The sequence below is a fragment of the Paenibacillus sp. FSL H7-0940 genome (assembly GCF_037979415.1).
Taxonomy (GTDB): domain Bacteria; phylum Bacillota; class Bacilli; order Paenibacillales; family Paenibacillaceae; genus Paenibacillus; species Paenibacillus amylolyticus.
In genome coordinates this window covers 6,977,960-7,093,302 of record NZ_CP150280.1, presented here as the reverse complement: position 1 = coordinate 7,093,302, position 115,343 = coordinate 6,977,960, and the positions used below count along the sequence as shown (strand labels likewise).

98 protein-coding genes (2 of these 98 running past the window's edge) are annotated in these 115,343 nt (G+C 48.3%); 17 read left to right on the top strand and 81 right to left on the bottom strand.

Annotated elements, in window-relative coordinates; all coding sequences use genetic code 11:
* Window positions 1-257: the beginning of an ABC transporter permease subunit gene (locus tag MHB71_RS31190; protein ID WP_017692528.1), read on the bottom strand. The gene continues 460 nt to the left of window position 1, outside the view; only the first 257 of its 717 coding nucleotides appear in the window; the start codon lies at window positions 255-257; the stop codon falls past the left edge of the window.
* Window positions 254-1,387: an ATP-binding cassette domain-containing protein gene (locus MHB71_RS31185; RefSeq protein ID WP_340028461.1), complete on the bottom strand. Its 1,134-nt coding sequence runs from the start codon at window positions 1,385-1,387 to the stop codon at window positions 254-256. The genes MHB71_RS31190 and MHB71_RS31185 overlap by 4 nt, the downstream gene beginning before the upstream one ends.
* 473 nt (window positions 1,388-1,860) lie before the next feature.
* Here MHB71_RS31185 and MHB71_RS31180 point away from each other — a divergent pair, with 473 nt between their 5' ends.
* Window positions 1,861-2,934, top strand: coding sequence for a glycosyltransferase family 4 protein (locus MHB71_RS31180; RefSeq protein WP_235193923.1), 1,074 nt, complete (start codon window positions 1,861-1,863; stop codon window positions 2,932-2,934).
* A gap of 65 nt (window positions 2,935-2,999) precedes the next feature.
* Here the strand turns inward: MHB71_RS31180 and MHB71_RS31175 are convergent, their stop codons facing one another.
* The gene (locus MHB71_RS31175; protein ID WP_340028460.1) at window positions 3,000-4,529 is read right to left on the bottom strand and encodes a DHA2 family efflux MFS transporter permease subunit; all 1,530 of its coding nucleotides are present in this window, start codon (window positions 4,527-4,529) and stop codon (window positions 3,000-3,002) included.
* Between the two features lie 219 nt (window positions 4,530-4,748).
* A complete protein-coding gene (locus MHB71_RS31170; RefSeq protein ID WP_340028459.1) occupies window positions 4,749-5,108 on the bottom strand; it encodes a hypothetical protein in 360 nt (119 codons plus the stop codon).
* A 186-nt stretch (window positions 5,109-5,294) separates the two neighbouring features.
* Here MHB71_RS31170 and MHB71_RS31165 point away from each other — a divergent pair, with 186 nt between their 5' ends.
* Window positions 5,295-6,533: a glycosyltransferase family 4 protein gene (locus MHB71_RS31165; RefSeq protein WP_340028458.1), complete on the top strand. Its 1,239-nt coding sequence runs from the start codon at window positions 5,295-5,297 to the stop codon at window positions 6,531-6,533.
* Window positions 6,530-6,700, top strand: a complete 171-nt coding sequence (locus MHB71_RS31160) for a hypothetical protein (protein ID WP_164783209.1) — start codon at window positions 6,530-6,532, stop codon at window positions 6,698-6,700. The genes MHB71_RS31165 and MHB71_RS31160 overlap by 4 nt, the downstream gene beginning before the upstream one ends.
* Before the next feature lie 144 nt (window positions 6,701-6,844).
* Here the strand turns inward: MHB71_RS31160 and MHB71_RS31155 are convergent, their stop codons facing one another.
* The 21 genes from MHB71_RS31155 to modA all read right to left on the bottom strand — a co-directional run bounded on the left by MHB71_RS31155 (window position 6,845) and on the right by modA (window position 24,353).
* Window positions 6,845-7,375 (bottom strand): GNAT family protein, encoded by a 531-nt coding sequence (locus MHB71_RS31155; protein ID WP_340028457.1) that lies wholly within the window; start codon window positions 7,373-7,375, stop codon window positions 6,845-6,847.
* Window positions 7,376-7,624: 249 nt separating this feature from the next.
* Window positions 7,625-8,341 carry a glycosyltransferase gene (locus MHB71_RS31150; RefSeq protein WP_340028456.1) on the bottom strand — a complete coding sequence of 239 codons (717 nt, stop codon included), beginning with the start codon at window positions 8,339-8,341 and terminating at the stop codon, window positions 7,625-7,627.
* A gap of 96 nt (window positions 8,342-8,437) precedes the next feature.
* Window positions 8,438-9,154, bottom strand: coding sequence for a glycosyltransferase (locus MHB71_RS31145; RefSeq protein ID WP_074096304.1), 717 nt, complete (start codon window positions 9,152-9,154; stop codon window positions 8,438-8,440).
* A complete protein-coding gene (locus MHB71_RS31140) occupies window positions 9,151-10,092 on the bottom strand; it encodes an NAD-dependent epimerase/dehydratase family protein (protein ID WP_340028455.1) in 942 nt (313 codons plus the stop codon). Before MHB71_RS31140 ends, MHB71_RS31145 begins: the two co-directional genes overlap by 4 nt.
* Window positions 10,074-10,901 carry an SDR family oxidoreductase gene (locus tag MHB71_RS31135; RefSeq protein ID WP_036605842.1) on the bottom strand — a complete coding sequence of 276 codons (828 nt, stop codon included), beginning with the start codon at window positions 10,899-10,901 and terminating at the stop codon, window positions 10,074-10,076. The genes MHB71_RS31140 and MHB71_RS31135 overlap by 19 nt, the downstream gene beginning before the upstream one ends.
* On the bottom strand, window positions 10,898-11,884 hold the full coding sequence (locus MHB71_RS31130; RefSeq protein ID WP_017692517.1) for a polysaccharide biosynthesis protein: 987 nt from the start codon (window positions 11,882-11,884) through the stop codon (window positions 10,898-10,900). Before MHB71_RS31130 ends, MHB71_RS31135 begins: the two co-directional genes overlap by 4 nt.
* The gene (gene wecB, locus MHB71_RS31125; RefSeq protein ID WP_076329077.1) at window positions 11,877-12,968 is read right to left on the bottom strand and encodes a UDP-N-acetylglucosamine 2-epimerase (non-hydrolyzing); all 1,092 of its coding nucleotides are present in this window, start codon (window positions 12,966-12,968) and stop codon (window positions 11,877-11,879) included. Before wecB ends, MHB71_RS31130 begins: the two co-directional genes overlap by 8 nt.
* 14 nt (window positions 12,969-12,982) lie before the next feature.
* Window positions 12,983-14,608 carry a glycosyltransferase family 4 protein gene (locus MHB71_RS31120; protein ID WP_340028454.1) on the bottom strand — a complete coding sequence of 542 codons (1,626 nt, stop codon included), beginning with the start codon at window positions 14,606-14,608 and terminating at the stop codon, window positions 12,983-12,985.
* 66 nt (window positions 14,609-14,674) lie between these two features.
* Window positions 14,675-15,814, bottom strand: a complete 1,140-nt coding sequence (locus MHB71_RS31115; RefSeq protein WP_340028453.1) for a glycosyltransferase — start codon at window positions 15,812-15,814, stop codon at window positions 14,675-14,677.
* A gap of 60 nt (window positions 15,815-15,874) precedes the next feature.
* A complete protein-coding gene (locus MHB71_RS31110; RefSeq protein WP_340028452.1) occupies window positions 15,875-16,969 on the bottom strand; it encodes a glycosyltransferase in 1,095 nt (364 codons plus the stop codon).
* Between the two features lie 442 nt (window positions 16,970-17,411).
* Window positions 17,412-17,753 (bottom strand): hypothetical protein, encoded by a 342-nt coding sequence (locus MHB71_RS31105; RefSeq protein ID WP_340028451.1) that lies wholly within the window; start codon window positions 17,751-17,753, stop codon window positions 17,412-17,414.
* 1 nt (window position 17,754) lies between these two features.
* Window positions 17,755-18,054 carry a hypothetical protein gene (locus MHB71_RS31100; RefSeq protein ID WP_017692511.1) on the bottom strand — a complete coding sequence of 100 codons (300 nt, stop codon included), beginning with the start codon at window positions 18,052-18,054 and terminating at the stop codon, window positions 17,755-17,757.
* On the bottom strand, window positions 18,051-18,392 hold the full coding sequence (locus MHB71_RS31095) for a hypothetical protein (RefSeq protein WP_017692510.1): 342 nt from the start codon (window positions 18,390-18,392) through the stop codon (window positions 18,051-18,053). The genes MHB71_RS31100 and MHB71_RS31095 overlap by 4 nt, the downstream gene beginning before the upstream one ends.
* A 23-nt stretch (window positions 18,393-18,415) precedes the next feature.
* On the bottom strand, window positions 18,416-18,703 hold the full coding sequence (locus MHB71_RS31090; RefSeq protein ID WP_017692509.1) for a hypothetical protein: 288 nt from the start codon (window positions 18,701-18,703) through the stop codon (window positions 18,416-18,418).
* A gap of 121 nt (window positions 18,704-18,824) precedes the next feature.
* Window positions 18,825-19,577, bottom strand: coding sequence for an amino acid ABC transporter ATP-binding protein (locus MHB71_RS31085; RefSeq protein ID WP_017692508.1), 753 nt, complete (start codon window positions 19,575-19,577; stop codon window positions 18,825-18,827).
* A complete protein-coding gene (locus tag MHB71_RS31080; RefSeq protein ID WP_076253281.1) occupies window positions 19,574-20,284 on the bottom strand; it encodes an amino acid ABC transporter permease in 711 nt (236 codons plus the stop codon). The genes MHB71_RS31085 and MHB71_RS31080 overlap by 4 nt, the downstream gene beginning before the upstream one ends.
* A gap of 4 nt (window positions 20,285-20,288) precedes the next feature.
* A complete protein-coding gene (locus tag MHB71_RS31075) occupies window positions 20,289-21,032 on the bottom strand; it encodes an amino acid ABC transporter permease (RefSeq protein WP_076253280.1) in 744 nt (247 codons plus the stop codon).
* Window positions 21,033-21,055: 23 nt separating this feature from the next.
* The gene (locus MHB71_RS31070; RefSeq protein WP_083677492.1) at window positions 21,056-21,895 is read right to left on the bottom strand and encodes a transporter substrate-binding domain-containing protein; all 840 of its coding nucleotides are present in this window, start codon (window positions 21,893-21,895) and stop codon (window positions 21,056-21,058) included.
* A 297-nt stretch (window positions 21,896-22,192) separates the two neighbouring features.
* Complete coding sequence (locus tag MHB71_RS31065; RefSeq protein ID WP_017692504.1) at window positions 22,193-22,525, bottom strand: hypothetical protein; 333 nt, start codon at window positions 22,523-22,525, stop codon at window positions 22,193-22,195.
* Window positions 22,526-22,797: 272 nt separating this feature from the next.
* Window positions 22,798-23,484, bottom strand: coding sequence for a molybdate ABC transporter permease subunit (modB, locus tag MHB71_RS31060; RefSeq protein WP_083669918.1), 687 nt, complete (start codon window positions 23,482-23,484; stop codon window positions 22,798-22,800).
* The gene (gene modA / locus MHB71_RS31055) at window positions 23,481-24,353 is read right to left on the bottom strand and encodes a molybdate ABC transporter substrate-binding protein (protein ID WP_340028450.1); all 873 of its coding nucleotides are present in this window, start codon (window positions 24,351-24,353) and stop codon (window positions 23,481-23,483) included. The genes modB and modA overlap by 4 nt, the downstream gene beginning before the upstream one ends.
* 237 nt (window positions 24,354-24,590) lie before the next feature.
* Between modA and MHB71_RS31050 the strand changes: the two genes are divergently transcribed.
* Window positions 24,591-25,634, top strand: coding sequence for a helix-turn-helix transcriptional regulator (locus MHB71_RS31050; protein ID WP_340028449.1), 1,044 nt, complete (start codon window positions 24,591-24,593; stop codon window positions 25,632-25,634).
* Window positions 25,635-25,792: 158 nt separating this feature from the next.
* On the opposite strand, the gene MHB71_RS31045 is transcribed toward MHB71_RS31050, so the two are convergent.
* Window positions 25,793-27,865, bottom strand: a complete 2,073-nt coding sequence (locus MHB71_RS31045) for a beta-galactosidase (RefSeq protein WP_340028448.1) — start codon at window positions 27,863-27,865, stop codon at window positions 25,793-25,795.
* A gap of 181 nt (window positions 27,866-28,046) precedes the next feature.
* On the opposite strand from MHB71_RS31045, the gene MHB71_RS31040 reads away from it, so the two are divergent.
* Window positions 28,047-28,898: an AraC family transcriptional regulator gene (locus MHB71_RS31040; protein ID WP_340028447.1), complete on the top strand. Its 852-nt coding sequence runs from the start codon at window positions 28,047-28,049 to the stop codon at window positions 28,896-28,898.
* Between the two features lie 111 nt (window positions 28,899-29,009).
* Here MHB71_RS31040 and MHB71_RS31035 read toward each other — a convergent pair whose 3' ends face one another.
* The 29 genes from MHB71_RS31035 to MHB71_RS30895 form a co-directional block, all read right to left on the bottom strand.
* Complete coding sequence (locus tag MHB71_RS31035; RefSeq protein WP_340028446.1) at window positions 29,010-29,345, bottom strand: DUF3024 domain-containing protein; 336 nt, start codon at window positions 29,343-29,345, stop codon at window positions 29,010-29,012.
* A gap of 116 nt (window positions 29,346-29,461) precedes the next feature.
* Window positions 29,462-29,731: a 30S ribosomal protein S14 gene (rpsN, locus tag MHB71_RS31030; RefSeq protein WP_036605831.1), complete on the bottom strand. Its 270-nt coding sequence runs from the start codon at window positions 29,729-29,731 to the stop codon at window positions 29,462-29,464.
* 52 nt (window positions 29,732-29,783) lie between these two features.
* Window positions 29,784-30,980: a GTP-binding protein gene (locus tag MHB71_RS31025; RefSeq protein ID WP_340028445.1), complete on the bottom strand. Its 1,197-nt coding sequence runs from the start codon at window positions 30,978-30,980 to the stop codon at window positions 29,784-29,786.
* Window positions 30,981-31,474: 494 nt separating this feature from the next.
* The gene (locus MHB71_RS31020) at window positions 31,475-32,707 is read right to left on the bottom strand and encodes an MFS transporter (protein ID WP_340028444.1); all 1,233 of its coding nucleotides are present in this window, start codon (window positions 32,705-32,707) and stop codon (window positions 31,475-31,477) included.
* 29 nt (window positions 32,708-32,736) lie between these two features.
* On the bottom strand, window positions 32,737-33,930 hold the full coding sequence (locus MHB71_RS31015; protein ID WP_340028443.1) for an MFS transporter: 1,194 nt from the start codon (window positions 33,928-33,930) through the stop codon (window positions 32,737-32,739).
* 14 nt (window positions 33,931-33,944) lie between these two features.
* On the bottom strand, window positions 33,945-34,697 hold the full coding sequence (locus MHB71_RS31010) for an ABC transporter ATP-binding protein (RefSeq protein ID WP_340028442.1): 753 nt from the start codon (window positions 34,695-34,697) through the stop codon (window positions 33,945-33,947).
* Window positions 34,698-35,507 (bottom strand): ABC transporter ATP-binding protein, encoded by an 810-nt coding sequence (locus MHB71_RS31005; RefSeq protein ID WP_340028441.1) that lies wholly within the window; start codon window positions 35,505-35,507, stop codon window positions 34,698-34,700. It lies immediately after the preceding gene.
* On the bottom strand, window positions 35,488-36,384 hold the full coding sequence (gene opp1C, locus MHB71_RS31000) for a nickel/cobalt ABC transporter permease (RefSeq protein ID WP_340028440.1): 897 nt from the start codon (window positions 36,382-36,384) through the stop codon (window positions 35,488-35,490). The genes MHB71_RS31005 and opp1C overlap by 20 nt, the downstream gene beginning before the upstream one ends.
* Window positions 36,384-37,316: a nickel/cobalt ABC transporter permease gene (gene opp1B, locus MHB71_RS30995; protein WP_340028439.1), complete on the bottom strand. Its 933-nt coding sequence runs from the start codon at window positions 37,314-37,316 to the stop codon at window positions 36,384-36,386. Before opp1B ends, opp1C begins: the two co-directional genes overlap by 1 nt.
* A 229-nt stretch (window positions 37,317-37,545) precedes the next feature.
* Complete coding sequence (gene nikA, locus MHB71_RS30990; protein WP_340028438.1) at window positions 37,546-39,183, bottom strand: nickel ABC transporter substrate-binding protein; 1,638 nt, start codon at window positions 39,181-39,183, stop codon at window positions 37,546-37,548.
* Between the two features lie 217 nt (window positions 39,184-39,400).
* On the bottom strand, window positions 39,401-40,702 hold the full coding sequence (locus MHB71_RS30985) for an opine metallophore biosynthesis dehydrogenase (protein ID WP_340028437.1): 1,302 nt from the start codon (window positions 40,700-40,702) through the stop codon (window positions 39,401-39,403).
* 66 nt (window positions 40,703-40,768) lie between these two features.
* Window positions 40,769-41,563 (bottom strand): SAM-dependent methyltransferase, encoded by a 795-nt coding sequence (locus MHB71_RS30980; RefSeq protein ID WP_340028436.1) that lies wholly within the window; start codon window positions 41,561-41,563, stop codon window positions 40,769-40,771.
* A 43-nt stretch (window positions 41,564-41,606) separates the two neighbouring features.
* Window positions 41,607-42,467, bottom strand: coding sequence for a diaminopimelate epimerase (locus MHB71_RS30975; RefSeq protein ID WP_340028435.1), 861 nt, complete (start codon window positions 42,465-42,467; stop codon window positions 41,607-41,609).
* 332 nt (window positions 42,468-42,799) lie between these two features.
* Window positions 42,800-44,026, bottom strand: coding sequence for an amidohydrolase (locus tag MHB71_RS30970; RefSeq protein WP_340028434.1), 1,227 nt, complete (start codon window positions 44,024-44,026; stop codon window positions 42,800-42,802).
* A 50-nt stretch (window positions 44,027-44,076) separates the two neighbouring features.
* A complete protein-coding gene (locus MHB71_RS30965) occupies window positions 44,077-45,138 on the bottom strand; it encodes an LLM class flavin-dependent oxidoreductase (protein ID WP_340028433.1) in 1,062 nt (353 codons plus the stop codon).
* Between the two features lie 54 nt (window positions 45,139-45,192).
* A complete protein-coding gene (locus MHB71_RS30960) occupies window positions 45,193-46,065 on the bottom strand; it encodes a LysR family transcriptional regulator (protein WP_076253264.1) in 873 nt (290 codons plus the stop codon).
* A gap of 69 nt (window positions 46,066-46,134) precedes the next feature.
* Window positions 46,135-46,683: an NADPH-dependent FMN reductase gene (ssuE, locus tag MHB71_RS30955; protein WP_340028432.1), complete on the bottom strand. Its 549-nt coding sequence runs from the start codon at window positions 46,681-46,683 to the stop codon at window positions 46,135-46,137.
* 123 nt (window positions 46,684-46,806) lie between these two features.
* On the bottom strand, window positions 46,807-47,724 hold the full coding sequence (locus tag MHB71_RS30950) for an ABC transporter permease (protein WP_340028431.1): 918 nt from the start codon (window positions 47,722-47,724) through the stop codon (window positions 46,807-46,809).
* Window positions 47,725-47,784: 60 nt separating this feature from the next.
* A complete protein-coding gene (locus MHB71_RS30945) occupies window positions 47,785-48,717 on the bottom strand; it encodes an ABC transporter permease (RefSeq protein WP_036605816.1) in 933 nt (310 codons plus the stop codon).
* 137 nt (window positions 48,718-48,854) lie between these two features.
* Entirely contained in the window at window positions 48,855-50,498 is a 1,644-nt protein-coding gene (locus MHB71_RS30940; RefSeq protein ID WP_340028430.1) for an ABC transporter substrate-binding protein, read from the bottom strand.
* Between the two features lie 130 nt (window positions 50,499-50,628).
* Window positions 50,629-51,972, bottom strand: coding sequence for an LLM class flavin-dependent oxidoreductase (locus tag MHB71_RS30935; protein ID WP_340028429.1), 1,344 nt, complete (start codon window positions 51,970-51,972; stop codon window positions 50,629-50,631).
* A 323-nt stretch (window positions 51,973-52,295) separates the two neighbouring features.
* Window positions 52,296-52,574 (bottom strand): glutaredoxin family protein, encoded by a 279-nt coding sequence (locus MHB71_RS30930; RefSeq protein WP_340028428.1) that lies wholly within the window; start codon window positions 52,572-52,574, stop codon window positions 52,296-52,298.
* Window positions 52,575-52,791: 217 nt separating this feature from the next.
* The gene (locus MHB71_RS30925) at window positions 52,792-53,745 is read right to left on the bottom strand and encodes an aminoglycoside phosphotransferase family protein (protein WP_340028427.1); all 954 of its coding nucleotides are present in this window, start codon (window positions 53,743-53,745) and stop codon (window positions 52,792-52,794) included.
* A 346-nt stretch (window positions 53,746-54,091) separates the two neighbouring features.
* On the bottom strand, window positions 54,092-55,819 hold the full coding sequence (locus MHB71_RS30920) for a glycosyltransferase family 2 protein (protein ID WP_340028426.1): 1,728 nt from the start codon (window positions 55,817-55,819) through the stop codon (window positions 54,092-54,094).
* A gap of 65 nt (window positions 55,820-55,884) precedes the next feature.
* Window positions 55,885-56,532: a GT-D fold domain-containing glycosyltransferase gene (locus tag MHB71_RS30915; RefSeq protein WP_255319776.1), complete on the bottom strand. Its 648-nt coding sequence runs from the start codon at window positions 56,530-56,532 to the stop codon at window positions 55,885-55,887.
* An 899-nt stretch (window positions 56,533-57,431) separates the two neighbouring features.
* Window positions 57,432-58,163: a sugar phosphate nucleotidyltransferase gene (locus MHB71_RS30910; RefSeq protein ID WP_076329021.1), complete on the bottom strand. Its 732-nt coding sequence runs from the start codon at window positions 58,161-58,163 to the stop codon at window positions 57,432-57,434.
* Entirely contained in the window at window positions 58,160-58,933 is a 774-nt protein-coding gene (locus MHB71_RS30905; RefSeq protein ID WP_047841258.1) for a glycosyltransferase family 2 protein, read from the bottom strand. Before MHB71_RS30905 ends, MHB71_RS30910 begins: the two co-directional genes overlap by 4 nt.
* Complete coding sequence (locus tag MHB71_RS30900; protein WP_340028425.1) at window positions 58,933-60,045, bottom strand: glycosyltransferase family A protein; 1,113 nt, start codon at window positions 60,043-60,045, stop codon at window positions 58,933-58,935. The genes MHB71_RS30905 and MHB71_RS30900 overlap by 1 nt, the downstream gene beginning before the upstream one ends.
* 41 nt (window positions 60,046-60,086) lie before the next feature.
* The gene (locus MHB71_RS30895; RefSeq protein ID WP_282322280.1) at window positions 60,087-61,052 is read right to left on the bottom strand and encodes a glycosyltransferase; all 966 of its coding nucleotides are present in this window, start codon (window positions 61,050-61,052) and stop codon (window positions 60,087-60,089) included.
* Window positions 61,053-61,449: 397 nt separating this feature from the next.
* Between MHB71_RS30895 and MHB71_RS30890 the strand changes: the two genes are divergently transcribed.
* The gene (locus MHB71_RS30890; RefSeq protein ID WP_127547053.1) at window positions 61,450-61,767 is read left to right on the top strand and encodes a hypothetical protein; all 318 of its coding nucleotides are present in this window, start codon (window positions 61,450-61,452) and stop codon (window positions 61,765-61,767) included.
* 44 nt (window positions 61,768-61,811) lie between these two features.
* The gene (locus MHB71_RS30885) at window positions 61,812-63,377 is read left to right on the top strand and encodes a M4 family metallopeptidase (RefSeq protein WP_340028424.1); all 1,566 of its coding nucleotides are present in this window, start codon (window positions 61,812-61,814) and stop codon (window positions 63,375-63,377) included.
* Between the two features lie 173 nt (window positions 63,378-63,550).
* Here MHB71_RS30885 and MHB71_RS30880 read toward each other — a convergent pair whose 3' ends face one another.
* The gene (locus MHB71_RS30880) at window positions 63,551-68,764 is read right to left on the bottom strand and encodes a WIAG-tail domain (RefSeq protein ID WP_340028423.1); all 5,214 of its coding nucleotides are present in this window, start codon (window positions 68,762-68,764) and stop codon (window positions 63,551-63,553) included.
* A gap of 515 nt (window positions 68,765-69,279) precedes the next feature.
* Between MHB71_RS30880 and MHB71_RS30875 the strand changes: the two genes are divergently transcribed.
* Window positions 69,280-70,410, top strand: a complete 1,131-nt coding sequence (locus MHB71_RS30875) for a YheC/YheD family protein (RefSeq protein WP_340028422.1) — start codon at window positions 69,280-69,282, stop codon at window positions 70,408-70,410.
* A gap of 85 nt (window positions 70,411-70,495) precedes the next feature.
* Window positions 70,496-71,287: an archaetidylserine decarboxylase gene (gene asd, locus MHB71_RS30870; protein ID WP_036605808.1), complete on the top strand. Its 792-nt coding sequence runs from the start codon at window positions 70,496-70,498 to the stop codon at window positions 71,285-71,287.
* A 347-nt stretch (window positions 71,288-71,634) separates the two neighbouring features.
* Here asd and MHB71_RS30865 read toward each other — a convergent pair whose 3' ends face one another.
* Together MHB71_RS30865 and MHB71_RS30860 are read right to left on the bottom strand one after the other, a co-directional pair.
* Window positions 71,635-72,420: an AraC family transcriptional regulator gene (locus MHB71_RS30865; protein ID WP_036605807.1), complete on the bottom strand. Its 786-nt coding sequence runs from the start codon at window positions 72,418-72,420 to the stop codon at window positions 71,635-71,637.
* 178 nt (window positions 72,421-72,598) lie between these two features.
* A complete protein-coding gene (locus tag MHB71_RS30860) occupies window positions 72,599-74,056 on the bottom strand; it encodes a PLP-dependent aminotransferase family protein (protein ID WP_340030253.1) in 1,458 nt (485 codons plus the stop codon).
* 155 nt (window positions 74,057-74,211) lie between these two features.
* On the opposite strand from MHB71_RS30860, the gene MHB71_RS30855 reads away from it, so the two are divergent.
* The 3 genes from MHB71_RS30855 to MHB71_RS30845 all read left to right on the top strand — a co-directional run bounded on the left by MHB71_RS30855 (window position 74,212) and on the right by MHB71_RS30845 (window position 76,652).
* The gene (locus MHB71_RS30855) at window positions 74,212-74,829 is read left to right on the top strand and encodes a pyridoxamine 5'-phosphate oxidase family protein (RefSeq protein ID WP_340028421.1); all 618 of its coding nucleotides are present in this window, start codon (window positions 74,212-74,214) and stop codon (window positions 74,827-74,829) included.
* A 178-nt stretch (window positions 74,830-75,007) separates the two neighbouring features.
* Entirely contained in the window at window positions 75,008-76,306 is a 1,299-nt protein-coding gene (locus MHB71_RS30850; RefSeq protein ID WP_091020859.1) for an aminotransferase class I/II-fold pyridoxal phosphate-dependent enzyme, read from the top strand.
* Window positions 76,307-76,523: 217 nt separating this feature from the next.
* Window positions 76,524-76,652: a hypothetical protein gene (locus MHB71_RS30845; protein WP_017692471.1), complete on the top strand. Its 129-nt coding sequence runs from the start codon at window positions 76,524-76,526 to the stop codon at window positions 76,650-76,652.
* Window positions 76,653-76,820: 168 nt separating this feature from the next.
* Here the strand turns inward: MHB71_RS30845 and MHB71_RS30840 are convergent, their stop codons facing one another.
* The 5 genes from MHB71_RS30840 to MHB71_RS30820 form a co-directional block, all read right to left on the bottom strand.
* On the bottom strand, window positions 76,821-78,038 hold the full coding sequence (locus MHB71_RS30840) for an ABC transporter permease (RefSeq protein ID WP_340028420.1): 1,218 nt from the start codon (window positions 78,036-78,038) through the stop codon (window positions 76,821-76,823).
* A 2-nt stretch (window positions 78,039-78,040) separates the two neighbouring features.
* Window positions 78,041-78,793, bottom strand: coding sequence for an ABC transporter ATP-binding protein (locus MHB71_RS30835; protein ID WP_036605802.1), 753 nt, complete (start codon window positions 78,791-78,793; stop codon window positions 78,041-78,043).
* Between the two features lie 27 nt (window positions 78,794-78,820).
* On the bottom strand, window positions 78,821-80,194 hold the full coding sequence (locus tag MHB71_RS30830) for a DEAD/DEAH box helicase (RefSeq protein WP_340028419.1): 1,374 nt from the start codon (window positions 80,192-80,194) through the stop codon (window positions 78,821-78,823).
* A 210-nt stretch (window positions 80,195-80,404) separates the two neighbouring features.
* A complete protein-coding gene (locus tag MHB71_RS30825) occupies window positions 80,405-81,178 on the bottom strand; it encodes an SDR family oxidoreductase (protein WP_047841269.1) in 774 nt (257 codons plus the stop codon).
* Window positions 81,179-81,234: 56 nt separating this feature from the next.
* Window positions 81,235-81,693, bottom strand: a complete 459-nt coding sequence (locus tag MHB71_RS30820; RefSeq protein WP_036605799.1) for a chemotaxis protein CheX — start codon at window positions 81,691-81,693, stop codon at window positions 81,235-81,237.
* A gap of 457 nt (window positions 81,694-82,150) precedes the next feature.
* On the opposite strand from MHB71_RS30820, the gene MHB71_RS30815 reads away from it, so the two are divergent.
* Together MHB71_RS30815 and MHB71_RS30810 are read left to right on the top strand one after the other, a co-directional pair.
* Window positions 82,151-83,053 (top strand): LysR family transcriptional regulator, encoded by a 903-nt coding sequence (locus MHB71_RS30815; RefSeq protein WP_036605798.1) that lies wholly within the window; start codon window positions 82,151-82,153, stop codon window positions 83,051-83,053.
* Window positions 83,054-83,083: 30 nt separating this feature from the next.
* Window positions 83,084-83,893 carry a histidinol-phosphatase gene (locus MHB71_RS30810; RefSeq protein WP_340028418.1) on the top strand — a complete coding sequence of 270 codons (810 nt, stop codon included), beginning with the start codon at window positions 83,084-83,086 and terminating at the stop codon, window positions 83,891-83,893.
* 472 nt (window positions 83,894-84,365) lie between these two features.
* Here the strand turns inward: MHB71_RS30810 and MHB71_RS30805 are convergent, their stop codons facing one another.
* The 6 genes from MHB71_RS30805 to MHB71_RS30780 form a co-directional block, all read right to left on the bottom strand.
* Window positions 84,366-84,998: a GNAT family N-acetyltransferase gene (locus MHB71_RS30805; protein ID WP_053061418.1), complete on the bottom strand. Its 633-nt coding sequence runs from the start codon at window positions 84,996-84,998 to the stop codon at window positions 84,366-84,368.
* Window positions 84,999-85,166: 168 nt separating this feature from the next.
* Complete coding sequence (locus MHB71_RS30800) at window positions 85,167-85,898, bottom strand: metallophosphoesterase family protein (RefSeq protein ID WP_340028417.1); 732 nt, start codon at window positions 85,896-85,898, stop codon at window positions 85,167-85,169.
* Window positions 85,899-85,955: 57 nt separating this feature from the next.
* Entirely contained in the window at window positions 85,956-86,930 is a 975-nt protein-coding gene (locus MHB71_RS30795; RefSeq protein ID WP_047841272.1) for a metallophosphoesterase, read from the bottom strand.
* Window positions 86,931-87,105: 175 nt separating this feature from the next.
* Entirely contained in the window at window positions 87,106-87,870 is a 765-nt protein-coding gene (sdhB, locus tag MHB71_RS30790) for a succinate dehydrogenase iron-sulfur subunit (protein ID WP_036605794.1), read from the bottom strand.
* Between the two features lie 664 nt (window positions 87,871-88,534).
* Window positions 88,535-90,277 (bottom strand): succinate dehydrogenase flavoprotein subunit, encoded by a 1,743-nt coding sequence (sdhA, locus tag MHB71_RS30785; RefSeq protein ID WP_036673387.1) that lies wholly within the window; start codon window positions 90,275-90,277, stop codon window positions 88,535-88,537.
* A 43-nt stretch (window positions 90,278-90,320) separates the two neighbouring features.
* Complete coding sequence (locus MHB71_RS30780) at window positions 90,321-90,989, bottom strand: succinate dehydrogenase cytochrome b558 subunit (protein WP_036605792.1); 669 nt, start codon at window positions 90,987-90,989, stop codon at window positions 90,321-90,323.
* A 295-nt stretch (window positions 90,990-91,284) separates the two neighbouring features.
* On the opposite strand from MHB71_RS30780, the gene MHB71_RS30775 reads away from it, so the two are divergent.
* Window positions 91,285-92,214: a LysR family transcriptional regulator gene (locus MHB71_RS30775; protein ID WP_036673385.1), complete on the top strand. Its 930-nt coding sequence runs from the start codon at window positions 91,285-91,287 to the stop codon at window positions 92,212-92,214.
* A 54-nt stretch (window positions 92,215-92,268) separates the two neighbouring features.
* On the opposite strand, the gene MHB71_RS30770 is transcribed toward MHB71_RS30775, so the two are convergent.
* The gene (locus tag MHB71_RS30770) at window positions 92,269-92,940 is read right to left on the bottom strand and encodes a TrkA family potassium uptake protein (RefSeq protein WP_017692455.1); all 672 of its coding nucleotides are present in this window, start codon (window positions 92,938-92,940) and stop codon (window positions 92,269-92,271) included.
* Window positions 92,941-92,994: 54 nt separating this feature from the next.
* The gene (locus MHB71_RS30765; RefSeq protein ID WP_143781474.1) at window positions 92,995-94,335 is read right to left on the bottom strand and encodes a TrkH family potassium uptake protein; all 1,341 of its coding nucleotides are present in this window, start codon (window positions 94,333-94,335) and stop codon (window positions 92,995-92,997) included.
* A 500-nt stretch (window positions 94,336-94,835) separates the two neighbouring features.
* On the opposite strand from MHB71_RS30765, the gene MHB71_RS30760 reads away from it, so the two are divergent.
* Window positions 94,836-96,533, top strand: a complete 1,698-nt coding sequence (locus MHB71_RS30760; protein WP_340028416.1) for a type II CAAX endopeptidase family protein — start codon at window positions 94,836-94,838, stop codon at window positions 96,531-96,533.
* On the opposite strand, the gene uvrC is transcribed toward MHB71_RS30760, so the two are convergent.
* Both uvrC and trxA read right to left on the bottom strand, forming a co-directional pair.
* Window positions 96,502-98,589: an excinuclease ABC subunit UvrC gene (uvrC, locus tag MHB71_RS30755; RefSeq protein ID WP_340028415.1), complete on the bottom strand. Its 2,088-nt coding sequence runs from the start codon at window positions 98,587-98,589 to the stop codon at window positions 96,502-96,504. The two genes, MHB71_RS30760 and uvrC, sit on opposite strands and share 32 nt — an antisense overlap.
* Window positions 98,590-98,893: 304 nt before the next feature.
* Entirely contained in the window at window positions 98,894-99,211 is a 318-nt protein-coding gene (gene trxA, locus MHB71_RS30750; protein ID WP_036605788.1) for a thioredoxin, read from the bottom strand.
* 262 nt (window positions 99,212-99,473) lie between these two features.
* Here trxA and MHB71_RS30745 point away from each other — a divergent pair, with 262 nt between their 5' ends.
* A complete protein-coding gene (locus MHB71_RS30745) occupies window positions 99,474-99,629 on the top strand; it encodes a hypothetical protein (RefSeq protein ID WP_017692450.1) in 156 nt (51 codons plus the stop codon).
* A gap of 180 nt (window positions 99,630-99,809) precedes the next feature.
* Here the strand turns inward: MHB71_RS30745 and dnaI are convergent, their stop codons facing one another.
* From dnaI to MHB71_RS30705, 8 genes are all read right to left on the bottom strand, one after another.
* Entirely contained in the window at window positions 99,810-100,760 is a 951-nt protein-coding gene (gene dnaI / locus MHB71_RS30740) for a primosomal protein DnaI (RefSeq protein ID WP_036605787.1), read from the bottom strand.
* 263 nt (window positions 100,761-101,023) lie between these two features.
* Window positions 101,024-103,819: an alpha-mannosidase gene (locus MHB71_RS30735; protein WP_340028414.1), complete on the bottom strand. Its 2,796-nt coding sequence runs from the start codon at window positions 103,817-103,819 to the stop codon at window positions 101,024-101,026.
* Window positions 103,816-106,995: a beta-galactosidase gene (locus MHB71_RS30730; protein ID WP_340028413.1), complete on the bottom strand. Its 3,180-nt coding sequence runs from the start codon at window positions 106,993-106,995 to the stop codon at window positions 103,816-103,818. The genes MHB71_RS30735 and MHB71_RS30730 overlap by 4 nt, the downstream gene beginning before the upstream one ends.
* Window positions 106,992-108,311: a glycoside hydrolase family 125 protein gene (locus MHB71_RS30725; RefSeq protein ID WP_340028412.1), complete on the bottom strand. Its 1,320-nt coding sequence runs from the start codon at window positions 108,309-108,311 to the stop codon at window positions 106,992-106,994. Before MHB71_RS30725 ends, MHB71_RS30730 begins: the two co-directional genes overlap by 4 nt.
* A 254-nt stretch (window positions 108,312-108,565) precedes the next feature.
* The gene (locus tag MHB71_RS30720; RefSeq protein ID WP_340028411.1) at window positions 108,566-111,790 is read right to left on the bottom strand and encodes an alpha-mannosidase; all 3,225 of its coding nucleotides are present in this window, start codon (window positions 111,788-111,790) and stop codon (window positions 108,566-108,568) included.
* 4 nt (window positions 111,791-111,794) lie between these two features.
* Complete coding sequence (locus MHB71_RS30715) at window positions 111,795-114,149, bottom strand: glycoside hydrolase family 3 N-terminal domain-containing protein (protein ID WP_340030252.1); 2,355 nt, start codon at window positions 114,147-114,149, stop codon at window positions 111,795-111,797.
* A gap of 36 nt (window positions 114,150-114,185) precedes the next feature.
* Window positions 114,186-115,106, bottom strand: a complete 921-nt coding sequence (locus MHB71_RS30710; protein WP_036605781.1) for a carbohydrate ABC transporter permease — start codon at window positions 115,104-115,106, stop codon at window positions 114,186-114,188.
* Window positions 115,107-115,129: 23 nt separating this feature from the next.
* On the bottom strand, window positions 115,130-115,343 hold the end of the coding sequence (locus MHB71_RS30705; protein WP_036605780.1) for an ABC transporter permease subunit. Its footprint extends 716 nt past the window's final position; 214 of the gene's 930 nt are visible here — the last part of the coding sequence; its start codon lies beyond the right edge, outside the window — the gene reads right to left on this strand; its stop codon occupies window positions 115,130-115,132.

Here is a 115,343-nt window from a genome sequence, read left to right as displayed (position 1 = left end):
AGCAACAATTCATCCGTTCCCTGTCTGAATTCCTCTGCAACCAGTCGCATCGTTAACAATGGCACAACAAACAGCAGCATGGACAACGTATCGCCCAACACGAGACGATAATCAACAATACTCGGCTGGTAATATACAAAGCTTGAATAGAACAGCAGACTGGTCATCAGTACATATACGGCAAAAGCAAAATAGGACGTTGGTGACAGAAAATAAGCTTGCAGCTCTTTATTACATACCGCCATCATTCGTCTCATTCGGAGTCCTCCCCTTTGCGAGCTTGGGGCGAAGCATCGGCTGATGTACCAACTGATGTTCCCGATATACTCGACGAGTCGATGTCCGAAGTTACGTCCTGATCCATCTCTGCCCCAACAACCTTATCCACATCTGCCGAATTTGCGTCTGTGTCTGTTGCCTCGGTTGTCGTCAGCTTCAGGAAGATTTGCTCCAGACTCAGGTTCTCCTTCTTCATCTCCAGTATCGGTAATCCTGCACCTGACAAAAGGTAGAACAGCTCCTCCCGGAAATCTTCCGAGCTTTCTCCAGTAAGCAGCATTTTAACCGTATCCGCTGAATCTGAAGTAAGTGAAGTATCTTTGGCGGTATTCACATCCAATGCTTGAATGACTTCACTCCGCACCTTCTCCCATGGTGTCAGCACATTATGTAATTGCTCCGTAGTGGCCTTCACTTCTATCGATACCTTGAACTGATCCCCCATTGCTGATCCGAAATGCTGAGGTGAACCATCCAGCACGAGCTGTCCCTGATTGATGATCAACATTCGATTACAGAGCGTGCTCACTTCAGGCAAAATATGCGTACTGAGTAGCACCGTATGGTTCTCCCCCAGTTCTCGAATCAGATCTCTGATCTCAATAATCTGATTTGGATCAAGGCCCGATGTTGGCTCATCCAGAACCAGCAGATCCGGCTTGTGAATAATGGCTCCTGCTAACCCGAGGCGTTGCTTGTATCCTTTGGATAACCCACGTACCATTTGCCTTTCCCGACCCTGAAGTCCCAGTCTGCTAACCATCTCACTGATCCGCAGCTTAACCTCACGTGCCGGGACATCTCGCAAATTGGCTACGAATTTAAGATAGGACTGCACGGTCATATCCGGATAGAGTGGCGGCGTTTCAGGCAGATACCCAATCTTGGAACGAACACGCTGACCCTGCTCATGCACCGATACCCCATCCACCATAATGGTACCCGCGGTTGGATGCACATAACCCGTAATCATACGCATCGTTGTTGTTTTTCCGGCACCATTGGGTCCCAGAAAGCCAACAATCTCACCACGTTCCATGGTGAAATCCAGTTGATGTACGCCGCGTTGTCCTTCGTAGACTTTGCTGACCTGTTTCACTTCGAGCACATCATTCATCCTTTCCCGTTAAAATACCCGTGCAGCATCGTTCGTTATATAAATTCAACTGAAAATATTTACACTTGCACTCCGATGGCAGAATAACCTTCCGATCACTGTTATCCCCAGATTTTTTTGATTACTTCTCAGAAGGAAAAATCCGGAGATAGCGTATGCTTCCGATGTAGCTTTCTTTTCAGAAAGCTTTTAGGCGAACGCTTCGCTTCTTCAAGTTATTTCTGCCCTCTCCGTTATCGTGTAAATGTTATGTTGAACTTATGTAATAGATGATAGACACGGGAAGTTCCTTGTATATTAAGGGAGCTATCCTAGCCTCAGCTTAATGACACTTAAAAGACAGCTTAAAAATATTTGTCCAAAATGTGAACATTCTGACCAACACCCACACCCTGCGCTTAAAGCTAACGTAACATAGAGTACAGGAGAATGTGCTCCTGACCAAAAGTCAGAGGGTGAATCGTGTGAAAGTATTATTCACGTTTTATGTTCCGAGCGGTGGCGTGGATACGTTAAATCGACTGCGCACCGCTGTTCTGAAACGCCATGGCATTGAAGCGCACCTATTGTATCTCAGTACAGGCTCGGGATTGCAGAACAACAGTGATACACCCATTTTCACCGCGTCCAGTGACGAGGATATCCATCATATCATCCATACTCATCATTATGATGCCATCATTGCCACTTCAGACATCGCTATGCCTGGCCGCTTGAGAGGACTTGGTTATACCGGACGAATTATTTTTGAAGCGCAGGGACTCGGAGCACGCGATCAAGCTCTGGAAACGATACAGATGGGTGTCCCATACCTCCAAGCTCATTGTGATGCTGCCGTTATACCTCCCACAGACCACCTGCTGGATATGTTCATTCATATCTGTCCCTGGCTTCATCGGTTTGTTATTCCCAATATGCTGGATACAGACACCTTCGCACCAATCTTGGTGGATACCCCACCCTATCCGGTGCTGGCTTGGGTAGGACGACTTGAACACAACAAAAACTGGCGTGAATATCTAATCATATCGAGTGAAATCGTCAAAAAAAATCCGGAAGCCAGACTATGGTTATTCCACGATCCAACTTTGGCTAATCCAGAAGATGAAGTCATGTTCCGGCACATGCTGGCAGAATACGGGCTTGAGGATCGGATTGGCATCTTTATCAATGTTCCTCATTCTCAGATGCCTGCATATTATTCCATGATTGCCGCTTCAGGGGGCATCATGTTATCCACTTCCCTGCTTGAAGGATTCGGTTATGCCGTCGCTGAAGCCATCTCTTGTGGCTGCCCGGTGCTCAGCACGGATTCGGATGGTGTGCGTTCATTTATCACACATAATAAGACTGGTAAGTTTTATCCGATTGGAAATGTAGAGGCAGCTGTAGCCGAAGCAAGGGACCTTATGAATAACAAGAAACTGCGTGAGTATATTCGCATTCAGGGCAGACAGCATATGAGCTTGTCTTTTTCACCAGATCGATATGCCATTTCTTTCCGTGAAATGATGACAGCACTACGAATTTTCCATTGAGCATAGCAAAAAAGGCAGTTCAGCAAAATTTCTCTGAACTGCCTTAGTATGGTTTTTATAGAGTCTTAGTGTCCCATCATCATCGCGGGATCAGGCTTGTCGCCATTTTGAAGTTCTTCTTCCGGCATCGGTTTTGGTTTCCGCAGAATCAGACTGAGCAAACATCCGAACAATGCAATACAAGCGGCCAGGAAGAACGTATCATTGAAACCAGTCACCAAACCATGCACGATAGCGGTCGGCTCTGTACTCGTTGTATTGTCTGCGATTCTTGAAGTCAGGAAGCCTGTAAGCCCTGCAACCGCAAAGGACACGACTACTTGCTGTGCAGCAGCCGTGAGCGGTGTAACCCGTCCAACCAACTTGCGCGGTGCAGCATTTAATACATGCGTATTGAGTGGCATCATGGACAAGCCCATACCCAGACCCATCATGACCAGAGCCGTTATAATCAGGCCAAGACCTGTCTCTGCCGTAATGGAGGACAGAATAAACAATGCTCCTGAGATAATACCCAGACCCACAAAGGCCAGAGGTCTAGCACCGATTTTATCAAACAATCGACCACCAAGAGGCATACCCACTCCGGAAGCCAACGCCTGTGGCAGTAGAATCAATCCTGTTTCCAGTGCAGTGTACCCTTTGATCTGTTGCAGATAGAGCGGGATCAGGATCATCGCACCGAACAGCGCCACTTGTGACACCCATGCGAGAATAATTCCCCGTGAGAAATCAGATGATTTGAATACCCGGAGTTCGAGCAATGGATTTTGATGACGAAGCTCCACAATAATGAACAAAATGAGCGCTACACCACCCACAATGACACCCGTCAAAGTTGTTGCAGACGTCCAGCTCGTTCCACCCTCACTCACACCGTAAGCCAGCATCGAGAACGCAATTGGCGCCAGAATCATGCCGAGCAGATCCAGTGCAGGTGTGCGTCCACGATCTGTATCCGGCAAAAACTTGATACATAGAATGAAAGCTGCAATACCAATGGGCAAGTTAATCAGGAAGATCCAGTGCCAGCTCAGTGATTCAATAAACCACCCGGACAACACCGGACCCAATGCGGGGGCAAGCAGCATGGGAATTCCCAGCATCCCCATGATGGAACCTCTTCGCTCAGGCGGAGCCAGACGAAAGACCATCGCCATACCAATAGGAGCAACCATGCCTCCACCAAGGCCTTGAATGATACGGTAAATGATTAATTGCTCAGGTGATTGAGCGATCGAGCATAATACAGAACCCAAGGTAAACATGGCAATCGTGAACAGAAATACTCTTTTGGCACCAAAACGGTCCGTTAACCAGCCTGCCAGTGGAATAACCGCAGACAAAGCCAGGGTATAACCCGTAACCGTCCATTGGATGGTCTTCAGGTCGGTCTCGAAATATTGAACCAGATTCGGAATGGCTACGTTCACCACCGTGCTGTCCAGTATAACCATAATCATACCGACGATAATAGCCAGGAGTGGCAGTATAATGGCTTTAAGCGAAAACTCTGCCGGCTCCTGGGGTACTGCTGTTTGTTCTTTCACGTTCTCCACACTCTTTTCCAGCCAGTAGATCGCAGGCTTATCCATGCGTCTCACTCAGCCTATATTGACGACTAATTTCAAACTATCGTTTTAAATCGTCGTTTTAAACTTTCGTTTAATACTGATCTAATTCTAATGAAAATACCTTTGCTGTCAAGCTATTTTTTCAGACAATTCTACTATGGATGCACCACAAAAAAAATGGAACAGGCACCTTCCCTGCTCCACACGTTGGTTAATCATGATTATGCAATGATGTCCATATCAATCTGCAAGCTTCATCATCTGATATTCTGACAGTATGCCCAATGTCTGACCGTGAATACTTCTGCAATATATTCGAATAACCAGATGCTTCGGTGAAGAACTGTTGCTGATGATCCTCATTTCATAAGGCTCGGATGACACATCCAGATTATGAATGACCTGATTACCGCCCGCTCCCCCCGAATTTGACGTTAGGTGAAAAAGGTGTCGATACAGTTCTCCGTGAATACTGGCTCCACCAACAAATACATCCGTCCCTTCCTCGCCGCCCACATAGGCCAACTCCACATCCATGTACTTGACGGGAACAAATGTCTGTAACAGATTCTCATGAATCTCAAGTAAATATACCGCCACTGTAGATCCCTCCTTCGGAGCACACGAACCTTCCTGTACATAGGATATGCTTCCTCTCGTCCATTGCCATTTGCATTCACCCATTTTCGACCAATTACACGGAAATGCCCGACCTTCCGGTCCTCTTTTTTCATAGAATAAAAGGATAGAAGCTCGGCCGGTGCAGGCCGTGACAAGGAGGTAGCTATGAAAGTTCTGCTCGTTACGTATTGGGAGCTTACACATATGGGAGGCATATGGACATATGTTAAACAACTGGCCGACAGGTTAATCGCACTTGGTGTAGAGGTTGATATCATGGGCACAAATGGTGCCAATAACGAAGTATATGTTCGTAATCTGAACCGAGCTTTCTCCAAGGATAAGGTGTGGCCCATGTTGCAAGCCAAACTCAATCCGACTGATCTGCCACAATTCACTGCCGATCCTCTTCTCGCTTATTATGAACTGAATAGATATGCCTTCGAGATGGCAGCCGCTTATCTGGGGGTGGACCACTATGACGTTATTCATGCGCAAGATCCGGTAGCTGCCGTAGCCATAAAACGCATATTGAACCGCAATATCCCACTGGTTACAAGCTATCATGGCGCTCTTGCACGCGAAGCCTTTTACGATGCTCAAAATTCCAACCCACAGCTTACTCTCCCTTCATATTTGCAATCCAAGCGTGGACGTTATTTTCTCTCATTGGAAGAGCGAAGTGCAGCACAGTCCGAGCTCATTCTCGTGTCAAGCCACTGGATCAAGAGTACGCTTACAGAGCTTGCCGTTCCTGAATCAAAGTTCAGACAGATTCCCTATGCTGTAGATCTCCCAGCCTACCGTGCCTCAGCAGCTGTGAAGTTCCGCCAGCGACCACCTGCGGGCAAGAAAGTCATTGCCTTTACCGGACGACTTGAATACATCAAGGGCGTTCATGTGTTAATCAAGGCCTTAGCCAGTCTGAAAAATAAACGTTCCGATTGGGTCTGCTGGATCGCAGGAGAAGGCAATCTAACCGATGAATTGCGGTCACAGGCCGCGTCAACGGGGATTGGAGCGGATGTTGTGTTCTGGGGCAAGCTGGACAATATTCCTTCCTTCCTGCGCCATGCAGATATCTATGTCCAGCCCAGCCTGCAGGACACCCAGCCGTTCTCCGTTACCGAAGCGCAACTGGCGGGTGTACCTGTTATCGTCAGTGGCACAGCCGGTATGCCTGAGATGGTTGAACCTGGACGTACGGGATGGGTTGTTCCTCCGCAAGATGTCGACTCGCTCCGTGAACTGTTGGACGCACTACTTGAGGACGATGTTACCCGAAGAACAGTGGGTGCGGCGGCGAAAGCCTGGGCTGAACAACACCGTTCACTGGAAGTGATGGGATTTCGTACATTTCAAGTCTACCAAGAAGCCATCTACAGAGGAGGACATACGATATGACGTTACTTGTACCAAGTGATCTATACAACCGCTGGTTTTCGACTCCAGTTTCCACACCTCACATCAACGTGGATTACGCTGTAATGAATGAATTGATGAAAAAGCTGCCTAAAGGATATATATTTCCCGATCCTGCATCCATGGCGATCATGAATTCAAAAGATTGAGTTGTCCAATGATATGCCGTCTTCATATAACATGCCGAAATATCAAACAAGGGGTGTCCCATCTGTCATATGAATGACTGAGGACACCCCTTGCTTGCTTCAAATGTGTTCTAACGGACCGAGAACACGCTATTACAGATCGTTTTAATCTGTCGCCAACTTGGAATACATATTCAGATCACTGAACGTTTCGCCTACCCTCTCGTATGCTCTGAGAGTACCTTCATATGTGAAATTGAGCTTTTGTAATAGCTTGATAGAATTCACATTATCGGGGTCAACCTTTGCTTCCATTCGATTCAGCTTCATAGTCGAGAATGCATGAGCTAATAAAGAAGAGATCGCTTCCGTAGCATATCCTTTCCCCCAGTGTGATCTGGCAATGTCATACCCGATTTCTGCTTTAAGATTGTCAAAATCCAGTGAATTATAACCACATGAACCTATGATTTCGTTGGACTCTTGCACAAGGATAGAGAACCGAATGGCCTTGTTTTCCTGAGCGAGATCATTCAGAAGATTAATCATGGCTATAGCTTGATTTTCATCCGTAAAATGAGTGATATTCATAAATCTAGTTACATCTGGATCAGACCAAATTTTAAACAAGCTGGCCGCATCCAATACGTTCATTTTTCGCAAATATAACCGTTCTGTGTGTAACTCTGTAATCAATACTCTTACCTCCATTAGTTTATTAATAGTTGGGTTTAAGATATTGATATCTGCGCATAGTCCAGTCCCTTCCGTGTATGAATCATTTCATTATACAGAGACTTCAGCAATCGATCACCCTTTGTGTCCACGTATCTGTCCATAAAGCAAAAAAAGAGCTTCCACTTATAACACTTAAAAAGTGCTTCATAAGGGTGCTCTCCTGTCCATTTAATACCTATTTCATTCAGCCATCATTACCAAAACCATCTACTTCCAGTACCCGCCAACCTGAAGCAAGTTAAACAGAATAGGCCGATGTTTCTCTTGAACTTTTTCCATCTCGGCAACCAGTGCCTTGAAGTGACGTTTGGTTCCCATTGACTCATGCAATCGGTAGCATATCAGAGGTTCATTGTAGTAGAACAGCTCATACATTGGAAACAGCCTCATCCACATCTCATAGTCATGGGTGTAGCGAAAATCAGTGTCGAACAGTCCGAACCGCTCAAATGCTTCCATCTCTAACATGACAGTACAGCCGTTGATCGGACAACCTTCCAGCAGTACCTGCAACATCTCCAGACGACTGCCCACTTCCGGATGCACCGTATCCAACCATTCACTCTTCTCATTCACATAATGGTAGGCACCATGGCAGAATGAAGCCTTGACCTCGCGCATAAACGTCAGTTGTTTCTCCACCCGGTCCAGCAGCATCACATCATCTGAGCTGAGCCAGACAAAGTAATCCCCTGTTGCATGTTTGATGCCCTCATTTAATGCTGTCGCGGTTCCACCGTTTTCCTTGCGAATATAGCGGATGGAATCCATGAATGGCTGTAGCCGCTCCACGTGCTCGGTTGACCCATCATCCACCACGATGACCTCGATATGCGGATACGTCTGGTGAATGGCACTGTGAACAGCCTGCTCGATATAAGCACAATTGTAAAAAGGAATGACGATCGATACTTTTGGCTCCATTCGGGCCTTCCCCTCCTCTTACTGTCTTAGGTAAAATGCTGCGCAAAGAGGGCGTTAATCAGCCATCTTTTGGCTTTCTTAACTGCCCTCCCTACGCTACCCGCCAAGCGTCGCTATTCGCTGCAACAGCGGTTCCCGATATCTGGACCATACCATGGATGCCTCTCTGCCGATGACATCCGCATGACGTACCGATCCCATTCCACCATGCCACCGATAGGCAGTAAGCGGTTCATTCAGGTATGGGAACCGATGACCGTTCAGTACAATACGCATCCAGAGATCCAGATCATGGGTGTAGGGAAGAAGTTCATCGAACAGCCCCACTCCGCTAAAGAGATCCTTGCGAATCATGACCGTGCAACCATTCACCGGATTGCCGTTAACAAACCGTCGTAGTAAATCCATATCCGACATCGGTTCAGGCCCACCATGCATTTTGGTAACTGCCGAATGCTCGTTGATATAATGAAAGTTCGTATGGGAGACGAGCACATTCTCACGCTGCATAAACTCCAGCTGATAACGAATTTTATCCGGGTACAGATAATCATCCGAACTGAGCCAGGCTACATAATCACCAGAGGCATGGCGGATGCCATGATTAAGTGCCGAAGCCGTCCCGCCATTGCTTTTGCCAAGCACATTAATATAAGGAAGATAGGGTTGAAGCAACTCTGCATGCCGGGTTGAACCGTCATTCACAACAACGATCTCCACATCGGGATACGTCTGGTTCAGCGCACTCTGAATCGCCTGAGGCACATAAGGGCAGTTATAGAATGGAATGACAATGGATACTCTCGGATTCAACTTGTCGTCCTCCCTTGCTGGACACGAACATCACTCAGGATATCCTGAAGCGATGTGGCAAATGGAATCATCGGCTGCCAGCCAAGCTTGCGCAGCAGTGATAATTCCTCCTGTTTCCCCGAACCATCCGGACCAGAAGATGCCCCATCCCAGCGAACAGGGACTTCCGCTTCTGTCATGGACAACAGCAGATCTGCAATTTCTCCAAGACTGCGCTCAACTCCAGACACCACCGGATATACTGTACCGCTGGACCCGTGTACCAGGAGGGTTGCATACGCTCTGACGGCATCCCGCACATCCAGAAAGTCACGGGTATTATCCCGTCCGGACAGACGGAATGCCTCGGTTTTGCCCGCCTGCTCACAGGCAACAACATGGCGTGCAAGCAGTGAACAGATGCCTGTGGAAGGACCCGCACCAATCAGATTGCCTGGCTCCGCCAGCATGATCTGTTGTCCGAAGAGCGACATCCACGACAAGGACACCATCTCTTCCAGCGCTTTACTGAGGCTGTATGGATGCGGAGGCTGGGGAATCCGGCCAGGTTCCGGCGTATATTTTAACCTTGATCCTACAATAACGGTTCGTGCTGTCGGACAACTGCGAAGCGCATCCAGCAGATACAGCACGGCCATCACATTGGTCTCCAGGACCAGTAGCGGATCAGACCACGAATCAGGCACTGAATTTTTGCCAGCGAGATGCAGCACATAGTCGGGCTGCACCTCGCCGATCAGATGACGTACTTGCTGTTTATCGTTCAGATCACAGACATGGACTTGTGCACCTTTTCCGAATGAATACACATCCGGCCTCCGTACTACCGCTGCAACCACTGCACCCGCTTCCCGAAAATAAGATACGGCATGTCGCCCGGTAAAACCGGAGGCGCCTGTAATCAGCACTTTTTTGCCTCTCAGCTCTGCTCCATCCATAATGCCAACTCCTTCAGCATTGTAGAATAATCCGGCAGGTCTGTCTTCACATCCTCGCGAGTGGACACCAGCGTACGGTCCTGCACTACACTGTCATCACGCACAATCGTCACATCCTGCTTATCCCAGGTCTGCTTGAACAATACAAGCAGGTCATGCTTGCTGACAGGTGCCGGATGAGCTAAGTGGATCAGACCACTAACCGATGAGGCCAGGTAATGGTCTACCCATTTGGCCAGCTCAAGTGTGGTCACACCGTTCCAGAATACGCGGGTATACCCCCCGACTTCACCTGTGCTGGACATAAACCATTGCATCAGACCAATGCCGCCCTGGCGAATCTCGGGTCCAATGATGGACGTACGGATCGTCAGATGACCTTCATCCTGAACTTCGCCAAGTGCTTTGGTGATAGCGTAAGCTGAAGTCCCATCCGTAACATCATCTTCCCGGTATGCTCCCCGTTCCCCGCTGAACACACAGTCCGTGCTGATATGAATCAGGCGTGCACCAATCGTATCTGCAACCCGCCGCAGACGATGTGGCAGGAAACCATTAATATGATATGCAGTAATTTTGTCCTCATCTGCGAAGTTGTTCAACACACCTACAGCATTAATAATCACATCCGGGTGCACAGCTTCTACCAATCGATCAACCATGAAGCTGTCGTTCACATCCAGGAGCAGACCATTGGGGTCTGTTACATCCCGAGATGTGTAGAAGACGCTGTGTACACCTTGACGGCGGAAATAGTCGACCAAAATATGGCCGGCCATTCCGTTTCCACCAAGTATCAGCAGTTTCATGACAAGAATCCTCCGCGTTTCAGAATTTCACGAATCTCCTCTTTGGTCATGAGTTGGTGTTCAGAACTGAAACTGTTAAAGGAGACCGGAGGACAGTTGGTATAATGTTCACGCAGGCCCGGTATGCCCAGGGTAGGAAGAATTACCAGGTACTGCTCATCGTAGACAACGGTGGTCATGCTCTCGAATTCACTCATCAATATTTCATGGATTTTCTCCCCTGGACGAATGCCCCGTTCTACAATGCTCACATTCTCCACACCGGAATCCTCAATCAGTACTTCCGCGAGATCAACGATTTTGCAGGTAGGCATCGTCATGACAAAGATCTCTCCACCGACACTTTCCACCGAAGCTTTGAACAGCAAGGTAATTGCGTCCTTCAGCGTAAGAAAGAATCGAGTCATACTCATATCCGTGATGGAGACCTGCCCTTTCTGGCGGATCTGATTCTTGAACAGATGTACCACACTGCCGTTTGTTCCCAGTACATTCCCACCCCGTACCGTAACAAACTTGGTATCGCTGTGTAACAAGTTTGCATATACAATTAATTTCTCGCCGATCGCTTTTGTCATGCCATAAAAGTTGGACGGATTGGCAGCCTTGTCAGTCGAGATATAGATTACTTTTTCCACCTTGTTCTCAATAGCGGCCTCAATTACGTTCTGTGTACCAATCACGTTGGTTTTGAGTGCTTCGTACGGTTGATCTTCACACACCGGAACATGCTTGAGCGCAGCCAGATGAAATACATAGTCCACATGCTGGCAAGCCGCCGTCAAGGCGTCCTTGTCACGAATATCTCCAATCCGGAAATGAAGACGCGGGTCTTCAAATTCACGACTCATAGCCACTTGGCTAGACTCGTTCCGGGAATATACAATAATTTCTTTGGGCTGCTGGGGCAGTAGTTGAGCCACAAGTTCATAACCCCATGATCCTGTACCGCCAGTCACGAGTATACGCTTATTTTCAAACATGCATTTTCCCTCCAAGCAGAAATTTAACCACTTTACTGGATACATCTGTGGCTTTGTAACCTTGCGGGCAATCCCAGTCGCTAGACATCTTTGTCATGACTTTCACGCAATCAGCGATGCGCGCGGCATCCAGACCGGAGACTACATTGCTGCCGCAATCGACCGTTTCCGGCCGCTCGGTAGTTCGACGCATCGTTACGGTCGGCACGCCCATAATGCAACACTCCTCCTGCACGGTACCGCTATCCGTAAGCGCACAGCGTGCATGACGTTCAAGCATTACAAAGTCGAAGAATCCAAACGGCTCGTGAAACTCCACCAGCGGGTTCATCTCCAGATGCAGATGCTCCGCAATCCGGATCGCTGTACGCGGATGAATACTGCAGATCACACGCAACCCGTGTTCCTCTGCGACCTGGTTCAGCCCTTTCATAATCTCCAGCAAATGAGGGGCATGATCCACATTCTCGGCTCGATGGGCAGTAACCAGGAAGTATTGCCCGGACTTCAGCTTGAGCTTTTTGAGTATTTTGCTGGAACTTACTTGCGCGTCGTAGTGCTGCATTACTTCATAGATGGGATTGCCCGTTAGCACGATACGCCTGCTTGGTACCCCTTCACTGACCAAATGTTTCTTGCTCTGTTCCGTGTAAGGCATATTAACGGTGGAGATGGCATCAATAACCTTACGATTTTTCTCTTCAGGCACATCCAGGTCGAAGCAACGATTGCCTGCTTCCATATGAATAACAGGAACACCCATGCGCTCAGCCAATATTGCACATAATGCGCTATTGGTATCGCCGAGCAGCAGCAATTTATCGGGCTTCTCCTGCAATATCAGATCTTCCATCTGCGTAAACATCGAGGATAGCTGTCGTCCCAGAGTGGCCGCTTCATCCTGAAGAACGTAATCCGGTGCGCGCAGGCCCATTTCCTTGAAAAAGAGACCGCTGAGACTTTCCGTGAAGTTCTGTCCCGTATGCACCAGAATATGTTTGGACGCGTACTGGTCCAGCTTGGAGATGATCAGGCTGAGCCGTATGATCTCAGGTCTCGTACCCAGCACCGTCATGATCTTCATCGTAATCCCTGCCTTCATCTTGTATTGGAACCCTTGCGCCCTGCTCGGCTACGTCCCGCTTTGGCAGATTTGCGTCTGCGACTAGCCGATTTCCCCATATGCGGACGCGGTCCCTTCGTTGTACGGGTTCTCCCCTTACGTCTGCCAGTTCCGGAAGTACGTTTCAGCCCCTCACGGTCTCGGCGAGAATGAGGTGCAAGTGGCTTGCGACGACGTTTCCGCGTTTTGCCCCTCTGTTGAATCGGCTTTGCAGCCGGGACAGTACCTGAGGCAACAGGAGCATCGTGACCCAATGCGATTGGAGGTAATGAGGAATGTGGCAACGCCTGTATGACGGTCAGTGGGAATAATAGTGCCCGAACCGTAGTTGGCTCCAGAACCAGTACAGTGCGTAGTCCTCCCTCCCCATGGGTATACACAGGTCCATTCGGAGGTTGGATATAAGCAAACCATCCGGGAAAACGCAATAACCACTGTGTCACCATCGTATGCAGTTTCGTTCGGTAGGTTTCAACGCCGTAGAGCCTTTCCGCTTCTGTCCGATTACGCCACCCCGTATTCGAGGCCAGCTCTGCATCATTCAGCAAGGTTGTTGCCAAGGTGACAAGCGCTTCGGTATCACCCGGCGGGGCCAGAAATGCATCACTGCCTACGGATTCCATTAATTCCTTCAGTCCACCCTGAGCAAAAGCGATGACCGGTTTGGCAAAATAGAGACCCTCCAGTGCGGTCATGCCAAACCCTTCTTTGACCATGCTTGGGATGACCAGGATATCCATCGCGGTATACGCCAGAGATACGTTCTCTTCAAATGTGGTGAAGGTAAACCGGCGTGAATACCCGGATTTTTTCACCCGTGATACACACTCGTCGTAATACTTTTTATCCGATGCTGCCCCGATGATCCAGAAGCGACAGCGCGAATGTGTTTCACAGATCCTCAAGGCCATATCCACAAAAGGTTTCAACCCTTTGGCATCATATATAAATGAAGAAATATAACCGATACAGGTCTGCGATGATTTGAAACCGAGCTCCTTACGCTTGCGTTCGCGCAGATGAACCCAGCGGTCCGGTGCTGGTAGCGCGGGTTCCCAAGTTGGGGAGATAATGGTCACTTTGTCACCTATGCCGGCTTCGTGGAATGGGGCTACCGCTGTCTCGGATATACCGATAATCCAATCCGCGTAACGCCCAATCATCTGGATTGCCTCGTTTGTATGTTCATTCGTATGAATGATCTCGGTAATCTTCCAGATGACCGGAATCTGAAGGGACTTTGCTGCTATAGCCGGCATCACATTAACGCAGGTGTTCGTTAACACCATATCGGGAGCAGTCTCCCGTATGAGGGAGACTGCTTCCTGATACGCTGGTGTATGACGAAGATGCTCCGCATCATCTGCAATGCCCAGGTAAGGTGTGTACACACCGTGAAGCATCGGCAGAGTGCATATTTTGACCTGAATGCCGAATCTCCGCGCAAGCCCCGCAAGCTTCCCCTCCTGAGGGGCTACGAGCACACATTCAAAGATCGTACCGATCTCTCTCATAAAATGAAGCAGTAGCTTCTCGGCACCTGTAATGCTGCGAGTATTGCACACATGTGAAAATAACATCATCTTTGGTTTCGTTGCCATGGCCGCACGGACCCTGTACACGATTATCCGATACAGGGTACTGTGCACACCTCCTCCCGGCCAGAATTAAGGGAATATGATGGTTAACATTTCATTAATTCTTTTGCCATACGTGTGGTCTTTCAGTGTACGTTCAAGTCCACGAAGTGCAATCTCACGGCGTTCCTTTTCATGAGTAAGATAATATTCCACTTTGTCGAGTAACTCCTGCGGCGAGGAATATGTCTCAATCTCCACACCCGGTTTGTAGAAACGCGCAATGTCATCCCGGGCGTCGGTCAGCTGTAGCGTCGTGGACGCGGCAATTTCAAACGTTCTCGGGTTCGGTGAAGCTGGCGCGATTTTGAGGTGATTATTATTGACGGAATCATCTTCGTGGGATCGATGCAGGTTGATGACAATTTTGGTGCCATTGTACACATCATTGGTCTCCGGCGGACTCATCCAGCGGCCGAGCTCAATCTTCTCGCCATAGGCAGTATAGTCAGGCAGGCGATCCCACCAGATTCCGTTAAATACTGTATTGTGTGACATCAACTGAGGCATGATCGGATTGAAGAAGTATACCCGGTTCCAGTAGGCTGAGCCGATAAAGCTGACATCCCGTTTTAATGGGGAAGGAGTTGTAATCGGAAAGTAATGATTAGTGAATGCAGCAAAAGGGAGGTAGTGAACGGACGCGCAGCCGATTTGTCGATATAGATCGATACAGTTCAGTTCCAACGTGAAGACATGGTCAAAATGTGTCACAATATCCAGCGTCATATCTGTATAGTACGGGTCATCCGTGAGCCAGATCGCCGTCTGAATGCCCGCTTGGCGAATCGCATCGATATGCTCGATGGGGATATCCATTCCATCCAGCACAAGCACAAGATCAGGACGCGTCTGCAGCGCAATTTCAGAAACCGGTTGACGCGGATCAGAGAGGGTTACTTGAGCTACCATACCCTGTAGCGTGGCCATAATGGCCTCATCCAACGGGGAGTAAGGGAAGCCTTTACCCGAGGATACATACAGCACGTGAAGCTGTCGGAAAGGCAACGGTTCCTGTGCACAATTCACAATATAGTTGGCGCGACCGCGCAGATATCCTTCTTCCTTACCTGCGTCATATCCGGCATGTTGCCCATTTTTGCGTGCTTGATCAGCCAGGCTTAGTACGGGTGCATGAATCTTTTTAGTTTTACGGTGTTTGAGAGACATACCGCCACTCCTTTATTTTTTGGGATAGTGTTCATGTTGATGCTGCACTTCAGACGGGGATTACAAATGTTCCAGCAACTGACCGATCCGGCGAGTGAATGTATGCTGGTTCATCGTGGTGAGAAGTCCACGCCACGCCATCGCCTGTCGTTCTTCTTCATGCTTCAGATAATAGTGGATTTTGCGCTGAAGTTCTGCTGCGTTGGTGAACGTCTCGATGTCATATCCCGGCTTATAATAACGGGGTAAATCTGCACGTGCATCCGTAATCTGCATTGTGCCGCAGGCGCTGATCTCATACGTTCGTGGATTAATCGAGTGACCTTTAAGATGATGTGTATTGCGATTGTCTTCCCCATTCTCGCAAGTCCGGTGAATGTTAATGACAATCTTGGCGCCATTGTAATAATCTACTGTCTCTCCAGGAGCAATCCATCCTTCGTGGATGAAACGGCCTAGTACATCATAGCGTGTCAACCGATTCCACTGGCTACCCGCAATGAATACCTTTTTGTCCGCTAGAAAAGGGGCCAGCTCATCAAACAAGGCAATCCGGTTCCAGAATCCGGTACCGATAAAACAAATGTCGTGCTGATGCTGCGGTGCGGCGCGCCGCGGTTGAAACATACCTGGATTCACCGCGAGTGGCATATAGATGACCTGGTTCGCTCCATGTCCCAGATAGAAGGGTACCGCGGCCTCTTCATGCGTGAACACGACATCATAGTGCTGGCAAAGGGACGTTGTATCTTCGGTGAAATACGGATCATCCACAAACCACACGGCAGTTCGGATACCGAGTGCACGTATGCCATTCACCTGCTCCACATGATCTGCGGGAAATACATGCAGACCATTCATGACGAGCACAACATCGGGCCGATGCTGACGGGCTTCCTGCAACATCGCTGCTGGCGATCCAACAACGCATTCACGTACAGATTGCTGCAGAGCCAAGGTGACACCTTCATCGATGGCATCGAATCCTTGCGGGATATATAACACCTTCATGTCCCGCAGGGTCGGTTCAAACATCTGCACCCGCTCCATCATGGCTTGACAGCCGCCAAATCTGCGGCCTTCTGCATATCCGCCGCGGTAAGCCGTTTCCGCTTCGGTCAGCGGACGGTGCCTTCGTTTTGCCACATTATTCACCCTGTCTTCCTTCAGGAGATCTCACTTCCAGACTCTCCCCGAGATTGGTCTTCCCTCTAAAGGATATGCCTCGGGGTCAGATGCATCATGGACGGGTGTCCTGCAAGGCGCAAAATTGGCGCATGCCCTCCACATCCGCCTGTACGGGCATGTCCGCTTTTGCGGCGATGCAAATAACCCGGAGGGATCTGTCCCCCCGGGCTAACATCATTTGTTAGAGGATGTTCAAAAAGTCCGCTTTTGATTACGAAGGATGCCTATAGGCATCACCAGCATCGAATATGAAATTCAGCCGAAATGTCCGTTGCTCACGTAGTCTTCCCTACGCTCCGCTACTCCATTTCTAGCTTCATCCCATCTTCTCGGTACTGAAAACCGGTCTTTTTGAACTGGCATTGTTGGACAGGTATCATTCCATGCAGGAATAATCCGGTCTAATCGGTTACTGTGCTTTGTAAGCCAGCTGATGTCCGTCCTCGAATCCCTTGGCGAAACCCGCGTTGAATCCCTCGTTGTACGCCTCGTTGTATCCCTGGCTGTACGCACCGTCCGGGTTCGGATCGGTAGGGGTAGCCGGGACGACTGGTTGTACGGGCTTTGGACTCCGGTGCCGCCGTACCGTACGTTTCTTTTTTTTGAGCCACGCACTGCGTCCTTTAAGTGGGCGTTTGTGAAGAACACGTTTGGCTCTGAGCGCACGCAGTTTGCGAATTTTGCGCAGACGGGCTCCACGGATTAACAAAGCTCTTTTGGTTCTCAGTCGTATTTTCTTCTTCTTTAACATGTCAACATTCCTCCTGTATGTCCCGAACGATACGAATTGCACACCCGGGGTCTTTGAGCCACGGCAAGCCAGGCTCCCCATGCTGGATTCGGGCCAGCCTGATTCCCGTAACCATACGAGACATTTCTGCCTGATAGCGACTCAGCAAACGAATGTTCTCGGCCAGACTGCGGGCGGATACTTCCGAATGAGCGGTTACACTGGCTACACTGTCCAGAATGCGTGCCAGCGCCTGCTGACTGTGTGCAATGGATTCAATGAGCGCCAGTTTGGCTTCCTGCTCACGCCGCATCAGACTCATTTTCCCATGTCTCCCAGATCCATGCCGCCAAACATGCCACCGTCCATACCGCCGCCATCTTCGCTATCGTTCTGCACCATCACCGCTTTGAGATTGTTGCACAGTCCGGTCTCCATCCGGGTTAATCCTTCCAGCAATTCCACCAGCTGATCATGCATTTTAAGCGGCTCGCCTACCTGATCCCCATGCGTCAGAAAGGTATCCCCATTCAAATGATTCAGCGTCCAGTTCCGTACCTTCTCGGCCTCAATCGCTTTTGCCTCCAGGATCAGGGCAATATTCCACTGCATTTTGGCTGCTGCGTCCAGCATCAGAATGAGGCTCTGTTCTCTACTCATGTTCCTTCACCCGCCTTCCGGGCTTATTCTTCCTCTTGAACCGCGATCTCCCGCATGACTTGGGTCAGCGTTTCGGCTACAGCCTCTTCCAGATCTGCAAGGCCCCCCAAGTAAGAGATAATGCTTTTGTTGATTTGCCCAGAGCTATCCAGCAGACCGTCAACGCCGTCCAACTCCGGTTCGATATCTGGCAAATGATTGATGATTTCAGACATGCGTACAGCGACTTGGCGTTTGGCATCCAGCACACGTGCGATCTGCTGGTGAGAGTGTGCAATATGTGTGATGATTTCATCGATTTTGCTCTGCATGGTCCTCCTCCTTACCGTCACGGCCTGCTTCACCCATAGAAAAACCCGGCCTATCAGCATTTGCCTGTTACAGCATATGCCGGGCCGGGATCGTCAGTTACTACAGCTTGCGCCTATATCGTCAGATGACATAACTCCAGTCGGAAGAATATCGACTGAGGAATTGGCGAGTACGTTCCTGCTTTGGACGTACAAACACCTCTTCCGGGGTTCCTTCCTCCACAACGGAACCTCCATCCATGAAAACAACCCGATTTGCCACCTCACGGGCAAACCCCATTTCATGGGTGACTACAATCATGGTAATCCCCTCTTGAGCAATGGAGCGGATGACAGACAACACTTCACCCACAAGCTCGGGGTCCAGCGCAGAAGTCGGTTCATCAAACAAAATCACTTCGGGATTCAGTGCCAATGCTCTGGCGATGCCCACCCGTTGCTGTTGTCCACCTGACAACATACTTGGATACTCATTGATTTTGGCAGACAGTCCGACTTGTTCAAGCACGCGCAAGGCACGCGTGCGGGCATCGGCTTTGGACATTTTCTGGGCAATAATTAAACCTTCCGTGACGTTATCCAGCACCGTCTTGTGTTTGAACAGATTATAATGCTGGAACACCATCGCCGTTTTTCGTCTCAACTGCACAATGTCATGTTTGCGTGCATGCTTGCAATCGACGGTTAATCCACTGATCTGAACCTCGCCCTCATCGGCACGTTCCAGAAAATTGACGCAGCGCAGCAGCGTTGTTTTGCCTGATCCACTCGGTCCAAGGATCGCTACGACATCGCCCTGTTCCACGGTCAGATCAATTCCCTTCAATACTTCCTGCTTGCCAAAAGTTTTGTGTATGTTGGTTAGTGTAATCATGACACGCCTCCTTTGCTGTACACGGCAACCCGACGCTCAAGCAGAGCAGTGATCCGCTCGGCAATGATGGTCAGCCCCCAATAGATGAACGCTGCGGCGATAAAGGCCTCCAGAAACTTCAGACTGACGGATGCCACCACATCCGCTTTACCGAGGATGTCCATCTGAGACACGGTAAAAGCGAGTGTTGATCCATGCAGGAACCCAACAAACATACTGCACAGGTTAGGCAATACAGCCCCGATCGCTTGAGGGATGATGATACGCCTTAAAGCCTGGAATGTGCTCATGCCTACAGCGTGAGCCGCCTCCATCTGGCCGATATCCACAGCAAGAATGCCTGAACGGATAATCTCGGACATATAGGCGCCCGCAGTGAGGGAGAAAGCAATCAGTACAAATACGAGAATTGGAATCGACGAGGATTGGAAAGCCCAACCGTAACGTTCCGCCAGCCTATCGATAATCATCGGAATACCGTAATAGATGAGGAATAGATGCATCAACATCGGTGTTCCACGCAGGAATGAAACGTAGAAGTCAGCAATGCGGTGAATCCACCGCACGCGATAGATACGGATCAGAGCCGTAGCCAGACCGATTCCGAAGCCTGCAATCAACGGAACAATCGTAATGACGAGTGTCAGTGGCAATGCCTTCAGGATTTGAAAAAAAGATGTATAGATAAACTGGAGATCAATCGACATATGCTCACCCCGCTATTCGTTTCAGGCGTTTGGTTCGAATTGCCGGCTTGTGTACAACTCTCTTGCGTTCATGACGCTGGAGTCTGCGTTCTGCAAAGGCAAATCCTTTTTCAAGCACAATAACAATGACATAATAGACCACAGACAGACTGATATACACTTCAAGTGCGTGCGATGTAGCCGAAATTAACGTCTGCCCTCTGCCCACCATATCCATGACACCAATGGAGAAAGCCAAAGACGTATCCTTTAATGAACCGATTAACGTGTTAGCCATGTTCGGAAAAGCAACAATCAGTGCCTGCGGAACAACAATCCGCCGAAAAGACTGGAATGTGGTCATACCGGCAGCATAGGCTGCTTCCGTCTGACCTTTATCCACACTGCGCACCGCTCCGCGAAAGATCTCGGCAAAGGATGCCGCGTCACTAAGCGCATAGGTCACAATGACAAATAACAACGGGTCGGTTCTCGACAGATCGATGCCAATGGGTTTGAGCAACTCGGGAAGTCCGTAATACACCAGGAACAATTTGATCAGGATCGGTGTGCCCCGCATGAATGAGACGTACAGTGTAGCCAACTGGCTTAGTACCGGAATCCGATACAGCCGGGGAACGGCCAGAAGCACGCCGCCCACCAGTCCGAGCACGATGGAACCACCCAGTACAATCAGTGTTATATGCAAATATCGTAGCAGTTCCGGGATGAAATCCAGAACCAATGACAGATCAAATGATTTTCCCATTACCGCTGCACACCTTTCTCAGACTACTCTTCAACCGTATAGTCAGCTCCAAGCCACTCTGTGCTCAGTTTGCCTAACGTTCCATCTTCTTTGATCGCTTTGAGCGCTTCGTCCACTTTGGTTTTGAGCTCCTGCTCATCTTTGTTCAGAATGAAGTATACTTTGGAGTTGGAGAGGGCATCTCCTACCGTTTTCAGCTGAGCATCAACCGCCTTATTCTGATAATCAATGGCAAACTGCGTGCTGATGGTGGCATCCACCCGGCCTGTTTTGATCTGGGTAATGGTATCCTCACCCGCTCCGGAATAAACGATATCAATCCCGTTGCCGTTCGCTGCATTCCATTTCTCAGCAAGTACAGCCGCATTACTTGTAGCACCAACAATCAGTTTTTTCCCTTTGAGATCCTCAATCGATTTTACTTCCTCATTTTTCTGACTTACGACAATTTTATTTGGAAAAATATTATAGGCTTCATCATTAAACAGGAACTTGGCCTGTCTCTCATCATTCACTTCCATCTGGTGAGCGATCAGGTCAATTTTTTTCGTTTCCAGACTCAGCAGCAGGTTTTTGAAATCCATCGTGCTGAATTCGAATTCATACTCAGGCAAACGTTTGTCGATCTCCCGGATCAGTTCCACATCATAACCTGTTAACTTGCCATTCTCATCAATGAAGCAGACATTTGGGAACTGTGTACCTGTTCCTACAATGATCTTTTTCACTTTGGTGTCGCCTGCTGCCGAAGCAGATTCTGAATCATTACTTGCAGTTCCTGTGCTGCATCCAGCCAGTACCGCCAGCATTGTAATGAACAGCAGTGCTGTCCGGAATTTTTGAATCCCCCGTTTTTTAACCATTCCCAATCTCCTCCACAGGCTGTTATCACAGCAAATATGATGTGTACTCCCATTCCTCTTCCTATTAACAAACCATTCTTACTTGTATAGTCGGAATTAGGTTGAACAAAGAATATCATTACAAGTCATCTTAGGGCAATAACTAAACTAATAGGACATCCTGATATGGTTATAGGATTTCTCTATAGTATAAGAAAAAGCCATCCCCCATATCGATTGGCGGATGGCTTCTTCTTGTATGACTCTCATTGATTATACCATTTTGGCGGTGCATCACTTGGTGTGTACACTACTCATCTATCTGCGACTCGCCCATTTAATTTTACGTGCTACTTCCACTCGCTGTAATTGTAAGAGACCGATCCGTTCCTCGAACTTCTTGCGTTCGTCCATGGAATGAGCGGCATGAATCTGGTGGCACAGACCTGTCAGTTTGCTGTTGATGTAATCAAACCGTGTCCATAGTTCCTCTTCAGGTGTGCGTTGCTGCTCCGTCGCCGTCTGAAATATTTTGAGTTGGCGGATAAGGGATTGTTGCCATTCCTGATCCTGAATTTGGATGGCAAAATGCAAAAGATCCAGATAGTCATCAATTTGCAACGAAACGCCGCAATCAGATTTAGTGTTCATCGTCGTCTCTCCTTATTTCAGTACTTGGCTGGAATCCATTACTTCTATCTTACAGGAACAAGCCCACTGAAAGCGAGTACTGAACGATTAAATTTCGGGAAAATTTTTATTTTTTTATGTTAAAACAGCTTTACATTTCCATTAAGACCAATTTGGCAGGATATTGATATTGGTACATATGAAATTGGTAATAAAAAACCGCGTTAAGGAAAAAATTCTTTCCTCAAAACGGATTTTTCATCATTTTATATATAATATTAACACATATCAAATTAGTCATTTTTTCCATCTCGCTGCTGTCTGGTCATCAGTAACATGAGAAACGAGATGATAATAATGGAAACAGTCCATGCCCAGGCCATGGTCTGATTGCCCGAATCCACAGCGACATAGATTGCCGTGGGTACCGTTTGTGTTTTGCCCGGAATATTGCCTGCAATCATCAGTGTCGCACCGAATTCGCCGAGTGCCCGGGCAAAGCCCAGGATGAAGGCGGTCATCAATGCTCTGCCTGCGAGCGGCAAGGAAATGTAACGAAAGACCTGCCACTCATTCGCCCCAATCGAACGACCCGCATCCTCCAGATCACGATCCACACCACTGAATCCCGATTTCATCGTCTGATACACCAGTGGAAAAGCAACCACCACCGAAGCAATCACCGCAGCCCACCAGGTGAAAATAACCGGTGCGGAGAATATGGCTTCAATCCATTGTCCAAACAGACTTTTACGCCCCAATATGACAAGTAACAGAAATCCAACCACCGTCGGAGGAAGGACTAGCGGCAGCATAAATGCCGTTTCCAGCAGAATCTTTCCCCGAAATGAAGAACGTGACATCTTCCAGGCTATCGCAATTCCGAGCACAGTGGCCACTACGCTGGATAATAACGCTACCTGAAGCGATAGGCGCACCGGTGACCAGAATACGGACCAGTCTATGGCGTTCACATTCATTCCGGAATTGTGAATCCGTATTTCGCGAAGATATCGAGCACTTCAGGGGTTTGTAAATACGCATAAAATTGTTCGGCCTCTGTACGGTGTTTGGTTCCTTCGATAATGCCTACCGGATAATTGGCTGGTGTGTAGCTGTTCTTGTCCACCTCAAACGCAATTTTCACCTGATCCGAAGTAAGAGCATCCGTTTTATATACAAATCCTGCATCTGCATTACCCGTCTCTACATATTGAAGAACCTGTCTAACGTCTTTCCCCTGCACAAGCTTACTTTCCAGTTCATCCCACAGCTTGGCATTGGTCAGAGCTTCCTTGGCATAGGTTCCCGCAGGAACACTTTCCGGAATCCCAATGGCTACCGTCTTGATGGAGTCGCTGGTGAGATCCGTTTCACTGGTTACTGTGTGGGTCCCATCTGCTGGCACTATGGCCACCAGTGAATTCTGTAGCAGATTCTTCTGATCGCCCGATGCAATCAGGTTTTCATCCACTAGCGCATTCATATTTTTTGTTGCCGCCGATACAAAGACATCAGCCGGGGCACCCTGTTCAATCTGCTGTTGCAAGGCACCCGAGGCGCCAAAGTTAAAATTAAGTTCTATATAAGGATTAGCTAACTCATAATTGGTTTCAATCTCTTTCATCGCATCGGTCAGACTTGCTGCCGCAGAGATTGTCAGATCTACCGTTTCCTGCGGATCGTTATTTCCTGCTGATGAACTTTCACCTGATGCCGCTGGCGTTGAGGTTGTTTGTTCTGCACCTGTGGATGTATCCGTAGTGCCCGTGCTTGCGCCGCAACCAGCCAATACAAGAGCCAGTCCCAGTGACATACTTCCCAACACATATCCGATTCTCTTTCTCATTCATTTCTCCCCCAACGTTATCTTTAGATATAACTAGTTATAATTGATTATATCTAATTATACACAAGACAAAAAAAATAGGAAGGTGATTAAGATCACATTTGATTTTTGTTATCTGTCCTATGCGTTTATTGCGTGTTCTCAGGTTTATGGCATCCCTCAATTAATGATATAGTACAAGAAACATTCATAACAAAACCATAATTGCTCTATACCTTTGAAGGAGGATCTTCACTTATGGCGGAGGAGCAATCCTACACAACCGAAGAAATATCCAAGCTGCTCAAAATATCGAAACTGACGGTCTATGACCTGATCAAAAAAGGAGACCTCGTTGCATACCGTGTGGGTAAACAAATGCGAATTGATGCCACCGATCTGGAGGCATATAAACGTCGCTCCAAGCAACTTCAGTCCTCAGGTCAACGTACTCCGACTCCTCATCAGACCTCGGAATCAGTGACTCAGCCAAGTCAGGGTGATTTTCAGGGAACTTCCTTACAATTGACTACACCTGTAGGGTCTGCGCATGCGATTACTCCAGTGAGTTCTGCTCATGCAATGACTGCTGTACCACGGCATCTGGTCATAACAGGACAGGATGTCAGTCTGGATATTCTAATGCGCCATATGGAAAAACAAACTCGGGACATTCGTCCGCTACGTTCGTTCATGGGTAGTCTGGATGGGCTTATCTCGATGTATCGCGGTGAGTCCGATCTGGTCAGCACCCATCTGCTCGACGGAGATACCGGTGAGTATAATCTGCCGTATATTCGCAAAATTCTGACGGGACGATCTTATGTTGTGGTGAACCTGCTGTCACGACCTGCCGGACTGTATGTACAGCGTGGTAATCCGCAGAACTTGCAGAATTGGACCGATCTGAGCAAGTCTGAACTTCGACTCGCTAACCGGGAGATAGGTTCTGGCGCGCGAGTATTGCTGGATGAGCAACTTCGACTGCATGGAATTCCTGCCGCAGGTCTGATCGGATATCAAGTCGAAGAAACCAGTCACATGGGCGTGGCGGCCAAAGTCAGTTCAGGTGAAGCTGATGTCGGAGTTGGCATTGAAAAAGCTGCACGACTTGTGGGTCAGGTTGATTTTGTCCCGCTCATTCAGGAGCGCTATGATCTGGTCATGCTGAGGAAGCAAGGTAATGAAGCCTGGACCGAATTGGTACTGCGAATTCTCCAATCGCCGGAGTTCAGGCAGGAACTGCAATCATTCGAGGGATATGACGTATCCCGGACAGGTGAGATTTTGTACGAAGCATAGGTATACGAAATACAGCCAAAAACACTCATGCTTAATGGATGTTACACATCACATCACATCACATTACATCATGCATATACAAAACGCCTTGCAAGGGCTGCAAGGCGTTTTTGGTGTTTCTTTCTATATATAACGCATGATATCGATGAATGGATTGCTTAATGTGGCAAATCGATCTCAAAAATGAACACACCATACGCGGGCATGTTGATCTCATTCTGAAGTGTTGTACCTGACAGTAACTCTTTTGCTTGCTTCTTAAGCTTAATGGGGACTTGTTGATCCGAGTAGTTGAGTAAAAAGACATAAGCTTTATCCTTACCAGAACGGATACCAAGCTCAACTTCGGACGATACCTCTACCAGGTCACCCACAGGTGAAGATAGCTCTATTTCATCCAGGAGAGCATCTACGACCGGTTCATTGTAAGCCGCTCCATAATACCATACTTGCCCCTGACCTACCGTACGTTTGGTCAATGCAGGACTACCTGCATAATATTCAGATGTATACTCAGCCATGACCTGCACGTCAGCATGCTCTACATAAAGAACTTCGTTAAATCCGGCCGTTGACGTTCCCTCCTGAAGTCGCTCACTCGCCCCATTCCATTGCAGTTTGGCTGCTGGAATGGTTCCTTTGATTAAGGTAAAGTCCTCTACGGTTACACCACACAACTCAGCGACAGCCCCAGGGAACGGTCTCATATAACAATGCCCCCTGAGATCCTTATATCCAGTGCGCGCACCGAAAAACAGAGTGCCTCCTTGACTGACATAGGCTTGCAGAAGTTCTGCTGTCTCGTCTGTCATGATGGCCGGATGAGCATAGATGATCACCTTATAATCGGATAACTCTTCCAGTGTTGTCGTTGGTTGCAGTGTAACCATGTCCGTCGGAATATGACGATACTGGAGCTGTTTATACCAGGAGCGAACACTCTGTTGCTGAAGCGGACCGTGCCATTCGTCCAACTCTCCGTCCCACAGGTTATCGTAATCCTGTAGGATCGCAACATCGGCTTGATATGTAGTGCCCGCAATAACACGCCCGATCTTGGCAAACTCTTCCCCTACTTGTGCAACCTCGCGTACTCTTCTGTTGGGTTGATTATGGTAATCATTGATGCCATGCCAGTACATCTCCGTGCCAAATGTTGCCGTCCGCCAGCGGAAGTAAACGAGTAGATCTGTTCCGTGAAGAACAGATTGATACGACCATAATCGGATCTGTCCCGGTCTTGGCGTACCCATGCCTATACTGTCGACCCAGCCTCCTGGCCCAGACTGTTGTTCCATGACGCAGAAGTTCGGTGACATGTTACGTACGTTCGACAGTTTCATGCTCCAGGCCCGATCTTGTAATGAGTTATCGTCTGTCCCTGGGAAGATCGTGGCAAACTGCGGATACGAATCATAGGAGAAGAAATCCAATAGCTCCTCTGTCATTTCATGATTATCCAAGTGTCCAAACGTACCGTTTGTTGTGATCCAATGTTCCGGGTCCAGTTCCCGAATGATGTCCACCTGAAGCTTGGCAAATGAAATGGTATTTGCTGAGATGAATCTCTTTTCATCTAGTGCCAGGTGAGGATTGGGCGATGAACTGACCATATTTCGGGTAAGGTGAACTTGCTCCCAGTCAGTATAGGTCTGACTCCAGAAAACGGTTCCCCATGCTTGGTTCAGATTCTCTAACGATTCATAACGATCCTTTAACCATTCACGGAAGGCGACATGGTCCGCCTCAGCATAGAAAACATCCATATGACAATTGAATTCATTATCGATCTGCCATCCAATGAGAGCCGGATGATCTTTATAGGCAATCACCATATTGCGCACGATTTTTTCACATTGCTGTCTGAAGATTGGGCTGCTGTAGTTGGTATGACGCCGCATGCCGTGTTGATACAATACCCCGTCCTTATTTGCGTTTAATACTTCAGGATATTTGGATGTTAACCACGCTGGTGGAGTTGCAGTAGGTGTTCCCAAAATAACACTTAAACCATATTGATGCGCCAGATCCAATGCCTTCTGGAAAAAACTAAAATCGAACTGACCTTCTTCCGGTTCAAAGATGGACCATGCAAATTCAGCCATCCGAATAACTGTGATATTCATCTCTTTCATTCTACGGAAATCGTCCTCCCACAACGCTTCCGACCAGTGCTCAGGGTAATAACAGACCCCCATTTTTAATTCATCCATTTGGATTGATTTTGCCACCTTTAATTGCCCCCTTAACCTGCCATATTGCCTCCATTCTATTGGAACCTTCACATATAATAAATGACAAGATTATGCGACTTATAATAAAATATTGTCATTGTCCAAGATTCAAATAACAGTAGGCTGAATCTATTTCAGTTCACTACATAAAAATATTGCGTTTAAATGGAGGATGCACGTGAAAGAACACATCTTTCTCCCCAAGCCGGTTTTCCCCAGACATGTATGCTTTCCCGATTTTATTGGAGGGTACAGTGACTTTCCGAAACATTATGTGAATCGGGAATATCGAACGAAAGATATCAACTTGGATCATTGCTATAATTTGCACCTTGTACTTGAAGGTAAAGGATTCCTGGACACAGGAACCGCTTGTTACGAGTTAACACGAGGACAGGGATTCCTCTACGGTCCCGGTCTCAGACAAACCTACTATTCAGATTTGGATGACCCTTGGAGTATTCGTTGGATTCACTTCTACGGTATTCGTCTCGAAGAGCTGTTAAATGGAAAAGGCGTTGACGAGCCCTGGCTGTTTCAATGTTCCAACTTTCCGGTGGTTACCGCGCTCATGGATCGATTGCTGGAGCTAGGCAGAGGCTATCAGGTGGAGGACGAGCACAGTGTGGCAGCAACATTATATGAGCTTCTGACCCGATTGCAATCCGCAGCGAGTCAAATCAATGTTTCGTTAAATCACACTTCAGAGCGAATTCGAGAAGCAGGGAATTATATTCGCTCTCATAGTAATGAGCACATCACACTTGATCACGCTGCCGGAATTGCCGGATACAGTACAACATACTTTAGCCGCAAGTTCAGTCAGACGTTTGGAATCTCTTTCCCGGAATTCCTCTTGGAATCCAGGTTATTACATGCGAAACAGCTGCTCGCAACAACCAACCTTTCCATTAAACAAATTACGCTGGAAACGGGATTTTCACAGTCAAGCTATTTCATCCGATGTTTCAAAACCCAGGAAAACGTAACGCCTATGCAATTTCGAATGATGCACAATCATTTGTTATAGTCATATGTTCCTTGAACAAGCTGATGCAAAAAAAGACTCTGCATATAATATGCAGAGTCTTCTTCGTTCATTTTTTATATAAGTTCATTTGTATCTTCGTCCTCGTCAACCTCACGTACGCCAGAACAGTCCAGCCTCATCCCGTTCCACCTGTTCAAGCACATTCTCAAAATCGGAACAAGGTGTAATAACATCTACCGGATTCCAGCTGCTCTGTTCATCTCTGGCATACACTTTCCACTGATTTTCTTCCCAGTAAAATCGGGCAATATACATCTTATCCCATTGATACCGTTCCTCGGCGGGTCTTTCTTCGGTCAGGATCAATTCATTGTCATTCATCACATACGTCAACTTCACCATCGAACGCAGTGGAGCAGGTATCTTCTCGTGAATATATCCGTTCATTACAGACTGAATTCTTCGTAACGTAAACAAGTCCAACATGAAGATGCACACCCTTTCAGCAAAAATACCACCCCTGCTCTACGCACCACATGCAGCTCCAAACACATAACAACCTGCCTTCATGTAATGGTGGTCAGCTACATCCCTTGATCATTTTACCAGCTGGATTTTGTTACACCAGGAATCTGTCCTTGATGAGCCAGTTCTCTGAACTTAATCCGAGATACCTTGAACTTGCGTAGATAACCCCGCGGGCGACCTGTCACTTCACAACGATTCTTTAGTCTGGTCGGAGATGCATTACGCGGCAATTTCTGCAATGCCTCGTAATCCCCTTTCTCCTTCAGTTCCCGGCGCAGGTCCGCATATTTTGCCACGATCGCCTGACGTTGCTTCTCACGTACCACTTTTGATTTTTTAGCCATGAATTACAGCTCCTTATTGATTGAATTTATGTTTAGAACATCATCTTCCGAGTTATACCGCTTCCACAGGCCATGGCAGTGGATTGTCGAACTGGCCCCAGTCGCCCAGCATTTCTTCATCACTGAGCAGGCACTGGTCCAGCTCATCTTCAATGCTCGCACGCTCCATTTCGATCCCAATCATGACAAGCTCCGTCTGACGATCTCCCCACTGGGCATCCCATTTCTCCAGAACATCCGGCTCGTTACGCAAAATCTCTTCTTTGTCCGCTTCGGGCAACGCCGCGACCCAAAGTCCCGCAGGACCGAACTGAATGGATGACCCTGCCTGACTGAGGCTTGCCGCAACATCCCCCTCGGCCGCGAGCCATACCAAACCTTTGGCACGTACCACTTCTTCCGGCCAGTAACTCATGAATTCAGCCAGACGGGAAGGATGGAACGGCTTTCTGCGGCGATATACAAAGGAACCAATGCCATATTCCTCAGTCTCTGGGGTATGAGACTCCTTCTCCAATTCCTGAATCCACCCAGCGGACATGCTCACTTTCTCAAAATCAAAGTGGCCTGTATTCAGAATCTCGGACGGGTTCACCTGTCCGTTCTCAGTCCGAATGATCTTGGCGTTAGGCTGCAGCTTCCGGATGATACCTTCGAGCTTGTTCAGCTCGGTGTCATCGATCAGATCACATTTGTTCAGTAGCAGCACATCACAGGTTTCGATCTGATCAATCAACAAGTCTACAACGTCACGGGTGTCCTCATCTCCGGTCGCCTGATTACGATCCAGAAGACTCTGTCCTGATCCAAAATCATGCCAGAATCGATTGGCATCTACTACCGTTACCAAACAATCCAATCGGGCCAGACTAGTCAGGTCAATACCCGACTCTTCATCGGCGTATGTAAAGGTCTGTGCAACTGGAACAGGTTCACTGATGCCGGTGGATTCGATCAAAATATAGTCATACTTGCCTTCGTTCACCAGCTTCTCAATCTCCTGCATTAGATCATCCCGCAAGGTGCAGCAGATACAGCCGTTGGACAGCTCCACCAACTTCTCTTCCGTTCGAGACAAGGTTGCCTCCCCCTTAACAAGCGCAGCATCAATATTAACCTCACTCATGTCGTTAACGATCACCGCAACTTTGAGCCCCTGTCTGTTGTTTAACACATGATTTAAAACCGTCGTTTTCCCTGAACCGAGGTAACCACTTAGTACGGTTACCGGAACTTGCTTTTGTGTCATAGAAATCTACTCCTTATATTTGCAGTCTGTGTAATTTAGACTTTAATAGTAATTATTACGATTAACAACAATGACTATAATCCTGTTGCACGGTCGTTGTCAAACTATTTTTGATTTCAACCTGCAAAAAAAACAAAAAAAGGCTGATGGCCGACCCTTGCACTTTCGCATCCTGAGGATACGTTTTGGCAAGAAGTGAGTCATAAACCTCCTCTGTAAATGTTCGCAATACATGCGGGATAGGCTAGACAGCGGACTATATCAATATACATTAGAATTACGCCTGTACCGCGACATATTCAACAAAACTATATAGATTGAACTGAACATTTACACGAAACGGAGAGGACAGAAAGAACCTGAAGAAGCAGAACGTTCGCCTTTATCCCCGGATTTAACCTTTATAAAAAGGAATCAAAAAAATCTGGGGATAACAGCGATCGGAAGGTTGTTCTGTCATTGGAGTGATCCGTGTAAATGTTCTTTAGTTCAATTTATATAGTCACCCCAGATCTGGCCTTATTGCCCGCTTCCATCCGTTGCCTGAACACCAACACCAGTACCATCGCTGAAACAGAGAGCAACGTGCAGATCATAAACATGGTCGAATACGAACTCACTTGCACAATAAGCCCCATTGCCAGTCCACCCAGAGAGAATCCAAGGTCATACGAGGACATGAAAATCCCCATGAGTACATATCTGGAATCCGCAGGCAGCACAAAGGACAGATATGTGGTTAACGTCGGGTACAACAGTGCCAGGGCAAAACCGCTAAACACCGCGGATAAATACACTAGCGGCCCGATGGTCTCCATTAGACTGAGCAACTGGGTTCCCAGTGCAGAACATAGCATTAACCCTGCCATCAGCCAGGTATTCCAGCTACCATCGGACGGAATTTTTTTGCGCAAAATAAACCTGCACAGGATTACAACCAATCCCTGAATCGTCAGAAATACGCCTGCACTCGCCAGTCCGGTGGATACCATATACAGGGGAAGAAAGGTCGCTGTCGCCCCAAAGACGCAGGACGCAAACAACATCACCACACTGCTAATCAGCAGTGGCGTGCTACGCCATATGCCGCTAAATGAACGAAACATGTCACCCAAGGTGTACGATTTGTTCTGCACGGTACTCCGCGGCAGATCCACATTATATCCAAGCAGAAGTGGCAGCGCCGCCAGTCCGATCATCAGCAGCGTAAACGCCAGATCACTGGCATTTTCCCAGATTTGTATGGCAAGGATCGGAATGACCAGAGAAGGAACCATCGTAAAAAGGGTGTACATGGACAGCCCTTGTGCCCGGTCTTTGTCCTCCAGCTTTTCCACAATACCCGCCTGCATCGTCATGGAGAAAAACGCCGTAGCCACCCCTTGCAGAGCTCGCAACCACAGATACGTCTCCACACCAAAAACAACAAACAGCAACAGCGTACCCGCATGCAAAAGCAATAACCATTGCATCACACGAAGTGGCCCATGCTTACCGAGCAGTTGTGCTGCAAAAGGTCTCAAGAGCATACAGGTGAACATATATGCTCCCATCATCAGACCAATCTCAGCCTGATTTAATCCCGCAGCCTCACTTCTCAGGGGCAGAATAATCGTCAAAGCTGAATTTGCCGCAAAAAATAAAAAGGCCAGCATATAAAACCGGATAAACGAAAAGGATACCGGATTTAATTTCCCATTGGATGTTGCATTCATCGAAGACTTCAAACGTTCGTCACCACTTTCTCTTCTGGCAATCAACTCATAGATGTATCTGTCCCGGGTCTACGCCGTTCATAGGCAAAAACGATCATTACCGCTCCTAGGATAGCACAGAACATGTACATAAATGAATAGGAAGAGAAGTCAGCGACGGGTCCCATAATCACACCACCCAGAGAAATCCCCAGATCCGCCATCGCGATAAATAACCCGATTAGGACGTTTCGATTCAGCTTAGGCAAGACAAAAGATAAATAGGTCGTGAGTGTCGGATACAGGATCGCCTGACCGATTCCCATGAATACAGCGCCCACATAGAAAAAGAGCACCCCGCCTGTCACGGCAAAACTGACACATTGCGCAGCTACGGCGAGCAGACACATGGTGCCCATCATGAAAGGAGAATGCCAACTACCATCGGACGGAATCCTTTTTCGAAGCATAATTCGAGCCAACACCACTGTTCCTGCCTGAAGCATCAGGTACACACCCGCATTTCCATTTGGTACTTGACTCGCATACAGCGGAATAAAGGTGGTAATCGCGCCAAATACAACCGAAGCGGCGAGCATTAACACACTGCAACGAAATAAATGTGGATTCTTCACCAACTGACCAAAGGATTCCCACATACTGACGTTCTGCTCCGAAAGATTCTCAGCAGGTTGCTCCTTGTTTGGTTCCATTTTGGCGGTATATCCGAAGACACCCGTACAGACGGCAATGCCGATCAGAACCACTGTAAAATAATCCATACCACCCGTCTGCCAGATTCCTAACGCGATAACAGGCCCCACGATCCCCGGTATATAACTGAATAGCGAATAATACGAAATTCCCTGTGACCGATCTTTCTCCGGAAGTGCATCAATAATGCCAATCTGCAAGGCCATGGAGAAGAACGCTGTCGATACACCTTGTAAAATACGAGCAACCAAATAACCTCCGAGTCCCGTAAAGGTATATAAAATCAGCGCAAATCCATTGATGATCAGAATCAAACGCAATATTTTGATCGGACCGTGCTTTTGAATAATCCGACCTGCCCATGGTCTGAAAAACATGGTTGTGAACATATAAGCGCCCATGATCAGTCCAATCGTTGTACCGCTCGCGCCCAAAGACGCCCCTTGCAATGGGATGATAACGTTAAGAATGGCATTGGCACTGAAATATAGAAGAACCAATATGTACAAGCGCAGAAAAGGCCAAGACATCGCTCCACTCACAATGGATGCTCCCCCTAAAATGGTATTAAATGCTTCAATAATTTCTTCGCATAGTCTGACTGAACATCCTTTAGCTGCTCAATAGGAACGATCTCTACAACCTGTCCCTCTCTGAAAATGATTACCCTGTCACAGATATAGGCTGCCGCCTGTATATCATGTGTGATAAAGACACAGCTCAGCTTGTAGATTTCCTTAAGCTCTTTCAACAATTGCAACACCTGAATCTGAACAGACACGTCCAGTGAGCTGATCGCTTCATCAAACACAATGCATTTAGGGGCGGTGGAGATGGCCCTGGCAATGCACACTCTCTGAGCCTCCCCGCCGGATAGTTCATGCTGATATTTGGATCTATAGGAAGGGTCCAGTCCAACTTGGTTCAGCAACAGATCCACCTTCTCTGAGTTGCCCTGATCCTTTCGCAGCTTTTGCTGCGCTCGCATCGGTTCCATAATGGCGGCTTCCACGGTAAAAAATGGATTGATGGAGGACGTATAATTTTGAAAAACGGCGCTAATGTTACCCATCCGTACACGACGATCCTGTACGTCTTTACCATCGAGCGAGATCGTTCCACGATCCGGGCGTTCAATGCCCAGAATCAGACGACCCAACGTAGATTTACCACTTCCGCTTTCACCGATGATACCGAGACATTCACTCTGCTGGCATTCAAAGGTAACCTGTTTCAAAACTTGTTGTTTGTGCTTGGAGAACAGTCCGCCTTGGTTATATGATTTTTCGATACCCTCCACCTTTAGCATCTATAAGTCCTCCTGCATCAACGCCTTAAAATGATTGCTCAGCTCCAGTCGGGTAGAGACCAGATACTGCGTATAGGCATGCTTCGGCTCTGTCAAAACAGAATGCATGCTGCCACGCTCTACGATGTTTCCGTCTTTCATGACCATCACGTCATCTGCAATCTTCTGAACAACGCCGAGATCATGGGAGATGAACATCATGGAACAGCCCATGCGTTCGCGTAATTGAATCAATTGCTCCACGACTTCATATTGAGAGATCGTATCCAGTGCCGTTGTCGGCTCATCCGCAATAATCAGATCAGGCTCCAGCACCAATGCCAGTGCAATCATGATTCGTTGCAGCATCCCACCGGACAGCTGATGTGGATATTGATTCAGAATCTCGCGCGGATGTCTGAGCATGACGCTTTCCATGGCATTGATGATTTTCCGTTCAATCTCGCGGGTGTTCCAGCCAAAATGTTGCTGAAGCGTCTCCCGAATATGAACACCAATGACACAGGAAGGATCAAATGCACTCATGCCATTTTGCAAAATCATACATAGATGCTTGCCCCGCTTACGCCGCATCTCCGGTTCCGAAAGCTGGTTCAGGTCTTCGCCCTGGAATAACATCGTGCCCGATTGGCGAATCCATGGCTTGTTCAGTCGCATGATAGCCCTGCACGTGACGGACTTGCCGCTACCGCTTTCCCCTACGATGGCCATACAGCTTCCCTGCTTAACTTCAAATGAACTATCATGAATGATCACTTTACCTGTATTGGTATCCCATACTTTCAAATGTTCAACCTCGACTATATTCATAAGTAGTCTTTCTCACCTCACTTTCGTAAGACTTGTCAGACTTACCTTGAGAGGTCATCAATTTGGGGTCCAGAGCCACTTGAAGGGCATCCGATAGAAAATTAAAAGCAGACACCACCACCACAATGGCCAGGCCCGGTGCCAACATCAATTCAGGTCTGGAGAACATGACTTCCCTCGCCTCATTGAGCATCATGCCCCACTCCGCATGCGGAGCCTGGATTCCAAGCCCCAGAAAGGAAAGGCCGGAGATCTGCAACATCATCGAACACATGGAGCCACTGGCAATGACGGCAATATCGGCAAAGGTAACCGGAACAATATGTTTGGTTATAATTCTCAGATTAGGCGTGCCGGAGGCTTTAGCGAATTTCACATAATCCATATCGGAGAATTGCATCACAGATGTGCGAATAACGCGGGCAAACCAGGCCCATTTCATCCACACAAAGGCAATTAAAATATTCTCCAGTCCTGCACCCAAAATGCCAACCACCGCCAGTGTCATCACGTACCCGGGAAAAGACAGCATAATGTCACAGACTCTCATAATCCATGCATCCACTTTCCCCTTGAAGTAACCCGCAATGAATCCAACAATGGCCCCAATCAGAACAGAAAGGCTCAGCGCAACCAGAACCCATAACACACTTGGACGGATACCATAGATAAGCCGGGATAACACACATCTGCCCAGATGATCATTGCCTAATAGATACTCCCAGGACGAGGAGGCATAACGAAGCTTCATATTCACTTGTCCTGGATCATGCGGCGCAATAAGCGGAGCCAGTACGCCCGCCATAATCGTGACCATAATCACTAGCAAAGAGGTCAACGCAAGCTTGTCTTTGCACAGATTTTTCAATATTCGCATCAGAATTCCTTTCTCAACCGGGGATTCATCGCCGCATTAATGATGTCGGATAACGTGTTAAACAACACAAAGGTGACAGCCAACATCAGAACATACGCCTGAATAATCGGAAAATCCCTGCTTAAAATGGATTTCACGCTGAGTCTCCCTAGCCCCGGCCAGGCAAACACATTTTCGATGACTACCGTACTGCCCAGCACGATCGGGATCGCCATACAAAAGATGGAAACGGCCACCTGTAATGAATTTCTCAGAATATGCAGGGTGACTTTCTTCTCGCTCAGACCACTTGCCCTTGCATATAACACATAGTCCTCATTCATATTGCTCAACATGGAACTTCGAACCGTTCGGAAATAAATGCCTGTATAACTCACCGTGATCACAATCACCGGTAGAATATAGCTTCGATACGAGTCCATGCCACTGGTAGGTAACAGGTCCAGCTTGACGGAATAATACCAGATCATCATGGCTGCAAGCCAGTAGGACGGCATGGCTGTAAGGAAAAATGATACGCCTCTGACCGATCGATCCAGCAACTTGCCTTCTCTCATGGCACAGATCACACCCAGCAGGATGGACAGCGCAATAATGAATACCGATGAGACAAGTGTTAACTTCAATGTGTTCATAAAAGCAGGCCCCATCAATGACCACACCGGTTCACCAGATACATAAGAGTTGCCAAAGTCCAACTGCACAACAGCCATGATCCAGTTCACATACTGGATCATGAACGGCTGATCGAACCCCAATGCCTGGTTGGTCTGGGCAATTAATTCCTCTGTAATCTGCGGAACTTCCTGTGCCTGTAAGACAACAACCGCCGGGTCCAAGGGAGATAGATTAATCAGGACAAACGTTATAAATGAAATGATAATCAGTAAAGGGATGGTTAACAGAATCCTTTTGACGATATAACTTCCCATATCCATCTCCGCTCTATTTAAATTGAACTGAACAATATTTACACTACACTCCGATGACAGAACAACCTTCCGATCGCTGTTATCCCCAGATTTTTTTGATTCCTTTTATATAGGGAAAATCCGGGGATAGCGTATGCTTCCGATGTAGCTTTCTTGCAGAAAGCTTGTAGGCGAACGCTCCGCTTCTTCAGGTTCTTTCTGTCCTCTCCGTTTTGTGTAAATGTTTAGTTCAATTTATATATTTAAAATTCATTTTTTCAAATGGCAGTTCATATTGGGTCTGCTTGAATGAGATTCCATTAAGATTCTCGGGAGCGACTACGGTAAGACGTCCGTTGGTAATCGGGATGAAGACTGCTTCATCATGGACAATCTTCATAATGTCGGCATACAGAGATTGGCGTGAAGCCTCATCCGTGGAGACCATAACCGCATCAATTTTTTTGTACAATTCATCTGCTTGGGCAATTCCGCTTGTTGTATGCTTATATGCCGAATCTGATGTAAATGCAGCAATGGTACTCTGTGGATCATAGGCCAGTCCCCAGGTTTGATTAAAGAGCAGATCATATTCCCCGGTAGCTCTCCGATTCGCAATGGAAGTGGACTCTTCGCCCACAATCTCAAGCTGAACACCCAATTCTTTCATGGAATACTGGATCAATTCGGCCTGTATTTTCTGTGAAGACGAGTTGCTGTCATAGTATAGTTTCATGGCCAAAGGCTGACCGTTCTTCGTTCTCACCACTTTACCATCTGCCAATGTCCAGCCAGCTTGCTCCAGAAGATTTTTAGCCATTTCCGGATCATACTCCCGTTTTTTCAGGTCCACCTTGGCGTAATTGACATTGGCTGAAAATAGCGTGTCCGCTACAGTCTGTGTCCCGTTAAAAATATCTTTACTGATCGTTTCCCGATCAATGCCAACCCATAGCGCTTCCCGCACTGCCGTTTCCTGAACTGGACTATTCTCGCGACTGCTATTGGCTACGATCATATTGGTATTCATTGCATCACTTCGGATCACTTGATAATCACCGGATTCAGCCAATTGGTCCATGGCTTCGACATCGATACTATCTGCTCCCCGGTCATCGGTGAACACAAAGTTGATTTCTCCTTTTTGCAATGCCAGGAATGTTGTTTCTCCAGCCGGAAGAACCTTGGATGTGATTTTCTTGATTGCAGGTGCACCACCCCAATAGTCTGCATTAGCTTCAAACGTGGCATTCTCTTCAACTTTATGAGCTGTAAGCTTGTAAGGTCCTGTACCGTGGAAACCACTCACTCCGTCTTTGGTTCCGCCATCCTTGAAATCCTTGGGTGATATGTAGACGTAAGGTCTTGTCATGGACAATTCCACCAGTGCGGGATAATAGGCTTCCGATAGCGTCAGCTCCACCGTGTGCTCATCGATAACTTTTACACTCGTGATTTTGGTAGAAAGCTTGATCCAGGCATGTTTTTCGGCATTCGCCTGTACTGCATCGATATTTTGTTTAACCGCCTCTGCGTTGAACGGCTCTCCATCATGGAATTTCACATCTTGTCGCAGATGAAAAGTATACGTCTTGCCATCCTCGGAGATATCCCATGATTCAGCCAGCAATGGCTTGATCCCGTCAGGCGTGTTTTCCACCAGAGACTCGTATACCATCCCTTGTGCAGGCATGGAGCCAGTATACAGATGGGGGTTCATATCATTAATATCTTTGGCAGAAGCATAGATAAGTTCTGTTTGTACTTGGCTATTGGCAGGCTCCGTTTGGGCGCTCTCTGTCTCTTTTGTGTTCTGAGCGCATCCGGCGAGCAGCGCAATGGCTGACACCAGCAATAATATAGATGTAAAAGTAAGACCCTTTTTCACAACATTTCCTCCTGATAAGCAAATCAAATTCAAACTTTACACAAGACCACTACGTGGTCAGAACAACCTTCTGATCCCTGTTATCCCCAGATTTTTTTGATTCTCTTTTCTAAAGAGAAAATCCGGGGATAAAGGGGAACGCTTCGCTTCTTCAGGTTCTTTCTGCCCCCTCCGTTACTGTGTAAAACAAAATTTAATTTGCATTATTTAAATGTAACTAGGCCCTACTACTTACAAGTCCAGTGCAGATCATGCGGATATCCTCGTCAAAGGATTGGATCGCAAAGGCTTCGGACAAGCGTTGATTCGGGTGTTCATCAGCCACTTCCTGAAGCTTCGCTTCATATCTGGCGATAAATTGATTAATGGTTGGGCAGCTTACATCCAGATGTCTGGCAATGCCCTGAATAATTTTGATGCGGTAGTAATCTTCCTTGGGCATACGGGGGATGTCCAGTTCCCCTTCTCGGTTCATAAACGTTTTGCGGAATGGGACTGCTGAAAAGTCAAAATATTTCCCTTCCGTATCGGGTTCCGAGAAAGGATCAATCAATAAGGAGGTGTACCGTATGTATAATAAATACTCCTGATGAATGACCTGCAGCTGATTGAAATTCTCGATATCCTGGCGTGATATACTCTCTAATCGGACCGGATAGTTGTCATCCGTCATGAATTGAAGCAGGTTCACTCCCTGAATATCAAGTCGGTCCGTAATATTCTTAATCTCCTGCCACTGTGCCCGCATTTCCCGTATCAAAACTTGTGTAATCGGGCCTTCGGGATACATCTTATATACATATCTCTGAGTATCCAATGCTCCAAAGATGGCTTCTAATGAGAAGTCATTCATGAACAAGGGTGGATGCACGTACAACGAAATATTTCTCGTTTCCGCCTCCAGTGGGGATCGCATCACTTCCAGCGCAATACCCAAACGCTCATACACTTGGCATAGCTTACTGACCTGTTCAGACGGGTAACAAGTGGAACCGATATAGACCTTTTTCTTAACCCCTGTAGTAATCACATGATTCGACGGATGTTCGTGCATCCAACGGGTATCTCCGAGGTAGGTAGAGAAACTGATCACTTCCGGCGCTGCATTCCGCTCTCTCATATAATGGGTCACGAGTCGATTCGACCCAAACGTTGGAGAAATCAATATGATACATTTCAGTTGTTTGATGAATTCATCATTCATTTGTTCCAGTACATCGATATACGCATCGGTGGTAACCGCCAAAATGAGTGTATCCCATTCACCATCAATGGTGTCATATCCCTTGAACACATGATCAACGTAATACTCACCTGCGAGCGATTGATGTTTCTCATTTTGAATGCTGACCTGAATACGTTGATTGCTCTCTTCGAGGGCTGAGAATACGGACGCTGAACGAACCGATTGTCTCCCCGTAATGCCTATACAGCAGTTGAGATGATCTTTGAGTGTTACCGCAAGCTGAATGGATGCAGGTCCGGTTCCGAGTATCAGGATTCGCTGAAGATTGCTCATATAAGCCTCCTTAATTCAATGTTCAATCTGTAATCCATTTGGACGCACTTGGATGCACTTGCATACCTATGCTTTTTGATACAACGCAATATCAAACACATCATCCGGGCGCAGGATCGTATCCACCAGCTTCCATTTGCTGCTGTCCGTCTCTCTCATCGGATAATTGAACAAGGACTTCAACTGATCACCGTATCTCATGGCTACAACCACCTGTGCATTCGTCAGGGCATGCAGTTGATCAAGCAGCTCATATTTAGGGGCCACCGTAGAACTGAAAATGATATGGGTTGCTTCCTTGGTATACTCCAGATTCTCCAGCAATGTTGACTCCAAACGAATCTTCAAACCCGTGCCCAGTGTCTCCACCACTTTTCGCCCGAGTGTAATGGACTCTTCATCAATATCGATCCCGACAACCTGTGCACCTGTTCGCTTGGCGATGAGTAATGGTGTCATGGGGAATGAACCGGAGCCTACCAACAATACGTTGGAATCGGAGGTGACATGGAAGCTGCCGAATTCTTTATCGATACACTCTTCTATGTTTTTGAAATAATCGGCAATCTGCACATCCCCGTTCTCTAACTTTAATGCACGATATTTCTCCATGATCGCCACACACTGGGCGGATTTATTTCTTAACTGCCATACAAGCGAATCCAGTTCTTCCAGCTCCGAATGCTCCAACTGTTCCCAGGCTGCCTTATTGTCCTGATCAGTCACAAAGCGGGAATAGTCATTGATCACAGCCTCCAGCTCTGCACTATGCTGAATCGTATGATCATACTTGCTCGCGAGCTTATCGAATTTCTCAGCAAATTCACTCAAACATGTCTGAAAATGGACCAATGTGATCATTTCTTTTCCCCCTATACGTTGTCTCGATCATGTATCATGTACCTCATGCGTTTACAATGCTCCATTCTGCTGGAGCATCTATGAAGGCTTTGCCCTGAGCCACGATGCCAACAGATCCCTCAATCGTAATACTCCCAAGTTCTGCGCCATTCCACTGGGCTACCACTTTGATCGCGCCACCAGGCTGCTTGATGTACTGCGTAATCTGCCTCTGCTGGCTCCATGCGAGATACGCTCCGACGGAGGCCGTACCCGAACCACACCCTCTCTCCCAGATCAGACTATCCAGCTCCGGAACATAGATGAGTGGGGCCATTTCTTCCGAGTGTGATTGATATAACAAGATACCGATCAGCTTATCTCCCAGGGTTAATCCCAGTAATCTTGCAAGGGTCTGTGCCCTCTTCTTCATCGTATCGTCGAAGTCATCGACTTCAATCACGATATGGATGAACTCAGCGTACCGGATGATCACCATATCGAGTTCGATGCCTTCGTACCGGATTGTTCGCTGCTCAATCTGCTTTGGTATCGGCATGGTTACCTGACAGTCATATTCGTTCTGCTGCTTCTTCACATGGCACATGATCAATTGATCGGTTCCGGAAACCTCCAGCATGATGTCCATAGACTCCTGATGTGCCAGTCCTGCTTCAGATGCGTGGTGTGCTGCAAGTGCCATACAGGCATTGCCACAGAACTCTCCTCCGGCCATTTCCAGACGGGCAGCAGCTTCCGGTCTCCTCGTTGGTTCAATGAATCCCACTTGTTCAGCGTAAACGTTATCATACGACATTAGACGAGTTGCAATATGATTGTATTTCTCGGCTGCATGATCCGTTTTAACCAGAATCGTCATGTTTTGGGTGGGACTGAACTTGATAAAATCGATCTCCTGTTTCATCGCAGCGACTACTCCTGTTCTTCTTTTTTATCTAATAGTAATTATTACGATTAAATGTCGAGAAAAATATAGCACATCTTTTTGGGGAGCGTCAACAAATATTTCCATTTAAAAAAATAAAATTTCATAATACCTTTAGCTGCACCTCCTGTAAGAAAACCCAAACAGAGCTGACGCTTCTGCGCCAACCCTAGCCATAACTACACCATCTGATAAGATTCAACGAATCGTCGTTCCTACCTCGCTCTCACTTAAAAAGGGAATACGAAAAACGGTTGCCGCAGAACGGAACCGTTTCGATCTGGATATGATCCCGTGATTCACTGTACTCATCACTCTTGATGTGCTTGCACATTGTACAGTGCTTTCTCAGCCAGTGCAGCCAGAAGATGTGCTCCCAGCGACAGAGCCCGTTCATCCACATCAAAGCCAGGGTGATGCCACTCATGCGGACCAGAGGTGCCCAGGAAGAGGAACAGGCCGGGAACTTCTTTTTGATAAAAAGAGAAGTCCTCACCTGCCGGAGAAGGCAGCGGTCTGATGCTATTCAGCCCAATCTGACTTGCAACTTGCTCCGCCGCAGATGCCAGAGCTTCATCGTTGACCACGGCAGGTGGTCCCTGAATCCAGCGAACCGTAGCCCGTGTGCCATAGGCTGCCGCCACACCGGCGACTACCTGATTGAAACGCTCGCGAATCCGTGCACGCACTTTCTCATCAAAGGTACGCACTGTGCCATCAAGGATCGCTTCATCCGGAATAACGTTCCAGGCTGTGCCACTGTGGAGCTTGGTGACACTGATTACAGCACTCTCCTGTGCTCCCACATTGCGGCTTACGATGGCCTGTAATGCCGTAACAATATGTGCGGCAACCACGATTGGATCAATGCCGGCTTCAGGCACGGCTGCATGGGTGCCTACACCTTCCACTTTGACAACAAAACCGTCTGCTGCTGCCATCAATGCGCCTTCTCGAATGCCCACCGTACCTACCTGGAGATCAGGCTTGTTATGCAAACCAAATACGGCCCGAACATCGGATAATGCGCCGCTCTGGATCACTTGCCGAGCACCCGTTGCTTTTTCCTCCGATGGCTGGAATATCAACCGTACTTTTCCCGGTAGAATGGACTCGCGCTGTTTCAGTAATCGTGCAGCACCAATCAGAATTGCCGTGTGCGCGTCATGTCCGCAAGCGTGCATCTTTCCATCTACTTGGGAGGCAAATTCCAGCTTTGTCTCTTCCTGAATGGGCAGCGCATCAATGTCCGCTCTTAATGCAACAACAGGACCGTCCCCTTGACCCACTTCAGCGACAAGCCCTGTCCGCAGCGCATATTCGTCTGCAATACGGACACCTTCCTCTTCCAGCCAACTGCGAATGGCAGCTGTCGTCTCCTTTTCCTCGCCGGACAATTCCGGGTTACGATGCAGATGTCGCCGAATGGTGATTAAACGTTCCGCGAATTCTTCCGCCCGTTCACCATGAAGTTTATGCTCGGGGCCCTGTACTTGTTGCTCAGAATGCTGCTTGGGCTGTTCCAGATCACTTTTCATCACATGGCCTCCCATTCGTATATATTCACTGCTATATTAACTGCCTAATTCTATCCGATTGCAGCTTCCTGTTCCTTGGATTCCAGTGCAAATTCACTCAGTCCCTGCTCTGCCAGAATCTCACGCAACAATTCGAATGAACGAATTCGCTTGGTAAAGTCCCGTGTAGCTGTAGTCACAATGAACTCTTCCACAGCAAACTCCTGCTGGAACTTCAGCAGTGCCTGACCTACGCTTTCCTTCGTCCCCCGGGTCACACTTGGCTCCAAAATTTCGATTCGATAGGTTTCGTTTGATTGACGGCCGAATTCTTCCGCCTGTTCCACAGAACCAACCGTCAGCACCTTCCCACTCTCCAGATGAATCTTCACCAGCATATGCTCGCTCGCAAGTCCTTCCGCTTCTTCCTCACTCTCGGCCACAATTAACGATATGGCTAGTGCAGCGTAGGGCTCCCGTCCCTGGGAACGATCAAATTGTTCACGATATACACGGATCGCTTGAAGTGCTACCTCTATATTACTGTTAATGAACAGTGAAAAGACATATGGGAGTCCCAGTTCAGCAGCCATGCCTGCACTATCAACACTGGCTCCGAGCACGTACAGCTCCGCTGGAATGTCGGACAAGGGCGAGGCGCTGAGACCTGCAAGTGGATGTGATGGATCTTCAAGCGGCTCATTGTGGATGTATCGTTTCACTTGAACAATTTTCTCCTTCAGAGATGAGGCTTCCTGAATACCTTCCTGCAACGCCTGTGTCGAACGTGGTAACCCGCCTGGTGCACGACCGATTCCCAGGTCAACTCTTCCTGGTCCGAGCGCGGCGAGGATATTGAAATTCTCGGCGACTTTGTATGGACTATAATGCTGGAGCATTACTCCGCCAGACCCCAGCCGAATCCGCTTTGTATGCGCAAGCAAGTGGGAGATGAGTACTTCCGGGGAGGAACCTGCAACATGCCCTGAATCATGGTGCTCCGACACCCAGAATCGATGGAATCCAAGTTGCTCTGCACGCTGTGCCAGCTCAATCGTATGGCGAAAAGCATCCACCGCCGTTTCCCCTTCATAGATGGGAGTCTGATCCAAAATGCCAACACGAATACTCATATTCTTCTCCTCCTTGATTGTGCTGAACCGCTGTTCTTGAATCTTACAAACAATCTATAACTTCCGCAGCAGTTCCCCGAAGGGCTCTGCCAATGGCGAATATTCTTCCTTTAAAGTAACGACGCTGATCTGCAACGATACACCTGCTACCTCATGTACCTGAATGGGGAACAGCTCCTGATTCTGCACTTCCTTCTTCACCGTAAGTCCCGGGAGAAAGGCAATGCCTGCCCCTTGCATAACCAGTTTCTTCGCCGTCTCCGAATTATCGACATGATATGTAATATTCGGCGGATGTTCCAGCGAGTCGAAAGCCCGGTGAATGCGAAGCCAGTCCAGTGAACCACATTCAAAAAAGACCAGTTGCTCATTCCGGATAGCTTCCATGCTGACATGCCCGCTCTCAATGAATGGATGCCCTTTGTACACATAGAGCTGGATCGGATCTTCATAAAAAGCAACCGTACGGATCGCAGGATGCATGACCTTGCGCACAAAAGCAAGATCGATCTCCTGACCAAGCAGTTTGGCAATCAGCTGATCCGTCGTTGCTGTCGTCAATTTGATATTAATTTCGGGGTAAGCTTCCTTGATCTTGGGTAAAAAATCGGGAATGACATAGTTGGATACCGATACTGTACTACCAAGTCGAAGAGCATCCGGTGTTGATCGCCGTTGCTGAATCTTCTGCTTGCCCTTCTGAATCACTTGCAGCACTTGCTGCGCATATGGCAGGAATTTACGGCCTTCCTCTGTCAGCACAATTTGTTTGCCAAGCCGATCAAACAACTTGCAGCCCAGCTCCCTTTCCAGTGACTGAATGCGAGCTGTGACCGAAGGTTGGGACAAGAAGAGTACTTCGGCAGCCTTATTGAAGCTTCCATAATGATTGATATATACAAATGCTTCAATATTCTCGATATTCATGAGCGCCTCCGTATCCACGTCCGCAGACGTTTGATCTTATATTGATTTATCCAATATACTTACTTGGTTTTATGATATCGTAATCCCATTCTTTTCCAGTGTCAATATCAATTCATCCAGTGAGCGATCCAGACGTGTAGTAATATCCGCCGAGAGCACAAATTTCCCATCATCCAGTCGTTCGATTCCCTGATCCACAGCATACACGCCACCCAAGATATGTCTTCCACCAAGGGCTGCCAGAATAGGTTTCAATGCATAATCAATGGCGAGCAGATGAGCTATAGAGCCACCGATAACGAGCGGAAGTGTCAACTTGCCCCGCAACCCTTCTTGCGGAATCAGATCCAGGAACAGCTTGAGCACTCCCGAGTACGATGCCTTGTATACCGGTGTAGCCACAATAACTGCATCCGCCGCTTCCACGACAGCGAGTGCATCACGAATGAATGAGCTGTCAAACCGGGCTTGCACCAGATCCTCAGCGGGCAGGTCCACAACATGAATGACTTCAACAGTGATGCCTGCCTCCGTTAATTTTTGGTTGCTGTAATCCGTCAGACCTGTCAAACGCGAACGTTTGGAAGGTGATCCTGCAATAATGACAACATTTGACATGAATATCTCCTCCTCAAGCGTAAACGGCTGTCGCCGTCCTCTGGTGGCACAGCTACCGTTTCGCAGTGAAATATAAAAATGGATAGGGTGAAACTTATAAATTCTTATATTTTGGAATAGCGGTCAAGCCGCTCCTTTTACTTTGGGGTCCAGCCGATCGCGAATATCGTCTCCAATCAGATTAACCGCCAGTACAAACAACGTGATCGCCAGACCCGGGAACGTACAGATCCACCAGGCAACCGTCAGATAACCTCTACCTTGTGAGAGCAATGCGCCCCAATCCGGTATTTCCTTCAACACCCCAAGTCCCAGAAAACTGAGTCCGGAGCCCGTCAGGATTGATGTCCCTACGCCCAGCGTAGCCATGACCAGCAAGGGTGACAACGAATGTGGCAGTACATGTTTCCAAAAAATACGGGTATTGGAACCGCCCAGTGAACGTGTCGCTGTAATGAAAGGGAGACCTTTGACTGATATGACCTGCCCACGCATCACCCGTGCGTAGCCCGGAATGGAGGAAACCGCAACAGCCAGTGCAATGTTCATCAGTCCTGGCCCAAGAGCAGCTGCAACAGACAATGCTAGGAGCACGCCGGGTACAGCCATCAGAATATCGACAGCCCGCATCGTGACAGTATCAACAATTCCTCCGGCATAACCGGAGATAATACCAAGCGCACTACCGACAATACCGCCCACTAGAACGGAAGCAAATCCAATGAACAGCGAATCCCTGCTTCCATGCACAACCACACTGAAGATATCCCTGCCAAAATAGTCCGTCCCGAACAGATGCGTAGCAGAAGGAGCCTGCAGTATGGCATCCGTCATCATCTGAGTTGGATCATAGGGCGCAATCCAGCCCGGTACAATCGCACATGCCACGGTAAACACCACCACCAGCAATGCTGCATAAAAGAATAATCGGGATACCGCGAATGAGACGCGATAACGCCAAGGGCGGCGATTCCACAGATGGATACGTCCTACACTGCCGGCCCATGCTTTTTTGTCACCAGCCAAAGGTTTCATGCTCATGAGCAACAACTCCTCCTTTCATACTCCGTGTCAGGACACTTCTGACTGTTCTATCCGATATCATGTTCGGACTGCACGCCGAACCCGGGGATCAATGTACGAATACGAGATATCCACCAGCAAATTCAAGACCACATAGATAATTGATGTAAAGAAAACAACGCCTTGCACCACGGGCAGATCCTTAGCCATTAGCGCATCCGCAATAATTCGGCCGATCCCCTGTCTAGAAAAGACGGTCTCCACCACAACGGTTCCCGCGAGCAGATCACCAATCAGCATGCCGATTACCGTTACAGCAGGAATAAGGGCATTACGCAGTGCATGACCATACATGATGGCACGTTCCGAAAGCCCTTTGGCCCGTAACGCCACGATAAACGGTTCATTGATCACTTCCAGCATGCTGTTCCGCACCATCCGTACAATAAATCCTGCACCCACGAGACCCAGCGTAGCTGCGGGAAGAACCAGTGAACTGAATCCGTCGGACCCCATCGCCGGGAACCAGCCAAGCTGTACTGAAAATAACAGGATGAGCAGTATCCCCGTCCAGAAGGTTGGCATAGAAATGCCGAACAGTCCAACCAGCCGAGCAACGAAATCAATCACGCCATTGCGATGAATTGCAGACAATACACCAAGTGTAATTCCAATCGTGATGGCAATGATTGAGCTGAGTGCGGTCAAAGCCAGCGTAGCCGGAAAATGTTCCAGTATTTTCGGCAAAACCGGATCCGAATTGATCATTGATTTACCGAAATCTCCACGCAGCATATCACCGAAATAGTTCGCAAACTGGATGTAAAACGGCTGATCCAGTCCAAGCTGAACCCGCAGATTCTCGATCATCTCCGGGGTAGCCGAGGACGGGTCCAGCATGAGCAGAACCGGATCACCCGGCAGAAGATACATGATGCAGTACACCAGCACCGAAGCTCCGAAAATAACCAGAAGCGATGTTGCGAGTCGTGACAGTATCGTTTGAACCATACCGGGATATCTCCTTCCTGAATCTGGATTGGTCGTTCCTATAGTGCGTGTTCAAAATGACCAGTTTTCATATTCGATGCTGATCATGCCATTAGGCATGACTCGTAATCAAAAGTGGACTTTTTGAACAACCTCTGTTAGGGCTGAATGCGGACGTCGTTAAAGAGTGGATACCCCAGTGAATCAAACTTGATGCCTTCGACCTTTTTGGATGCAGCGACGGTATACGGGAATACATAGATCGGCAGAATTACCGCTTGCTCAATCAGGTATTGCTGGATTTGATTGTAGATCTGAACACGTTTATCAGGATCCGTCTCGACCGCTCCCTGCTCCAGCAATTCATCGATCTTTGGATCAGACAAACCGGACAATGTCGGGCGCTCGCCCTCTGCACTCGTATGATAGAAAGCGTACAAGGCATTAGGATCAGAATTGACCTGACTGTTGCCATAGAGATCATAATCCCAGTTCTGATAGATGACCGTTGCTACGTCTTTTGTAATCTCGACTTCAACAGCAATGCCAACCTGTTTCAACTGTTGCTGGATAATGGCGGCAATGTCATTGCGTTTCTCCCGATTGGGCGAACCATCGACATAACGCAGGATCAGTTTCTGGCCGTCTTTGGCACGAATACCGTCAGCGCCTTTCACCCAGCCTTGTTCATCGAGCAGCTGATTGGCTTTGTTGATGTCCGGGTTAATGCTACCTTCCAGCGATGCATCATAACCCAGGATTCCAGGAGACAGTGCGGACCATGCACGTTCGTAGTTGCCCAGATACAATGTTTTGACAATCGATTCCACATCTACAGCGGATTGTACCGCCTGCCTTACTTTCACATCATCCCAAGGCGCTTTGCGCAGATTGAAAAAGAGTGTGTATGGCAACCCAACCGTATTGGCCTGCAACAATTGCTGGTTCGGATCGTTTTTCAAAGCAGCAATATTTTGCGGGGGAACCGTCTCGGCAGCGAGTACCTGACTACTCTGAACACTTCCGATACGCGTCGCTTCTTCCGGTACAATCTTGAATGTGATCGTATCCACATGGGGCGCGGCTTTATTTTCAACCGTCTCAGGTCCCCAGTTGTAATCCTTGTTTTTGGCAACGACGATATCCGCATTTTCATCCCATTTTACAAAGGTATACGGACCTGTTCCCACCGGATTTTTACCCAGCTGGTCACCATATTTTTGAGCAGCTGTTGGGGATACGATCCCCAGAAGCGCCTGGCTTAAGTTGCCGAGAAAGGCTTGCGATGGTGATTCCAGATTTACCTTGATGGTATATTCATCAATGACTTCGGAGGAGCTATACGGTCTAATCAGGGCCAGAGAATTGGCAGCTTTGGTGGCCGGATCAATCACCCGGTCCAGATTGTATTTCACGGCTTCCGCATTAAAAGGTGTACCATCATGGAACTTCACGCCTTCACGCAGCTTGAACGTATAACTCTTGCCGTCCTCGGATACGCTCCATTCCGTGGCGAGCCAAGGTTTGATGGAACCATCAGGCAGCTGCACGACCAGATTGTCGTAGATCGTTCGGATGGCACGTACTGTTACGGCAAGCCCACTGCGATGAGGGTCAAGCGTATCCGGTGAAGTCGCGAGTGCAAAAGTCAGGTTGCCTCCTTCAGCTTGCCCGGCCTGATCCCCGCCCGAAGCCTGTGCTGCACCGTTCGTGCTGCCTCCCGCCGCTCCACAACCGGATAATACCATCACCAATACTGCTGCCAATGCCATATATTTCATCCATGAGATAGACCTGTTCATATCGCTTCCCCCTCTGTGTATACAGGTGTCATTAAATTGATGTTTATACCAATACTCTATATATCCCATGAGTTAAGTTGGTTTTAAAGCAGTACGAAACGTAGTGTAAAGTGAATAGCGTTCATCTCAGTTATGCCAAATCAGATACAACTTGCTTCTTCGCAGCCGTATAACGGTTAACCGGAATCTGTACCCCAAGATTCCCCCGCAATGTATTGTGTTCATAGTCCGTACGATACAGACCGCGTTCTTGCAGAATTGGAACAACCAGTTCCACAAAATCAGACAATCCACTTGGCAGCTCAGAAGCAATAATGAAACCATCTGCTGCTTCCGTCTCAAACCATTCCTGAATCTTGTCAGCGACCTGCTCTGGTGTGCCCAGGAATTTGCTGCGTGGTGTTGCTGCCCGCAGAGCCACTTCACGCAAGGTCAATCCTTGCTCTTTGGCATCCTTCTTGATCTTGTCAGTTCCACTGCGGAAGCTGTTGCTTCCAATGCCATTCAGCTCCGGGAACGGTTCATCCAGCGGATATTGGGAAAAATCATGGTGTTCGAAGAAACGTCCCAGATAATCCAGCGCTTTATCAATGGTAACCAGACTTGCGATCTCCTGATATTTCTGTTCAGCTTCCTCTTCCGTCCGTCCAACAATAGGATTGATGCCTGGCAGAATAACAATATCCTGTGCAGAACGTCCATAGGAAGCCGCTCGTGTTTTCACATCCTTATAAAATGCCTGTGCATCTTCAATCGTATCGTGTCCGGTAAAGACAGCATCCGCTTCTTGCGCCGCCAGCGTTTTGCCATCTTCCGATGAACCTGCCTGGAAAATCACCGGCTGTCCTTGCCGTGAACGGGCAATATTGAGCGGACCTTGTACGGAGAAAAACTCTCCTTCATGATTAAGCGTGTGCAGCTTGGATGGATCGAAGAATACACCGCTCTCTTTGTCTCTCACAAAGGCATCATCTTCCCAAGAGTCCCACAACCCTTTGGTTACCTGTAAATATTCCGCGGCAATGCGATAACGTTCCGGATGCGAAGGGTGACTGCTCTTGCTATAGTTCTTCGCTGTACCTTCCAGCGGAGAAGTCACGACGTTCCAGCCTGCACGGCCATCACTGATCTGATCGAGGGAACCGAACTGTCTGGCTACGGTGAACGGATCACTATAGGATGTCGAGAGGGTGCCTACCAGTCCAATATGTGAAGTAACGGCAGCCAAAGCGGAGAGGATACTGATTGGTTCGAAGCGATTGAGGAAATGCGGAATGGATTTCTCGGTAATATACAGACCGTCTGCGATAAAGACCAGATCGAACTTGCCTTCCTCCGCTTTCAGTGCCTGACGTTTGTAGAATCCAAAGTTAACGCTGGCATCCGACAGAACCTCCGGGTGTCTCCATGTGGTGTTGCTTCCTCCAACCCCATGAATAATGGCTCCAAATTTCAAACTGCGTTTCGCTGTCATATGCACTCCGCCTTCCTTGGATTAGAATCTTCAAAAGAATGATCAAGGGCCAACTGAACTGATTACGTATGCGAAATAACTTAAAAGTTAACTATTCCTATGAGTTTGGTTTGTTTTAATTCCACAAATCTTATCACTGCACCGTAAAAGGGTCAACAGCGTGACTAATAGATTTTTTCTATATGAACATTGAAGATGTAAATAAGACCATTTACATCCCAAGAGAGCTATAACTTATTGAACGTTCCGGCTGCTGTACAAATGCGATCTTGCATCATGCAGCAGCCGGAACGGCTTGCTCCAAAGGTATATATCAACTCCCGTTAGACTGTTGCCGCTTCGTCCGCTCGTGCCAGAAGTTCAGCCAGCTTCTCCAGATCAGGTTCCAGCAAAGCTTCAAACTTGCCGTCCCCTCCCACTTCAATAACGGGTACATGCCGAATGCCATATTTTGCTTCAAGCACATCACGCAGCACGTCATTGCCCTGCACTTCAATGTTCTCAAAAGGCTGGTTTCGCTCTGTCAGAAATGCTTTCACTTCCCCGCAGAAATGACAGCCTGTTTTGCTCCACAGCACGACTTTTTTGGTTGATGATGACATCGACATACCTCCTGATTAGTTTTAAGATCAAGATCTGGGCGATTGAATATGAACGCCCTAGACCTTCAATTCCTATCTGTTAAATAAGAATTATGGCTCTAAATGTACTCCTGTGCCCTTCCTGCGTCAATGGATCTGCTAATAGAATAAACCTATAACCAAATAGAAAGATTAAATTATAAATTTGGAAGATGGCTAATTTTACAGGAATGAATCACTATTGGCCCCTCCTAACCTGGTTAAAAGCTTGTTTTGCTAAATCAGTGTAGAACTCGATCTGATCCGGACTTCGATCTATAGCCCACCTCAGGGTATCAAAAGCTTTCAATAACAACATATGGCTCGCTTGATTCAGTTCGCGCTCTTGCTCTTGTGTACTTGTCCCATATCCTTCTAAAAACGCTTTCAATCCTTCCTTATCAGGGCCCTCACCCCGTAGCTGGCATTGCATGAGTTGAATGATATCGCCATACGGTACGACGGTGACCTCCGCATTCCCCCAATCCAGAAGGGTAATCTCACCCGTTGAACTTACGATTGTATTCTTCAAGGAGAGATCACCATGGCATAAACCAAAGCGGAACTTTTGCAATTTCAATTGTTCGAACCATTGCCTTACGAGCTGTGATTCCTTCATCGTAATGACACCAAGCTCAATCAATGAATCTTGCTCCGTGAGACTATTGATATTGTATTGCACATATCCTTGCCAACTGCCATCTGATCCTGCATGAGGGGGAGAGTAAAATTCGTTTTGTACGTGATCGTGCATTTCCCTTCCAAAACCATTCACCGGGATGGATTGAAACTGTTTTGTGTACTCTCCAAGTTTCCTCCAGATCACGGACGTGGGCACTGTTGTGTCCAACCCGTTGTCCCCTTCCACATACTTTTGAATCATATAGGCATGTTCAGCGTTGACCCCAACGGACAATGTCTCTGGCCCAGGAATACTGGCACTCGCCGCTTGTTCGATGCACCATTTTTCTTTCACAAAGGTAGAATATGTATCTGGATCGTTCATACGTACAACCACTTTATGACTTGCCGTCTCCACCAAGCAGACCTGATTAACAAAACCTTTACCGATGATATGATGTGAGCATTTTAATGGTTCCAGCAGAAACTCACTGGCAATCTGTTCGGCTTGTCTGACTACAGAATTCTTCATCCCTTATCCTCCCTCAATCTCTATACTTTAAGTGATCTATATAAGTTGAACTAATCATTTATACGATAACGGAGAGGACAGAAAAAACCTGAAAAAGCGAAGCGTTCGCCTTTATCCCCGGATTTTCCCTTGAGAAAGGGGAATCGAAAAAATCTGGGGATAACAGCGATTGGAAGGTTATTCTGTCATCGTAGTGTCAGTATAAATAATCTTTAGTTCAACTTATATAGCTACCAACTCATATGTAATATTCGGATGCGGAATGAATCAGAGCGATTACACAGGGTACCGCTACATTTTCCATTCCGCATCATGCTGCTGATTCGCATAAACAGATCGCCTGACATTACAGATCGGGGTTCAAGAGCTGAGGTGGGGCGATAATGGGCCAGCCTTCTTCCATCGCATTCAGTTGGTCCGCAGACACGCTGATAATATGCCCAGAATGTACACCCCAACGTTCTGCCGCATAGACAGAAACAAATCGTCTCCGCTTGTCTCCGCTGATCTGATATCGAATCTCGGGTGCATCCACTGCGGCAACAATACTTCCTTCTGCCCATCCATGGTGAGAACCATGAACCGCTGTCGTATGCACCTGTTGTGATTCCCTCGGCCATCCTTGCACGTCCCCCGCTGATATCAGTGCTTCTCCGGCAGGAATGGCGAGCAGATCCGGCTTGGCAACCTGAACAGGAGATATTCCACGCGGTACAGGGATGTTCAGCTTCCGCCGCCGACCGCCGGTTAAAGTATAGACATCTCCTTTGGCATCGGACAGAAACGAACCTTCCGGGTAGAAGTCATAACTGTGTCTGAACTGTAATGCTGGATCTTGGCTGCCCTGCGTTGAGATTCGCTGACGCGGATCCATTGGGTTTGTATCACCCTCCTCTTGTTGACCGGATGGGGTACCAGAGGTTTGTTGTCTAGCCAAGCGGGAGGTTTCGGCAACCAGCGCATGGGGATCTCCCCACTTTTGGCTATAAAACTGCTCGTTATCCTTATTCACTACAGCAAAGTCTTGCTCACCCAAGGCTTTCATACTGACACTTCCGAAGTGGTGGATAAAAGTATCCCCGGCTACCGCAAGCTGGTATCCTGCCAGCTTCACCCGGATGATCCAGTCATCATCTTCGAAATTGCCCACCGCGTACCCTTCGTCCAGATAACCTACCCGTTCCAGCAGCTCCCGTGAGAACAGCCAGCAGAATCCGACCAGGCGATTGGTTATTCGATGTTTGTCTGCATCCGGACGATTATGTGTGGCGGCAAAAGGCCACATCTCTTCTACCTCACGGTACGGAACCTGAATCTGCTGATCCCCGCCAATATAGTTGGTCACCGGACCCACCACACCAATCTTCGGATCACTGGCAAGACAAGTCATCATGTTATCCAGCCAGCCTGGAGTAACGAGCGTATCGTTGTTCAACACGATGATATGTCGTCCTCTCGCCATCATCAGCCCATGATTGACACCTCCGGCAAACCCCCGGTTCTTATCCAGGGCAGCCACCCTCACCATGCCGCCTTTGCGGAGCATCGCCTCGGCAGTTCCATCCTTTGAGGCATTATCCACGACAATGATTTCGTAGGGAGCAGGGGTATGCTTCTCGATACTGGACACACATTTCAGCACATACTCCCGCTGATTGTACGTGGGGATAATGATGCTAACTCCTTCAAAAACAAGACCAAACGAGTTCTGTCCCTGGCGGACACCTTCGTTGTATCCTCTGGTATACCCCTGTTTGTAGAGCCTGGCGCCTTTGGGTGTGCGCCTGCTTTTGCCTTTACGTCTGGATTTCCGTATTGAGCGACGACCTGCTGCATGCAGGACTGCCATGTCAGATCGCGAGACATCGTGTTGTGTGGCACGGCGGGCCGCTTTTTTTTCGTTGCTTATGCTGCCATTCCTGTTGTTTTCACTGCGGCTGTTGTCACTGCGAGTGCTGATATTTGGAATGATGTTCAGATGACTGTGACCCTTTCGACGGACTACGTTTCGAGCCTTAACCTTGTTGCTACGGCTATGACGTTCTTCCCCGCGCTGTTGATCGGGTGTGCTCATGTTGCTCCCTCCATTTCCACTTGTCCGTGAGGCTAACACGCACATAACCAGCCCCCGGACGTCCACTAGAGTTGAAGCTCTCCTGTTACCAGTTTGTCAGCCAAATGTCCAAAGTCCAGAGCAACCTTGCCGAGTTCACCTGCAATTCGCCGACACAGAATGACCGCCGGAATTCCCGCCGCCACCAACGCGATATCAAAAGCATGTTCTGAGGTTTGCTGCATCACCCTCGGAATATCCATAACTCCCGCCACAGAACCAATGATGCCTGTGACATGAATCCCCCGGTTATGCAGCAGTGCCGCAAGCTCTGGTGCCTGGCTGCCTATGAGCAGAACCCGCCGTCCTTGCAACAAGGGCAACACCAGGCCAGACTGATGCAGACTGTAATTGATCGTGGAACTGGTCAATTTCAGCCGAGACCAGTCAATCCCGAAGTGGCGCAACACCGGGAATAACAGCCCCTGGAATGTCGGTGCCCGCGAGATCGGCACGCCAACCCAGTCGGCGGCCTGTATGGCTTCCGCAAGCATCGCGCGGATGTCGGGGGTTGAGCATGGCACCCCTGCATAGGGCAGAAACGGTGCCAGCTCCTGCACTTCGTGGCCTGGCAGCACCGTATCGGCTGCCAGCGTGAGCAGTTCGCCATCTCCGAGGCGAACGACAGACAAAGGGCGCTGCGCATCCAGCGCCGCCGTGATGTGTCCAGCCATCTCATGCGGGCTGGACAGCCGGGCCAGGCTGGGCGCGTATTGGCGGAATCCCGCCGCGATCAGATCTGCCGCCGCCACGGCAGGCAGAATGTGATCCGGCGGGATGTGCTGCGCCACCAGCGCCTCCCCGCCGGCGAATACGCCGTCGCGGTAGCCCTCGGCGTAGCCGCCGGGCACGGCCTCCGCCTGCACTGCGTGCTCCGCGGGCGGAGGCGGCAAGCCCTTCGCGCTGCCCGCATGCGCGCCGGCAGCGCCTCCCCGCCCTGCGGGGGCGACACCCTTCGGGTGTGTCGCCTGGCGCGGGGCGGGGCCAGCACCGCTGGCAGGCATCGCCTGTGGCGTGCTGGCTTGCGGTGCTGGCATGGGCGCACGGCGCATCGCCGTGCGCTGCTTGGCGCGGGAAGCGGCACGCCGGCCCCGCGCGGATGCTGGCCTGCGCCCAGCAGTGACCTGGCGCAGACCGGCTTTGCCTTTGCCGGTGCGGCTGGCTTTTGCCGCTTTTCTCGCACTCGCAGAGCCAGCTTTGCCTGCTCTGCCAATAATACTGCCTGCGCTGCTCGCTTTCCTTGCAGCAGCCTTATGCGCTGCGCCTGCAGATGTACCCGCTTTGGTCGGGGTACTCCGTTTCCCTGACTTCACACCTCTGACTCCAGCAGACCCTGTACCTGCTGCTGCCGGAGTGCCACTGCCCATAAATACGGCCGGGTGGATGCCCCGGGGCTTACCCGACACGGAGGCCCTAGCGGCCCCGGTGCGTGTCACTACTCTCACGCCATTCCCTCCTTTGGCATGCACGAGGATTGTCGCTGCGCAAAGCGCCGGAGCATCCTTCCAGCTCCGGCGCAGAGTGTTCTGCTCCCATGGGGCACCGCACAGCGGCAGCATCAGTCCCATATATTTTAGGGCAATTGTCCTTTCATACGGACAGCTGCTTCCTGGAGCGATTCAAATGTACCTGCATCACTCCAGTATTTCTGCAAAATGTCGTATTCCAGTCCGCCAGCAGACGCGTAGTGATTATTCACATCCGTAATTTCAAGTTCTCCACGCGCAGACGGCGCAATGTTGCGAATCAGGTTAAATACATGATCGTCATACATGTATATGCCCGTCACACAATAAGAGGTTTTCGGGTGACTTGGCTTCTCCTCAATGTACGAGATTCGCTCTGGATGCTTTGAATCAAAAACAGGCACCCCGTAACGTCGTGCATCATCCACCTCTTTGAGCAGAACTCGTGCTGTACCAGCAGGTTGCTGCATGTAACGATCCACATAAGGCTTCAGATCATCGCTGAAGAGATTATCACCGAGAAGCACAACGAATTTTTCGCCAGGAAGGATAAATGTGGTCGCCAGATCCAACGCTTCCGCAATCCCGCCTGCCTTTTCCTGAATGCGATAAGTCAACTTGACCCCATGATCCGCTCCCCCACCAAGATACTCTGTATATAACCCGGCGGAATGTTTGTTGATCACAATCAATAGTTCATCAATGCCTGCCTGACGGAGCCTGTCGATGCCATACATAATCATCGGATGTTTACCGACTGGAAGCAGATGTTTGTTAATGAGCCGGGTCAGCGGATACAGTCTAGTTCCTGTTCCGCCGGCAAGAATTACACCTTTCATTCCACGTTCCCTCCTTCATCGGATATGTCCATATATTCAAGCGGATCGACATGCCATTTGTTCATAAAAATCGAACGATTACGCTCAAGCAGCTGTTTCCACGCTACCGGATCTGTCTTCTGGAAGCTGGCACTTCCCTGATGATGCACGAGAACATCTCCACATACCAGCAGGCGATATCCCTGCAATCTTGCTCTATAACAATAATCGTCATCCTCATAGTGTCCCGGAGAATATGCCTCGTCAAGCAGCCCAACTGATTCCACGACATCTCGTTTCATCAGCATGCACAGACCGACGATCCGGCGTACTTCCCTCCACCTTGAAGAATCCGCAACATTATTGGAATTGGCCAACTCCTGAAAATGTTCCATGTCCCGAAACTGCAGTTTAATCTGCTGGATGCCGCTTGCATAATTCGTAACAGGACCCGTGATCCCAATACTTGCGTCACTGTACAGAGCCGTTCGCAGGTTCTCCAGCCAACGGGGCGTGACCGTAACATCATTGTTCAACAGCAACAACTCATCCCCGCAAGCTGCACGAAGTCCAGCGTTACACGCTGCCGGAAACCCCCGATTGTCCGGGAACCTTACAAATCGAATTCGCTCCAGCGCACAATATTCAGCCGTTCCATCCGTCGAACCGTTATCTACCACGATAATTTCATATGACGCAGGATCGCCCGAGTATTGACGTATGGCATCGATGCAGGGCCTGATCAGATCCAGCCCATTGTAAGTTGGGATAATCATACTCGTCAGTGTCATTAGGCGTTCCTCCTGTAAGCGACTTCTACACGGGAGAGTGTATGTGCCTGGGTTGGATTCCAACCTGTACCCAGCAATGTAGCCAGTGCCTCCAGATGATCTCCGATGATCAATTTGGCGACATCATTCCCACTTCCCGTGTTACCAGGACGCAACCGATTGGAACGAATAACATCCACCTGACTTGGTGCCGAGACGTTCATTCCATGCTGAATAGCTAGACTTTGTGCCTTAGGTGGAACGGCCAGTGATGCTGGCTTCACGGTCTGAATCATACGACGAGACAATGCATGAGGCACGGCTGTCATGGAATTGGAACCAAGATCTGCCCTGCCTAATGTCCGGTTCAGATATGCTTTGATCCGGCTTACCTCATCCTGCCCTGCAAACGCAGGCAGCAAAGACGTCAGATTATTCAACGCCACATCCTGTCCCCGATCAACCGCGAACAGAAAGGGTGCAAGCTGTTCAGCCGATACGACCATATCTCCATCCACAAAAAGTACCGTCTCCGCATCCGTCATCTTGGCTCCAAGTGCCCGGCCCACATCATGTCCTGCCCGATCCGGTTCATAGATTACTGTAAGTCCCGGCTGCCTTAGCACCTGCTTCAAACTGTCATCTGTCGTTCCATTCAGTACCACAATAATATCCGTCAGAGGCAGCCGCTTTAGTTGCAATAACACCTGCCCCAGTGTGTGTTCCTCATTACAGGCACAGACAACGGCAACAGCCGAATGACGAAGAGGTAGCGGCACGATCTGGAATGAATGTCCCGAGGCCTGAGCATAACCCTGCATAAATGCCTTACCTGCCTTCAGAGCTAGCTCGAAGTTGCTTAGCTCCGCAACGTTTGCCGCGTGTGCATTCCATACGAGACATGCATGTTCTTCTGATACTGTGTTGTTCGCCTTTGCCTCGCTTCCTGCAACTTGCCCCGCTTTCCACATCAAGTGCAGATTTACTGGGCCAGACTTTGCTCGGCTTCTTCTTTTTTTTTGAATATCTACATGTTTCTTGTTCCTATGACGCTTGTTCATTACTGTTCTTCCTGCTGTCGTTTGTCTACTTGTTGTCCGCCTGCGGCGGACAACCCCTGAACGTCCCTTCATTTCCTCACCTCCAGCATGCTGCATCATACGATGCGACATGCTTACCTCGCCAGGTTGCGAACACGTTTCAGATCGGTATAACCTCCGCGGGGACCGAGCGTATCCGTAATCCACTTAATCGCTGCCATATGATCATTCAGTACCACTTGACTGAGCGGATCAGGTCCGCTTCGCTTTTTGATTCGTACTGCATTCATTCTACCCACAGGTACGTGATGAACAGCGCGTACCCGAAGTCCGCCGATCACTGCCTTGGCTTGTGCAAGTGGTGGAACTTCCAGTGAGGATATCCCCATGACCTCAAGCCCTTTTCGGCTTATTGCATGTGGAATAGCTGTCATGGATGCCCCCCGGAGATCGGATCTTGCGAGTATGCTGTTCAACATGTGTTTGGCCTCCACTACCGGATGAACAGGATGATGAGTGACCGGCCCATGGTAGTCGTTAAGCGCCACATCCGTTCCATTCAGCACAGCCTTCACGTAAGGGGCAAGGTGCTCTGCGGGAATTGCGATATCTGCATCAGTAAATAACAATACCTGACCGCGCGCCTCCGCTGCGCCTACTTTTCGTCCTCCATCATGCCCCAGTGCTTCGGCATACGTGAGCACGCGTGCTCCAGCCCGTTTGGCTGCGTTTGCCGTACCGTCTGTTGAACCATTCACAACGACAAGTACTTCAGCATCACGGCATATCCGCAGCGCTTCACGGACAACTGCACCAATCCTTTTCTCCTCATTCATAGCAGGGATAATGACCGAGAGCATCGGTCGCTGAGAACCCCCCCTGTGTGAAGGAGCATCACTCATGCCATTTTCCGCTCCATTCTCTACTCCATCCTTAGCCTGTGACATCAGCTGTTTGGATGGAATAACGAACGTATAGGCCTTTGTACCCTTTTTGTGTCCAGACTTCCATCTTCGTTTCTTCAGCACTGTTTTTCTTCGTGTCACATTGGTTCGGGTTGCATAACGTGCTGTGGTACGGGTTTTGCGCAACAGTTTCACCTCCCGCATTCGATCATCGGCATGCCAAGGGAGTACACGTTATTCTATGTATTCGTGGAGCAGTGGAAACGGCGTTTGTCCTTGCACTAAGCAGGTTCTCCCTGTGAACACGAGGGTACAGGCCTTGCTTTTAGACAAAATACGTCAAAATATGTGAAAAACGCTACCTCTCCCCTACTTCAGACACAAATTTAACAAAAATCTAAAATTGTATCTTTTCCAAAGTTTTACATTGTGATAATATACGTTCCAAGCAGTTTTATTTACAAAAATAACCTTGTGGTGAACATAAGTTCCCTTATATTTTTTAAATCAATTTATTGACCTTAGGTTGATTAGATTATGACCTCATTCACAGATCTTGTTAAGCAGATACATTCTACTCTTGAGAGGAGTGATGCCGTTCAGAACACACTGCCTTTGTCATTTACGTAAACCCGGATTGAACACCCCAGTTTTCCGTGAACGTATCTTCTACCTGCGCAATTGGACAACCCCCGGCTTTCTGAAAGAGGAACACAATAGACGATTCAACCTTCGGGTTGAACTGAATAAACGGTTATCCTTTTTGTTTGGTGTCGTGCTTAACACTTCCCGAGCTAAGGCCAAGCCGATTTTGTTCCAATCGTTTCTTGTCTCATTCCACGCTTCAGGTCTAGCCCCACGCTCCGCGCTGCCCAAGTTGCAGACGGAATTCCAACCGAGACTGGCATGAACATTTTCCAACCAAAAATAAGTTTAAGAATGGGAGAGTTTACTATGAAATTTGCCAAAGTTATGCCAACAATTCTTGGAGGAGCTCTTTTGCTCGCTTCCGTATCCTCTGCTACTGCAGCTCCATTGTCTGATCAATCCATTCCATTTCAGGCCCCTTATGCCTCTGAGGAGGGTATTCCATTGAACAGTGGAACAGATGACACTATCTTTAATTATCTTGGACAGCAGGAACAATTCCTGAATACCGATGTGAAATCCCAGCTCAAAATTGTTAAAAGAAACACAGATACATCTGGCGTAAGACACTTCCGCCTGAAACAATATATTAAAGGTATCCCGGTTTATGGTGCAGAACAGACGGTGCACCTGGACAAAACCGGAGCCGTGAGCTCCGCACTTGGCGATCTTCCACCGATTGAAGAGCAGGCCATTCCGAATGATGGTGTAGCCGAGATCAGCGGAGAAGACGCGATCCAGATTGCAACCGAAGAAGCAACCTCCCGAATTGGAGAGCTTGGCGCCGCGGAAATCACACCTCAAGCTGAATTGAACATCTATCATCATGAAGAAGATGGTCAGACGTATCTGGTTTACATTACGGAAGTAAACGTACTGGAACCTGCCCCTCTACGGACCAAATATTTCATTAACGCAGTGGATGGCAGTATCGTATCCCAGTTTGACCTCATTAACTTTGCCACCGGAACAGGTACAGGCGTGCTTGGAGATACCAAAACCCTGACAACCACCCAATCCGGCAGCACCTTCCAACTGAAAGACACCACTCGCGGCAATGGCATCCAAACGTACACGGCGAACAATGGCTCCTCATTGCCTGGTAGCTTGCTCACAGATTCGGATAATGTATGGACCGATCGTGCAGGTGTAGATGCCCACGCCCATGCAGCTGCTACGTATGATTTCTACAAAAACAAATTCAATCGTAACGGTATTAATGGTAGCGGATTGTTGATCAGATCAACCGTGCACTACGGCTCCAATTACAATAACGCCTTCTGGAACGGGACACAGATTGTCTTTGGTGACGGAGATGGAACGACGTTCCGATCCCTGTCTGGTGATCTGGATGTTGTGGGTCATGAATTGACGCATGGTGTTATTGAATATACAGCCAATCTGGAATATCGCAATGAACCAGGTGCACTCAACGAAGCTTTCGCCGATATTTTCGGTAATACGATCCAAAGCAAAAACTGGCTGCTCGGTGATGATATCTACACACCTAACATTCTAGGAGATGCGCTACGCTCCCTCTCCAATCCTACGTTGTATGGTCAACCTGACAAATACAGCGATCGCTACACAGGCACACAGGACAACGGCGGTGTGCATACCAACAGTGGTATCATCAACAAAGCTTACTACCTTGCTGCTCAAGGCGGAACACATAATGGTGTGACTGTTACCGGAATCGGCCGGGATAAAGCGATCCAGATTTTCTACAGCACACTGGTGAATTACCTGACACCAACGTCCAAATTTGCCGCTGCCAAAACAGCTACCATTCAAGCTGCCAAAGATCTGTACGGAGCAACTTCGGCTGAAGCTACTGCTATTACCAAAGCGTATCAAGCTGTAGGCCTGTAAAATCTTATTTTAATTAATGTCGTTGAACTTATAATGTACTCATCCTAATGATAAGGAAACGTTCAGACACCCCTCACCGTCCGAACGGATTAAGCTTAGATCAACCAAAAGCGGTGTCCCGGACAACTCTGGACACCGCTTTTGTCATTTATATATTACGGATACTACCTGCACTATCCTTGCGAAGGTCCCGCAGCAATCCATGACAACAACCCGTACGTATGCTTGCAATCTGCCGTACGCGACACTTCAAGTACAGCTTCGTCCTCACTCTGCGAGAGCAGGGAAATCTGGAATCCCCGATCATTGCTCATACCCACAATCACATAATGTTCTGAAGCAAATGATTCTTCAAAAACAACGGTTACCTCTGTGCATACTTCACTCTCTGGCAGTACAAAAGCTTCCATCCCGAATTGTTGTACAACCGGTTGTTTGCTTACGCTGCGAACGGGCTGGAATGCCAGATGTTTGGCCTGAACTGCCCCCGATTGCAACTGGCTGCTGCCCACGGCATCATCACACAGATGCTCCTGTGTAATCGATTGTTCACTTAACATAAACTCCGTAGTTCCAACGATCTCCTGTGACCGTTCAAGCTGTGGTTGCTGAGCCTGATCTCCCTGATCTTCCTGATCTGCCTGCTCAGTTGTGAACAAAGCTGCCGGTAGTTCGCCAAGCTGATCTGTTTGGGATACCAGCTCTTGTTGTTGCTCCAGACCAGCACTCGGTAATTCCTCAACGATTACCTGCTGTGATTGCTGTACAACCTCATTTTCTGGTTGAAGCAATCCCTCTTGTCTTTTGATAGCTGCCAGCTGCTCCAGCGTTTCTCCACTGAACTGACGAATCGCATTCCATATCTCTTCGCTCAGATGCGCTGGACCTACAATCCCCGCATTCAAATGATTAGAGGTAATACTCTGCTCACTCAGTTTGCTGCCGTTCACGCTGCCATCGGCCAATTTGGCACTGGTGACAGACCCATTTTGCAGATGAATCCCGCTTACTGCTTCCTCTTCCAGATGAGTTGTGCGAATACTGCGTTCCTGAATATGATCAGCAAGAATGGTTCCATCCTGGATATGACGAGTTTGCACACTTTTGTCGGCTATGTGGATAGCCGATACCGCACCTTCAAGCAATTTATTACCGTTTACACTGCCGTCAGCCATTTTGGCACTTGTTATGGAACCATTGTGCAGATGAATCGAACTTACCGATTCGGCTTTGAGGTGGGAGATTCCAATGCTTCGCTCTTGAATATGGTCAGCATGTATGGCTTTCTCTTGGATATGACGCGATTGCACACTTCCATTGGCAATATGGACATCCGACACCGCATCTTCAAGCAGTTTGTTGCTGCTCACACTGCCATCCGCCAGTTTGGCACTCGTTACAGATTCATTTTGCAGATGAACCGCACTTATTGCTTCCTCCTCCAGATGGGACGTACCAATGCTATGCTCCTGAATATGATCAGCAAGGATCGCTCCTGCCTGGATATGGCGAGTTTGCACACTTTCCGACGCGATATGGCTCCCCAATACAGTATCTTCGAGCAATTTGCTGCCGCTAATGCTACTGTCAGCCAATTTGGCACTTGTTACGGACCCATTTTGCAGATGAACCGCACTTACTGCTTCCTCCTCCAGATGGGCTGTGCCTATGCTTCGCTCCTGAATATGAACAGCATGAATAGCTCCTGCCTGAATATGCCCGGATTGCACACTTTCTGATGCGATATGAATCCCGGATACCGTACCTTCGAGTAACTTGCTGCCAGTTATACTACCATCCGCCAGTTTGGCACTCGTTACAGCTCCATTTTGCAAATGAATGGCACTTACAGACTCCTCTTCCAAATGTGCTGTGCCGATGCTCCGCTCTTGAATATGATCAGCATGGATGGCTCCTGCCTGAATCTTACTGGATTGCACACTATCGTCTGCAATGTGGATATCTGATACTGCTCCTTCAAGCAACTTGCTGCCGGTTACACTGCCGTCGGCCAACTTGGTACTTGTTACAGATCCATTTTGCAGATGAATGGCACTTACTGCTTCCTGTTCCAAGTGAAGCATGCCAATGCTGTGCTCCTGAATATGGTCAGAAAGGATTACTCCTGCCTGGATATGGCGGGATTGCACACTTTCAGAAGCGATATGGATTCCCGACACCGCATCTTCGATCAACTTGCTGCCGGTTACACTGCCGTCGGCCAGTTTGGCACTGATGACAGACCCATTTTGCAGGTGAATCGCACTTACTGCTTCCTCCTCCAGATGGATTGTGCCGATGCTCCGCTCCTGAATATGGTCAGCATGAATGGCCCCTGCCTGAATATGCCCGGTTTGCACACTTTCGGACGCAATATGAATCCCCGATACGGTTCCTTCAAGCAATTTGCTGCCGTTTATACTGCCATCCGCCAGTTTGGCACTTGTTACAGATCCATTTTGCAAATGAACCGCACTTACAGACTGCTCATCCAGATGAACTGAGCCAATACTGCACTCTTGAATATGATCAGCAAGGATTGCGCCTTCTTGGATATGACGGGTTTGCACACTTTCATTGGCAATGTGAGTAGCCGATACGCTTTCTGCGGCTAATTTGCTGCCATCCACACTACCCGTTGCTAGTTTGGAGCGTGTTACAGATTCATCCTGCAAAATAATCGTACTTACCGCTTCTTCTTCCAGATGAGATGTTCCGATGCTGCGTTCATGGATATGATGAGGAAGAATTTCACCATCTTGAATATGACGGGAATGCACAGCTCCTTGCTGTAGGTGAACAGCACTTGTCGACTCTGCCTGAAGATGCAAACCACTGATCAAACCTGGCTGAAGGTGAGCCGCTGTAATGGATAAAGGTGCCAGATGGTCTGTTTCGACAGATCCAGGTGCCAAGTGATGCGATGTGACCACCTGTTCAGCAATATGCTCCTCATGAATGATGTCTGGCTTCAGATGCTGTGAGCTCACTACTTGAGTCCCCAAATGGTCAGATTTCACGCTGCCTTCAGCCAGATGGACGGATTGTACAACGGATGGCTGCAAGTGCTCGCTACCTACAGCAGCCTGTTGCAGTTCTGTCCCGGATACCGAGTCTGCTGTCAAATGGTCCGCACTTATGGAGCCATGTTGAAGTTTGTTGCCGGTAATACTGCCATCAGCAAATAATTCCGGCGAGCGTATTTCTTCCGACAAATGTTCCAGTGAAACGGCATGCTGCTTCAGGTGATATCCGCGGATGGTTCCTGCTGGAATATGTTTGGCGTTAATGCTCTCTGCCATAATTTTGGAAGAAGTCACGCTGCCGTCTGCCAGTTTAGCTGACGTGACAGCAAAATCCGCCAGTTTATCTGTGGCAACACTTTCTGGTGAGAGCTTGGGGGAGGTAACCGCATGATCTGTTAGATGAGGCGGAAAAATGGACCCGCCAGCCAGCTGGGCTGAAGTTACACTATCAATAGCCAATTTGTCTGTTGTGACCGCGGCCCGTGCAATCGCATCCGTTTCAACACTGCCCGGCTGAAGATGAGGTACACCTACGGCATGTTCTGTCAAGTGTTCCGATTTCACTGCATAAGGTCTCAGGGCCTCGGAACCCACGCTGCCTGGAGCCAGATGTGTCCCTGTGACTCCACCACTCGCAAGATGCGAGGATATAACACTTCCCGGGGCAAGCGCTCTGCTACTCACCGATGCCGTTCCAAGCTTTTCTGTTGTCACACTTCCATCCGCAAGTTTAACGTCTGTAACGGCAGCATCCTGCAATTCATACGTACCCACGGCCGACTCTGCAAGATGCCGCTCACACACCACGTCGTCTGCAAGAGCGTCTCCGGACACACTTCCGGCAGATAGATGAGCTGCCTCGATGCTTCCACTTGCAATGTGAATAGAGTGAATTGCGGAATTGTCCACATGTACCGGCGTAATTCCCCGATTTGCAATGTGTTCCGCACGAATGGACCCTTTGGCAAGATGTTTACCCTGTACGGCTTCATCCGCAATTTTGGAAGAAATGACGCTCTGATCAGAGATCTTGGATGCCGTAATGGACTGTTCCAGCAATTTTGCTGTTCCAACAGACTGGTCTGCCAGTTTGCTACTGGTTACTGCACCTTCTGTCAAATGCTCACTGCCCACTTCTCCATTGCCAATCTGCTCCTTGCCAACGGAATGAGCTCGAATCTGGCTTGAACCGATTGAACCGTCCAGTAGATGTCTTCCACTTAATGAACCCTCAGCTAAATGTCTTGTTTGTATGGATCCATCCTCTATCTGGTCACTTCCAATACTGCCATTTAATAATTGTGAACGACCGACAGACCCTTCTGCCAGATGTGTCTGTTTAACAGCCCCTGCCTGAATATGGTGAGACTCGATGGAGTGTTCTTCGATTTTGCTGCCTGTGACAGCAGCTTCCCGAATTTTGGTTGTAGTCACTGCATCGTCAGCCAGTTTGGAGGTATTCACAGCTCCTCCCGTGAGATGCCTTGTATCCACCCCGCTAATCGCGATCTTGTCTCCAGTTACGGCATGATTCTTGATTAATTCTTCCGTTACCAGCATGCGGCTGAGATGTCTTGTGCTGATGGAGCCGTCGGCAATTTTGGCCGAATCGATGGCCTGGTTGCCAAGCTTCTGAGAAGTAATACTGCCATCTCTGATTTTCTCGCCTGCAATAGAAGCATTTCGTATTTTGTGACCAGACACAGAACCGTCAATCAGGTGCTCCTCAGATACAGACGCTTCCGCAAGTTTTGCTGAAACAATGGCCCCGTCTGCAATGTGAATGCTGGTCACCGCATAATCCTGCAATGCTTCACTGCCGACCGCATCCGGTTTCAGCTTGGAGGCATCTACAGAGAAAGGAGCCAACTTGCTCTCCGTAACAGCAAATTCACTCAAGTCGTCCGTGTAGATGTAATGTCCGGTATGACCCGGCATCTGGTTCTGGTTCAGGATCTGCAGCCGGTCCTTGTTTGTTGTTTCTTGTTTGATGATACCCACCTCTTCTTCCAGAACAAGCGGAGCCACACTGCTAACCTGAATCTGCTTATCCGAGCTGTCTTCTGTCTCGATTTCCTTGCTATCAGACTCTACGGGTTCCGGCTTGATTTCGGCTTCGATCTCCAACTCTTCCAGCTCATTTGTTGAAGAAGGTAGCTCCATTGAGTCGAATAGGAATTCTTCCGACTCCTGAACAGCTCTCGAATCCCTTTTATTCGTATTCAAGCGTTCTTCCCTATTCACAGTGAAACCTGAGTTCATCTTGTCTGCCCGGCGATCAGTCAGTTCCAATTCCTTGTATTTCGGGCTCACATGCCGCAGTTTCGGCGTCGGAACCTTCTTTTTGCCATTTTTACTCATGCAGCTTGCTCCTTCCTCTAACGTTCGTCTCCGGCATCATATGCTTCCATATGGGCATCTGCCACTTCATTTATGACTTTTGAGGATTCCAGAGCACGAATGTACAGGCGTCAAGACAGGAAGGTTCGATGATCTTCGTGGAAATAGGCGTGTCAGGGCTGCAGAGGAAAGGCGGCTGTCCACGCCCCCGTTCCAGTCATGTCATAGGATATTATATCTAGGTCGTGTCTGAAAACTCGCTGAAGTGCATCTTTCACCGTCTTTTCGCCCCCTGCTGTGTCACTTTCCCTAGCCGTGCCCCGGCACGCCTGCGGAAAACTTCCTTGCTTGGAACGAAGATTCGGCAAAACCTGCTTCCTTCAGAGTTTTAGACACGCCCTGAGCAAGCACTAGTGCTTGGCGATGCATCTTACACACCGGTCTGCGTTATCGCGATGTCTGAGCCATGCGGTGACAGGCCGGCATTCCATGAATGGACGATCCATGGTCGCGATAACATCGAAGGAGGAACGGTCATGCTCCAAGAAACGATCGGCATTATGTTCGATTCACGCATGTACCGGGGGATACCGGCCGGAAGGACCGGTCAGGAATCACTCGCGAATTATGAACAGGCAGCGGCCAGTTATGGATTAACTCCCTGCTTTTTGAGGCTGGAAGATATCGATTCGGATCAAAAAACATGTCTTGCCTATGTTAAAAAAGAAGGCAGATATGTTCGCGAGCGCATGCCACTGCCCTCCGTCATTCATAACCGCTCACTCCAGCTTCGCCGGACGGAACAGCATCAGATTACCAAGCTGATGTTGCAGGGTATCCAGGTATTCAACGTTCGCAACCGGTACCGTAAAGATCACATTCATGACATGCTTCAGCAGGACCTCGCCTTGCGAGAACACTTGCCCCATGCAGTTAAAGCTACGCCAGAGTCTCTGGCCTATATGATGGAACAACATGATGACCTCGTCATCAAACCATGTAGCGGTAGCATCGGTCATGGTATTATGCGAGTCTTTGAGCGAGATGGACAGTGGAAACTAACCTGTGAGACGAAGGCTGCACGCAAAGGGTGGGCTACCTTCCGATTGAGCAAAGGACAGCTCCCTTCCGCCACCCTAAGGCGGATCTTTCGCCATGCTTACCTCATTGAAGAGCGTATCCCACTGGTACGTTATGAGGGCAGGCCGGTAGATTTGCGGGTATCTGTACAACGTGGCGGCGATGGTCTTTGGGGAATAACAGGCATGTTTGCCAAAGCGGCTCCTGCCCATACGTTTGTCAGCAATATCGCCCAGGGCGGTAAAGTCATGAAGCTTGCAGAGGCCCTTGGATTAGGGGAATCTGGCTTCGACCTAGCTCGACTGGAATACAGAATCGGACTCGTTGCACTTCGAATTGCCCAGAACCTGGCGGCCAGTCTGCCACATCTGGCTGATCTGGGTCTTGATCTCGGGATAACGCGTAGCGGCCAGATCTATTTTATTGAATGCAATGGACGGGATCAGCGTTACGGTTTTCGCAAGGCGGGAATGTCGGAACACTGGAAGGCAACGTACAGCAAACCGATGGCTTATGGGCGTCTGCTGCTGGAACAGAATTCGAGAATTCCGAGACAACCGCAGACATACGATAGGAGACTATATTGATTTCGTGTGCATTCTGTGTCAATATTATGCAGAACGGCCGGTCTTGCCGGCCTTGAAGTTCGCATTAACCCTAAGGGGGATATTCATGGCAAAAACGCTGTTGCGATTAATGACCGAGCTTTCTTCGCGCAAATGGATCTCCCGGACCGTGGGAGCCTTCTCCAAAAGCCGGGGAAGTAAGGCATTTATCCCTTATTTTGTCCGGACCTACGACATCCCTGTTCAGGAGGCCGAGAAAGACTGGAAGGAATACCGTTCACTGAACGATTTCTTTACCCGCAAATTAAAGCCGGGCATGCGCCCGTTGGAACTTTCAGAGCATGCACTGATCAGCCCGGTAGATGCCAAGATTACGGCAGCTGGTCCAATATCTGCAGGGACACTCCTGAATGTTAAGGGACAAAATTATACACTTGCTGAATTATTAAACCATTCTCCCCATCTGGAGAAGTACAAGCACGGGTACGGGTTCGTCCTCTATCTCAGCCCTCGCGACTATCACCGCATTCATGCACCTGTCAGCGGCCGCAAAATAGAGAGCGAACACATCAAAGGCAAAGTTTATCCCGTGAATGACTTTGGCCTGACCCATATGAGATCCGTGCTTAGTCGAAACGAACGACTCATTACGTATATCGCACATGATTACGGTGAAGTGGCGGTTGTCAAAGTAGGTGCGATGAACGTGAGTAGCATACAATATGCTGATACGGACATAAGTACCTGGGCACAAGGCGATGATCTGGCCTATTTTGAATTCGGTTCCACCGTTGTTCTGCTGACGCAGAGTGGCACATTCGAACCAAACCCGGGCTTACAGCCAGGCGATTCGGTCAAAATGGGTGCATTGCTTGGTCGTTTGAAACCGAAGAACTAATGAGTCCATACGCAAATAAAGAGGATGGCGCAGCACCTGTAACCAGGTATTGCGCCATCCTCTTTATGAATTCATATTCATCCATATATACATGCAATACGAAGCTTCGCTCCGTCGTTATTGGTCTGCTGAGTTCTCCTCAAAACCACACATCTTGCAAGTCCTCTGCCGGTTTGAAGCGACGCAGACGGTTCCGGAAAATATTGCATCCCTTCGTAGAGCATCCCCGGTTGCGGACCCGACGTTTTCCGTTCATCACAAGTTCCCCCTTTTGGTCATCTGGAATGCTAGATAATTACCCTTGCGTTCCAGACTTGAAACGGTGTCCTGTTTTTCTCATTAGAATTTTAACGAATCTCGGACGGGCTTTTGCCGGTATACTGCTTGAATTGACGACTGAAGAAGAAAATATCCCGGTAGCCCAGAGCATCCGCCACTTCGGTCACATTCATGCCGGTATGCACCAGCAGATGTTCCGCCCGTTCAATACGCATGCGGATAATATAAGATTGCACCGATGATCCCACCAGTTCCTTGAACTTGATCGAGAAGTATCGGGGCGATAAGCCAGCCCGCGCAGCCAGATCTTCCACCCGATGCGTAATCCCCGGATGCTGACGCACATAATTGGCGACCTCCTGGATCACATCGGACAACTGGTTACTTACCTTTTTCTCCACAGGTTCTTCCGTATCGGCACGCAGCAGATGAATCATCAATTGTTTCAGAATCAATCGGCTCTCTTCATCACGTCCGTACACATCCGATAAGAACAGTCTTACATAACGTGCCAGCAAATGCTCAAACTCCACCGTTTCCTGTACCTCGCGATAGGACTGGGGAACGTCAGCAACAGGCACGTCCACATCAAAGTGAATATACGTAAGTACCAACGGTTTTTGCTTATTATGTGTTGCAGTAGGATGATCTCCTGGCCTGAACAAAAAACAACTCCCCTTGCCAACTTCATACGACTGGTCATTCAATACAAGCGTTCCTTCACCACTCCATACATAAAATAAATCATAGTTTTGCATCGGTTTTTCCCGTTTCTGCCACTTCCAGCCCGGTTCACAGACAATTTTGGCGACAGCGGGCAAAATAACAAATGATGACGGCGATGCCTGCAGCATGTCGCCACTCCCCCTTGATAGTTAATCTCTCTGCATATGGCATCATTCTGATCTGAATCTCACTTCTTCAATCCAGGCCATATGTATTTCAGTATCTTGCATGATTAAATACAACTTGCTCATATATAATCTCTGCCCCTACAGGAGCGAAATGTCTTATCCCATTATACAGCGGAATTCACCGAAACGAAAATGTGCACTTCTCCCAGGCTAGCCGCATTCGCCGGATTCCCTCTGTCATCTCTTCTTTCTCCAGATGTGCAAAAGCAAAACAGGCCGCCGGATGACCTGAAGTCAGCCGATATCGCTCTGCATCACGGAACAGTATGCCATCCTCCTGAGCAAGCTTTTTAAATCGCTGATAACTGTCCACATCGCCATTCCAGGTAGCGTAGATATGCAGTCCTGCATCACCAAGCTGCATCGTGAATGCCTCCGGCAACTGTAGTTCCATCTCTCGGACAAAAAAATCATGCCGTTCCCCATATAACCGGGTTAACCGTCGTAAGTGCCTCAGGTAACCTCCTCTGGTCATAAATTTTGCCAGTGCGCGCTGCTCTAACAGCGCCGGAGGTACCGGTTCATACAACGCCTTGGCGGCAAGCAGAGGTTCTACCAGACCAGGTGGCAGGACGGCGTAGCCAAGTCGAAACGAAGCAACCATCGTTTGTGAGAATGAACCAACATAGATGACGCGCTGTTCACGATCAAGCACTTTGAGGGGTTCAATAGGCCTTCCACCCCATCGGAATTCACTGTCATAATCATCTTCAATGATGACCGCATTCCGCTTCGAGGCCCAAGCAAGCAAGGCACGTCTTCTGTCCAATCCCAGCACGGCCCCTGTTGGAAACTGCCGGGTAGGGGTGACAAATAACGTCTGTGCCTCCCAAGGCTGAGGAATAATGCCTGCGGCATCCACCTCTGCCGGGATGATATGCCCACCACAGGACTTGACGGCATGGGCGATGCCTGGATAACCCGGATTCTCCAATACAACTGCTGCCCCCTCTGTGATCAACAGCTGGGATAGTAAGGTGATGCCTTGCATTGAACCACTGAACAATACAATCTGAGAGGGTTCAGCCTGAATACCACGTGTCCATCTGAGATGGGAGGCGATGGCCTCACGCAGCTCCGGATCACCTGCTACACCGCTTGATTCTCGCCAACCACTGCGATGAACCGCAGCGAGTGCACTCTTCCACTCCCCTAACGGGAAATGTTCTGCAGGCATGCGCTGCATTTGAAAATTAATGACGGACGCCTTCGGTGAAGACATCTGAGTCCGCAGGATTTCATGTTGTGTATTCAACCTCTGTACTCGTTCGCCCCAGGGAGACAACTTGAGAACGGCTTCCTGTTTTTCATTTTCCTGAGTGGATAATGTTTCGGTGACAAATGTACCTCTTCCCCGATGTGCATGGACATAACCATCCGCAAGCAACATGTCATATACCTGAGCTACCGAACCACGTGACATCTCATATTGCTTTGCCAGCTCACGGGTGGAAGGAAGCCGCGTGCCTCCCACCAATGTGCCTGCATGAATGGCATCACGTAACGCATGGTACAAGGCCTCATACTTGTATCGATGCTGAAGTTCATAGGTATCCATCGGCAGCCACAATTCCATCATGCACCTCTCTTCATTTGTATTCATCTGTGATCCCCGACTAATTGGCCTACTAAAGTGAATGTAAATTGGATCTATTTCATTGTCAATGTATGAACTATGGTTATCCATAAGATATGGCGTTCTATTATACATTCAATGATGGGGGAATACACATGAGACGGAAAGAATTCACAGTAGATGAAGAACAGGAAATTACCACATTTCTGGATCAGTGCTCCTTCGGGTTTCTGGGCACGGTCAGCCCGGACGGACAACCACGGGTTACACCGCTGAATTTCGTATATATGGACGGTTGCTTTTATTTTCACGGCAGTCTGGCTGGTGAGAAGATGAAACAGATCAAACAGGATTCGTCGGTCAGTTTCACGGTAGCTGAAGAGTTCTCCCTGATTCCATCCTACTTCAGTGATCCTGAGCTGGCTTGTCCAGCGACTTCTTTCTTCAAAAGTGTCATGGCCTTTGGTCAGGCAGAACCGGTTAAAGATCTGGACATCAAAGGTAAGGTACTGCAACGATTCATGGAAAAACTCCAGCCGCAAGGCGGATATGTACCCATTGACGCTACTGACTCGCGTTACACAGGAAACCTCAAAGCTGTAGCCGTAGTCCGAATTAGTCCTGAACGGATCAGCGCCAAGTTTAAATTTGGACAAAATTGGTCTATTGAACGCCTGGATCATATCCGTGGTGAACTGGAACAGCGCAATGAAGGAAGAGATGCCGAAACTGCTGAAATGATGCGGAAATACTGTCCATTTCATCAACAATAAGTTTCATTTCTTGAGGATTACTCCAAGGTCGAATACAACGATAACCCACCCGAAAACCCTCTGCAACAACGCGGTAAAGTGATATAACTGTCATATTGCGTAATTTCCGTGACGGGGGCATGTCAAGGTGATATAATGTTAGGCAGTTGAATCACAAAGACTTGGAAGGATGAAAAGAATGAATCCACTGGCTGAACAGTTGAACGAAAGTATTCAGACAGGCAGCAGTCACGTCTACTCCATGCTGTCACAGCTTGGCAAAGAAATTTATTTCCCTAAAGAGGGGATCTTGAGTCAATCTGCTGAAGCAGCAAGCTTGGCCAAGACCCACAATGCCACGATTGGTATCGCCCTGGAGGGTGGTGTGCCGATGCATCTTCAGGTTATTCAGGAGAAGCTGTCTGCATTCCAGCCAAAGGATCTGTATCCTTACGCTCCACCTGCAGGCAAACCTGAATTGCGGACCGTTTGGAGAGACAAGATGCTGAAGGAAACGCCTTCTCTGGAAGGCAAAACGTTTGGCAATCCGATTGTAACCAATGCATTAACCCATGGACTAAGTATCGTAGCCGACCTGTTCGCCGATGAAGGGGACGCTGTCATATATCCAGATAAAAACTGGGAAAATTACGAGCTGACCTTCGGAATTCGTCGTCATGGCCAGTTGGTTCATTATCCCCTGTTCGATGATCAGTTGAACTTCAACAGTGATGGTCTTCTTCAGGCTTTGCTTGATCAAAAGGACAAAGGTAAAGCCATCGTGCTGCTCAACTTCCCGAATAACCCTACAGGTTATACGCCTGGAGCCGAAGAAGCAGATGCCATTGTGAACACGATTCTTCAGGCAGCTGAAGCCGGCGTTAACGTGGTTGCTGTAACAGATGATGCCTACTTTGGACTGTTCTTCGAAGATTCTATTCATGAATCCCTGTTTGGCAAACTTGCCAACATTCATCCACGTGTGTTGACCGTAAAAGTGGATGGTGCAACCAAGGAAGAATTCGTATGGGGCTTCCGCGTTGGATTCATTACGTATGCCCATGAAGATGCAGCCGTTCTGCATGCATTGGAACAAAAAACACTCGGTATTATCCGGGCAACGATCTCCAGTGGCCCGCATCCTTCCCAGACTTTTGTACTGGATGCGCTCAAAGCACCGGAATTTGAAGCACAGAAACAGGAGAAGTTCGAGATTATGAAAGGCCGCGCCAATAAGGTAAAAGCCATTCTCGATAGCGGCAAGTATGGAGATGCATGGGACTATTATCCGTTCAACTCCGGTTACTTCATGTGCCTGAAGCTAAAAGAAGTTGGCGCTGAAGAACTTCGAAGCCATTTGCTGCACAAATATGGTGTGGGTACAATCGCGCTGGGTGAATCGGATCTTCGAATCGCCTTCTCCTGTATTGAAGAATCCGGGTTGGAAGATCTGTATGAAACCATCTATCGTGGAGTTCAGGATCTGCGGACGACTTAGTTAACACAGACCTGTACCCTGAATGTTATAAGAACCCTTTGTATAACGGCGACGCTTCATGTCACTGAATATACGAAGGGTTCTTTTGTGTTTTATCAGCCCAAAAGCTTTAATTTCTGGCTTTACCGGGCATCGGCCCAATCAGCCTACCCCCATGGCACATAATATACGATGTACGCAAGGGCGTGCCAAACAACCACTTGAAAGGGGAATGACCATGTCTGGAGTTGAAGATACAAGAGGCGGTTATGGATGCGGCGGTTACGGCGGAGGATTTACAAACACAGGTGCTATTCTCGTTCTGTTCATCTTGCTCGTAATCATCACTAAATCGTTCCTCTGTTAGTACCAATACACACTTGCGCAGAACCAAGTGATCTGATTGCATGATTCCATTACAGCACAAAGAAGGGTATACCGGGATACAGCCCGGCATACCCTTCTTTTGTTATCTTTTGTACCTCTCACTGATGAACCCAATGTAATAATCCGAGTTGGTCAGGTGTCCGATCGTTTACTCGTCCTCTTCTTCCTTCAACCACTTGTTACCTTGCGAACGCCGCATGATCACAATCACCAGTATACCCAAAATAAGTGCTACTCCGGTGACAGTCAGTCCGCTTGCTCCGGCAGCCAGCATAGGCAACCACATGAGTAACGCAGCCAGTGCATGTAGATGGAATATGAATCCCAACACCTGAGAACGACGACTCTCACCCGAGATTGGATAGATCATAATCCAGAACGATTCACTATGACTGCGACGCAGCGCACCTAACTGAACACCTGCAAGTAACAGGAAGAACAGATACACCCCGACACCAAAGTAGCTGCCTGCTGTCCACCAGGATAGTAACATGCCCAGTACAACTAGGCGTAACACGATTGAGAACACTTCGGTTCGAACAAACGTTTTGGTTATCAAGTAACGGTAAGCTTTCCCTGCATTCCAGGGAAGACCACTCCCCAATTTGCTTAGCCAGCGACGCGAACTTACTTTCTGTCCGGATGAAGGTACATCGACAAACCAGCCAAGCGTACGCATAACCCTGCCAGCCTGACCCTGCTCTACCTGAATCAGTCGTTCCCACGCAACACGATGTTTCACCGGTATACGCAAGGCGACAATGTAGACAACAGCCAGCAACAGCAGGAACCAGACGCTGCGCTGCGGTGGCTGCCACAGCCAAGCGCCAATCGCCAGCACTGCCAGAGCCCATCGCAAGAGACGATATCCTCTTGCTGCCCCGACCTGAACCATTCTTAGCTCTTGCCATGCTCCATAACTGGACAACCCTTTCCACAGCAGCAGGAACACGATGAACCAGCCAAATGGCCGTGCATCCAGATCTGCTCTGACATAGAGGGGCCACAGTGTAACAAATACAAGCAGCAAGCCCAGAGTTTTATAGACGATGCCCCGGGCAAAGCTGTTCTTCAAATACTCCTGCATCCGGTATTCCTGTGGTCGCAGGAACACGATATCTGCCGGAAGCAGATATGTACGATAACTGCTAAACAGCACTAGCGGTGCCAGCAGCAGCAATGCAACCCAGCGAATCGGAAATTCCGCCGGAATGTTCTGGACAAACGATGTATACCAGGCGGAGAACGCAATGACGAGAAATAAAAAGACCATAGCTACACCGCTCTGGATCACATAACCCAGATAAGGAAGAATTCCGTTCCAGAATCCTGTGCGTCTTTGCTTCCATAGCAGCTTGAGATCCATGCTCAATCCCTGCCTTGTACGAGGGAATAGAACATGTGCTCCAGCGTGGCATCCGATTCCCCGAATTGGGAGCGCAGTTCATTCAGCGTACCTTGAGCAATAACCTGCCCACGGTGCAGAACGATAAAACGGTCACAGTAATTTTCAATCGTGGACAGAATGTGTGAACTGAGCAGGATGGATGATCCCGAAGCTTTCATCTCCAGCATAAAATCAAGCAAAGAGCGAATACCCAGCGGGTCCAGTCCCAGGAAAGGCTCATCAATGATGTACAGTGGTGGTCCGGCCACAAAAGCACACATGATCATGACCTTTTGTCTCATCCCCTTGGACAGGTGAGTCGACAGACTTGTACTTTTCTCATTCATACGGAACAGTTCCAGCAGTTTCTCCGTACGTTGTTTGAAATCAGCCTCAGACACATTGTACGCTCTTGCCGTAAACTCCAGGTGCTCCATCACCGTCATCTCATCATACAGTTCGGGTGATTCCGGTACAAATGCCATAGCCGATTGGTAGATCTGCGCATCCTCGTCCCGCTTCTTGCCCATCACTCGCACTTCGCCCTGTTGAGGGGTCATCAAGCCGAGGATGTGTTTCATGGTTGTGCTTTTGCCAGCACCGTTTAAGCCGATTAGTCCGACCATCTCTCCACGTCCAACTTCCAGATCGATGCCGTGAAGGACGGGCCGTTTGGCACTATAACCTCCGCTTAACCCGCTGATTTGCAGAACAGGCGATTGAACGTTTTCCATCTATCCCTGCACCCCTTTCGTCAGATTCTATTCTTCGGAGCGTGGCGCTTTGTCTTTACTCCACTTGGGTGCTCCTTTGTTTTTACGATCCTGGTCGCGCTCCGTGCGGCCTGTATTACCTGTTGGTTTGCTACCTTCCGGACGCGAATTGGAGATTGTAGCTCGGGTTCCCCCATTACGATTGCCCTGACCTGGTTTGCGATCTCTGGATTGTCCTGGTTTTCTGGAGAACGAATGTCCCTCAGGCCGCGTGTCCGGACGCGGGTCAGCCTCCAGTACTTTACCGCCAAAGAGTACACGTTCTGACAGTTCGATTCCGAGTTCGCGTGCGAATTTACGCATAATAAAGATCTGTGTTTCATCCACAATGGACAAAACGATACCCGAGCGTCCCATCCGGCCTGTACGACCTGCACGGTGAACATAGTGCTCCGAGTCAAAGGCAGGGTCATAGTTAATGACCATTGGCAAACCTTCGATATCCAGTCCTCTGGCAGCCACTTCGCTTGCAATCAGCAACTGAAGTTTGCCATTACGGAAGGCAGACAATACGTTACTGCGGGTCACTTTGTCAGCATCCCCATACAGCGCAGCAGCGGACAAGCCCAGATGATTCATTTTTGCTTCAACTTCACCAATATCTTCGGTTGCATTCACAAATACGATTGCCCGATCCGGATTGTACTGTCTAACCAGACGACGCAGCATGTCAATTTTGTTACGGTTTTCTTCTACAAAATAATAATGCTCAAGGCCCGCGGCCGTAGCTCGATCCGGTTCAATTCCGATCTGCACAGGCTCTTTCATCTCACGCTTTGCGAGTCCAGCTGTATGCTCATCAATGGTTGCTGACAGGAAGATCAGCTGACGGTCCCGCAATGCGCTCTTAAGTACAAAGTTCACGTCACTTACGCCGCCAAGTTGGAACACTTGGTCTGCTTCATCGATAACAATCGTAGAGACGTTGTGCATTTTCAGTTTTTTGAGTGTAATCAATTCCTTCAGTCGTCCCGGTGTACCCACAACCAATTGTGGATGCTCACGCAGCTTCTCGATCTGACGTTTAGCCGCTGCGCCTCCAATTAGACCCAATACGCCAATCTTACGTTCTTCCGCATAACGCTGCGCTTCACGTACAATTTGCATCGCCAGCTCTTGCGTAGGTGCAATAATGAGTTTCTGCGTACCTTTGATATCCATTTTGATGGATTGTAACAGTGGCAGCAGATATGCCAGCGTTTTTCCTGTTCCCGTCTGGGATTTGGATACGACATCTCGGCCTTCCAAAATAACCGGGATTGTCTGAGCCTGTACAGGTGAAGGTTCGTTAATGCCATGTTTCGCCAAAACGGCCTCCAGATCCTGTTCCACGCCAATTGAAGCAAATGTTTGATTCGTCATGTATGTCCATCCTTTTAATTTATTCATTTTGATGCTAGCCTTGCTTGTACGGATATTACCGAAGCCTGTCATCACATTACCTTTCATTATATGCGAAAAAAGCCTGTGTACCAAATCTTATTCCAGAATTGTATGTATACACGCCAAAAAAAAGAAAAGCCCCTCGGCGGAGCCTTTCTTTCATTCCGTATATGATGCCTCGTATCACATTTACTTCTGATTCATTACACCGTGCGACAATCGATCTGCAAGACGAGGAAATAGCTGGTACAGCCATATGCCAGCAGAAGCAAGTCTTGGCAGATTCACTTCTTCCTTGCGCTTTTTCATCGCCCGAATCATATGACCCGCAACGTCTTCCGGTTTCAACATCATCCAGCGTACATTATTCACATAATTGCCAGAAGGGTCAGCCCGATGGAAAAATGGTGTATCAATCGGACCCGGATTAATCGTTGTCACCATGACACCAGTCTTGCGAAGCTCTTGACGCAGCGCATTACTAAATCCAAGTACAGCATGTTTCGTAGCTGTATAGGAAGCGGATTTGGCTGTACCTATTTTGCCAGCCATGGAGGCCACGTTCACAATCTGACCTTTGCCACGTTCCAGCATTTGTGGAAGGACTGCTTTGGTGCAGCGGACAATGCCCATGTAATTAACGTCCATCATCTCATCGAATTCCTGTACAGACATCTCTGTCATCGCTGCGAATTTCCCGTATCCTGCGTTGTTCAGCAAAATGTCGATTCGTCCGTATTTATGCAATATCGCATCCACAGCTGCCTGAACCTGCTCACTATCCGTAACATCAAGTGTGAGTAATTCATGCGGCCCTTTCAGCGAGGCACCAATCTCTTCCAGCTTGTCCCGTGAACGGGCAGCCAGAATTGGGATGGCTCCTTCTTCTATCAGCATCTGCGCACACAGCGCACCGATACCACTCGATGCACCTGTGATAAACACTACCTGATCTTTCAGCATCCGTGATGTCCTCCCGTATTGAACACATATTGCCTTTTGAGGCGTATGGTTCTATTCTACGAGATCATGACCTGAATATCCATCTCACCAATGCCGTCCATCAGCAAAGGAATACTCAGTGCTTTCGTTGCACTAAATGTAGTCAGATGTTCGGACTTCATCACTTGTGGAGGTGTAATATCGACCACAACACCCTGGTTTGACAGGATCGTGCTGGCGTTACCACTGATCATATTCCCCAGTTCGGAAATCGCACTTTTGCTCATTTCATCCATTTCTGTAATGACAAAACCACCCATCATCGCAGATACAATTTTCAATGCAACTTGTTCATTAATTCCAAATACAATGTTTCCGCTAAGTTGTCCGGTCATTCCGATCACGATCCAGACATGGTCTGCAATGTACTCTACATTTTTCACGCCAAGACTCCCGGTGGAAGGCGAAACCTGGATGAGCTGTTCGAATACGTTCCGTGCCGATTCCAGGAAAGGATTAATCACTTCCGCTTTCACTGTCTATGTCCCCCTCGCACTGGGTTATTGGTCACACACCAAAAGTCCCATATTCATTAAATTTATTATACTTTATCACGTACAAGAATTCATTAAGAATTCGTTAAACCATGTGTACTATAATTTATCGTCATCCGTGGGGCAAATGTTTATAGCTGATTCTAGCGAATAAACAGCGCTTTTCACTTCTTTTGAAGAAAGCATTTCGATCATCGTGCGTGGCAAAGGGCATTTAGGACTTTATTACTGCTTTTTCGCAACTGTAAAAAAAATCAAATTCTTGTATTCGCGTTTTTTTCACAGTCTCTTGAACTACTTTTGATCCTGATCATTACCTTCATTGCTCTGCTGTCCTGAATCACCTATAATTTAAGATAACGGAACAATAACCAGTTACGGGATTACATCACACTAAACACTACATAATCAAGAAATTTTGCCTGCAAGGAGGTCACCTATGAACATAAGCCAACTGGAGACACTAATTACCATTTCCAAAACGATGAGCTTCCGCAAAGCGGGAGAACTTCTGAACCTGACCCAGCCTGCCGTCTCGGCCCAGATCAAAAGTCTGGAGGACGAATTCAGCACCGTTCTTGTGGATCGGAACCAACCCGTTACCCTGACAGACCGTGGACAGGTATTCCTGGAGCACGCTGAACGGATGCTCGACATCGTTGATGAGTTGAAACAAAAATTGTCCGATCTTGATGAAACGCCTCAGGGACGTATCGTATTAGGCACAACAACTTCCATTGCTATTCAGATCTTGCCAAGGGTGTTATCCTATTTCCAAGATCAATTCCCGCTGATCAAAACCAGTATCCAGTCCCTTCCTTCATCACAGATCTATACTCAGGTCGAAAATGGTCTGGTTGATATTGGTATCGGTTATCTCACGGAGCGTAATCCCAACCTGAATACATCTGTGCTCTACTATGACACATTTGAACTCGTGGTATCTCCTTCCCATCCGCTGGCAAAGAAAAAACATGCTGCAGTGGATGTGCTCCGGAGTACACCATTGATTCTGCTGTCCCCTGATACCGTAGGACGAAGGTTTACGGAAACTATCTTCAAGAAACATAATATTGAACCTAATATTGTAATGGAGTTGTCGAGCAGCGAAGAAGTGAAACGGATGGTCGAGATTGATCTCGGGGCAGCTGTCATATCCAAACAATCTGTTGCGCATGAGTTGCGTCAAGGTACATTGCGAATGATACCCTTAAGTGAGCTGGAGGTCAGTCACCCTGTTGGTGTCATCTATAAGTCCAGTCGATACCTTAACTCAGCGATGCAGCAGTTCATAAGTGACCTCAAAGGTATGCCGGAAACCCAATTCATCAGTTCAGAATGACAATGAGCCATGAGAAAGGAAGGATTCCATATGAAATTTGATCTTCATACACATCATTTTCGTTGTGGTCACGCAGACGGCAACATCCGCGATTATATAGAGGCAGGTATTAAGGTAGGACTTCAGGCCATCGGTATCTCGGATCATACGCCGTACTTTGGCAGTGAGCTTGAGCAGGCATTTCCCCGGATCGCAATGGGCAAGTCGGAATTGCAGCATTATGTGGAAGAAGTCCTTGCTTTGAAAGAAGAGTACGCTGGTAAAATCGATGTGCTGCTCGGCATTGAATCCGACTACTTCCCTGTTCATGCAGAATTGTACCGTACCACACTGGGACAGTATCCTTTTGACTATATTATTGGTTCAGTTCACCATACCGAGGATGTGAGTATCTTCAACAAAACCCGGTGGAATGGCCTAAGCAATGCTCGCAAAGTTGAAGTGAAAGAAAGTTATTATTCATTAATTCGGGAATCGGCTCGCAGCGGTATGTTCCAGATTCTTGGACATATTGATGCGATGAAAGGAAACTATCCACCTTTCTCCGATATTATCGCTGATCAGGCCATTGATGAAACGTTGCAGGTCATTGCAGGATCCAACGTAGCGATCGAAATTAACACATCTGGCAAAACCAAACTCAGCGGTGGCTGGTATCCCTCGGATGCCATTCTGGAACGCGCCCATCATTATGGAGTGAAGGTGACATTTGGATCGGATGCTCATAAACCACAGCGGGTTGCAGACGAGCTGGATGACGTTCGTACACGTCTCAAGGAGATCGGATTCACCGACTGGGTATACTTCAAGCAGAAACAGATGCAGGTTGTTCCACTGTAAAAAATAGCAAACACAAAGGCCCCCACAGCGCGCTTGTTCACGCCGTGGGGGCCTTTTATTGCCCTATATAAGGAAATATAATTATATTTTACACGATAACGGAGAGGACAGAAATAACGTGAAGAAGCGAAGCGGTCGCCTAAAAGCTTTCTGAAAGAAAGCTGCATCGGAAGCATACGCTATCCCCGGATTTCCCCTTCAAAAATATGGAAATCAAAAAAATCCGGGTATAACAGCGATCGGAAAGTTATTCTGTCATCGGAGTGGCCAGTGTAAATATTCCACAGTTAACTTATATGGACAAAAAAATGAACCCGCTCGCGCGGGTCCCAACAGCATTATCTATTATCAAAAAGGGGGTCATGAGATAAGTTTACCCCCTGTCTGTTAGAGTTCAATTGCAGCTATATTTCAATTGTGTAACAAATGATTGAAGTTCGATTCATTCACGTTTGACTACTCTTACTCTATGTCATTGCGGCTTGTCAGATACCAGAGTTTGCAGGTCTTTTTCCTGAAGCGGGCGTACGTATTGTTCCCGATACATGCTATACACTTTAACATCCATCAGGGATTCTGATCCCTCGTCATCCTCATCATTCAGTCCGAACGAGGGAAGACTCCGCTCATAGGACATCCCTATTTTGCTTAGCACCCGTTGTGAAGATACATTAGCCTCATAACAACGTGCTTCCACCCTCCCCAGATGAAGATCGTCAAATCCAAACTGCAGCAGCCGCTGTACCGCCTCGGTAGCCACACCTCTGCCCCAACAGGACCTGTTCAGGATATAACCAATCTGTGCGGTACCATTCTGATCATTCCAGTGCTGGAATGAGGTGATCCCAATAACTTGTTCCTTGCCTCTCCAGCAGATCCCATAATGTAACGAATCCAGCTTGGCGCTGCTGCTCCGTATCTGGTTCAATAAGCGTCTCGCCCTGATTGGCGTGGGCTGGCTTCCCCTATTCACATATCTTATGACTTGAGGATCGGAAAAGAGTTCCGATAATGTGCTGTAATCACTTTGACGTAATGATCGCAGGACAAGACGCTCTGTCCACAAAGCCGGCAGACCTTGAACCAGCATTTTTCGGGTAAGCATGACAATCGCTCCTTTTGCCTAAACGGGCTCTAGTCCGGTAAGACAAGCATGCTCTGATGATGATCCGGCGTAATACCATTTGAACTGATCCACGAACTTTAGTATTCGCATTTTAGTATTAATATATTGCATCATTCAATTCATCACGCTAAAAGGTCCAGATGCTGACTACTCCTGCAGCCCGCGATAGATACCCGTACGAATCTCACGAATATAGAACTCCAATGCAGGAACATTCGCCGACTGTGCAACCTGTACTTCTCGCTCAATATCATAAGGCACCCGCACGAATTGAACATTGAACGGGGTATTGTTATCGTTGCTGTCTTCACCCTCCAGAATACAGTAGGAAGCTTGGGGAAGATCGAGTGGATTACCAACACTGCCTGCATTAAACAGTAACTTGCCGTTCATATACTGCAAGTATGCGTTATGCACATCCCCATAACCTACAACATCTGCAACACCTTGCTCAGGATCATCAGCCGGAGGATCAAACATTGCCAACCTCTTTTCCATCGCGTCCCACGGCTGTACACGATGGTATACACTTTGAGGTGAAGCATGGACCAGACGGATGGTGCGACCGCTCAGTTGAAATTGATGACTGAAGGGTAGGCCCGCCAAGTACGCCAATCGTTCCTCACCCAGCCGCTCTGCTTGCCACGTAAAGTTCTCGTTGTCTTGGTTAACCGCAACCAGTTCATCCCAATTGCCACGGATAACAAGTTCGCACGTCGCTCTCACCTGATCCACAACCTTTACCGGTTCTGGTCCCTTGCCCACGAGGTCACCAAGACAAAAGATTCGCTCCACGCCACGACTTCGGATATCTTTTAACACTGCTTCCCAGGCAGTCATGTTGCCATGAATGTCGGATACAATCGCAATTCTTTCCATCTGGATAACCTCCATTCATGTTGAATCCTTTATGTTTTATATTCATCTTATATTCTTTTATGTGGTTGATCCTTTAAGCTCAAACACCGTTAATTCTGGTCTGCACAGAAAACGAATGGGCAGTTGAGTCATGCCAAAACCACGATTCACATACACCGGCATCTGTGTCTGGGTGGTGTAATATACCCCCTGGACATCCGTGTAATACAATCCTTGAACATACTTGTGTGAACCTCGCGGAGTTGTCAGTGCCCCGATCCAGGGAAAACGTACCTGTCCACCATGGCTATGACCGGAAAGTTGTAATCCGAAACCATAGGGAGTGGCAATGTCGGCATAATCCGGTTCATGCATAAGTAACAATTTCCACACATCATGATCCAATCCCTTGATAGCTTGGGCAGGATCAGGCCTGCCTGTAAGTGCGTCATCCAGTCCAGCTATGGCCAGACGTTCGCCCCCTTGTTCAATCACCACATGTTCGTTCCGTAACAAAGTGAATCCAGCTTCACGGAACATGGTTGTCACTTCATTCTGCTGTCCGCCCCGATAATCATGATTCCCCAAAACTGCAAATTTGCCATACTTCGCTTGCATGGAGGCGAGTACCGGAATACATTCACGCATCGGCTCTGCTTCCCTCTCAACTATGTCTCCGGTAAAACAAATCAAGTCCGGTTGTTGCTCCTCAATCGTTGCTGCCAGCTTTTTCAGCTCTTTCACCCCGGTATGAAAACCAAGATGGGCATCGCTGAACTGAACTACACGCAAACCGTCAAATGCCTTTGGAAACTTCGGAAGTTTCAGCTCCACTTGCTTGATCTCCAGACGACGCGGTTCCCATAACCAGGCATAACCTCCTGTAAGCAAACTGGCACCCGCTGTCATCAAAACCATGCGCAATAAGAAACTTCGGCGAGAGGGATCATGATCCTTTTCTTCTCCAGGAAACACAGACTCTTCTGCACCTGATGCTTTGTGCGAGCGCTGGGACGGCGAGTTGTTGCTGCCCTGACGCGGTGTCTCTGCCATATCTCCCCCTCCTTCTACGCTCTTAATCCATCCCCTTAGTATATCATATTCTGCATGGGTAGCCCGGTTCCTCTGCTTCATTACAAAAAGAAGCCGGGATCTCCGGCATGTTGCTGCACGGGATCACGACTTCTTTTAAGTTGCAGATTACACTTCTGCACATGTTATGACGAGATTATACACCCAACCAGCGTTTGAACATATGCTTGGTCGTTTGTTTGTTCATTTCGGCAATGGAGGTTGTCAGTGGAATGCCTTTTGGACAGGATTGCACACAGTTCTGTGAGTTACCACAGCCCTCAATGCCTCCGTCTTCCATCAACGCTTCCAGACGATCGTCGGCGTTCATCTCCCCTGTTGGGTGAGCGTTGAACAGGCGCACTTGGGACAGTGCTGCTGGACCGATAAAGTCTGTTTTCTCATTGACGTTCGGGCATGCCTCCAGACATACTCCACATGTCATGCATTTGGACAGCTCATATGCCCACTGACGCTTCTTCTCAGGCATCCGTGGACCTGGACCGAGGTCATAGGTACCATCGATCGGAATCCATGCTTTTACGCGTTTCAGGGCGCTAAACATCCGGCTACGGTCGATGACCAGGTCACGAACCACCGGGAATGTCTTCATCGGTTCGATACGAACGGGCTGTTCGAGCTTGTCGATCAGGGCTGCACATGCTTGACGAGGCTTGCCGTTGATGACCATGGAGCAGGCACCGCAGACTTCTTCGAGACAGTTGGAATCCCAGCACACGGGAGCAATGGATTTGCCATCTGTATTGACCGGGTTCCGCTGAATCTCCATCAGGGCGCTGATCACATTCATGTTGGGACGGTACGGAAGCTCAAATTCTTCGTTGTACGAAGATGACTCCGGGCTATCCTGACGGGTGATGATAAACTTGACGGTTTTGTTGGCTGTAGCTTGTTCCGCCATATCGTAGTCCCCTCCTCTGGTGACGATGATTGGTGTTGCTGATGCGCAAAGTTACTCTTTTGGTGCACGGGTGGCGCTCCGTCAGTGGAATGACCTTCCGACCACTGTTGCTCCCCCATTTTACTGAATGGATCTCTATTGAATAAAATGGGGTATCAAAGGCGGACGCTTCGCTTCTTCAGGTCAATTCCACTTCCTCCGCTACGTTGTGCACACAGAGTCACTTTGCTGGAAAACTGCACTCCATTCATGCTGGATGGGCAGTATTGAAGTTCTGAAGCATCGCTAAGGCGCTTTGCTTCTTCTGGGTATTTCCGCTTCTTCCGCTATGTTGTGCACGTGGGTAACTTTGCTGGAAAACTGCACTCCATTCATGCTGGATGGGCAGTATTGAAGTTCTGAAGCATCGCTAAGGCGCTTTGCTTCTTCTGGGTATTTCCGCTTCTTCCGCTATGTTGTGCACTGGGTAACTTTGCTGGAAAACTGCACTCCATTCATGCTGGAGGCAGTATTGAAGTTCTGAAGCATCGCTAGGGCTTTGCTTCTTCTGGGTCTTTCCTTCACTTTGATGGCAGTAACTTTGAAAAAGCTTTGCTTCTCCAAAGTTCTCCTGCCTCTCCGTTCAGGTGTTTAACTATTCATTACATGAATAGTGTGATACTTCTTAATCCTTGGAGTAATCCCGGATACGTGGTGGGATCAAGGATACGTCTACTGGCTCGTACGAGATTTTCGGGCCTTCCTTCGACCAACTTGCGATAGTCGTTTTCAGGAACTCTTCGTCATTACGTTCCGTGAATTCCGGTTTGTAATGCGCGCCGCGGCTTTCGTTACGGAGTAGAGCACCGAGAGTCATTGCTTCTGCCAGTTCAATCATGTTCCACAGTTGGCGAGTGAATGCTGCGCTCGGGTTATTCCAACCAGAGCTGTCATACATGTTGATTTTGCCATAACGCTCTTTCAATTCCTTGATCTTGCCAATCGTGGCTTCAAGCTTGTCGTTGTAGCGCACAACCGTCATATTGGCTGTCATCCACTCGCCAAGCTCTTTATGGATGACATAGGCATTTTCCGTGCCCTGCATTTTCAAGATGCCTTCGTACTTGTCGCTTTGTTGTTTGGTGTGTTTCTCAAATACGGAAGATGGGATATCAGCGGACGATTTTTTAAGTCCTTTGATATATTCAGCCGCTTTTGGTCCAGCCACCATACCACCATAGATCGCAGATACCAATGAGTTTGCACCCAGACGGTTCGCACCATGGTATTGATATTCACATTCACCAGCTGCGAACAGCCCCGGAATGTTAGTCATTTGATTGTAATCTACCCACATGCCGCCCATGGAATAATGGACTGCCGGGAAGATTTTCATTGGGATTTTACGCGGGTCATCACCCATGAACTTCTCATAGATCTCAATGATTCCGCCGAGTTTAACATCCAGTTCCTTCGGATCTTTGTGCGACAGGTCGAGATAAACCATGTTCTCGCCGTTCACACCCAGACCCATATCTACGCAGACGCTGAAGATTTCACGAGTCGCGATATCACGTGGAACCAGGTTACCGTAGGATGGATATTTTTCTTCAAGGAAGTACCAAGGTTTTCCGTCTTTGTACGTCCAGATCCGTCCACCTTCACCACGCGCGGATTCAGACATGAGACGTAGCTTGTCATCCCCTGGAATGGCTGTTGGGTGAATCTGAATGAACTCCCCGTTTGCGTAATTTACACCTTGCTGATACACCGCACTTGCCGCTGTACCTGTGTTAATTACAGAGTTGGTCGTTTTACCGAAGATGATCCCCGGACCACCACTCGCCAGAATAACCGCTTCTGCCGGGAAGGTCTGTACCTTCATCGTTTTTAGATCCTGAGCCACGATCCCGCGACATACGCCTTCATCATCCAAAACTGCCTGCAGGAACTCCCAGTTCTCATATTTCGTAACCAGGCCAGCTGCTTCCCAGCGACGTACCTGCTCGTCTAATGCATAGAGCAATTGTTGTCCTGTTGTCGCTCCGGCAAACGCCGTACGGTGATGCTTCGTTCCCCCGAAACGACGGAAATCAAGCAAACCTTCCGGTGTCCGGTTGAACATTACGCCCATACGGTCCATCAAGTGAATGATGCCAGGTGCTGCTTCGCACATCGCTTTAACAGGAGGTTGGTTCGCAAGGAAGTCACCGCCGTATACCGTATCATCAAAGTGTACCCATGGGGAGTCACCCTCACCCTTGGTATTTACCGCTCCGTTAATGCCGCCTTGTGCGCATACAGAGTGGGATCGTTTAACAGGAACCAGTGAAAATAAATGAACATGGACTCCGGCTTCAGCCGATTTGATCGCCGCCATCAATCCCGCGAGACCGCCGCCCACAATAATTACATTCGTTGATGCCATTGCTGTTCACTCCCTTATAAGTCAGCATTTATACGCTAAATGCTTAAATTAGAACTGTTTTTACTGCGTCAATCATCGAAGTAGCTGTTTGGAAATCAATGCTCCGGAAAGCAAATAGTGAAGCAATAAACATGATGGAAACAATAGCGAACAAGCTCATACATACGTAAGAGGATACACGTTGCGCACGCGGACCAACCGTAATTCCCCAGCTAACGAGGAACGACCACAGACCATTGGCAAAGTGATATGACGCCGCAACCACACTGATCATATATATCGCAAAGGTTATCGGATTCGTCACCGCATCATGTATGACGCCGCCAATCTCTTCATGGGATACATTACCCAGCGCAATCTGTACTCGCGTCTCCCATACGTGCCAGATGACGAATACAAACGTAATAATACCGCTTACCCTCTGTAACGTGTAGCGCCAGTTGCGCTCATTACCGTAACGCCCAACGTTAGGCTTGGCCTGATAGGCAATGTAAAGACCATAAACACCGTGATAGAACAACGGCAACCAGATAAGTAATGCCTCAATTACAATAACAAGAGGCAAACCGTTCAGAAATGCAACGGCACCGTAAAAAGCTTCTTTGCCGCCTTCAACTGCCGTGAAGTTCGTCACCAAATGCTCAACAAAAAACAAACTGAGCGGAATGACGCCAAGCAAGGAGTGCAGCTTTCTGGAGTAAAACCCTTTCATAAAATGTCGATCCCCTTTCGCTAAATACAACGTTTTCATAAATGATTTCACTTATCATGACACGAATCCTTTTCCATGAAAAGGTTCGACAAATTGTTCCGTTTTCCCCAGGTGTGAACAACTTGTGTCACGGTTCATGTTACTCCTTTTTTTCTTATAAGGGAATTGCAATATAATTATTAAATGTTATAACCTATAGGTATAAGCAGTGAAACATTCGGTTTACAGGCTATACAACATGGAAAACGATTGAGCAAGGGCAAGAATCACATTCATGGAAAAGAGGTTATTGTTCATGTTTGAGGAGTTAAATGCATTTGCAGCGGTCGTGGAGCAGTCCAGCCTCAACCGTGCATCCAAGTTACTGAACTTGTCCCAACCCGCACTCTCACGCAAAATCGCCAAATTGGAGGATGAACTCGGAGTTGCCCTGTTCCACCGCCGTGGCAAACGGCTGGAGTTAACCAGTGTAGGCCAGTTCACCTATACCTACGCTGTAGAACAGAAGCAGCAACAACAGAAGTTCCTCACCATGCTGGCCCAGTATAAAGACGAAGAACAGAGCACCATTACACTTGGAGCCAGTCTGACGACGCTTCAAACTACGTTACCACCTCTCGTCAATGCCTTTATGGAGAAACATCCAAATGCCGAACTGAAACTGTTGACGGGTAAAACACATGAGATTGTGTCGTTTGTGCGTGACAAAAAAGCCGATGTGGGCATTGTCGCCTCCTCCATCAGCGAAGTGGGGCTTAACTGTGTGCCGCTCTTTGACGATCACCTGGAACTGGTTGTGCCGCTTACACACCCCTTGTCCGGTAAAGAAGCCGGGATGGAGCATTTGCAGGATCTGCCGATGATCACGTTCTCCAAAGGCACCTGGTATCGCAAATTAACGGACGATCTCTTCCAGCGCTGTGCCGTGATGCCGGATATTCGCATGGAGATTGATTCCTTCGAAGCGATCATCCGACTTCTGCCTTCCGCCAAAGCTGCTGCTCTATTGCCCAAGTCATATCTTCGTCCACAATTGCTCGCGGACAATGATCTTGTTTCTGTTCATTTGCCTCAATTACAGCAGACCCGCAGAACAACTTGTATGATCTATGGGGAAAAAGAGGACCTCAGCGAGACCTCCAGACAATGGGTCAAGGAGACGGCTGCACTCTTTACAGCAAAGGCGCCATTGCCCTCACGGAGGGCTACGACGCCTTTGCCTTGATCTGAAACAGCCAGGCTCTAACGTCTGGCTTCCATATTTAACTCATGATAATTATCAGCTCTCTTGGCTGATAACCTCTTCTTCAAATCGGTCGATATCTGCATTATTACCAATAATGACCATGATATCCCCCATTTGAAGCGAATCCAGTGCCGTCGGAGCGATAATGACCCCAGCTTCTTTCTGTAACGCCACAATGCTGCAACCAAAACGTACACGTGCATTCAGGGTAGAAAGGGTTTTGTTATGCAGACAGGCGGGAACCTTCATCTCGACAATACTGTAATCATTGGATAATTCAATGTAATCCAGCAAGTTCGGGGTAACCAGCTGGTGGGCAACCCGAATGCCCATATCCCGCTCAGGATAAACAACACGATCAATCCCCAGTTTATCCAATGCGCGTCCGTGAAGGACGGATATGGCCTTGGCCACGACCGTCTTGACGCCCAGCTCTTTTAACAGAATCGCGGTGAGAATGCTCGTCTGAATATCATCCCCGATAGCAACGATACAGCAGTCAAAATTTCGAATACCCAGGGAGCGTAACACTTCCTCATCTGTGGCATCGGCTACAACGGCATGGGTGACCAATTCACTAATGTCTTCGACGACTTCTTCATTTTTATCGATCCCGAGCACCTCGTAGCCGAGTTCCATTAATTCCTGTGCCAGACTGGAGCCAAATCGCCCAAGCCCAATCACCGCAAACTGCTGTGTTTTCATTGTTCTTCACGAACCCCTTATCCAAATCAATTTCAAAACTCACTAAAAATAGATTTATCCAATAATCATTTTGCCTTCCGGATACCTGTATAACTCTTTACCCTTTTTCTGCCCAAGTGCATACGCTAATGTGATCGGTCCAAGCCTTCCTGCAAACATCGTAAAACAGATCAGGAGTTTGCCCAATGTAGTCAGTTTCAGCGTCAGTCCAAGCGATAATCCTACAGTACCAAAGGCCGATGTCGTTTCAAATAAGATCATCATAAAACTGGCGTCTTCTGTGGTACTCAGTGCCATCGTTACAGCTATGATGAACAAAAGCGCCAGCAATGTAATGGTAAGCGCCTTGAAGATCCGTTCCTGTACAAGCCGATAGCGGAAAAACACGATATCTTCACGTCCACGCATCATGGCGATGACCGCTCCAGCCATAATCATAAATGTCGTTGTTTTGATCCCGCCTCCGGTAGAACCTGGCGAAGCACCAATGAACATCAGAATGATCATAAAGAACTGTGTTGCCTGCCTGAGTCCGGCAATATCTACCGTATTGGCTCCTGCTGTTCGCGGCGTAACGGACTGGAAGAAGGAACCGAGTATTTTGCCACCCCAGTTCAGGCCGCCCAGTGTCCGTGGATTGCTAAATTCAAATACGAAAATGACAAGTGCACCAAACACAATCAACAATCCAGTCATTAACAGTACAACTTTGGAGTGCAGAGACAACTTCCGCGTTTTGCGGTAATCCACCAGGTCTGACAACACCACAAAACCGATACCGCCAGAGACAATCAAGAACATTGCTGTAAAATTAACCAACGGGTCATACACATAACCGGTCAAACTGCGGAAATCCCCAAACATATCAAAGCCCGCATTGTTGAACATCGAGATCGCATGCCAATAGCCATAATAGATCGCCTGTCCGACCGGCATGTCGAACGACCAGCGGATGGCAAACAGTGTGCCACATATGCCTTCGATAATGAGTGAGTAAATCACAACTTTCCGTATTAGCCGGACGATGCCCTCCATCGTGCTCTGGTTCATCGCTTCCTGTAGAATCAACCTTTCCCTGAGCGAGATCCGCCGTTTGAACGCAATGGCAACCAATGTGGACATTGTCATGAAGCCCAGTCCGCCAATCTGAATCAGAATCGCGATCACAACCTGACCCAGCACCGAGAAATGAGTCCCTGTATCGACCACAACCAAACCAGTGACACAAACAGCCGAAGTTGCTGTAAAGAGCGCATCAATAAATGCAAGACTGTCACCGTTACGGTTGGATGCCGGAAGCATTAACAGCAGTGTGCCTACCAATATGATGCCAGCAAACCCTAACACAAGAATACGGGGTGGCGATAATCGCATCCATTGCACATTCAGTTTCACTTGAGTATCTTCCACCTCTTCTGAAATGAAAATAACTCCACACCCGTGGAGCCTTCTTCATTTGAAATGCTGTTCCCAAACGTTAAACAAGTATGATTCAGATTAAAACGACATATATAATGAAGTTGGAATATATCCTATTCGTTCCCTTGTTGGGCGAAAGACATGCGAATCATTGCACATTTGTTTCAAAATTATAAGCGCTGCGACGTTTGTAGACAAAACGTTTTTTGTGTAAATCGGATCGAATTCAGCCAAAAAGGGAAGAACTCAGATATGGCGACGGATGGATCAGATTCTTTCGGTCCTTTTCATTCATTTTCAAGGATTTACACCTGTTTTCGTTACATCATTGGCATTCGGTGCTTGGCCTGTGCTATGTTAACTTTAATATCCATATTAGTGCGTGTTCAAAAAGGGCGGTTTTCAGTACCAAGAAGATGGGATGAAGATAGAAACTTTTTGAACTACCTCTATCAATAAAGGAGGAACACCATTACATGAATCCCTTAGGGCAGCCTTTGCAACTCAAGGCTAACTTCAAGCGGCTGGGGTTGCTTGCGGCGATTGGCCTGATTCTATTTTTTGTATTTCAGATCTTTCCTGCTACCTCATCGCAAACGACAGAAATTTCATCCACGTCCTTCATAACCAAGGAGCAGGCGAAGCAATCCGCACGATCATTCGCAGCTTCTGTGAATGACTATACACTGCCAAATGATGATGCAAAAACCCTGGTAACCTACCAGACACATTCGGATATCTACGGGTATATGGCCAAAACCAAACAACTTGATACCTATAACCAGAAATGGGAAACAAGCTATCCTTACGATGTATTCCGCGTTCGTTTGCCTGATCAAGACAAGGGCGGTTATCTTAATGTTGACGTACATATGAAAACAGGAAAAGTCGTCGGCTTCAAACGAGAACTACCTTCTTCACTCTATACCGCCATTGAGGCGGAACAGGTTAGTGGACGAGTGACCACATCGCAAGTAATTGCTGAAGGCAATATGTCTCTGGACGAGAAACAACAGCTCGCGGCTGGCGTTCTGAACGAATTCGGTTATGAGGTGCCGACACTTCAACTGGAGACTCGCGATGGTGAAGCGGGACTGAAGTATACAGATTCTGCAAAAGCCATTGGAGACTCCAAGCTGGAACTGAACTTTACGTTTGAAGAGGGTGCGGTACGATCGTTCGATCCTGGCTTCTCGGTCCCTGAATCCCATACCGATTATGTGAAAGCTCAGACGCGTCAAGCCAACTGGATGACCTATGGCGGCTATGCGTTCCTGACCCTTGTTCTGGGCGTGCTGGCCATTATCTATAGCATTCTGACCCGAACACATACGTCTTTCAAACGCGGGATCATTCTCTCGGTGGTGTATTTCGCAGCTTCGGTAATTGGTACGCTGAACATGATTCCACTCTTTCAGGCACAAGGGCTCTCCAGCTTCATGTTAGCGTTCCTGATGTTAATGCAGACGGGAATTACGCTCGTCATGAGTGCAACCATCTATCTGTCCCTTGTTGCCGGTGACGGCATGTGGCGTAAAATCGGTCTGAACCCTTGGCCTCGTGCCAAAGAACCGGGATACGGAAAATATGTACTTCACAGCATGGTTGCTGGTTACCTGTGGGCATTCATTCTACTGGGTGTGCAATCCATCCTGTTCTTCATACTAGAGCGAAGCATTGGCACATGGTCAACGACGTCAGCAGATCAATCTACATTTAATATGAGCTACGCATGGATCTTCCCGATTATGGCCTGGATGGCCGGTATTGGTGAAGAAGCCGTCTATCGACTGTTCGGCATTCGTATGATGCAGAAGATTGTGCGTAATACTTTTATCGCATGTCTGATTCCAACCATCATTTGGGCACTTGGACACACATTGTATCCGATCTATCCAGTAATCACCCGGCCCATTGAGCTGATGGTGATTGGATTGCTGTTTAGTCTGATCATGCTGCGTCACGGCTTCATTGCCGTTGTATTTGCTCATGTGATCTTCGACAGCTTGCTGATGGGACTCAGCTTGGTCTTTATGGGCGATGCCCTGAATATGACAGCTGGACTCTTCTGGATTGTACTGCCGGCCATCGTTGGATATGTGGTCTACAAATTCAATCCAAAACAAAAAGAGAAGCCGTATGTTACGACTCCTCATCCCGAAGTGCTGCAATAATCTGATTTGCCAATTTGTCACCAATAGATAGAGGCCGGAAGTCTTCGACGCTGGCCTCTTTTATTTTGCGTAAAGAGCCAAAATGCTTCAACAGCAGCTTACGCCGCTTCTCTCCGATCCCCGGAATGGCATCCAAACGGGACGTCACCATCGATTTACCCCGCTGCTCGCGGTGGAACGAGATCGCAAAACGGTGGACCTCTTCCTGTATCCGCTGCAACAGGTAGAATTCCTGACTATCCCGTGGCAGGGAGATGACTTCCGGTGGATTACCGATCATCAACTGTGAAGTCTTATGCTTCGCATCCTTCACCAGACCACATACCGGAATAAACAGCCCCAGCTCATTTTCCAAAATATCGACCGCAGCCGAGATCTGTCCTTTACCACCATCGACCACAATCAAGTCAGGCTGGGTCAGGTTTTCTTTTAATACCCGCTCGTAACGGCGACGGATGACCTCTCTCATCGTTTCATAATCATCCGGCCCTTCAACCGAACGGACCTTGTACTTCCGATATTCCTTCTTATCCGGTTTACCATCGGTAAATACGATCATGGCAGATACCGGGTTTGTACCCTGGATGTTCGAGTTATCAAACGCTTCAATACGGTGAAGCTGATCCAATCCAATAAAACGTCCCAGTCCTTCGGCAGCTTTGGATGTACGTTCTTCATTTCGCTCAATCAAACGGAACTTCTCTTCCAATGCCACACGTGCATTATCCACGGCCATGGTGATCATCTGGCGTTTCAATCCACGTTGCGGGATGAGCACTTTGATCTCCAACCACTCCTGTAAAGCAGCAGCAACCTGAGTTGGGTCTTCCAGTCCTGATGGAAGCTTTTCAGTTGAAGCAGTTGGATCCATTATTGGAGCATCCTCTTGCATACTGTCAGGTTGTTCACCTTCTGCCTCAGTGGAACCTCCGTAAGTTGCACGAGTCTCAGCAACCAGTGGCTGGGAAGCGTCACTGCGCTCCACTTGTCCCATCTGCTCGAATTCTACCGTAACTGCGGCAGGCACCGATCCCTCAGCATCAGATACTGTATCCAAACTTTCGTTATCCGTTGCAAGATCCTTGGGCATTTCCGGCAACAAAATTTCTTGTGGCAATGCCGGATTATCGCTGTAATACTGTGTTACATAGGACATGAAGTCACTATACGCCTCACCGTAAAACGGGAAGGTTGATACGTGACGTTCAATCATTTTACCCTGACGCATATATAGAATCTGGACACACATCCAGCCTTTATCAATGGCAAAACCAAATACATCACGGTCTCTGGCATCGGCCATCGTAATTTTCTGTTTTTCCATCATCGCATCGATGGCGATTACCTGATCGCGCAGTTCCTTGGCACGTTCAAAATAAAGATCCTCCGCAGCCTCTTGCATCTTACGCTGCAAATCCTTCTTGATCTCTTCGTGACCACCGCTCAGAAATGAACCAATCTCTTGGGAAATCTCGTCGTACTGCTCCTTCTCCACTTCCTTCACACAAGGGGCAAGACACTGTCCCATATGATAATACAGGCACACTTCTTTGGGCATTACACCACATTTGCGCAGTGGATACATGCGATCGAGCAATTTTTTCGTTTGGTGTGCCGCATACGAGTTCGGATAAGGTCCGAAATATTTGGCTTTATCTTTCAGCACACGCCGGGTTACTTCCAGCCGGGGGTGCTTTTCATTTGTAATTTTAAGATATGGGAATGTCTTGTCATCCTTAAGCAACACGTTGTACCGCGGCATATGTTTCTTGATCAGGTTACACTCCAGAATGAGTGCTTCCATGTTACTGCCCGTCACGATATATTCGAAATCACGAATTTCGGACACCAGACGCTGGGTCTTTCCGTTATGACTGCCGATAAAATAAGAGCGTACGCGGTTCTTCAGAACTTTAGCCTTACCAACATAGATAATGGTGCCTTCACTGTTCTTCATCAGGTAACATCCAGACATGTCTGGCAGCAAAGCGAGCTTGTGGCGAATCTGCTCCAATGCCTTTTCCTGATCCTGCAAATCATTGATGAATTGATCCATAATTCGGTGAATCCTCCTTCCCGAAAAAGCTGAAATTCTCACCTTACATGAGTTACTCCGATGACAGAATGACCTTTCGATCGCTGTTATCCCCAGATTTTTTCGATTCCCTTTTTTAAAAGGGAAAATCCGGTGATAAAGGCGAACGCTTCGCTTCTACAGCTCATTTCTGTCCTCTCCGTTAACATGTAAATTTCCAGTTTCATTTTATATAAATAGTATACTTTATATTGTCCTATATAAAGGTATTCGACGCAAAACGCCCCCGGCATGTAAACCGGAGGCGTATGTGTAAGCCTGTAAATTATTGGTGTTTTTCGATAATTCCTTTGAGCGCATCTTTCGAATTCAGACCAACCACTTTATCTACTGGTTGACCGTCTTTGAAGAAGATCAAAGTTGGAATGCTCATTACGCCAAAGCGGGAAGCTGATTCCGGATTTTCATCCACGTTAACTTTAGCAATTTTCACTGCATCGCCAACTTCTGTGGACAGCTCTTCCAGGATTGGAGCGAGCATTTTACAAGGACCACACCAAGGCGCCCAGAAATCAACAAGAACCGTTCCTTCGCCTTCTACTTCAGCGTTGAAGGATTGATCGGATACGTTAACAATAGCCATGAAATTGTCCTCCTTATATATACTTACGGTTTATTTTAACCTGTAACGTCGTGAACGACACTTCCAGTATAACACAGGTACGTCAAACTTGTGAATTGAACGCTGCAATGTTCATCTTCCCAACATCAAATCTTCACAATTACAGGATGTGGCATACTAACTGCAAAATCTTTACAAACGCTTTCTTTTCCAAGTATACTAAAATTACTCCGGGTTTCAGCCCCCATACGGGCAAGCTGTTTCCCCATAAGGAGGCAATAACATGGATGCAAATGTGCGGATCAGCGACCCGCGTGAACATGTGAACGAGGAACCCCGCAACGATCTATTTGATCTGATCGCGGGTGTTGCCGGCATGGCCGGCCTGATGACAGTGATCTTTTTCGGTATGGTTATCTTCAAATTCCTCACCGAATAAGACACTCACAGGTCTCACGCAGGACCAGAAAAGCCCGGTTTTCGCGACAATGCGAAAGCCAGGCTTTTTTTGGGACTACTTTAGCTTTTGATTGCAATCAGCTCAGCTTCTAAATCGTAAGCTCCACCGATGATTTGAAGATTAACCTTGTCCAGAACCGTTTCGTTCAATTAGATCGGTTTAACGTTTACCGCGCTGATTCTCACCCCGAACGGAGATGACATCCACGAATGGACGAATCCGGTCCATGAGACGCTGGCCTTTATTCATTTCCTCGCCGTCCCGATTGGTGAAACTAAGATGTTTTTCAAGCCCATCCAGATTGTAATTGGACGTATAGAACGTAGGTTTACGATTCATCCGATAGTTCAGAATGGACCCCATCACATGATCTCGAACCCAAGGGTTCAGATTCTCTGCCCCGATATCATCAAAGATAAGCAGATCACAACTTTTCAGAATATCCGTCATTTCCTTCAGCTTCTGCCCTTCACTGATCATGGATTTCAGATCCTCCACAAAGTCAGGCATATAAATAATGACACCCGTGTGGCCTGCAACCGCCAGTTCATGCAACAGGTAACACATCAGAAACGTCTTGCCCGTCCCGAATGTTCCTTCCAGAAACAGTCCTTGCGGAGATAATCCGTTCTCCTTGGTCTCGCTAATATACCGAAGCACCTGATTCACTGCCGGAGCACGCATCCGATCCTTGCCCATAATCTCCACATCGTTGTATCCGGCACTGAGCGCACGCTCGTCCACATAGAAACTGCGAATGCGTTGCTTAATAATATGTTCATTTTGCCGGGCGATATGTTTGGAACAAGGTGCTTTTATATCTATGATTTCGGGTTTACCGTTAAAATGTTCTACTTCCAGTTTGCAAAAGTGGCCCTGAAAATCGTTAGGGCAGTTGTCGAGTCCTGGGCAATTCGCACAGTTCTTAGAGTCTTTGGCGTACTGAAACAGCTTGCTCAGATCGGTCATGAGCTGTGCATCTTGCAGTTCAGGATGACCTGCGCGGAATTCGCGTACGTACGGATTTTCCATCAATTCCGCCGCAATCCGCCGCGATTGCTCACGAAAGGCAGGGTTCAGCTGCTGAAGCAGTCCTCCCAAGGATTCCATGGCTTCAAGCCCCCTTAATGTTTCAATATAGAATGAACAATGAAATGTACCCCTGACCATCTTGATGGCATAGGAACTTTCGATCATTTGCAATTCTACTGTTCATTCTATAGAAAAACAACCAATAACTCAACTCATAGATCTGGTAAATAGCGTAACCCTTCTGCCACCGTACGTAATGCCTAGTTTATAGTACACTTGCAGTCCTGTACCTTTTAGTGTGTGTTCAAAATTCTGTTTTTCGACTCTTTAAACAACTTTTCTCAGCGGCGCAAGCCGACAGTAACGATCTCGCATGAACCTGTCTGTATGTTCCATTCCTTGGTGGCAAATGATAATGTTGATGCCTCTTCTATGCTGTTGAGATGAAGTATTTCGCCCTCTTCCTCCAGGATGTTGCTTTTGTATGCCGTTTCGAATGGCTGCGGATTCGCTTGTGATGTTGCAAGCTTCAACGTGGCAGAGTCGGTGGTCATATTGAACCAGCGTAACATGACATCACCGGAATCTTCATTTACCTTGAGTGAAGAAAAAGCCAAGCCGTCTCCTTGCCATGCAAACGGTGTGTTGTTAGGTGTCAGATAACCCGTGTGTACTTCGGTTTGTGCCAGCGTCCAAGGAACCTGGAACTGATAGGCCTCGATATATGCACCTGACGCTGCACCATTTCCATCATGCGGAATGATCTCGATCTGAAATGTATGTTCACCAAGGCATTGTGCTTCAGGTGTCGGGAACAAACCCCAGTCTCCGAGTTCGCCTACAGCACGAAGCAGCGTAACCGCGATGGTGTTGCGACCATCCTGAAGGACTTCATATTCATTCAGGCCCAGATTGGCAACGACCAATCCGGCGTCCTTTTCACTCACATCCACAAAATTCTGTTGATGCTGTGTATTGCTTGGATTTTGCCACTCCGGTGCAGGCTTGTTATCACGCGTTGCAATTTCGAACATGGAATCCACATGATGAACAGCAGATACAAGATCCGTTGGGAAAAGAGCACGCACCCGATGATCCTTCGCCTGATTGTTGAAGGTTGTTTCCATTTGTACTCCTTTTCCATTACGACTCAGTGATATCACTGTACGAATCTGGAGCGGAATCATTTTAGTTGAACGCTGGGCTTTACGGTATGGATAATAAATCAGCTCCCGTTGTTCCTGATCCAGCATCTCATCCGCAGACTCCGGTATTTCCCAATGATGAATCACTTCAAACGAGGCCAAGTATGATGTATCCTCAAGGACCCGAATCTCGGCCTGAAGCTCGTGTGTTGTTCGCGCCACTTCATTCTCTGGTTGCTTGAACATGTATTCATTACCGATATCACCCACATTTTCGTACACGCCAAGGTCCTTGTAAGTCCGGCCTGTTCGTTTGTCTGTGAGTGTGAATGAACCGTTGTCTGCAATCGTGACGATCAAATATTGATTCTCCATGCCACGTTCACCACGCAACAAGGTATTTATTTTCGATGGAGAGCCACTCTTTGAATGATCCACAAAGTTGACCAATGCATAGGTTTTTAGTCCAAATGCAGCTACATTTTCTGTTTCAAAACGAATACGTACTCGCCGACAACTATACGGTTGGCGGAAGCGATCATCCGGCAGATCATAGCCGAATTGCAGACCCAGATCCTCCACCGTACATGGAATGTGGTTACCATTTTCATCTACAAGTACGCGGTATGACAGGTCAACGGCTTTCATCTGCGTCGCCATCTCTTCCAACGTATGTCCATCCCGGAAATACAACCGAGCCGCGTCCAGTTCCATCTGAACTACACCGCTGCGTTCCCAACCCGTTGTATTAAATACCACAACAGGTCGAGCCTGCTCGCCGTAACGCTCAAATATGGAGGTATCGACAGCTGTAGTAATCTGGCTGGTGCTCTCTTCAATTAAAGCCTCTGCTACATGACGGCTCTTATCAAACCGTGTCACCATCTCGCGATGCACCTCATCCACACTGCATCCACAGATGCTGTCATGCGGATGATTTTGCATCAGCGTTTTCCAGGCATACGTCAGTTGATCATGTGGATAGGCATGTCCAAGCAGATAGGCGTAGGATGCCAGGGGTTCAGCCACTTTTTCCAGCATAGTCTGGCCCAGCTGGTTCATCTGTTTCAGATACACACGAGCCGAGGCGGTGTTCACCAGAGTTCCCCAGCCATCGGTACGCTGGCTGCGCAGTTCTCCTTTGACCGTGGACAGTTCATGTTCAGACGATGCTCTCAAAGCTTCCAGATAATCCGGAAAGTTGGAGTGAATGAACTCGATATCGGGATGTAATTGTTCAGCCATGCGAATCGCTTCTGGCAGGTCTCGCTGAATTGGTTGATGATCACATCCGTTCATGTACAACAACTCATTGGTCGATGCATATTTCTCGGCATGTGCAAGCTTGGTTTCCCAGAACTTGCGGGCCGATTCCTCGTCTACTGGAACTTCATTTCCGTTGGAGTACCAGTTGGCAAACAATACGCCGAGTACTTTTGATCCGTCTGGTCCTTCCCACATCAGCTCCGAGAAGCTTGATTCATATCCGGCATCCGATACCGTATTATTAAATCCGGTAGGCTTCACACCACGTCCAAAAAACACATTATCAATGCCTGATTGTTGCATCAGCTGCGGAGTCTGTCCGACCAATCCAAATGTATCGGGAAAGTAACCAATTTTCGAAGGGGTGCCGTAACGTTTGGCGTCCTTATGTCCAACCTGCATGTTGCGCACATTGGCTTCTCCACTCGTCAGAAACGCATCCTGCAAAATGTACCATGGTCCAATCACAATCCGCCCATTGCGGATATGCTTCTCCAGTCTTTCCTTCTGCTCCGGGCGAACCTGAAGATAATCATCGATAATAATCGTTTGTCCATCCAAATAAAAGCTTTTATAGTCCGATCCCTCATCAAGCTGATCCAACAGTGAATCGACGAGCTGAATAAGACGCATATGATGCTTCTCATACGGCAAGTACCATTCCCGATCCCAGTGGGTATGCGAAATAATATGTGCTCTCTTCGACTTGTTTGTCCGTTTGATCATTGCGTTATGCCACCTCTTTCCTCTTGTTGTACAATCTCAACCTCATCAGGGCGATACACCGCAATCAGCTTTCCGGAAGCATCCGTGGCAAATAACACCGAACGATTTTTCTCCAATTGGAACGAGTACGATACACCTGTACGTTGATCTCTCACTTGAACTTCATGGTTAAAGGCAAACTCCGATACAAATACATACAGATTCCCTTTTGGAAAACTCAGCTTCCGGCCGTAGATCCCTGCGATATCTCCGCCAGATATCCATTCCAACTCCTGTTCGATGCCCGAAATTTCAGTCGCATAACGATATAATTCAGCAAGTGGCTCGTCCCGTCCATTTAACTCGAGCGGCAGTGGAGTCCAGATTAATTTCCCTTTACCCAAAGGCAATACGGTTACTTCATCTGCTGTACCATTATCCCCATGAAGCAACGTCTCCTTCGCCACCTCGGCGATACGACGCCGTCCATAGGTCACCCGGTGATTCACGCCATTAATATTCAGCAGTTCTTCCCGCTGTACATTACCAAGACTGCGTTTACCTACGATATGATCGGCCCGGTCAGTTGCCTTCCAGTATGCATCCAGCCCCAGCGGTCCAGTGATGAGCAGACTTGTGCCTTCCTTCTCCGCAAACGTGAGCAATTGTTGAAGTGCATCGCTCTCCATATTGTGCGGACTCGGTACGATAATCAGTTTCGGTGGCTGCTGCTCCAACGCTTCCAGATGATATTCGGATAACGCACGGAATGGCAATTTCAGATCATAAGACATCACGCGAGTAAGCTTTGTTGTGGCATCATAGGCGAGGGCACGGTTGGAGAAGTCATTGGAATACGGGAACACCACTGCAATATCCTCCAGATCGCGGTCTTCAAAGAGATCACGAATGCCATCCATGAATCGGCCAAAATCATAAGACACATCCGCCTCGGGTTTCTCCGTACCATCTGCACGAAGGGCCCCAATATGGGACTCATTGGCATTATCCATATAAAAGTTGGTGTTCCAGATCCATTGCACGGCGCCAGCGCCGCCTGTCGAGAAAGCATAGGCGTACTTTCGTTCGAGAATACCACGAAGCTCCTCTTCCGTACGCTTAGCTCGCCCATCGGGGGTTTCCACATACATGATGCCCGTCTCCTGAATGAGATTTGGCTTATGTGGCGTTTTAGCGAAAATGCCATCCCAGATCAGATCATCGTTTAACCACCAGGAGTGCACGGTTGTATAATCCACTTCACGTTCATAGAAGAAAGGCGAAGGACGCTGTGCACCAAGGGCTTCGTCCTGTCCCACAGTGACCAGATGATTCGGTACCTGATCCTTGATCGTACCTACAAGCTCTCTTGCCCAAACATTGTGCATCTCCATAGAGAAGAGACAGTAATCGAGCCAGCGTGTTCCCTTTTTGGCCTTGTGCATGTCCTGTACATCAAAATTAATCTCTTCCGCCTCGGGGATAGCCGCGGCTGCAAAGTTCGGAAGCTGCTTCGGTGACATGTTCCATGCCTCCTGCAACGCTTCAATTGTCTGATGCCGCTGCTCAAGCCAAGTGATATAAGCCTGCTGTTCATATGAATCCCTTGCCGAGCGTGGGCCAGCCGAGAAGATGCGCACCGGATCAAACATCGATGGCTCATTAATCAGATCCCAGTCCACATGGGTTGTATGCGTGTGACGACTGACGATGCTGCGGATAAAACGTTTCTGAGCCTCGACACTCTGCGGGTCCAAATACGGATTCGTGCCTTCCCATGTCTCCGGTGTAAAGGAGAAGAAGGTGAATGTGACCTGTAAGCCGTGGCGTTTTGCCGTTAAAATAAATGCATCAATGGCACGAAGCACATCCTCTGCCATATGTCCGTCCACCTGCATCATGTTGCGATAGGCGGTCCAGATTCCCGTCCGAATCCAGTTGATGCCGGCTTTTGCCATCTGAGCCATGTCTCGATCCCAGACATCCGCATTGGGCAGAAATAAAAATTTCCGTGCCACATCGGAGGTCATGTAGGTCATACCCACAACAGGGAGAGGACGTCCGTCTTTTACAAAATAATCCCTGCTGCGGGTAATCACTTCCCCTTCTGCCAGCAGTGCAGCATCCTGTCCCCAGAAGCCTTGACGCAAGGTCCGAACTTCACCGTCAGGAGCCTGCGCGTGGCATATGATCCGATACAGCCCACTTTCAATGGAAACCGGGAGAAGTATGCGTTCAAACCGCTGCTCACCGGAAAGTTCCATCTCCAGTCGATGGCTCCATACCTTCTCCGTCGTGCCACTTGTGCGATCTTCATGCTCGACCGTTATGTCAAACGTCCACAGCTCGGATTCGGTAAGTCTATTGCCTGCACGCTGTAAAATCTGACCTTGAAGTGTGAGTACAGCCCGCTCATCTGGCTCATACGAAGCATAATTCGTTTTGAGGGATAACTCGTTTACACCTTGCGCACAGAATTGCGCCCACTTCACAATCTCGGCAGCACCATCCTGCGTCCAGAATGAGGTGGTCAGCGGCAGATGCACAAACATCCAACGTGAACCAACGAAAGTCCCGCGGGAGTTTTCCCACAGAACGACCGGAGCGGCGACACTGCGCCCGTCTTTACTCATGCCACGAAGCAATGGATAAATCTGCGTACTCATCGGTCCTGATGACCCCATCTGGTGGGGCAGATCACTTGTTTTGGTTGTATGTGGAACCAAATTCCATGTATCTGCCTTCTCGAACAGCCCCTCTTTCCCAGTGAGAAGCGGGATCTGTTCGGATGAAGTGTACGATTGCACATTGGCAGAAGATACGTTCAGTGCCTCATGAATATAGAGTTCCTGATGATACGCGGTCTGCTCGGACTCTACAACCCATGCCCCATTTTCATATCGAACCGGACGTTTGAAGGGTGCGCCCCCCACACTGATCAGGCTTCCGCCCTGATGCAAGTAAGCGGCAATCTCCGTCCAGGCGAACTTGGGAAAATAGGGTGCATGCATATTGACCAGACATCCTTCACCTGCTGTGGTCTTCAAAGCCTCTGCGAGTTCTTCGGCGTTTACAACGGTGATCTCTTCAACTGCTTTCCATGTATTCAGAGCCTCATGAGTTGGAGAAGCACCTTCCATCGGAAACGCAGGATCAGCGAAGATAATCAGCTTTTTATCATTAGGTTGGATACTCATAACAGGCCATCCTTCATCGATCTGTAGACCAACTGGGAGAACAGGCTGTTGGACCATGCAAACCATTTTCGTGTAAAAATCGTTGGATCATCGGCGTGGAAGCCTTCATGCATATAACCTGTATCTGCATCTGTCGCTTCGAGCATGCGAATAATCTCCAGTTTCTCCTCGGCAGACTGCGCAGTCAGTCCTTGCATGGACAATCCCATATGCCAGATGTAATCTGGTGGGGTGTGCGGACTTCCGATCCCTTTGGCAACCTTACCCTCATAATAGAACGGGTTCTCTTTGCTCAGGGCAAAACGGCGCGTATTCTGGTAGATCGGATCATCCGCTGTGACGTAACCCAGATATGGAATGGACATAAGTCCCGGTGTACCCGCATCGTCCATGAGACAGTGGTTGCCATAACCGTCCGTCTCGTACGCATAGATCGGTCCAAATTCCGGATGACGATAAATACCATACAACTGAATGCCGTGATCCACGTCCTGCTCCAGATCCTTCAATTCCTGCAAAAGTTCCATATCCCGGAACACCCACTCGGCAAACTCCTGCATTTGGCGCAGAGCGACAACCGCGAACATGTTGCCAGGGATATTGTAGTGGAAGTCACACGCATCATCACTGGAACGGAAACCGGACCAGATCATACCCGTGTAGTTGACTGGCATACCCTTTCCGTGATTGCGCAGGGAATCTGTTGGGATACCGTTATTGCGAGTGAAGCGATATGGAGATTGTTCCATGTGATGCTGTTCGACTTTGAACAGGTCCACGATTTTACGCATCGCTGCTTTGAAGCTTGAATCAAAAATGTCGGTCAGCTCGGTTTCCTTCCAATATAAATAGGCCAAACGTACAACAAAACATAATGAGTCAATCTCGAATTTGCGTTCCCACACCCAAGGTGACATCTCGGTCTCGTCCGTCGTGTTCCAATGCCAGTCGTTAGCAGTCTCATTGAAGGCATTGGCATATGGATCGATGTGAACATATTGGATATGACGTTTGATCAGCCCGCCAATAATACGTTGCAGGTCCTCGTCTTCTTTTGCACACGGAATGTAATGTACCACCTGCTCCACGGAATCACGCAGCCAGGAAGCCGGAATATCTCCTGTGATAACAAAAGTCGTACCGTCCTCCATCAACTTAGTTGTTGTTTCTATAGTGTTGGGGAAGCAGTTTTTGAATAATTGAAGCAGTTTTGGTCGGTGAGCCAGTTTCTGTTCTGCTTCTTCGAGCACAGCCTGAATGGATTGTGGCAAGCCAACAGGCGGCATTGGTATTTTGGGTAATCTGAACTGTTCCATGGATGAGTGCAACTCCTTAAACAAATTGAATGGTGTAGCTATACAGGATGAAACAAAAAATTTACACGGGACCACTACGCGGTCAGAAATATCCTCCGATCGCTGTTATCCCCAGATTTTTTTGATTCCCTTTTCTAAAGGGTAAAATCTGGGGATAAAGGCGAACGCTTCGCTTCTTCGAATTCTTTCTGTCCTCTCCGTTAACGTGTGAATTTTTAGTAGAACATATATAGCTCGAAATATTTCAAAAAGGTTTACCGCAGTAGCACGGTTTGTATTTCGTAAGGTTTAAAAGATAGTGTAATCTGGCCATTGGTATGGGCCAGTGGTTGGATCGGTTCTTCCAGTGCGTTGGAGTGATACGCCTGTTCAAAGGCATGTGGCCATTGCAATGTGATGTTTTCGCGTTTGCCTGACGATTCATAGAAACGAAGGACTGTTCCGTGCCCATCCTCTGCCATTTTGACCGTATCGAGAATGACGTGATTACTATTAAAGTTAATCCAGGAGCCTGTTGCTGGACGTACAGGTGCCGCATTTGCAGTTGCATCTGCAATTGGATCGACTCCAGTCCCTGTGCTTTGCTGTACTTCTTCCCTCTGCTGTACCTGCTCTATCTGCTGCTCTTGTTGTATCTGGCCCTTTTGTTGCACTTGGTTCACCTGCTGTACCGTCACCTCATGATTTAACTCGGCGGCCTGACGTACGGTGTGTGCGTTTCTCCAGTCTCCGTCGTGTGGATACAGGGAATAGGTGAATTCATGTTCTCCCAGATCGGCTGTGCGATCAGGCCATTTGGGTGCACGCAGCAAGGACAAACGAATGGTGCTTCCCTGCACGTCATACCCGTATTTGCAATCATTGAGCAGACTCACGCCGTATCCATATTCGGATACATCCGCGAAGCGATGTCCACAGACTTCATACTGCGCTTGTTCCCAGCTTGTGTTGCGATGTGTTGGGCGTTCCAGTGTGCCAAATGGAATCTCGAATGTTGCCTTGGAGGTCACCACATCAATCGGGAAGCCAACTTTCAGAAGTTTGTGATTTTCGTTCCAGTTCACCTGTGTCTGGAAGTCAATTCGTCGTGAGTCATGATAAAAGACGATATCTTGTGTGATTTCCGATTGATGTAGCTTCCAGCGGAAACGCAGGACATCTTTCGTTGTACCCGCCAGCACCAGCTTTTTCTCCAACAGTTCCACTTCGCAAGCAATCTGTTCCTCATAACGACTGTCGATATCCCATGCATCCCAAAGCGTTGGACGATCGTGGAAGAAGTGAAGTTGATTGCCTCGTTCACCCGGCTTCAACATCTCACGCTCCGCGGATTTATCCCACAGGCGAGTGATCTCCCCACGTTCGTTGAACTGCACATGATAAAAGGCAGTATCCCATGTATCATTAAAGGTTGGTTGTGCGGCAAGGGTGGTCATTTCCCGTACATTCGTTTCCCTTGTATTTTCCGGTACCAGCCAAATCGTCTTATATCCAAACGCCGGAATGTCCGTCACGAGAATAGACATGCTGCCATCCTCCCGATCCATCCGCAAGCGCTGGCATTTTTCATCGATGCCGTAGCGATCCAAGCCATCCTGCACAGGAAGTTGAACGACTGCACTCCGTTTCCAGCCCAGGCTGTTGAATACAACATAGGCTACTGAACCTTCCGGTCCCTCTGTGTTGATACCCGTTGTCAATGCTGCAATGCCTTGATCCAGTCCGGTTCTGCCTAATTCAAATACCTGTACATATTCCTCATTCGAAGTAACGTAGGACTCCGTAATTGCCGATCCTGGTATAATATCGTGGAATTGATTCAGCAAAATCAGCTTCCAGCCTTCATGCAGATTCGAACGCACTTCAGCTTCTGCATCTGCCTCCATATCTGGCAGAGCGAGTGTATTCCACAGCTCAGCTTCTCGATACAGAACCTCCGCTTTCCGGTTGTTGCGCTTATTGCGCGCATGGGTCGTGTAGGTTCCTCGATGTAACTCAAGATACAGATCGCCATGCCACTTCGGAAGTACAGGTTGCTCCTTTTCAATTCCGGCAAAGAAAGCTCCAGCTGTGCTATATCGGCTCGCAGGCTGTCCAACCATCAGGTCTGCGCGATCCACATACTCCAGCATCTCGCGTGTTACGCCACCGCCGCCATCTCCGTGTCCGTATAGAAGCATATGCTCCGGATGAGCCGCTTTCTCACGGTAGGACTGCCAGTGATCATGAATGTCCTTCGGCAACGTATGCTCGTTAACACCATGATTGAGGTAGGACAGGATCGGTGTGCCGTCAATGCCCACCCAGTGGAAGAGATCGTATGGAAACACATTTGTGTCGTTCCATCCGAGCTTTGTTGTCATGAAATATTCCACATTTCCATGCTTCAAAATCTGTGGCAGGGAGGCACAATACCCAAACGTATCCGGCAACCATTCAATCTGTGATGTTTTGCCAAACTCCTCCATATAGAAACGCTGACCATATAACATCTGGCGAATCAGGGACTCCCCGCTCGGGATGTTCAGATCCGGCTCAACCCACATGCCGCCAACCAGTTCCCAGCGGCCTTCTACAATCCGCTGCTTCACCCGCGCGTACAGCTCGGGATCATGCTCCTTCAGAAACGCATATAATAAGGGTTGGCTCTGGGAATAAACATAGTCCGGATATTCATTCATGAGTGCATCCACGGTGGAGAAAGTACGGCTCGTTTTGCGTACCGTCTCACGTACAGGCCACAGCCAGGCAATATCAATATGTGACTGTCCCACCATATGCTCCAGACCTTCAGCGTTTCCGCCAATCTCACGCACATGATGCTTCAGATTATTCTCAATCTGACGAATACCCTCTCCCTGCTCAATCTCTTCTGCTGACATGCCTACAAATTGATCCATCGCACGATATACCAGTTCTAACAGGCGAACCCGCCGAAAGTCACTTTCCGGTAGCAACACAGCCGAATCACGGACAATAATGACGGTATACATCAGACTACGAACCGCTTCATTGGGTCTCACCAGCAAGCTCGTAATTGATGTGATTGGCGGCTGAATAACCGCCTGTTGATTCAACGGGTCTACAGGTTCAGGTACCGGATCAAACATCTCGATCTCCAGTTCTGGAGCGTTTCCGACTTTTGATGGATCAAGCGTGACGTAGGTATGATTGCGGTCAAGGCCCTGATAAGAGTTCCCATTTACCCGAAGCAAGCCTTCTCCGCCTGTCTCAAATACAAGCCCATAAGGTGTTTGCTGCCATGTAGCAGGAATCTCCAAACGTGTTCTGAAAAAATAAGTCGTTCCCTGTTTGCTCGGAAAACGCTCAAAATCTTGCCCTTCGGGGTACTCACCCTGATCCTCATACTGTCCTGGCACATGATAATAAGCGCGGGTAATGTCCCAGTTGCGCAGCTGTAATTGCTCCAGCCACTGATGTTCGGACAACTCGCGAATAAATCGTCTGATACGTTCCAACGTCTTACGCCTCCCTTACGGTCAGTTCGGCTATTTGCGTATCGTTTACGCTGCTGCCGATATGAATATGGAATTGTCCCGGTTCAACGACAGGCTTCAAATCACGACCAATATACTGCAGCTGCTCGGCCCCGATGTGGAATTCCACGGTCTGTGTCTCTCCCGGCTCCAGGTTCACTTTTGCAAACCCCTTCAGTTCCTTGGCCGGACGAGTTAGTGAGCTGACCACGTCAGAGATGTACATCTGTACAACTTCTGCACCTGCATAACGGCCGGTGTTGGTCACGTTCACCGATACCGTAACTGAATCATCAGTTGTCATAGATGCAGCACTCAGCTGCGGTTCACTGTACTCATATGTGGTATAGCTAAGTCCGTATCCAAATGCATAACGTGGCTCCAGATCCTCTTCGAGGTAACGTTTGCCTCGGGAACGTTTGCCGTTATAATAGATCGGTAATTGGCCGACATGCTTCGGAATGGAGATCGTCAATTTGCCTGACGGATTCACATCACCGAATAAAATATCTGCAATGGCACGACCGCCCTCTTGACCCGGATACCACGCCTCCAGAATTGCATCGGCATGTTCATCCACCCAAGGTTCAGTGATGGGACGACCATTAATGTAAACAACGACAAGCTTCTTGCCGAGCTTGTGAATCTCCTGAATAAGTTCCAACTGTACTCCGGCAAGACCCAACGTCATCCGGTCGATCCCTTCGCCACACTCCATATCATTCCAGGAGTTATCCGACACATTGGAAGCCCCCGTCTTCAGATCAATTGTTCCTTCTCCAAAGTCACGTGCACTGGAGCCGCCAACCACCATAATGACCGTATCCGCTTGACTGGCAACTTCGATCGCACGCTCGAATCCTTCTTTCGAATCACCTTTGATCCGGCAGCCTGGTGCATAAAGAACCTGATCTGTACTGCTGTCACCAGTCAAAGCACCAACAGAACTCTTCTCCGTTTGCCCATCCACATGATTAGCCAGCTTAATGCGAATCCCATCCAGTACCGTCGCCACTTTCGACTTCGGTTGCGGAGATGTGTAATCGCCCAGTTGATTGTAGGCCTGATCCGCATTTGGGCCGATCACGGCAATCCGGCCCACATTTGCTAACGAGAGAGGTAACGTGTCAGCCTCATTTTTGAGAAGTACAACCCCTTCCGCAGCCAACTGGCGTGCCAGTTGAATATGCGCTTCACTTCCAATTACTTCTGCTGCCCGATCGGCATCCACATAAGGCTGTTCGAATAAGCCCAGTCTGAACTTCAACGCCAGCACGCGAGAGGTAGCCTGATCCAGAACCTGCATATCAAGCTTGCCTTCTGCCACCGCCTGCACCAGATATTGCCCAAACATCTCACCGGACATTTCCATATCGATGCCTGCCTCAATCGCCTGTACGGAAGCTTCCATTCCATCTGCCGCGACATCATGCCCACTTGCCAGCATGTTGATCGCACCACAATCCGTAATGACCAGACCGTCAAAGCCCCAATCCTTACGCAAAACATCTCCCAGCAATTCCGTATTCACGGTGCAAGGCGTGCCATCAATTTCGTTATATGCTGGCATGATCGACGCAGCGCCCGCTTCCACCGCTTTGCGGAATGGATAGAGATCCACTTCCAGCAGTTCGCGCCAGCCCATATGTACAGGACCTGCATTACGTCCACCTTCCGAGCTGCCATAACCAACAAAATGTTTCAGCGTTGCCGCTACTGTATCTCCACGGTCAAGACTTTCACCCTGAAGCCCTTCTACGGAAGCAACTGCCAGCTCTCCAATGAGAAACGGATCTTCACCGAAACATTCCTCCGTACGTCCCCAGCGCGGATCACGCACAACATCCAGTACCGGAGAATAGGTGACCGCACCACCTTGAGCACGTGTCTCCCGTGCTACTGCCCGGCACATCTCCCGATACAGATCCACATTCCAGGTGCTCCCCAGTAAAAGAGGGACAGGATAGACCGTTCCGTCAATAGCCATATGACCATGCGAGCACTCTTCCCCGATCAGAATGGGAATCCCCAGTCTGGAATGTTCTATTGCATAACGTTGAATCAGATTGACCGCCTCAGCGCCTTCTCTGGCGGATAGTCCATTTTCCAGCGTAACGCCCGTCCACGGATCTGCGCGAAGTGCACCATAGAGGGAGCCGACGCCCCCATTTTCTACTTGCTGTTTAAAGGATTCGTTTAACGTGATGTTCCCTTGATCATTCGTATAGGTCTGCCAGCCAAATGGCTGCGTAAGTTGACCTACCTTTTCTTCCGTAGTCATCAGGCTAAGCAGGTGTTGTACCCGTTCCTCTACGGATTTGCTTTGGTCCTTATAAGTCATCAATCTGCATCTCTCCAATCCTATAACGTGATCCGGTTATTCTTTGACCGCGCCTACCGTCAGACCCTGTACGAAATAACGCTGGAAGAACGGATAAGCGAATATAATCGGTAACGTAGCAAGCACAACCATCGCCATTCGGGACGTATCCTGCGGAATGGACTGCATGGCTGCCAGACTCATCGAACTGTTAGCAGAGTTCTGTTGGATAAATTGAATACTCGACTCAATCCGCATTAACATAGATTGCAGTGGTACCAGATTCGGATTATCGATGTATAACAGCGCATTGAACCAATCATTCCAGTAACCGAGTGTACTGAACAACCCGATGGTTGCCAGTCCCGGCAAGGAGAGTGGAACCACGATTTTCATAAAGGTATAGAACTCACCGGCGCCATCAATCTTCGCCGATTCAATGACTGCATCCGGTACACTGGTGGAGTAGAATGTACGCAGGATCATAATATAGAAGGCATTCATCGCCAGCGGCAGAATAAGTGCCCATAACGTATCTTTCAAACCGAGCAGCTGGGATACGACCATATAGGTTGGAATCATCCCGCCGTTGAACAGCATGGTAAGAATTGCAAAGATGGAGAAAAATCTCCGATATCTGAAGCTCTTGCGGGAAACCGCATACGCATACAGCGACATGAGAATCAGACTGATGATGGTACCAAGTACCGTCACCAGGATGGTAACTCCATACGCCCGCAGTAGCGTGTCCCCACTCTGCCAGACAAACTGATATGCCGCGAGACTCCATTCTGCCGGAATCAGACGATACCCATCACGGGCCAGTGCTTTCTCGTCTGTAAACGAGATGATGACTACAAATATAAAAGGAAATACACAGATCAGAGCGAATAGACCTGCGATGATGTTCATGATCACGTTCCAGCCGTTGGATACGTGGTGGAAGTCGCGTTTTTTAACAAGCCCTGCTTGAGCCATAGTGGTTCACTCCTTTCCCTGTCCTAGAATAGGCTGCTGTCTTTATCTACTTTGCGAACAACATAGTTGGAGATAATAACAAGCACAAAGCCCACCACGGATTGATACAATCCCGCTGCTGTACTCATGCCGATCTCACCACTAGTTTTCAAACCTCGATATACATACGTATCAATAACATTGGTCACGGAATAAAGCGTACCCGAATCCCTTGGCACCTGATAGAAGAGTCCAAAG

Bases quoted from the DNA above. Each gene is read 5' to 3' on its own strand.
- MHB71_RS31175 (WP_340028460.1), bottom strand. From the start codon at position 4,529: ATGGATAAGCCTGCGATCTACTGGCTGGAAAAGAGTGTGGAGAACGTG.
- MHB71_RS31165 (WP_340028458.1), top strand. From the start codon at position 5,295: ATGAAAGTTCTGCTCGTTACGTATTGGGAGCTTACACATATGGGAGGC.
- MHB71_RS31160 (WP_164783209.1), top strand. From the start codon at position 6,530: ATGACGTTACTTGTACCAAGTGATCTATACAACCGCTGGTTTTCGACT.
- MHB71_RS31150 (WP_340028456.1), bottom strand. From the start codon at position 8,341: ATGGAGCCAAAAGTATCGATCGTCATTCCTTTTTACAATTGTGCTTAT.
- MHB71_RS31140 (WP_340028455.1), bottom strand. From the start codon at position 10,092: ATGGATGGAGCAGAGCTGAGAGGCAAAAAAGTGCTGATTACAGGCGCC.
- MHB71_RS31135 (WP_036605842.1), bottom strand. From the start codon at position 10,901: ATGAAACTGCTGATACTTGGTGGAAACGGAATGGCCGGCCATATTTTG.
- MHB71_RS31130 (WP_017692517.1), bottom strand. From the start codon at position 11,884: ATGTTTGAAAATAAGCGTATACTCGTGACTGGCGGTACAGGATCATGG.
- wecB (WP_076329077.1), bottom strand. From the start codon at position 12,968: ATGAAGATCATGACGGTGCTGGGTACGAGACCTGAGATCATACGGCTC.
- MHB71_RS31120 (WP_340028454.1), bottom strand. From the start codon at position 14,608: ATGGCAACGAAACCAAAGATGATGTTATTTTCACATGTGTGCAATACT.
- MHB71_RS31115 (WP_340028453.1), bottom strand. From the start codon at position 15,814: ATGTCTCTCAAACACCGTAAAACTAAAAAGATTCATGCACCCGTACTA.
- MHB71_RS31105 (WP_340028451.1), bottom strand. From the start codon at position 17,753: ATGTTAAAGAAGAAGAAAATACGACTGAGAACCAAAAGAGCTTTGTTA.
- MHB71_RS31100 (WP_017692511.1), bottom strand. From the start codon at position 18,054: ATGAGTCTGATGCGGCGTGAGCAGGAAGCCAAACTGGCGCTCATTGAA.
- MHB71_RS31095 (WP_017692510.1), bottom strand. From the start codon at position 18,392: ATGAGTAGAGAACAGAGCCTCATTCTGATGCTGGACGCAGCAGCCAAA.
- MHB71_RS31090 (WP_017692509.1), bottom strand. From the start codon at position 18,703: ATGCAGAGCAAAATCGATGAAATCATCACACATATTGCACACTCTCAC.
- MHB71_RS31085 (WP_017692508.1), bottom strand. From the start codon at position 19,577: ATGATTACACTAACCAACATACACAAAACTTTTGGCAAGCAGGAAGTA.
- MHB71_RS31080 (WP_076253281.1), bottom strand. From the start codon at position 20,284: ATGTCGATTGATCTCCAGTTTATCTATACATCTTTTTTTCAAATCCTG.
- MHB71_RS31075 (WP_076253280.1), bottom strand. From the start codon at position 21,032: ATGGGAAAATCATTTGATCTGTCATTGGTTCTGGATTTCATCCCGGAA.
- MHB71_RS31070 (WP_083677492.1), bottom strand. From the start codon at position 21,895: ATGGTTAAAAAACGGGGGATTCAAAAATTCCGGACAGCACTGCTGTTC.
- MHB71_RS31065 (WP_017692504.1), bottom strand. From the start codon at position 22,525: ATGAACACTAAATCTGATTGCGGCGTTTCGTTGCAAATTGATGACTAT.
- modB (WP_083669918.1), bottom strand. From the start codon at position 23,484: ATGAATGTGAACGCCATAGACTGGTCCGTATTCTGGTCACCGGTGCGC.
- modA (WP_340028450.1), bottom strand. From the start codon at position 24,353: ATGAGAAAGAGAATCGGATATGTGTTGGGAAGTATGTCACTGGGACTG.
- MHB71_RS31050 (WP_340028449.1), top strand. From the start codon at position 24,591: ATGGCGGAGGAGCAATCCTACACAACCGAAGAAATATCCAAGCTGCTC.
- MHB71_RS31035 (WP_340028446.1), bottom strand. From the start codon at position 29,345: ATGTTGGACTTGTTTACGTTACGAAGAATTCAGTCTGTAATGAACGGA.
- rpsN (WP_036605831.1), bottom strand. From the start codon at position 29,731: ATGGCTAAAAAATCAAAAGTGGTACGTGAGAAGCAACGTCAGGCGATC.
- MHB71_RS31025 (WP_340028445.1), bottom strand. From the start codon at position 30,980: ATGACACAAAAGCAAGTTCCGGTAACCGTACTAAGTGGTTACCTCGGT.
- MHB71_RS31010 (WP_340028442.1), bottom strand. From the start codon at position 34,697: ATGCTAAAGGTGGAGGGTATCGAAAAATCATATAACCAAGGCGGACTG.
- MHB71_RS31005 (WP_340028441.1), bottom strand. From the start codon at position 35,507: ATGAATATAGTCGAGGTTGAACATTTGAAAGTATGGGATACCAATACA.
- opp1C (WP_340028440.1), bottom strand. From the start codon at position 36,384: ATGCGAATATTGAAAAATCTGTGCAAAGACAAGCTTGCGTTGACCTCT.
- opp1B (WP_340028439.1), bottom strand. From the start codon at position 37,316: ATGGGAAGTTATATCGTCAAAAGGATTCTGTTAACCATCCCTTTACTG.
- MHB71_RS30985 (WP_340028437.1), bottom strand. From the start codon at position 40,702: ATGAGCAATCTTCAGCGAATCCTGATACTCGGAACCGGACCTGCATCC.
- MHB71_RS30980 (WP_340028436.1), bottom strand. From the start codon at position 41,563: ATGATCACATTGGTCCATTTTCAGACATGTTTGAGTGAATTTGCTGAG.
- MHB71_RS30975 (WP_340028435.1), bottom strand. From the start codon at position 42,467: ATGAAACAGGAGATCGATTTTATCAAGTTCAGTCCCACCCAAAACATG.
- MHB71_RS30970 (WP_340028434.1), bottom strand. From the start codon at position 44,026: ATGAAAAGTGATCTGGAACAGCCCAAGCAGCATTCTGAGCAACAAGTA.
- MHB71_RS30965 (WP_340028433.1), bottom strand. From the start codon at position 45,138: ATGAGTATTCGTGTTGGCATTTTGGATCAGACTCCCATCTATGAAGGG.
- MHB71_RS30960 (WP_076253264.1), bottom strand. From the start codon at position 46,065: ATGAATATCGAGAATATTGAAGCATTTGTATATATCAATCATTATGGA.
- ssuE (WP_340028432.1), bottom strand. From the start codon at position 46,683: ATGTCAAATGTTGTCATTATTGCAGGATCACCTTCCAAACGTTCGCGT.
- MHB71_RS30950 (WP_340028431.1), bottom strand. From the start codon at position 47,724: ATGAGCATGAAACCTTTGGCTGGTGACAAAAAAGCATGGGCCGGCAGT.
- MHB71_RS30945 (WP_036605816.1), bottom strand. From the start codon at position 48,717: ATGGTTCAAACGATACTGTCACGACTCGCAACATCGCTTCTGGTTATT.
- MHB71_RS30940 (WP_340028430.1), bottom strand. From the start codon at position 50,498: ATGAACAGGTCTATCTCATGGATGAAATATATGGCATTGGCAGCAGTA.
- MHB71_RS30935 (WP_340028429.1), bottom strand. From the start codon at position 51,972: ATGACAGCGAAACGCAGTTTGAAATTTGGAGCCATTATTCATGGGGTT.
- MHB71_RS30930 (WP_340028428.1), bottom strand. From the start codon at position 52,574: ATGTCATCATCAACCAAAAAAGTCGTGCTGTGGAGCAAAACAGGCTGT.
- MHB71_RS30925 (WP_340028427.1), bottom strand. From the start codon at position 53,745: ATGAAGAATTCTGTAGTCAGACAAGCCGAACAGATTGCCAGTGAGTTT.
- MHB71_RS30920 (WP_340028426.1), bottom strand. From the start codon at position 55,819: ATGAGCACACCCGATCAACAGCGCGGGGAAGAACGTCATAGCCGTAGC.
- MHB71_RS30915 (WP_255319776.1), bottom strand. From the start codon at position 56,532: ATGGCTGGACACATCACGGCGGCGCTGGATGCGCAGCGCCCTTTGTCT.
- MHB71_RS30910 (WP_076329021.1), bottom strand. From the start codon at position 58,163: ATGAAAGGTGTAATTCTTGCCGGCGGAACAGGAACTAGACTGTATCCG.
- MHB71_RS30905 (WP_047841258.1), bottom strand. From the start codon at position 58,933: ATGACACTGACGAGTATGATTATCCCAACTTACAATGGGCTGGATCTG.
- MHB71_RS30900 (WP_340028425.1), bottom strand. From the start codon at position 60,045: ATGAAGGGACGTTCAGGGGTTGTCCGCCGCAGGCGGACAACAAGTAGA.
- MHB71_RS30890 (WP_127547053.1), top strand. From the start codon at position 61,450: ATGCCGTTCAGAACACACTGCCTTTGTCATTTACGTAAACCCGGATTG.
- MHB71_RS30885 (WP_340028424.1), top strand. From the start codon at position 61,812: ATGAAATTTGCCAAAGTTATGCCAACAATTCTTGGAGGAGCTCTTTTG.
- MHB71_RS30880 (WP_340028423.1), bottom strand. From the start codon at position 68,764: ATGAGTAAAAATGGCAAAAAGAAGGTTCCGACGCCGAAACTGCGGCAT.
- MHB71_RS30875 (WP_340028422.1), top strand. From the start codon at position 69,280: ATGCTCCAAGAAACGATCGGCATTATGTTCGATTCACGCATGTACCGG.
- asd (WP_036605808.1), top strand. From the start codon at position 70,496: ATGGCAAAAACGCTGTTGCGATTAATGACCGAGCTTTCTTCGCGCAAA.
- MHB71_RS30865 (WP_036605807.1), bottom strand. From the start codon at position 72,420: ATGCTGCAGGCATCGCCGTCATCATTTGTTATTTTGCCCGCTGTCGCC.
- MHB71_RS30860 (WP_340030253.1), bottom strand. From the start codon at position 74,056: ATGGAATTGTGGCTGCCGATGGATACCTATGAACTTCAGCATCGATAC.
- MHB71_RS30855 (WP_340028421.1), top strand. From the start codon at position 74,212: ATGAGACGGAAAGAATTCACAGTAGATGAAGAACAGGAAATTACCACA.
- MHB71_RS30850 (WP_091020859.1), top strand. From the start codon at position 75,008: ATGAATCCACTGGCTGAACAGTTGAACGAAAGTATTCAGACAGGCAGC.
- MHB71_RS30845 (WP_017692471.1), top strand. From the start codon at position 76,524: ATGTCTGGAGTTGAAGATACAAGAGGCGGTTATGGATGCGGCGGTTAC.
- MHB71_RS30840 (WP_340028420.1), bottom strand. From the start codon at position 78,038: ATGGATCTCAAGCTGCTATGGAAGCAAAGACGCACAGGATTCTGGAAC.
- MHB71_RS30835 (WP_036605802.1), bottom strand. From the start codon at position 78,793: ATGGAAAACGTTCAATCGCCTGTTCTGCAAATCAGCGGGTTAAGCGGA.
- MHB71_RS30830 (WP_340028419.1), bottom strand. From the start codon at position 80,194: ATGACGAATCAAACATTTGCTTCAATTGGCGTGGAACAGGATCTGGAG.
- MHB71_RS30825 (WP_047841269.1), bottom strand. From the start codon at position 81,178: ATGCTGAAAGATCAGGTAGTGTTTATCACAGGTGCATCGAGTGGTATC.
- MHB71_RS30815 (WP_036605798.1), top strand. From the start codon at position 82,151: ATGAACATAAGCCAACTGGAGACACTAATTACCATTTCCAAAACGATG.
- MHB71_RS30810 (WP_340028418.1), top strand. From the start codon at position 83,084: ATGAAATTTGATCTTCATACACATCATTTTCGTTGTGGTCACGCAGAC.
- MHB71_RS30805 (WP_053061418.1), bottom strand. From the start codon at position 84,998: ATGCTTACCCGAAAAATGCTGGTTCAAGGTCTGCCGGCTTTGTGGACA.
- MHB71_RS30800 (WP_340028417.1), bottom strand. From the start codon at position 85,898: ATGGAAAGAATTGCGATTGTATCCGACATTCATGGCAACATGACTGCC.
- MHB71_RS30795 (WP_047841272.1), bottom strand. From the start codon at position 86,930: ATGGCAGAGACACCGCGTCAGGGCAGCAACAACTCGCCGTCCCAGCGC.
- sdhB (WP_036605794.1), bottom strand. From the start codon at position 87,870: ATGGCGGAACAAGCTACAGCCAACAAAACCGTCAAGTTTATCATCACC.
- sdhA (WP_036673387.1), bottom strand. From the start codon at position 90,277: ATGGCATCAACGAATGTAATTATTGTGGGCGGCGGTCTCGCGGGATTG.
- MHB71_RS30780 (WP_036605792.1), bottom strand. From the start codon at position 90,989: ATGAAAGGGTTTTACTCCAGAAAGCTGCACTCCTTGCTTGGCGTCATT.
- MHB71_RS30775 (WP_036673385.1), top strand. From the start codon at position 91,285: ATGTTTGAGGAGTTAAATGCATTTGCAGCGGTCGTGGAGCAGTCCAGC.
- MHB71_RS30770 (WP_017692455.1), bottom strand. From the start codon at position 92,940: ATGAAAACACAGCAGTTTGCGGTGATTGGGCTTGGGCGATTTGGCTCC.
- MHB71_RS30760 (WP_340028416.1), top strand. From the start codon at position 94,836: ATGAATCCCTTAGGGCAGCCTTTGCAACTCAAGGCTAACTTCAAGCGG.
- uvrC (WP_340028415.1), bottom strand. From the start codon at position 98,589: ATGGATCAATTCATCAATGATTTGCAGGATCAGGAAAAGGCATTGGAG.
- trxA (WP_036605788.1), bottom strand. From the start codon at position 99,211: ATGGCTATTGTTAACGTATCCGATCAATCCTTCAACGCTGAAGTAGAA.
- MHB71_RS30745 (WP_017692450.1), top strand. From the start codon at position 99,474: ATGGATGCAAATGTGCGGATCAGCGACCCGCGTGAACATGTGAACGAG.
- dnaI (WP_036605787.1), bottom strand. From the start codon at position 100,760: ATGGAATCCTTGGGAGGACTGCTTCAGCAGCTGAACCCTGCCTTTCGT.
- MHB71_RS30735 (WP_340028414.1), bottom strand. From the start codon at position 103,819: ATGATCAAACGGACAAACAAGTCGAAGAGAGCACATATTATTTCGCAT.
- MHB71_RS30730 (WP_340028413.1), bottom strand. From the start codon at position 106,995: ATGAGTATCCAACCTAATGATAAAAAGCTGATTATCTTCGCTGATCCT.
- MHB71_RS30725 (WP_340028412.1), bottom strand. From the start codon at position 108,311: ATGGAACAGTTCAGATTACCCAAAATACCAATGCCGCCTGTTGGCTTG.
- MHB71_RS30715 (WP_340030252.1), bottom strand. From the start codon at position 114,149: ATGACTTATAAGGACCAAAGCAAATCCGTAGAGGAACGGGTACAACAC.
- MHB71_RS30710 (WP_036605781.1), bottom strand. From the start codon at position 115,106: ATGGCTCAAGCAGGGCTTGTTAAAAAACGCGACTTCCACCACGTATCC.